Genomic DNA, 115343 nt, shown 5'->3' with positions numbered 1-115343 from the left:
CGGGCGTATGCCCGAGCACGGGCAATGCGGCGGGGGCAGTGGTCTGCGGCATGCCCTATTGTTCCCCCTCCCGCCCCGCGGAGTCGTTCAGGTGGCCCGCCGCACCCGCCCTCGCTCTGGGCGACCGGATGGAAGTGCGCCCGCAGACCTTGGACAGCTATGTCTGGGGACCATTGTTCGCCTTGCCGTTCTTGACGGTTCGGACGCTCTGACCAGCGGTGCCTTGCCCTCTACTTTGGGGGGCACTGGGTCCTCCTCCCGCTCGATGGGACGCTGCCGGAAGAGCTGCCACACGAATTGTTGGTGCGTTCGTACCACCTGGTCGTGAGCAGGAACCTGCCGAAGTGGATGCGTATGCTGACCTTCACCCTCACCCCCGCACCGCGCCCGTCCACATGCCAAGAACGCCCGACACCAGGCTTTCCAGACCTGGCGTAAGGGCGCAGCAGGGGTGGCCCGAACCTCGGGCCACCCCTGGACTTCGCCTGTTTCAAGCCGGGTTAAGGCAACACAACCTCGTGGTGTCCTTAGGGCAAACACAGTCGCCTTAATACCAGCGGTCAGCACCGCCCCCACTTACGCTATCCCTCCACAGGAGGGATGTTCCGCCGCCCGAGCCCGCGCCCAGGTGATATGTACCAGAGCACCGATGCCTGAAACCCTGCCCGAGCTGCTCGCCGCCCTCATCCGCATCAACTCCGTCAACCCCTCCCTGGTGCCGGGGGCTCCGGGAGAGACCACACTCGCCCACTTCGTCGCCGACTGGCTGCGCGGACACGGCATCGGGGCGGCCATCGACGAGGCCGCCCCCGGACGCCCCAGCGTCATCGCCACCGTCCCCGGCCGCGGAGGGGGCCGCTCCCTGCTGCTCTACGCCCACCTTGACACCGTCGGGACCGAGCATATGCCTGCTCCCTTCGATCCCGTCATCCGCGGGGGACGCCTGTATGGCCGGGGCAGCTACGACATGAAGGGCGGGCTCGCCGCCTGCCTGCTCGCCCTGCTCGGCGCCAGGGAGGCGGGACTGCGCGGGGACGTCATCCTCACCGCCGTCGCCGACGAGGAGCACGCCAGCCTCGGGATGCAATCTGTCCTGCGGCGGGTGACCGCCGACGCCGCCATCGTCACTGAGCCCACCAGCCTCCAGCTCTGCGTCGCGCACAAGGGCTTCACCTGGCACGAGGTCACCACCTACGGCCGCGCGGCGCACGGCTCCCGGCCCGACCTGGGCACGGACGCCATCGCGCACATGGGCCGCGTGCTGGGCCGCCTGGAAGCCCTCGGGCGGGACCTCGCCTCCCGACCCGCCCACCCCCTGCTGGGGCACGCGTCCGTGCACGCCTCGCTGATTCAGGGGGGGCAGGAGCTCTCCTCCTACCCGGAACGCTGCACCCTCCAGGTCGAGCGCCGCACCCTCCCCGGGGAGACCCGGGAGAGCATCGAGGCGGAGTGGAACACGTTGCTCGGTGACCTAGCGCGGGACCCGGCCTTCCACGCCGAGCACCGGATGACTCTCCTGCGGGACGCGTTTGGGATCTCAGAAGACGCGCCCATCGTGCGGGTCCTCCACGAGCAGGCCGCGCAGATCCTCGGGCAACCCCCGGCGCACATCGGGATGAGCTTCTGGATGGACGCCGCGTTTCTGGCGGGCGCGGGCATCCCGACCGTGGTGTTCGGTCCCCACGGTGCGGGCGCCCACGCCACCGAAGAATGGGTGGACCTCGCCTCCGCCGAGCAGTGCCGCGCGGTGCTCGCCGCCACCCTGCGCGACTTCTGCGCCTGACCCCACGCCCCAGGAGGAGCCATGACGATCACGCCTGAGTTGCCCCGCACCTACTTCAACCCGGCAGTCCGCACCTTCGAGCCCCAGCCCGAGCCGGGCCTCCTCGACTTCCACCGCAAGCTCCCCGGGTACGCGCCGACGCCCCTGGTCCGCGCTCCCCACCTCGCGGCCGCCCTGGGGGTCAGGGAGGCGTGGGTCAAGGATGAGTCCAGCCGTCTGGGCCTGCCCGCCTACAAGATCCTCGGGGCGTCGTGGGCCACCTACCGGGAACTCGAATCCGTGTTCGGCCCCTTTCAGCCCTGGGCGACGCTGGACGAACTCGCCGCGCAGCTTCGGCCCCACGGTCTCCTGACCCTGATCGCGGCCACCGACGGCAACCACGGCCGTGCGGTGGCGCGAGTGGCCCGCTGGCTGGGGCTGAGCGCGCACATCCTCGTGCCGGACGACATGGCGCCCGCCCGCATCCAGGCCCTCCGGGAGGAGGGCGCCCGGGTGGACGTGGTCCACGGTTCCTACGACGACGCGGTCAGGGCGTCCGCGCGGTTGGCCGGGCCGCGGCAGCTGGTGATCAGCGACACCTCCTGGGACGGGTATTCCCGGGTTCCGGGCTGGGTCATCGCGGGGTACGGGACGATCTTCCGGGAGATCGACGAGCAACTGGCGGGCATGAACGCCGGGCCACCCGACCTCGTCGCCGTGCAGATGGGCGTGGGCTCCCTGGCGGCGGCCGTCATCCACCACTACCGCGGGCCGGGCCGGAAGACGGAGGTGGTGGGCGTGGAGCCGACCCGCGCCGATTGTGTGTTGCGGTCGCTGGAGGCGGGGGAACTGACGGAGGCTCCCGGACCCCACGGCTCGATCATGGCGGGCCTGAACTGCGGGAATACGTCGCCCCTGGCCTGGCCACTGCTGCGGGGCGGGCTGAGCGCGTCGGTGGCCGTTCCCGACATGCGGGCGGAAGAGGCCATGCGCCTCCTGGCGCGGGACGGCGTGACATCCGGGGAGAGCGGGGCGGCGGGCGCCGCGGGATTGTTGGAGTTGCTGACCGGGGCGGGGGCCGAAGAGGCGCGGGGGCGGCTGGGCATCACGAGGGGCAGCTGGATGCTGATGATCTCGACCGAGGGCGCCACCGACCCCGGGGGCTATGCCCGCATCCTGCGGGGAGAGGGCGCGCACGGAGAGTCCCCCCGGAGCGGTGAAGCCCAAGGACGGCCACCACGCGGACCCCAATTCCGCAGCGTGCCTTGAGGCGAGCATGGGCCGGGACCCGGGCCGTGAACCGGGAAGGACGACACGCCGCCGTTCCTCCCGCACCTGGCCGGACATCCGGTCTCCCGGGTGGAGGAGCAGGGGTGGGCCCAACCTCCTTCTCCGGACCCACCCTGGTCGGCTCAGCGGGGTGGCAGGGCGTGGGGAGACAGCAACTCGATCCCGTACTCGGTGGCGGTGGCCCCCAGGCGGGCCAGGTCGGGCGGCCCATCCTGCGCCCCGTTGAGGATCGCCGCGAAGCGTGGGTAGAACTGCTCGAAGCCGGGCGGGGTGGTCAGCACCCAGTGCCTGGAGGGCACCACTCCCGCGTTGTGGAAGGTGTGGACGCTCCCGGCGGGCAGGAACACCACGTCCCCGGCGCGGGCCGTCATCCAGCCCTCGACGCTGCCAACCTGAAGCTCGCCCTCCACGAGGATGAAGAGTTCGTCCTCGCGGTGGTGGATGTGGGGGGGCGGGCCGCCGCCGGGCTGGGTGGTGACCAGGCCCAGGGCGAGGGCACCGTTCGTGTCACGTCCCGTGAGTTTGAAGGTGACCTCCTCACCGGGGGCAACGACCGGCTGGCCGTCGCCAGCGCGAAGCAGGCGGGGAAGCGGGGGGGTCTGGGGCAGGGTGGTCATGGTCAGGCTCCTTGGCAGGCGAATTACCGGGCGAGCCGTGCCCCGCGTGGGCAGCGGCGAACGAGGTGAGGCTGGGTGAGGAAGGAGGGTCTCTTCAGGGCTCTCCCCAGTGCTCGGGCGCCGAGCACTGGGGAGAGCCTAGGTGGGAGCCGGTGACGACACGATGACGCGCCGCTCAGCCACCCCTGGTCGGTCCGGCCGCAACCCGTCGGTGCCCACTCCTTTGTGATCCATTGCCCCAGAGGTCACCAGGTTCACCTCCCCGGCGCACCAAAACCTTGCCCCCTGGCAGGAACAGCTGGGACGAGGACGGCGCTGGCGAAGTGGACGTGTGAGGCGGGTCCAAACGGACACCCCCACAGGTGGAGGGTCTCGTCCATCACGCGGTATGGCTTCGGGGCGGTCACCGTTCAGCAACCAACTGAAATCCCCTTGCCAGAGCTGTCATCCCGTTGTCCCCGGGGGCCGCCTACGGTGGCGGCGGAGGCAGACCAAAGTCATGCGACACATCCCCTTCCTGGCCCTTACGGCGCTCAGCGCCGCACCCGCGAAGCTCCCCCTCTCCGGCACCGTCACTGCACCGCCCGGCGGCAACGTCCAGGGCACCTACGTCATCGCCTGTCCCCCGAAGGGCGACGGGTGCGACGAGCAGGGCACAGTCAGCACTCAGGTGACGGCGAGCGGCAAGAGTTCGGCTTTTACCCTCAACCTGGACCGGCCCGGCCCCTACCGGCTGCTCGCCTGGAAGGACGTCAACGGCAACGGCGACATCGACGACGGAGACTACCTCGCCCGCCTGCAAGGGCAGGACGGCTCGGCGCTGGACGTGCAGGCCCCGCGTGCCAAGGTGCAACTCGCGCTGCGCAAGGTCGGGGAGGCGCCGTCAGCTCCCGCGGCCTCCACGCCAGCGCCCACGACCGGAGTGAAGGCCGTGACCCCCACGCCGAGCATCAAAAAGGGCATCCCCGGGTACGTGACGGGACAGGTGTTCAACTCGCTGGGGCGGCCCCTGAAGGGCGCGTTCGTGACGATTGACCCCGCGGTCAGCGGCTACTTCAACAACAGCCTCGGCACCTTCGAGACGGACGCCAACGGGGCGTACAAGGCGCGGCTCACCCCGGAGGTATCGTGGAAAGCCACCGCCAGCGCGAAGGTGACGTGGCAGGACCAGCCCATGTGTCTGCCGGGCACACCCTTTGGGGACGGCGGCGGCTTCTTCGCGCAGGACGGAGCCGTGCGGCACTTCAAGCTCGACGTGAACGTCGCCGACCTCAACCTCCACCAGGAGTACGCCTTTTCCGCGAATCCCGTCGAGCGCCCCCGGTACATAGGTGACAACAACGTCAACCGCTTCAGGCTGGGCCTGAAACCCCTCGGGCCGCTCGTGGACGGTACGGTGATCGCGCCTGGGGAAACGACGGTGGTGGCGACGAAGTCGGGCGGCGTGGACAGCACCACGATGTACCTCCGCAAGCTGCCGCTGGGCGTGTACGAACTCTCGCTGTCGTACGTGGAGAGTGACGGCTCGCTCACCCCCCTGCTGGTCCACAACACCGGCCGGGCGAACTCCGGCTTCGCGCGGACGACGGTCGTCGACTTCGACCGCATCATCGGTTGCGGCGGCAGCAGCGAAGTCGAGTACCAGTTCCCGCGCTGATGGAGTGTCGACACGTGCGTACCTCACTGCTCAACCGCCTCGCGCTTGCCGCGTGGCTCGTCACGGTCAGCATCCTTTCAGGCTGGGCGAGCGCGGGTGGGGGCGGGCCTCACCCCCTGGCAGCCCTGCGCGCCTCCGAAGTCTGTATTTCCGAAGGGGTCAGCGTGCGGACGACCGACCACGTGCCCCTGATCGTGCTGCAGTCTCTGGTCGAAGAGGCGGGGGCTGCTGGAATTGAACAGCGTGAAACGCCGAATTTCCGGCTGGGGGACTGCCTGGTGCATACAAATCTGGTCGTGGAGTACCCCAGCCGGAACGCCGATGTTCCCTACACCATTCGCCTGCAACTCGTGCGCGACCGCTCCCCGGAGGTACTTATGGGACCCGTGGACGTGCTCTGGGAGACGGTGGCCCGGGGGGAGGTGGCGACGACATCGGACATGGAGACCGTCGTCGGGCCTGTGCTCCGGACCCTGTACGCCCGGCTCGTCACCGCCTGGCAACTCAGCCATCCTTGAGGCGGACCCTGGGTCATGGCGGAGGACCAGGTGCGGCGCTGAGCACCATCAGAAGCAAGGCGAGGAGGGCTTGACGGCAACTCCTCGCCTTGTTGGTCTGTGACGCCCGTGGTCAGGCCCCCTTCGCTCCGTACCTCTGCCCGGCGGGCAGCGCGAGCCGTTCCTCCCACAGGTTCAGGAGTTCCGCCAGGTCGGCGTCCCCCACCTCCCCGTTCGCGTCCGGGGCGAGCACGTCGAGGATCTCGAAGCGGAAGGCGGCCTCGCCATCCGCGTTCCAGTCGCCCTGCAGGGTCTTCCCCGGAAAGCTGCCCAGGGTGAACTGGAAACGGAGCCGGTTGAGCATCCCCTGGGCGTGGGGGCTGGCGCCAAGAAGGGTCCGGCCGGACGGAAGGTGGAGGATGCGGTAGACCCCGGCAGTGGGGGTAAAGCCCTTGTAGCGGCGGGGGGCGGTGGGACCGGTCATGCGGGTTCTCCGGAGGGGATGGACCGGGCGGCCGTGACCCGGAAGACGGCGAGGCTGGCGAGCAGCAGCAAACTGGCGGCGAAAAAGGCCACGCCGGGCAGGGCGAATGAGGCGTGGGGGGCCGTGAAGTGGGCGAACAGGGCGGTGGCGACGAGCGGGCCGACCACCGCGCACAGGGCGTTCAGTCCCCCCAGCGCGCCCTGCACCGCGCCCTGGGCTTCCGGGGCCGCCTTCCCCGCGATGAGGGCTTGCAGGGGAGGGCCTCCCAGACCGCCGAGCGAGGCGACCAGCATGGCGGCGTAGAGCATCCAGCCCTGCGCGGCGAGGCCGTACAGCAGGTTCCCCAGCGCGCCGAGCACGATGGCGGCCACGATGGTGCGCTCGTTCCCGAGGCGCCGGAGTACCCGCGGCAGCAACGCGACCTGCACGAACACCCCGAGAAGCCCGGCCACGGTGAGCGTGAGTCCGTTCGTGCTGGCGTTCCAGCCGTAGCGGACCGTGCCGTGCAGCACCCAGGTGCTCGTCAGGAACTGGGTGGCGAGGTTGGCGAGCACGCCGACGGCGGCGAGCAGGGGCAGACCTGGGAAACGGCCGAGAACGCCGAGGGCCCGCAGGGGCACGAGCGCGCGGGGAGCGAAGGGAGCGGATACGCCGCGCCTCGACTCCGGCAGGACGAGCAGGCCGTACAGGAAGTTCAGGGCCGCGAGAGCCGCAGAGGCGATGAAAGGCAGGCGCAGGCCGTGCGCGCCCAGCAGGCCGCCCAGGGCCGGACCCACGATGAGCCCCAGGCCGAACGCGGCACCGGCGAGGCCGAAGTGGCGTGCCCGGTTCGCCGAGGTGCTGATGTCGGCGATGTAGGCGTTCGCCACCCCGACCGTCGCGCCCGCGATTCCCCCCAGGGCCCGCGCGAGGAAGAGCCACCCCAGCGTCGGCGCGAGGGCCGCCAGGGTGTAGGAGAGGGCGGCGAGGAGGGCCCCGCCGAGCAGGACCGGGCGGCGCCCGTAGCGGTCGGAGAGGGCGCCGAGGGCGGGCGCGGCCAGGAGCTGGGCGAGGGCGTACAGGGCGATGAGCAGCCCCAGGCTCCGGGCGTCTCCGGCGAGCTGTCCGACGAGTTCGGGCACGACGGGAATGATGACGCCGAGGCCGATCATGTCGATCACCAGGGTCACGAAGATGAAGGCGAGGCCGGGGGGGCGGGCGTGGCTCATGGGGTTCTCCGGGGGAAAGGAATACGGGAGGGCGTCCGCGCTGTCCTGGCAACGCGGGGGAGAAGGCGCCGTGGGGGCGCCCGTTCAGGCAGGAGGAGGCTCAGGGAGTGGGGGTGGCGGGTACCTCCTCGAAAGCGGGAGCGGCGAGGTTCAGGGCGTGGGTGCGGATATCCGGGGGCCAGCCCGCCATGTGGGCCTCGAACGCGACGCGGTCACGGGCGTACAGGGCGCGCGAGGCCTCCTGATAGCCGGGACGGTCGCCCGCCATCACCCCCAGGAAGCGGTCGGCGGCAGTCTGGGCGGCGAGCACGCCTTCGCGGCCCGGGTCGCGCTTGCGGGCCTCGTCGACGAGACGGCGCAGGGCCGCGGACGCTCCCCCCGGCTGGGCTTCCAGCCAGTCCCAGTGGCGGGGCAGCAACGTGACCTCGCGGGCAACCACGCCGAGCCGGGGGCGCCCCCGCCCGGCGGGCTTGCGGGGGGGTTGAACACGGGCGATCACCTCGTCCAGGGGGCCGCGCAGGTCGAAGTCGACGGGGTTGCCGGTGTGGTTGAAGATCAGGAGGGGACGTTCGGACGTTTCCTCCCGGGCCTTGACCTGTGCCAGCACCTCCCGCAACGGACCCGAGATGAGGTGGCGGTCTCCCACAAAGACGGTGAAGTGCTCTTCCATGCTTGAATATTACCCGGCTAATATTGTGACGTCAATACTACCCGGGTAGAACAAGGAGATCGTGCCCGCCCCGGAGACGGGTAACATCAGGAGAACTCCATGAACACGGACGCGCCCGTTCTTCCCGATCTGTCGTCGGTGCTGCCCGCTGGCCTGGCCCCGCTGGTGGGGCGGGAGGCCGATCTGGACCGGCTACGTCAGGCCCTGCGGGACGGGGGGGAACGCCTCGTGACGCTCACCGGGCCGGGCGGTATTGGCAAGACGCGCTGCGCGGCGGAACTGCTGCGTCAGCTGGCCCCGGAATTCGAGGGTGGTGCCTGGGTCGTGGCCCTCGATGGGGTGCAGGACGCACGCTTCGTGCCCGATGCAGTGGCTGCGGTGCTCGGCCTGCGCGTCGCCGGGGACGCCACGGCGGCAGTGCTGGACGCGTTGCGGGACCGCCAGGGTCTCTTGCTGCTCGACAATTTCGAGCACGTCCTGGGGGCCGTGCCCTTCGTGGCCGCACTCCTGCGCGGTGCGCCGCGGATGCACCTGCTGGTGACCAGCCGCGTGCCGCTGCACCTCTCCAGAGAATTGGAGATTCCCCTCGCCCCGCTCGGTGTGCCCGCCTCGCACGACCTGCACGAGGTCGGCAGGTCGGCCGCCGGGCGGCTGTTCGCGGAGCGGGCGCGGCGCGCCTCTCCCGGCTTCGCGCTGACGGCCGCCAATGCGGGGAGCGTGGCCCGGCTCGTGCGGGCGCTGGGCGGCCTGCCCCTCGCGCTGGAACTCGCCGCGGCCCGGCTGAGGGTGCTGCCCCTGGACGCAGTCCTCGCCCGCTTGAACCTCGCCCTGCTGGCCTCCGGCACCCACGACGTGCCGCCGCGCCACCGGACCCTGCGGGCGACCCTGCAATGGAGCCACGACCTGCTGCCGCCAGAGGCCCGCGAGGTGTTCGCCCGTCTCGGCGTGTTCCCCGCCAACTTCGACCTGGACGCATTCGAGGCGGTGGCCGGGGGCGCGGCAGACGCGCTCGACGTCCTCACGGCACTCGTGGAGCACGGCCTGGTCGTGCGGGACAGGGACCGCTTCGCGCTCACGCCACCGGTGCGGGAGGCGGCGGCCGTCCTGACCGGGGACCTCACGCCCGTGGACCGGGGACGCACCCTGCTCGTCGCCGCGGCGATGGCCCACGTGCAGGGCGAGTTCCCGGTCACCTACACCCTCGCGCGGGACGCGCACGCGCTGCTGCCCCCGGGGGCGCCGCCCCTGCTGCGTATGCGCGCCCTCACCCTGTGGGGCATGGGGGCCTCCTTCACGTCGCTGGAACCGGCCCTGCCGATCCTGCACCGCGCCGTGGAGGTGGCCCAGACCTCCGGCGACCCGTGGGCAGTGGGGCTGGCCCACACGGCGCTGGGGCGGCACCTCGCCAATCAGGGGGAGCGCGAGGCGGGCGTGGCCCACCTGGAGCGCGGCCTGGCGGCCTACCGCGGGGAGCTGGAGTTCGGGTGGGTACGCGGCGACCGCGCTGGCGGCGATGCTCCTGCCCCTGGGCGAGGAGGAGCGCGCGCGCGACCTGCTGTTCGAGGCACTCACCCATGCCCTGGATCTGGAGGACGCGGCGGTGGTGGGTTACGCCCTCGCGGGACTCTCCGCCACCTTCGGGCGGCTCGACTCCGCGACCGCCGCGCGGTTGAGGGGGGCGGCGGATCAGCGGTGGGCCAGCGTGGGCATCCGGCCCATTCCGAGCCATCTGGCGGCCCTCGACGCGCTGCTGGAACTGGCCCGGGAGGCGCTGGGAACCCCCAGGTTTACCGAGCTCGTCCGGGAAGGCCGGGGGCTGACCGCTGATGATGCGTGCGCCCTCGCCCTGGAGGTGATTTCCAGTGCGACAGCTCCGGCCACCCGTCCCACAGGCTCGGCGTTCGACCTCACCGGGCGGGAGCGGGACGTGCAGCGGCTGCTCAGCGAGGGCCTGACCAATCCCCAGATCGCCGCCCGGCTGGGGGTGAGCGTCACCACCGTGGCCGGGCACGTGCGCTCGGTGTTCTCAAAGCTCGGTGTCCGGACCCGTGCCGCGGCCACCCGGGTGGCCCTGGAGCAGGACCGGGGCTGAGCCCCTCGCCGGACGTCCCCTCCAAATAGAGGGGGCGACCGTCGCCCACCACTCTCCTCCAACCGCACGGCGCGTGCAGTCCCGCTCGCTCCGTACCTTGAAGCCACGCGCGAACTTCGGAAAACCCGCCGCGCGAGGAGGCGACCCATGACGGCGACGATCACCGAGACTTCCACTCCCCGCACCCTGCACGTTCTGGGCAACACGCTGGTCTTCCACGTCGTGAGCAGCGACACGAACGGCGCGTGGTCCCTGCTGGAGTACACCTGCCAGCCTCACTTCCGAGGTCCCGCTCCCCACACGCACGCGACCTTCACCGAGGCGTTCTATATCCTGGGCGGCCACCTGGAATTCCAGATGGAGGGCGAGCGCCGCGTGGTGCGCGCGGGTGAGGCGCTGCGGGTCGAGCCGGGCGTGGCCCACACCTTCGCCAACCCCTTCGACCAGCCCGCCCGCTTCCTGACCTTCATGACGCCCGGCGGCTTCGAGGGCTACTTCTCCGATCTCGCGGGGATCGTGGCGGCCTCGCCGTCCTGGCCCCCGCAGGACCTGGGGGTGCTGGCCGATCTCACGGCGCGTTACGACCTCCACCCGGTGCCCTGAACCGCGACGGGGAGGAGAAGGCCCGGCTCCGGGCCCCCCGCCCGCTGCGCCATCCGGCGTATTCCCCCAGGCCGCTCTCCCGTTACCCTGGGAACAGAAAAGGAGGGATCTATGCCTGGCACACTTTGCGGCGCCGTCTCCGGCCGTGGGAATTGAGTTCCCCACGCGCCCAGACCCCCATTGATGCCTCGCGGTCTGCCCGTGGGGAACGAGCTGGCTCCTCGCCTGCCGTTCTCTCGCCGTGCCCTCACCGGGCGCGGTCCACCACGGAGTGACCATGGTCCCCTCTGCTGTTCTTTCTCGTTCCGGCCGTCTGCCGCTGTACACCCTGACCCTCGCCAACGCCATCTCCTGGCACGGTTCGGCCGTCACCCAACTGGCGGTGCCCTGGTTCGTGCTCTCGTCCACGGGCAGCCCCACCCTGACCGGGGTGGTGGCGCTATGCGGGTTGAGCGGCGGCCTGCTGTCGTTCCTCTTCGGCGCTGACCTGATCGACCGCCTGGGCTACCGCCGGGCGAGCATCCTCTCGGATGTCCTGAGTGCCTTGGCCGTGGCCCTGCTGCCCCTGCTCGCCCTGGGCGGACGGCTGCCCTTCTGGGAGGTGGCGGTGCTCGCCTTCGCGCGGGCCCTGCTGGAGGGCCCGGGCAGCACCGCCCGCGCCAGCCTGCTCCCCGACCTCGCCCGGGAGGGTGGGGTGCCGCTGGAACACGCCAACACCCTGAGTGAGGTGGCCGAGAGCGGCTCGGGCTGGACGGGGCCGCTGCTGGCGGGGGTGCTGATCAGCACCCTCGGGGCCAGCCGGGTGCTGTGGATTGATGCCACGTCGTTTCTGGTGTCCGCCGCCCTGATCGGGTGGGGCGTGCCCAGGTCTGCGCGCGGGCGTGAGCGTGAAGCGCCCGACCTCCTTCCCCGGGTGGACATCGACCGCTGGGCCGGATGGCGGTGGCTCTGGCGCGACGGCCCCCTGCGCGTCATCTTCGGATCGAGCGTGGTGTTCGGGGCGCTCATGGCGGCGCTGTTCGCCGTGGTCCTGCCGGTGTTCGCGCGCCGCACGGAGGACGCCGTGGGGCTGGGGACCCTGGTGTCGGCGTTCGGCGTCGGGTCGGTCCTGGGTGCCCTGCTGTTCGGCCGCTTCGGCGGGCGCTGGTCCCGGCGCACCACCTTCCTGGCGAGCGTCTGGGGCCTGTGCGGCCTCTTCGGGGGACTGGCGCTCGCCCCCACGCTGCCCGTGGCCGTGGCTGTCTGCTTCGTGGGCGGGTTGATCTCCGGCCCGAACGGCCCGCTTATCCCGACCATCCTGCAGGAGCGCACGCCCGCCGAACTGCGGGCGTGGGTGTTCTCGGCGTCCGCGGTGCTGACGATGCTGGCCTCCCCGCTGGGCGTGCTGCTGGGGGGCGTGGCCCTGGACCGCCTGCCCTTCACCGCCGCGCTGCTGGGCATGACGGCACTGTTTGCCGTCGCCGTCGTGGCGGCCACCCTGGACCGTGGCCTGCACGACCTCACCACAGCCCGCGGCAGCACGGGGGGTTAGGGCGTGCCACCTAAGGTCGAAGATTCGGCTGCAGTCTGGCTCCCGCGCCCGCTCCACCCTGCCCACTGCCCCTTGAGGCCTCCGCATCCGGACCAGGACACCCTAGAATGAAGGCATCATGAACGACTTGGGGACATGGCAGCTCACGCTGCTGGGTGAGCCGTGCCTGCGGGCGCCGGACGGCACTCCCGTGCGCTGTGACGGGCGGACGCTGGAGATCCTGACCCTGCTCGCGGTGGAAGGTCCCCTGCCCCGCGCCCGACTGGCGGACCTGCTGTGGCCCGGGACGGCGGAGCAGGCCGGGCGCAACAACCTGGTGCAGCAGCTGAGGCGCATGCAGAAGGCCTTCGGGACGGACCTCGTGCAGGGGGCCGATCCGCTGGCGCTGGCCCCCTTCGTCGAGACGGATGTCCGCGCGCTGCTGGAGGGGCAGGTCCTGGACCCCGAGCACGCCGTCCGGCCCCTGCTGGAGGGTCTGACCCTAGGGGACCGGCCCGATCTCTTCGACTGGTTGACGGTGTGGCGCGAACGCTGCGAGGCGGTGGGGGCGCAGCGCCTGGCCGAGCGGTGCGCTCGCCTTGAACGGGAGGGGGACCTGTCTGCCGCCACGGAGGCGGCCGAGAAGTTGCTGCGCGTGCTGCCCCTGTCCGAGGACGCGTGGCGCCGCATGATGCGGCTCCAGTACCTCCAGGGCGACGCGCGGGCGGCCCTGCGGACCTATGACCGGTGCGTCTCCACCCTGCGGGAGCACCTGCACACCGAGCCGCTGCCCGAGACCCGTGACCTCGCGCGGGAGATCGCGCGGGGGGCGCGGCTCCCCAGGCCCGCGCGAGCAACGTTGCCGCCCCTCCCGCCACCCGCCCTGGTCGGTCGAGCCGACGCCTGGGCCCGGCTAGAGGCCGCCTGGGCGGCGGGCCAATTGATCTTCGTGACCGGGGCGCCGGGGGTGGGCAAGACCCGGCTGCTGCGCGACTTCGCCGACTCGAAGGGGGCATACCTCTCGCTGGACGGCCGACCCGGGGACACCAGCGTGCCGTACAGTTGCGCGACCCGCAACACGCGCACCTACCTCGCCCGGCACCCGGACCTTCCCCTGGAGGCGCACGAGCGGGCGGAACTCGCGCGCCTGTTGCCCGAGTACGGGGAGGCGGGCGTGGCCGCGCCTCCCCTGGAAAACGAGGCGGACGTGCAGCGTTTCCACGGGGCGCTGCTGGCGGTGACCCGGAGGGCCATGGCGGGCCTCACGGTCGTCGTGCTGGACGACCTCCAGTCCTACGACGACGCCACCCTGGAGTACGGCGCCTTCATGATGTCGAGCGCCTATCCCCTCGGCGCGCACGGGATCGCGCGGCATCTCATCGGCTTCCGGGCGGGCGAACTGTCCCCGCGCGCGGACGCCCTCGTTCACGGGCTGATCGAGGCGGGAGTGGCGGTGCTGATCGAGCTGGAGCCCATCACGGACCGCGACGTGCGCGCCCTGGTGGAGAGCCTGGGCCTCCCCCAGGCGGAGGGGCTCGCCGCGCAGCTCACCCGCTACGCGGGGGGCAACCCGCTCTTCATCCTGGAGACGGTGAAGTACCTGCACGAGAACGGGGGCCTGGAGCGGGGGTTGCCGTCCCGCCTGCCGCCGCCCGGCCAGGCGGGGTCGGTGCTCGAACAGCGTCTCGCGCGCCTCTCCCACCGCGCCACCCTGGTGGCGCGGGCCGCGGCGGTGCTGCAGGCCGACTTCACGCTCGAGCTGATCACGGAGACGCTGGGGCTGCCGCTGCTCGACACCGTCAGCGCGTGGGAGGAGCTGGAGGCGGCGCAGCTCGTGCAGGGGGAGCGGCTGGGCCACGACCTGATCGCGGAGGCGGTGCGCGCGGGCACCCCGGCGGCCGTCGGGCGGGTCCTGCACCGCGCCAGCGCCCGGGTGCTGACCCAGCATCAGGCCGACCCGGCGCGCATTGCGGGTCACTGGCTGGAGGGCGGCGACGACCGGCAGGCGGCCCCGTGGCTGCTGCGCGCGGGCGAGGCCGCCGCGGGAAGGCTGCGTCTGCGCGAGGCGGCGGGGTTCTTCGAGCGGGCCGCGCTGATCCTCGAGGCGGCCGGGGAGGACGCGGCGGCCTTCGCCGCGTTCACGCGCCGGGCGGAGGTGCTGCAGACCAGCCCCGACCGGGCGGCCCGCCAGGCGTCCCTGGACGCCCTGTTCGAGCGGGCGAGCGGGCCCACGCGGTCGGCCCGCGCCTGGCACCTCCAGGCCGAGCTGCACGTCGCGTACGGCGAGGGCGCGGAGGCTGAGGAGGCGGCGCGCGCAGGACTGACACGCCTCGGCGGGGTGGACGACGTGCCGCTGCGCGCCAACCTGCTCGCGGACGTCGGGGCCGCGTTGTGGGCGCAGGAACGCATGGCCGAGGCGGCCTCGGTGCTCGCGGACGCCGTGACCCTGCTCGAACCCCTGGGGGACACGGGGGACCTCGCCTCGAACCTCAGCAACCTCGCCGTCGTGCTCGACCACCAGGACCGCCACCGCGAGGCCGAGGAGCACCACCGCCGGGCCTGCGCGTTGCTGGACCGGCTGGGGGGCGCGCAGTTCCAGCCGGTCGCGCTCGCCAACCTGGGGATCTGCCTCGCCGAACTCGGGCGAGCCCGGGAGGCGCAGGACGTGTTGTGGCAGGCCGAGGCGGTGGCGCGGCGCGCGGACGGGGCGCTGCAGTGGGACGCGACCCGCGCCATGCTCATCGCGCAGACCCATGTCGACCTCGCCGAGTACGACCTCGCGTTGCGGCGGTACCGGGAGGCGCTCGCCCTGCCCGACGGCGGGGGCTGGGCGCGTCCCCAGCTTCACACCAGCCTGGCCGAGTTGCTGCTCACCCTGGGGTCGCCCGAGGAGGCCGAGACTCACGCGCGGGCCGCGAGCACGTGGCCGAACCTGCCCTCCACCTCCCGCTCGCGGGCCCTGATCGCCCTCGCCCGTGTCCTGACGACGCGGGGCGCCCAGGAGGCCGAGGAGACCTTTCGGGAGGCCGAGCGCGCCCTGGAAGGCAACACGCGGCCCCTGCCCCGCATCCGCTGGTGGCTGACGCGCGGGCCCCTCGAATCGCCCGAGCGGGCGCTCGCCTGGGCACGGGAGGCCCTGCGGGTCGCCCAGGCCCACGAACTGGGGGGATATGAGGTCACGGCCCACGTGCGGGTCGCCCAGGCGATGGGGCGCGCGGGCCGGTTCCCGGAGGCGCGGTGCCACGCGGAGGAGGCCGTCCGGCTGCTGGCCCACCGTGAGCCTGCCGACATCTCGCGCGGGGAGGCGCACCTCACCCTCTGTCAGGTCCTGCTCGCCCTGAACGATCCCGGGGCGGACCGCGCCCTGGAGGAGGCCACCGCGTGGCTGCAGGGCGCCCTCACCGGACATGTGCCGCCCGAGTACCGCCCGGGTTTCACCGCCCGCAACGCGGTGAACGCCCAGATCCTCGACGCGGTGCGGCAGCGTCGCCTGGCCCAGGCGTGACGGGCCGCAGATCGTCCACCGGGCCGGGTGGGGCGTTGCTAGACTCGCGGTGATGCCAGAGGCTCCCACATGGCGGCTGCGGGTGCTCGGCCCCCCCCGGCTCGTCTCCCCCTCGGGCCGCGTGTCGCCCTGCGAGCGCAAAACTGCCGCCCTGCTGGCGTACCTCGCCCTGGAGGGGCCCACTCCCCGCCTGCGGATGGCGGGTCTGCTGTGGCCGGACACCCCCGCAAGCGCGGCGCGCAACAACCTGGTTCACGTGCTTGGGCGTGCCCGGAAGCAGTGCGGGGCGGAGCTGGTGGGGCCCGGCCCGGACCTCCGGCTGCACGGCGTCACGTGCGACGCCGCCGACCTCCTGCGGGGCGAGCCGGTGGAGGAGGACGGGGAGTTCCTGGCGGGCGTCGACCTGGGGGACACGCCCGACCTGTGGGACTGGCTGACGGCGACCCGGGAGCGGGTGGAGACCGCTCGGACCGCCGCCGCCCTGGGCCGGATCGCGCGCCTGGAGCAGGCTGGGCAGGTCAGCGAGGCCCTCGCGCTCACGCTGCACTTCCTGACCCGTGACCCGCTGCGGGAGGATGCCTGGCGCACCCTGATGCGCCTGCACGTCCTCAACGGGGACCGCGCCGCCGCGCTGGACGCCTATCGCCGCTGCAAGGAGGTGCTGCGGCGCGAACTCGGCGTGTCCCCCTCGCCGGACACCCGGGCGCTGGCGGAGGCAGTGGACGCGGGACGGCTGCCCTCCACCCCCAGCCGCTCGCGCCTTCCGCTCAGCGTGCTGCGCCCGCCCCGGCTCGTGGGCCGGGAGGACGCCTGGGCCCGCATGGAGGAGGCGTGGGGGCGCGGCCAGATCATCCACCTCCTGGGTGATCCCGGGCAGGGCAAATCCCGCCTGGCGCTGGATTTCGCCCACGCCCACGGCCGGGTGCTGTCCATGAACGGCCGGCCCGGCGACGGACCGGTCCCGTACATCGGCTCGGCCCGCAACATCCGCCAGATCCTGCGCCTGCACCCGGACCTGCCGCTGGAACCCTGGGTGCGTGCGTCCCTCGCCCCGCTGGTGCCCGAGCTGGCCCCCGCGGGGACGGACGCGCCGACCCAGCCCGCCCCCCTCACCACCCCCCTGCTGGCCGCGATCCAGCACGTGTTCGAACTCGGCCTGCGCGAGGTCGAGACCTTCATCGTGGACGATATGCACTGCAGCGACCCCGCTACCCTGGAGGCCGGGTACGTGCTGTTCTCGTCGGTCTTTCCCCTGGGACAGCCGGGCGGCATTCCCCGCCTCATCACCTGTTCCCGGCGCGGGGAACTCTCTCCCGAGGGGGAGGCGATGATCGAGGGGCAGGTCGCCGCCGGAGTCGCCATCCGCATCGAGCTGGAGCCGCTGGGCGAGGAGGCGGTGGGCGCGCTCGTCGGCAGCCTGGAGGTGCCGGAGTTGGGTCCACGGCTGGACGACCTGCGGGCATTCACGGGGGGGAATCCGCAGTGGTTACTGGAGACCGTGCGCCACCTCATCGAGACGGGGGGCGCGGGGAACAGGCGCCTCCCGCTACCCCCCGGGGTGCATGAGGTGCTCGCGCAGCGCGTGGGGCGGCTCTCCAAATCGGCGCTCCAGGCGGCCCGGGCGGCGGCGGTCTTGCAGCAGGACTTCACCCTGGAACTCGTGGCCGAGGTGCTGCACGCCCCCCTCCTCGACGTGGCCGAGAGCTGGGCGGAGTTGGAGGCCGCGCAGATCGTGGAGGGGGAGCGCTTCAGCCACGACCTCGTCCTCGAAGGGATTCTGGCGACCATCCCGGAGTCCGTCCGCGGGCTCCTGCACCGGGCGAGCGCGAGGACCCTGGTGCGGCACCACGGCCAACCCGCCCGGGTCGCCCGGCACTGGCTGGAGGGCGGGGACCTCGCCCACGCGGCAAGCTGGTTCGTGCGGGCCGCCGAACAGGCCGGGGACAACCAGCGCCCCCATGAGGCCGAAGGGTTCTATACCCAGGCGGCCGACCTGTTCGCGCGGCTTGGGCAGGACGAGCAGGCGCGGGCCCTGCACGCTAGGCGGGGCGAGACCCGGGACGAAGTCGTTCGGTAGCCCACGCCCGGAACACGCGAGTTCTCCTCATCCACCCGTCCGGGTGGCAGGCGTCCCCGGTGACGGTGTACAAGCTGGGCATGGTCGGCGCGGCACCGCCCTCACCTGGCGAAGTCCAGCCTCACGTCCCCGTCGAAGGTTTCCGTGCCCATCGGAAAGCCGTTCACGGTGACTGTGCCGTCCCGGAGGGTGCTCGAGTACTTCAGGCCCGACACGGACGTGAAGGTCGTGGCCGAGAGGTCAATGTTCGAGCCATAGTCCCCGGCGTCGTTGCGGACCCGATGCACCTCCACCGAGCTTCCGGCCGGTTTGTGGTCGTATTCGAAGCGCAGTTCGTAGGTGCCGGAGCCCAGCGCGAGGTCCTCATCAGTGGTGTTCAGTTGCAGGAAGCCACCCGTGAGCCGGTCGCGTGCGTCCGACGAAGGGTCCTTGTTCGGCAGCGTGTAGGGCAGGCTGTTGCCATTCCACGTCGTGAGGCGGTAGACGCATCTGTACGCGCCTTTCACGATCTCCTCGCAGGTGGGGCCGTCTTCCGTGACGCGCGCATAGGCTACGAGGCGGACGGTGTTGTTCGCCCTCTCGTTGGGGATGAGATCCACGCTGACCGCCACCGGGTTGATGCCCGGCTTCCTGGCTGGGGCCGCATACGTGCCGCTCGCGGTGTTCCCCTCGTCCCTGGTGACCGTGCCCTCTGCAGCGCTCCCGCCCGCCGCACCGTTCACCGCCCAGTTGCGCGTGAATGGGGTGAGGGTGTAGGGCGCGCAGGTCGGCACGAGGGGCGCGAGCAGGTCGTCGCCCGCCCCCAGGCAGGACAGCAGCGTGAACTTGACGCTCTGGCCGACCTTCACGTCTGCCCGGGCGGAGGTGAGCCGGTACGCCTCCGCCCACGACCAGTCGCTGAAGTGCGTGGTGGAGACGGTAAGGGTGCTCGCCCCGCGGTCCTGCACGGTGTCGAGGTGCGCCTGCCACACACCCGCCGCGTCCTGCGACGCGACGAGGTGCCCCGCGTTCGCGATCCGCCCCCCGGGGTCGCGGAAGGTGAGCTGGGCGGGCCGGGCGAACGTGAGCCCCTCGGGACCGAGGCGGTACGCGATGCCCGGCCCGTGCGGCGTCGTGCTCGTGATCGGCCGGATCGTGAGGTCGGTGCTCGACTCAGCGCACCCGGCGGGACAGTCAGGGTGAGGCGCCCGTCCGCGGAACTCAAGGTGCCGCCCGAGGCGCCCACGGTGGCGTGCACGGCGGGGCCGGTCGGGGTGCCCACGTCGGGGGTGCTGGTGGGGGTGCCGCCGTTGCCGCAGGCGGTGAGGGCGCCGGTCAGGCCCCAGAGGAGTATTCGTTTGTTTCGCATGTCGTTCCTTTCCATCCGCGGGTTGCGTGAGGAGGACCGTGCGTCCAGGGGTACGCCTCCTCAGCCGCCGTGCTTTCACACTGACCCATCGGGGAGGACAGCGGGATGACACGCTCCCGGCTCCTTTGAGCCCGAACAAACTTGGCTGAAACCGGTCCCGGCGATGGGTTGTGCCTGAATCCAGTTCGCAGGTCCCGCCCAGCCAGGACCGGAGCTGGCGTCGCCACGGCCGTTGTTGATCATTGCGGGAGTCAATGTGAGGGGAAATGCCGGTCAGGCCCAGGCCCGACGTCACGCCGAACAGGCGCCAGAGGTCCGGCGGAAGGCCGCGTCCCTTCTGGCCCTCCCGGTACCCGCCCCGGGCTGTCACTCGCCTGTCCTCCCCCCCCACCTACCTTGCCCTCACCCAAGGAGGGAAGACATGCCCAGACGAACCATGATCGGAATAATGCTCCTGACCACGCTGCTTGCGGGATGCGGGGGTGGGGCGAGCGCCCCGGCACCAGACGGCGACCCCGACTTCACACTCGCGGCTCAACCCAGTGAACTGAACATCGCCCCGGCACGCAGCGGCACGACCAGCATTCGCATCACCCGCCCCGCCCAGCCCGGCGGCGTGGTGAACCTGAAGCTGGAGGGGCCGATGGCGGGAGGTGGGGCGGACAGGATCGGCGGCGCCTTCGGACCCCAGCAGGGTGGGTCCAGCGCGCTGACCCTGACGGTGGGCGCGAACGTCCCGGCGGGCACCTACCCCCTCACGGTTCACGGGACGAACGGCAGCGTCAGCAAGACCACCGGCGTGCGGGTGAAGGTGGAGAGATGGTTGCTGGTGGACGCCGACCGCAGCGCGAACAACGGCGCGCCGCAGGACGCCTCCCGACCCCTCTCGGCCCTCGACGCCACCATGCGCGCCGCTCTCTCCGGCAAGGCTTTTGACGTGTTTGTGGTCAAGTCGGGCAGCATCACCACCGACGTGCCCGCCATCAACGGCCCGGACGCGGCCAGGCTGAACAGGTACAGCGGGGTGGTGTGGTACACCGGCAACCAGTGGGACCAGCCGCCCACCCAGGACGACCTGCGGTCCATGACAGCCTACCTGGCGGGGGCGGATCACAAGCTGGTGCTGCAGTCTGCCGCCTTCGTGCAGGCGCTGGACGGCACCGCCAACGTCTTCCAGGCGACCGACCAGGACCTGGACAGGAACGCGGCGCAAAAAACCTTCCTGCGCACGCAGTTGGGCGTGCAGGGCTACACCTTCCAGTACCGGCGCGACGCCCCCGGAGTGCTTCCTGGCCCGGGAAGTGTCATGGGCGACCTCGGCGCCCTGAGTCTCGCCAACCCGGCGAGCGTCGCGGCCTTCAAGCGCCTGGATGACCCCAAGGGGCAGGACCTGCTCACCGTGGGCGTGGGGAGCGGCGTGCAGGGTGCTGTTGCCGTCAGCCGGACGGGGCTCGGAAGCGGCGGCACCTCGCGGGCGGTTTACCTGGGCCTGTCCCCCGATGAATTGGCCGGGGGTGACGTTCCGGGTCTGTTGGGTCGCCTGCTGCGCAACTGACCGTCTTCCCCAGCGCGGGCACTGTGTGCGTCCGCGCCGGGAAGCTGCATTCCGTGCCGAGAATCAGCCCCCCCGCACGGACCGAGCCTGACCAGGCGTGGACGAAACTTCCCTAATGGCGGCCGCGTGACGTTCCACAGACCGCTCGGCAGCCAGCGCGGAACCACCTGTCAGGCACCGCTCCGGAGGTCGGTCATGGCAAGACCAAGGCAACAGAAAGCGCCTGACCAGGGTGAAGGGTCCCGGGTCTACATCCTCAGGGCCTGACACGAGGGCGAGGGGAGCACGGCCCCGTTCCGCGCGTCGATCCGCCAGGGGGCGGACGGTGAGCGGCAGTATTTCGCCAGCGTCGACGCGCTTCTGGACTACGTGTTTCAGGAGCTGACCCGCCGCTAGCCCTCCCCGGGCCAGCCCGGCCCGGTCCCCCCTCGCCCATGAAAGGAACCCCATGTCCAGCTTCAAACGCATCCCCACGCGCCTGCGTCGGCTGCTCCTCTGCGGCCTGCTCGCCCTGGCCGGGCTGACCTGGGCGCCTCCGCTCCAGACCCCGGCCTTCCTGGAGTTCAGGTGAGGCGCGGCGGGCCAGTGGTCCGCGCGGGGAAGGTGCTCGTCATGTTCAGGACTGTGCTGTCCACCATTCTGCGAAATCTCCTGCTCTCGCTGGCGGCAGCGGCCCTGGCCGTGATGGCCTCGTCCGCCCTCACGGTCACCCTGGACGTCATCCACGGCTCGGCTGACTTCCTCATCCTGGCTCCGGTCCTGGCGTGGACCCTCGGCACGGCCAGATTCACGCTGGGCCTGCCCGCGACCCTCCTGTTCGGGATTCTCGTGGCGCCCCTGATCACCTTGCTGGGACGAACGTCCATGCTTGGCGGGTTTCTCATGGGTGGGGTGGGGGGCGGCGTACTCCTGCTGCTCACCACCGACCACCCGGGCGCGCTGCTGGGGACACTGGGGGGACTTACCTTTGCCGCACTTGACCGGTGGATACGGCCGCCGCCCGATCCGTGACGAACGTTGTCCCTCCTGGGATGGCGCTGGAAACTCCATCTGGGCCGGGTCGACTCTTCCGGCAGAGGCCTGACAGTCAGGTTGCCTGCTGAATGGCCTCCCGCCGGACCTGATACGACGCGGACTGGTTGCCCCGTCTTCAAGAGGCAGGAATGGTGGCCCGGGGGTGAGCGGCTGAGGAGGTTTTTCGTGGCTCCGGGCCACGGTTGATGACCCAGCGGCCGCGCTGGTGAAGCGTCAACTGTGGTCTGTCAAGTCAGCCACCCGTGAGGAGGTGCGGCTGGACAACCTGTTCTTCTCGCGGGACGTGACAGACCTCTGTAGACCGTCCACCAGCGCGTGCGGAAAGTGACCGCTGCGCCCAGGACCCCCGCCACTGGGAATCTCGATGCGCGGCGAACGTTGTCCCGGCGCCCGTGCGCAGGATGACAGCACCGCAGCGGCCTGCCTTTTCGCCTGTGCGGAGGACAGGATGTTCTCTCAGAGGAAGGGTAAAAGCCCGGTGCAACGGGGCTCCTCGCTCCGCCTGGGCCATGATGGGGAGGAGCACCCCCACAGGAGGGCTGAAGCATGAACGTCACCGTCAGTGGCCAGGCCGATATGCCGACCTTGAACGACGACATCGCGGTGATCGTCGCCCTGGACCCCGGAACCCACCTGACCGACGCTTCGCGGCGCCTGGCCGGGCACCACGGCCCCAGACTGAATCTGCGGCTCCACGACGTCTGGTTCGACTCCGGGCGTCACGTCCTGCCCACCGACGAGCATCTGGACCTGGTGGACGCGTTCCTGACCACGCATCAGCCTGCTCACCTGCATGTCTCCTGTCTGGCGGGGGTCAGCCGCAGCGCAGCCTTGGCCTTGTTCGCCCTGGCCCGAGCCCACCCCGGGCTCAGTGACCGTGAGGTGGTCCAGCGACTCCTGGAAGTCCGGCCGCCCTGTTTCCCGAATCCCCTGATCGTGGGTCTGGTGGACCGGCGCCTCGGCCGGCACCTGAGCGCCGCTCTGCGTGAAGCCTTCTCAGAGGCTGACCCGCCCTGGCCCCCAGCCTGACCATTCCCGTAACGGGCGCATCCGGCTCTGATCCAGGAGCAGCTTCCTCGCCCTGCCACCCGGCGTGGTCGACTGCGACGCTCCTGTGCGGGCTCGGGGAAGCTCCTTGTCGCTTTCAAATCCCACCGTGCAAAATGCCCCGACTAACTTAAGGGGGCGCCGGAACCAGGGCCGGGCCCCCGCTGCTGGACCAGCGTTCGGCATTCAGCGCACTGGGGCGGAGGCCTGCAGCAGACTGGGCTCCTCCCCACCCGGGGGACAGCCCTGTCCCCAGGTGGGGGATGTCCTTGTTCCTTCACACGACATTCCCGCCCGACAGGCTGCAGCCCGTGATCCGCCCGGTTGGACGAGCCGCTCAGCGGACCTGCAAGACGGGCGCCGTCCGGTACCGCGTCGCCTGCTCGTAGTCGTGCGCGAACGCGAGCAGGTCCGCCTCGCTCCACTTCGGTCCCAGGAACATCAATGCGAACGGCGCCCCGCTCGTGTGGTAGCCCGCCGGGACCGTCACCCCGGGCAAACCCGCAATGTTGATCTCCGGCTCCGTCGAGCTTGCGATGTCTCCCGCGCCATCCAGCCGCGGGAGATCACCCAACCGCTGCGGAAACACCAGCGCGTCCAGGGCCGACGTGGTGAGGACCGTGCCGAACTCGCGCAACAAGTGCGCGCGCGCGTGCCAGAACCTGGACAGGTCGGGCAGCACGCGCGGGGCCTCCAGGGCGCTGCCCAGGCGCCCACGAAGCTCGCCCAGCACCTCCCCCTCCGCGAACGGGTCCCGCCCGCCCAGCCGCCGCAACGCTGACACGCCGGGCACAAGAGGGCTCGCCAGGCGCTCCAGGTAAGCCTGCAGGTCGTGCACCAGGCACTCGAACCCCCATGAGGCCCGCACACCCTTCATGAAGGCCCCGAACCCGGAACCGGCGAACGGGTCTTCCACCAGGCTGGCCCCCAGGGCACGCAGTTCCTGGAGCGCCTGCTCGTACAGGCGCCGTGTCTCCTCACCGGGGGGCTGGTCCCGCCATCCCGGCCCGTACAGGCCCAGGCGTTTCCCCCGGAGGGCGCCCACCCGGAGGGCCGCGGCGTACCCGTCGCGCGGCCCGTGCCCCCTGGCCGCCTGGGTGGTCGGGTCCTCGGGGCAGACGCCCACCATCACGTCCAGCATCACCGCGGCGTCCCGCACCGTTCGCGCCAGCGGTCCGAGGACGTCCCGGGCGGAGGCGCTGAGCGGCACCACCCCGGCCGTCGGCACGAGCCCGAACGTGGGCTTCACGCCCACCAGCGCCTGCGCGCCCGCCGGATTCTGGATGGACCCGGACGTTTCCGTCCCCACCCCCAGGAGGGCCAGGTTTCCTGACACAGCCGTGGCGCTGCCCGCACTGCTCGCCCCGGGGACCAGTTCGGGCTGCGCCGCGTTCAGGGTGGGTCCCGCCCAACTCGTCGTGGTGCGCGACAGGTCGAAGCTGAACGCTGGAACATTCGTCTTTCCCAGGATGATGGCGCCCGCCGCGCGCAGGCGCGCCACCACAGGCGCGTCGCGCCCGGGGATGAAGGCCACTCCACCAGCGCGCTCGCTGAGGGGCGCCCAGCCCGCGGTGGTCGGCATCCCGGCCACGTCCACCGGATCCTTGATCACCACGGGGATCCCGGCCAGGGCACCCACCTCTTCCCCGGCCGCCAGGCGAGTGTCGATGGCCCTCGCTTCCCGCATCGCGTGCTCGTTCACATAAACGAAAGCGTTGTAGCGCGGGTTGAAGCGAGCGATGCGCTCCAGGTACGCGTGGGTGAGGGCCTGACAGGAGAACGTCCCCGTGGCATAGGACTGCAGCACCTCCTGCACGGTCAGTTCCTCGACGTTCACACGGCGTCTCCTTTCGGGAGGGCAAGGGGCAGCGGGTTCAGGACGGGCGGGGTGGGGAGAGCCCTTCAGCGTCACCGTCAACGAAGAGAGTACAGTCGCCTTCAGCCCCGTCGCTGCCCGCGAATCCAGTCCTGGTCGTTGCCATGACCCGCCCGCTGCTCCCGCGCTGGCCCCCGCCACACCACCGAGAGGACTCCATGGACGTTGTCGACGCGCAGGTACATTTCAACCTCCTCGGCCCCCTGGAGGCAGGCATCGCCATCATGGACGCCGTCGGCGTGAACGCGCTGCTCTACGACGAGTACTGGGCCTTCGACGAACACGACCGGATCCTGCCCGGGTACGAACTCCCGAACGGTGCCTTCCGGCACGTCTTTCCCCTCGCGGAGGAAGCGGCGCTGCGGTACCCCGAGCGCTTCGCGTACCTCGTGCGCTTCGACCGCCGTGATCCCGAACTCGACGCGCTTATCGCCACCATCGGGACCGTACCGGGACGCAAGGCCCTGCGGGTCGTTCCCTGGACACCCGAGGGGTTCAGCCAGTTTGCGGAGGGCGCGGACGACCCCGTCTTCGCCGCCGCCCAGAAACACGAGGTGCCCGTCTTCGTGCTGCTTCCCGGACGAACGCGGCTGCTGCACCGCTACCTGCACAAGTTTCCGGATGTCCCGGTTATCGTCGATCACTGCGGCGTACCGCTCGTCCCCGGCCGTCTCCACGACGACCACCTGTCGGGCTTCGGCGACGTCCTCGCGCTCGCCCAGTACCCCAACGTCGCGCTCAAGTGGAGCCACGCGCCCCGGCTGTCCAGTGGCACCTACCCGTACCCGGACGTGCTCGCCATGCTGCTGCGGGTCGTCGAGGCCTTCAGTCCGGAGCGGGTGATGTGGGGCAGCGACCATTCGGAAAGCAGGGACCACCACTCGTGGGCCGAGTCGCTGTACTACCTCCGCGATACCCCGGAGCTTTCGCACGAGGAGAAGGCGTGGATTCTGGGCCGCAGCCTGCGCACCATCCTGCACTGGCCTCGCCAGGAGGGCACCTCCGACGAACCGCCGTCCACCCTTCATTCTCTCTGATCGCTCGCGCCCCCTGCTCCCCCTCCATTCAGCCCACACGGACGCGGAGGATGAATCCCTGGCTGCGGAGAATCGTGGGGGAGTGGTTTCCGGGTTCCCCACCTGGTCCAGAAAACCAGGCTGGCCGCCCAGACATCACGGGTCCTGTCCGGCGCCAAAGGGACGTGCACGCATCCAGCCTTGCGGCGGCCCCTGCAACTCGACAGTCCTTGTCCGGCAACGGATGGTCAGCCGGGTCTGACCTCGGGCCGCTTCTCAAACGGACAGGGCAGTGAGCGCACCTCGGCCGAAAGCCCGCGCCGGGAGGGAGCGCGCGAGGAGGCGGAACGGGCCGTAGCGGACGGGCTCCACGATGTCACTGGCGCCGAGCGCGCATATGTGGCCCTCCCCGCTCCCAGGATCAGGAGCGGCGCCCCTTCTGGGAGCCGCCCGAACATCGCGCGCGAGTGGCAAGCGGGCGCATGCTTCCCAGGGTGGAGCTGCCTCACCCGCCGGGCGACCGAACGGCCTCCCCGACAAAGCTCCCGTCGACCTGAAAGTCCTCCCCGTCGAGTTGCATCCGGCCACCCTTGCGCAGGTCGAGGATCATGTCCCAATGCACGGCGCTGGTGTTGGTGCCCCCGTTCTCAGCATAGGCCTGGCCCACGGCAAGATGCACCGTTCCGCCGATCTTCTCGTCGAACAGGATGTTCATGCTGGGACGCTGGATACCGGCATTGGTGCCGATGCCGAGTTCGCCGAGAAAGCGGGCGCCCCGGTCGGTCCCCAGTGCCGCCTGGAGAACCTCCTGGCCCTCCTCGGCGGCGGCGTCCACCACCTCCCCGTCGCGGAACGTGAGGGTGATGCCGCGCACCTCGCGCCCGCCGTACAGGGTGGGCAGGTCGAAGTGGATGGTGCCGTTCGCGCTGGTCTCGAGCGGCGCGGTGAAGACCTCCCCCGAGGGCATGTTGCGCCGGGCGTCGCTGTTGCTCCAGGACCGGCCCTTCACGCTCAGATGCAGGTCCGTGCCCGCGGCAGTCAGGTGCACGTCGTCCGCGCGGGCCAGGCGGTCGATCAGGCCCGCCTGGAAGGCCCGCACCTCCCCCCACCTTGCCACCGGATTGGGGGCATCGAGGAACATGGCACGGGCGACGAAGTCCTCGTACTCGGCCAGCGTCATCCCGGCAGCCTGAGCGCCGTACTCGGTGGGATATAGGGTGAGGTTCCAGCGGGGGTGCAGGCGGCTGGGGCTGACCGGGGCGAGACTCGCCCGGTGCCGGGCCGCACGCTGTGGGTCGACGTCCGGCGCGGGGGGCGTAGGCGTGAGGATCCGGATGGACGCGTCCAGGGTGCGGGCGTCCTCGACCTCGCTGGGATGCAGGGCGTCGAGAACCGCGTCGCTGGCATACCGCTGCACATCCTCCATCTGCGCGGGATAGCTCAGGCGCAGCACGGGCCGGGCGCCGCGTTGCAGCAGGACGCGGTGCAGGGCCTCCACGAGCGGGAGGGCGAGGATGCTCGCCGCGACGAGCACCCGGTCGCCGGGCTGAACCGAGATGCAGTAGTCGGCGAGCAGGACGGCGTGACGTTCAGGGTCGTAGGGCATGGGGACTCCGCTTACAGGGACGTGACGGCGCCGCCGTCGACGAGCAGGGTGCTGCCGCTCACGTAACTGGCCGCCCCCGAGCACAGGAAGGCGGCCACCCGCCCGAACTCGTCGGGGGTGCCCAGGCGCCGCATGGGGATCTCCCCCTCGGAGCGGGCGCGCACCTCCTGCCAGGTGGTGCCGCGTTTGCGAGCGGCGGCCTCGTCGAGGACCTGAATGCGCTCGGTCAGGATGCGTCCTGGCGCGAGGCAATTGACCTGGATGTTGTCGGGGGCGAGTTCGACGCTCAGGGACTTGCACAGACCCTGCACCGCCGGGCGGTACGCGTTCGAGAGGGTGAGGTTGTCGAGCGGGCGCTTCACGCTGCTGCTGACGATGCTGAGGATTCGTCCACCGCCGCTTCGCCGCAGATGCGGCAGGGCGGCCTGCACGCTGCGCACGACGCTCATCAGCGTGAGCTGGTAGGCGGTGGCCCAGTCGGCCTCGGTGAGGCTGGTGAAGCTCCCGGCGGGTGGCCCCCCGGCATTGCAGACGAGGATCCGCAGATCGCCGAGGTCCCCCGACGCCCGGTCGATGAAGCCGCGGAGTTCTTCGGCGTCCGCGACGTCCGCTGCGTAGGCGAGGACCGGCGTGCCGGTCTCCTGCTCGATGCGGGCGGCGGCGTCCCGGGCCCGGTGGAGGTCGCGGGAGCAGAGGGCGACGCGCGCTCCCTCGCGCGCCAGCGCGAGCGCGGTCGCGTACCCCAGCCCCGCGCTGGCGGCGGTGACGATGGCGGGCTGGTCCCCAAGGGCGAGGTCCATGCCTTACACGTGCCCGTACTTGGCGAGGACGTCGGGGAGGCTCATGCCCGCGTCGAGGTCCTCGCGGATATGCGCCTCCTTCTCGGTGAGGGCCTCGGCGCGTTCCAGCACGTCCGCCGCGATCTCCTGCGGAATGACGATGGTGCCGTCGAAGTCCGCGAGGATGAAGTCGTCGGGGCGGACGCGGACGCGGGCGGTGGTGGCGCCGGGCAGGTACACCTCCACCTGCCAGGCGTTGACCTGCCAGCGGCCGATGGACTGCACCGGGGTCCGGTAGCGGGCGTACACCGGGAAGTTCATGCGGGCTAGCCACTCGATGTCTCGGATGCCGCCGTCCACCAGCGCACCCGTGCAACCCCGGTGCTGCATGCCGCGAGCGATGAGTTCCCCGAAGAAGCACACGCCCTCGGCCCCGCCCCCGCTCCACACGCTGAGGTGCCCGGGGGTGAGGCCGCTGACCGCCTCCATCTTTTTAGGATCACCCGTGCCGGGGTACGGCGTCATCTGCCCGCGGATGGTGTAGGCCCAGCCCGCCATCTTCTCCAGGCGCTCCCGGATGGGCCAGAAGCTGCTCGCCAGCCCGCAGTCGGGGTGGCCCAGCTCGTCGAGGATGTCGGCGACGTTGGCGGTGTCGACGCGCAGAAAACGCTCGCGCAGTTCAGTCTTGCGGTCCTGGGTCAGGGTCATGCGGTCTCCTGGGGGCGCGCGGCGCGCAGCTCATCCGCGATCCACGCCATGGGCGCGTGGCCGTACGAGAGCAGCGCGTCGTGGAAGGCGCGGGGGGGCAGGTTCAGCTCGGCGCGCAGGGCCTTGATGGCCTCGGTGCCCAGCCAGTACATCAGGCGGGTGGCGGGGAACATGGAGTTGCGGGTGGTCTCGCTCCAGATGCGCCCCGGGGCAAAGTGGGCCCGGTCCCGGTAGAAGGCGCGCATGTCCTCCAGGCCCCACTCGCCGAGGTGCAGTTTGATGTCCGCGATGCACGACGCGGCGTTGCGCCGCTCGTAACTCTTGAGCAGCAGCGCCTCGGCGGGGGTGTAGAAGCCCTCCGCCTCCAGCAGCAGGTCCTCGGCGTAGCAGGCCCAGCCCTCGACGCTGGTGCCTGCGCCCAGCATGGCGATGCCGCTCGCGCAGTCGGTTCCCGCCACCCGGGCCAGGACGCTGGCTGCCTCGCGCGCCCGCGCATTGTGGGTGTGATGGCCGATGCTCCCGTGGTGGACGGCGTGGATCAGCTTGATCGCGCTGGTGTTGTGAGCGCGCCGGTACGCCCCCACGTCCTCCCCGGGCGGGAACACCCAGTACACGCTGCCGTGCCCGGGACGCAGCGGGGCGGGCGAGCGGTAGAACAGGAAGTACAGGTCATTCACCCCAGCGGCCCAGTCCGGTGCCATTCGGAAGTCGAGGGAGTAGGCGCGCTCGGGCGTGACGAGACCTCCAGCGGCGTCCAGGGCCCGCTCGTGCCAGGTGCGGTAGGCATCAAGCACGCCGTCCACCTCGGGCGCGTCCCCCTCCAGCGCCGCGAGCTGTTCCGGCCACGACCGGTCAGGGTCGAGGCGGGCCGCGTCCCGTTCCAGCTCGCCCGTGAGCCGGTCGAAGGCGAGGGTGGCGCGCTCCAGGGCCTCGCGGGGGCCGAAGGGCAGGCCGTGGCCCTCGCGCATCAGCAACTCCAGGTGCGCCTCGCCGCAGGCGACGTCGTCCGTGGGGGGAAGTCCGGCGAGGTCTTCCGCGTGGGCGCGCAGGGCCCGGGCGGCGCGGGCGGCGGGGTGGTGCAGAGCGTCCTGCCAGAGGGGGTGGCGGGGCAGGCCGTCCTCCAGCAGGGTGGCGGCCGCGCGCGCCTCCCGCCGGGCGCGTTCGGTCCAATCCCGTGGGGCCGCGCGGCCATGCAGGTGGCTGCGCGCCTGCGCCAGGAAGCCGGGCAAGGCCTCCAGCCGCACCCGCAGGGCGTCCCGCGCCTCGGCCGGGTCCCCCGGACCACCGGGAAGCAGCAGGGAGATTACCGAAAAAGCCGCCTCCCCCGTCGCCCACGCCGGGTTGTGCTGCCGGGGCGCGCGGCGCAGTTCCGCCTCCGTGACGGTGAGCTGCGCCCCCAGCAGCCGCGCGTCGAGCCGGGCGCCGCTGCTCATGGGAGCGGCGGCAGCACCCAGCCTGTCCCTCAGACCCACTATGGCGTCCAGCTCGGCCTCCACGCTGTCCGCCCCCGCGGGCGGGAGCTGGTGGTCGTGGCCGCGCAGCCCCATAAAGGTCGCGTCGACCGGGCGGAACTCCGCGTGGACCCGCAGGTACTCCTGGGCGAGGCCGGAAGCGTCGGTCACGCGGGCACCTCCGCCTCGATGAGCGGGAGGTCCACCCAGCGGCGCTCCCGGTGGGACTGCACGATGGCGTTCACGACCTCCTGGCTCTTCGCCCCGTCGTAGAAGGTGCATTCGGCAGGGGTGCCGTCGAGGATCTCGTCGACGAAGTGCCGCACGAGGTTGCGGTAGTACAGCTCCGGCCAGGGGGTGTGGAGCGTGGTGCCGGGCGGGTAGGCGCTCTCCGGCAGGGTGACCTCACGGAACTCGACCGCGTCAGGTGTAGCGAAGCGCAGGGTCTCGGCGATGCCGTTCTCCTCCACCAGCCGCGCGACCGCCGCGCCCTTCGAGCCGTACACGCGCAGCTCCACGCCGGGGTAGTTGCCCACGGCAATGTACGAGGTCTGCAGGATGCCGTGCGCGCCGCTCTCGAACTCGGCCAGGGCCACCGTGCCGTCCTCGACGTTGATGCGCTGGAGGCCCTCGTACCCGCGCACCTCACGTTCGGGCACGAAGTTGCGCATGCTGCCGATCACGCTGCGGTACTCCCCGGCGCACCAGCGGACGAGGTCGAGCAGGTGCGAGCCGTACCCCACCACCGAAGACGGGATCAGCTCCGAGAAGTTCGCTCCCGCCGGAACCTGTCGCAGCGGGAAGTGCGGGTCGAGGAACTGCGAGTTCTGCTCCAGGCCGTGAACGTGGAAGATCTCGCCGAGTGTGCCGTCCTGTATCCACTGATGAATCTGCCGGATCGCGGGCGAGTAGCGGAAGGTGAAGCCGAGTTTGGTGCGCACACCCGCCTCGTCCGCGAGGCGCGCGGCCATAAAGGCGTCCTTCGCGTCGTGCGCGAGGGGCTTCTCGGACAGGACGTGCCTCCCCGCCCGGATCGCGTCCAGGCTGAGCGGCAGGTGCGTGTCGGTGGGCGTGCAGACGTCCACCATCTGCACGTCGGGGTCGCGCAGCATCTCCCGGTGGTCGGTGTAGACCCGCTCGGCGCCGAACTTCTCCGCGAGGCGCTCGGCGCGTTCGGGCACGGTGTCGCAGATCGCCACGAGCCGGGCGCGGTCGTAGGCGTGGTAGCCGGGGAGGTGGGCGGATTCCGCCCAGGCGTGCGCGCCGATCACGCCGACGCCGAGCCGGGAGGAGTCCCGGGTCATGGCAGCGCCTTTCCGAGGCTCTGCACGTACGCCTCCAGTTCGTCGTAGTTGTGGTAGCCGAGTTGCCGGGTGCCGCCCTCGATCTCGTAGATCATGTCGCACAGCCGCGCGTTCAGGCGGACGTCCGCCCCGGCCCGCTCCCCGAAGGCGATGAGCTTCCCGTTCGAGGAGCGCACCTCGGAGGGACGGTGGCGGTACACGATGTCCCACCAGATGCCCGAGCCCTTCTTCTTGAACTGGTGGAGGTTCGGCTTCTGGTCCTTCTTGAGGAGCCAGATCGCGTGGTGGATGTTGGCGAGGAGTTTCTGCGTGTCCTCGGGCGTCTGGGGCTTGTAGTTGGCGGGGTCGAAGAAGTCGAAGGCTTCCACCGTGATCCCGTTCGCCTCCGCGATCTCCAGCGCCTCGCGGACGACGGCGCCCGCCACCCGCGCGTAGCGTTCGACCCCCAGCGTCTCGGTCACCGGCGCGTCCACCAGCGCGCTGAACACGACCTGCGCGCTGTACACCTCCTTGGCCCAGATCTGCCCCCAGATGTTGTCGCTGAGCTGCACCTCGGTCAGCGCGCTCAGGCAGGCAGCGAGCGTCTCCAGGCGTCCAGTGCGCTCCCCGGTCATCTCGCCGAGCTGGATGGGTCCCTCGTGCACGAACTCGATGTAGCCGGGATCGACCAGGGCGCCGCCGTAGTTGGGGATGCTGCCCATGACGCGCTCCGCCCCGCCGAGACCGGCGGCCTCCAGGCACGCGATGATGTCGGGCTCGTTGAAGCCGTTCTGATAGGACACGACGAAGGTGTCCGGGCCGAAGTGGGGCAGGACGCTCTCCAGGGCCTCCAGGGTGTGCTGGGACTTCGTGGCGATCAGGATGGCTTCGAGCGGCCCCTGCAGTTCGTGGGGGTGCAGGGCCTTGACGTGCACGCGGTGCTCGCCGCGCACGCCATCAATGTAGAGGCCATTTTGCTTGATCGCGTCGATGTGGTCCGCCCAGCGGTCCACGACCGTCACGTCGTGTCCGGCCTGGGTCATCCAGGCCCCGGCGAGGCCGCCGATGGCCCCGGCGCCGATGATGGTGATACGCATGAGGTCTCCTTTACGTGCGGGGGTCGAGGGCGTCGCGCAGGCCGTCCCCCAGGAAGTTCACGGCGAGGACCGTGAGCAGGATGGCGAGTCCGGGGAAGAGCGCGAGCCACGGGGCGACCTGGAGCCACTGGCTCGCGTAGTTCAGCAGGTTGCCCCAGGTGGGGGTGGGTGGCTGCACGCCCAGGCCCAGGAACGACAAGGCGCTTTCGAGCATGATCCCGCTGCCCACGGCGAGGGTGGTGGCGACGATGATGGGGCCGATCGCGTTGGGCAGGATGTGCCGGAACATGATGCGGTTGTGGCTGCCGCCCAGCGCCCGGCTCGCCTCGACGAACTCGCGCTCGCGCAGGGTCAGGAACTGCCCGCGCACCAGCCGGGCGGTGCCCATCCAGCCCAGCGCCCCGATGATGCCCACGAGCAACGGGACGCTGGGGCGCAGCATGCCCGACAGCAGGATCACCAGCGGCAGCAGCGGAATGCACAGCACCACGTCGGTCAGGCGCATCAGCACGGTGTCGAGCCAGCCCCGGTAGTACCCGGCGAGCGCCCCGACCAGGGTGCCCAGGAGGGAGGCGAGCAGGGCGCTGGTGAGGCCCACCGCCAGCGACACGCGGGCGCCGTACAGCACCCGGGTCAGGGCGTCCCGTCCCAGTTGGTCGGTGCCCATCAGGTGCTCACGGCTGGGCGGCTGCGGCGTGCCGATGATGTTCAGATCCTGCGCGTCGAACCCGTACGGCGCGATGACCGGCGCGAGCAGCGCCAGCGTGCCCAGCACGGTCAGGACGACCAACCCCAGCACGGCGAGGCGGTGGCGCCTGAAGCGGCGGAGGAACAGGCTCCAGGGCGTGTCCGGCGCGCGTTCGCGGGGCAGGGCGCGGACAGGACGGCGGGCCGCGTCACTCATAGCGAATCCTGGGGTCGGCGGCGGCGTAGGCGAGGTCCGCGACGAAGTTGCTGACGATCAGCGCGAAGGACCCCACCATCATCAGGGCCATCAGCACCGGGTAGTCGCGGCCGTTCATGCTCTCGATGAAGAGCCGCCCCATCCCCGGCCACGCGAAGATCGTCTCGGTGATAACGGCGCCCGACAGGATGGTGGCGAAGTCCAGCGCCACCACGGTGATGATCGGGATCAGCCCGTTGCGCAGGGCGTGGCGGTACACCACGCGCCGCCCGGAAACGCCCTTGGCCTTCGCCGTCCGCACGTAATCCTGGGCCAGCACCTCCACCATGCTCGACCGCATGTAGCGGCTCCAGCCCGCGACCGACGCGAAGGCCAGGATGCCCGCGGGGAGGATCAGGTGCCGCGCGATGTCGAGCACCGAGTCGCTGCCGATGGTCTGCATCCCCGCCGAGGGCAGGAGCCGCCACTGCACCGCGAACACGAGTTGCAGCATCAGGGCCAGCCAGAACACCGGCATGCTCACCCCCAGGAATGACAGGAAGGTGATGACGTAGTCCACGGCGCTGTACTTGCGTACGGCGCTGAGCACCCCCAGCGGTATGGCGATCAGGAGGGACACCACGAAGCTGGTCCCCCCCAGCAGCAGGGTGGGTCCCACCCGCTCGGCAATCTCCTGCACGACGGGCCGAGCGGTGCGAATCGAGAAGCCCCACTCGCCCTGGAAGAAGGCCGTGACCCAGGACACGTACTGCACGGGCAGCGGCTGGTCGAGCCCGAAGGCCGTACGCATCTGCGCGAGGGCCTCGGGACTGACCGAGGGGTTGTCGGCGTACACGTCGAGCGGCCCACCCGGCGCGAGGTGCAGCACCCCGAACAGGATCAGGGACACGCCGAGCAGCAGCGGCACCGCCCCGATCAGGCGTTTGAGCAGGTAAGTCACGTTCACAGGTCACCTGACTTGAGGGGCGAGGTCTCCCCCGCCCCATCACGCACTACTTGTTGAGGTACCACCCGCTGGTGTTCACGAAGTTCGTCATGTTGGTCGGGTTGGGGACGAAGCCGCCCAGCTTGTTCGTCACCACGATCATGGAAGGGTTGCTGGTGATCGGGATGCTGGGCAGGTCGTTCATCAGCTCAACCTGGAATTGCCGCAGCGCGGTGGTGCGGGCCTGGGGGTCGAGGGTGCTTTCCGCCCGGGCGAGCAGGGCGTCCACCTTGGCGCTGCTGTAGCCCTGGCCGTTGTTCACGCCCTTGGTGCCGAAGAAGACGCTGTAGGTGGGGTCGGCCGAGGTGATCCAGCCCCCGTAGAACAGGTCGTAGTTGCCCTTGTAGCGCGCGTCGCGGAAGGCCACGCCGGACTTGTTGTCGGGTTGCAGCTCGATCCCCACCCCCTTGAGGGACGCGATGATGACCTGCTCGGCGTCCTCGTCGGTGGCGCGGCCCGCCTGGGCCATGATCTTGAAGCTGAGCCGCTGGCCGTTCTTGACCCGGATGCCGTCCGGGCCGGGTTTCCAGCCCGCCGCGTCGAGGAGTTGCCGCGCCCGTGCCGGGTTGTAGTCGTAGCGGGGCACGTTGCGGTTGGTGTAACCGAACACCGGCACGACCACCGTGTTGATGGGCGTCGGGTAGCCGCCCAGCGCCTTGCTGATCGCCGCCTTGTTGATCGCGTACGCGAAGGCTTTGCGGACGTTCGGGTCCTTGAAGGCGTCCACCTTCATGTTGAAGTCGAGGTGCTGCCACGACAGCACGTTGTTCTTGATGACCTTCAGGCCGGGCACGCTGCCGAGCTGCCCCACCTGCGAGTACGGCACCCCGTACGCCATCTGCACTTCGCCGGAGCGGAGCTGCGTCACCAGCGTGTTGCTGTCGGGGATGATCTTGAAGATCATGCCGTCCAGGTAGGGCAGTTGCACGCCCCGGGCGTCCTTGCGCCAGTAGTAGGGGTTGCGCTCCAGCACGACGTACTGGCCCCGGCGGAATTCCTTGACCCGGAAGGGACCGGTGCCGAGCGGCTTCTCGTTGTAGGGGTCGGTGTTGAGGTCCTTGCCCTGCAGGGTGTGCCGGGGCAGGATGCCGAAGGTGAACAGGGTGCTGGCGAAGTCGGGCGCAACGCGCTTGTAGTTCACGACCACCGTGAGGGGATCGGGCGTGGCGATGCTCTCGATGTCCTCGGTGCCGTCCTTGGACTCCGCGATGAACTTGGGGTTCTTCACCGCCTCCCAGGTGAACTTCACGTCGGCGGAGGTGAAGGGCTGGCCGTCGGACCACTTCACGCCGGGCCGGAGCTTGTAGGTGACGGTCATCCGCTTGCCGTCCGGCGAGATCTTGATGCCACCGTTCCTCGTCGTGGGCACCTGCGTGGCGAGGACGGGGACGTACTGGGCATTCTGGTTGGGTGCGAGCAGGCCCTCGACGACCGCGGCCTGCACGTCCCCCAGGAAGCCCGTGGAATACACGTTCAGCGTGTCGATGTCGTAGCCGAGGCCCACCGTGAGCGTTCCTCCACGCTGCTGGGCGAGGGCCATTCCGCCTAGTAGAACGAAGGATGCCGCGAGGACTGCCGTCCTGTTTCGCAGAGCGGAATACCGTGACTGCCTGATCCTGGTCATGCCTCTACCTCCTGAGTAGGGTCCTGGGCTAGGAATCGACGAATGCGTCTGTCTTGCGGTTGTTGTAGGGGAAGTGTAAGAGTCGCTTCTCTTCCAAGTCAAGACCCGGCCATGCTTCTGTTCCGCATGGTGGAATAAAGCTGAACCGAGTTTATTCCACCATACGGAACCATCCGGTAGGATGGGGATGGAGGTTCCCATGCCAATTCAGGAAACGACCGTGCAGGACCAGGAGGTCGGCCGCCGCCTCACCGCCCTCACCACTGGAATGGACCGGCTGGAACGCCAGCTCTCGCGCGGCCACGGGGTGCTGGACAGCGAGGGGCTGGTGCCCATCTACCTGGGGGACGACCTGGTGCCCGCCGCGCCCTATCAGGACTGGCACGACGTCCACCACGAACTCGCAGCCCTGGATGAGGCCACCCGGACTTACCCCGAGGGTCCCCGGAAGGCCTTTCTGGAGGACATGCTGCGCTCCCTGCGGACCGCCGCCCGGCTCTTCGAGGGCGAGGAGCTCAGCTTCAGGGAGAAGCTCGAACAGCTCGTCGGCGTGCCCGCGGCGCCGGTGGACGACGACGCCCTGCACCTGATGCGGGCGGAACTCGATACCCTGCTCGCCGACGCAGGGTATCGCCACGGTTCCCTCGCGGAGCGCGTGGGACGCTTCGAGACGGACGGTGCCCTCGACCCGGACGTTCTTGAGGGCACCTTCAAGGACCTGATGCGGGAGGCCCAGCGCCGCACCGACGCCATGATCTATCCCACCGGCGACTACACCATGGCCCTGAATGTCCTGCGCGGGGTGCCCTTCACCGCCCGCTGCAACTTCAACGCGGGCCAGATGGACCTCAACGTGGACCTGAGGTTCACCCGCTCCGCCCTCAAGCACCTGGTGTGCCACGAGGTCTTTCCCGGGCACTCCACCCAGCTCCTGTACACCCGGGACGCCGCGGCGCGCGGGGAGAGTACCCCCGACGTGCTGCTGTGTACCACGAACGCCGTCACCGGCTGCGTTCAGGAGGGCATCGGCGACCAGGGCATCCACCTGATCGACTGGGTGGAGGACACCCACGACGCCGTTCACATGGCCCTGCGCCGCCTGCGCTCCGCCGCCGCCACCAGCGCGGCGTGGTACCAGATGGGCGAGGGCTGGCCCGAGGAGCGCGTCCGCGCCTTTCTGGAGGAGCACACCTTCGGCCAGCGAGCCTGGATCGAGGGGCGCATCCGCTTCGCGAGCTACCCCTTCCGCGGTCCCTTCATCGCGTCGTACTGGCACGGGGACGAGGCGGTCCGGGAGGTGCGGGAACGGGTCACCGACGGGGAGCGACCCGCCTTCATCGCCACGCTGTACGGGGAGATGCACTCCCCGCGGAGCCTGCGCATGTTCCGGGCGTGAGCGCGAGGCGGCCATGAGCGACAACGTCCAGAGCGTCGAGCGGGCGCTCGACCTGATCAACACCATCGTCGATGCGCAGCGTCCCCTGGGCATCGCCGAACTCTCCCAGGCCATGGGGCTGGCGCCCAGCACCATCCACCGCATCCTGCAGACGCTGACCGCCAAGGGGTACATCCACCAGGACGCGGGCAGCAAGCGCTACGACATCGGCCCCGAGATCGTGGAGATCAGCCGCTCCCTGTACCTGCGCTACGACCTGGTGCGCCGGGTCCGGCCGTACCTGCAGGAACTCGTCGACCTCACCGGGGAGACGGCCCACCTCGCCGAGCTGTACGGTACCAGCGCGATGTACCTCAGTCAGCTTGAGCCCCTGAGCATGGTACGGATGTTCACCACGCCCGGCTCGGTCACCCCGCTGTATTGCAGCGACGTCGGCAAGCTGTTCCTGGCCGACCTCCCGCCCGGGCGGGTGGAGGACATCCTCCGCAAGACCGGCCTGCGCCCCCGGACCCCGCACACCATCACCGACCCGGGGCAACTCGAAGAGGAGCTGCAACGGGTGCGCGAGCAGGGCTACGCCGAGGACGACGAGGAGCGGGAGATCGGCGCGCGCTGCCTGTCCGCGCCCATCCTGAACGGGGCCGGAAAAGTCATCGCCGCCATCGGGATCGCGGGCCCCAGCGGCCGGGTCATGAAGGAACGCCTGCCTGAACTGGCCCGCGACGTGAAAACCGTCGCGGGGCGGGCGGCCAGCGAGCTGATCCTGCAACCCCAGGTGGGGGCGCCGGAGTGGCAGCCGTGAACGCGGAGCGACTGGAGATCACCCGCGAGGAACATGCTCAGCGCCGCGCCCGCCTCGCTGCCTCGCTGGACGGCGCGGACCTCGACCTGATCTGCGTGTTCGGGCCCACCCGCGTCGCCTACCTCACGGGCTTTCACTTCGCGCCCACCGAGCGGCCCGTCGCCCTCGCCCTCACGGCGGGCGGCGACCTCCTCACCCTGCTGCCCGCCCTGGAGGCCGAGCACTTCGCGGGGCAGTGCCCGGACCTGCCCGCGCCCGTCACGTACCCGGAGTATCCCGGCGGTGGCAGCGGCGAGCACCCCATGCTGGTCCTCGCGCGGCACCTGCGCCGCCTCCCCGGCGGCACCCGCGTCGCCGCCGACCACGACGGGTACGAGAACCGCTGGGGCTACCGCGGCCCAGCCCTCTCGGATCTGCTGGGCACGCCCGTCGCGGACGGCCTGGCCCTGATCGACGACCTGCGCGCCGTGAAGAGCCCCGCGGAGATCGCCCTGATCCGCGAGGCGTGCCGCTGGGGCGACCGCGCACACCACCTCATGCAGGAGGCCCTGCACGAGGGCGCAAACGAGCTGCTGGTCTCGCACGAGGCGAGCCTCCGGGCCACCCGCGAGATGCTGCAAACCCTGGGAGAGCGGTACCTGCCCAAGGCCCGGGAAGGACTTCCCGCCAACGCCATGTTCATCACGGGGGCGAACACCGCGAACCCCCACGGCCTCCACCGCAACGTCGGCGTGCGGCCGGGCGACGTCCTCGTCACCGGCGCCTACGGCACGGTCGGCGGGTACGAAAGTGAACTCGAGCGAACGATGCACGTCGGCCCGCCCACCCGCGAGTTCGAACGGTACTTCGCGGCGATGCTGGGGGCGCAGGACACCGGGTTCACGGCCCTGCGCCCCGGCCGGACCTGCGCGCAGGTCGAGGCGGACGTGCGCGGGTACATCGGGGACACGCTGGACATGACGCGCTTCGTGCGGCATCACACTGGGCACGCCTTCGGGCTGGAAGGGCACGAGCATCCCTTCCTCGACCTCGACGACCACACCGTCATCGAGCCCGGGATGATCTTTTCCATCGAGCCTGGCCTGTACGTCCCCGGCCTGGCGGGCTTCCGGCACTCGGACACCCTGCTCGTCACGGAGAGCGGGGCCGAGCGCCTCAGCCTGTACCCGAGAGCCCTCTCCGACCTGATCATCGCAGTGTAGGTCAGTGCCGCAGCACCCCTCCGGGTTTTCCAGGTGAGAAGCCGCCCAGCCTGAATGCAACCCGGCCTCCTCTTCAGGTCTAGAGGTGGAGTGCACCAGTGTGAACAGCACGGTTTGGAGAGCGCCCGCCGGTCGTCCCGCCCCACCGGGTCACTCATCTTTGGGGGGACGACCTCAGCGGAAGCACCACCTAGACTGCGCGGATCGTGACTGGATTCCCGCACGCCGAGGACCGAGCTGAGCCGCCTTTTGTTCCCCCCGGCTCCATCGTGCGCCGCATCTGGGGGGATGGGGACGTGGTGCTCCTGGTCTTCGCCGGGGCCGCGGCCGAGTTCGCGCTCAACCGGGCGGTCGACTGGTTGTTCTTCACCGGCAGGATTCCTCAGGACCCGCTGGGTCGGCTCTTCTCCACCGCCGCCTACGCCCAGCAGATCGTGCTGGCCGACCAGGCCGGGGCCGAGCGCACCCTCGCCCGGATTCGCGCGGTGCACGGGGCGGTCGAGGGAGCACGGGGAGCGAGAATTCCCGACTGGGCCCACCGCGACGTGCTGTACCTGCTCGTGGCCTATTCCGAGCGGGCTTACGAGACGCTCCACCACCCGCTGACGGTGCCGGAGCGGGAGGACCTGTGGGCGGTGTTCCGGCGCGTGGGGCTCGGCCTGGGGATTCCCGAGCTGCCCGCGCAGTATGCCGACTGGCGGGTGGACCGGGAGCGCCACCTGGAGCGCGACCTGGCCCGCGGGGAGCACACCCGGGCGCTGTACGCCGCCTACCACCAGCACCTCGGCCCCTGGCGGTATCAACTTCTGCGGCAGGTGCAGGGGGTGCTGGTTCCCGGGCACGTCCGGGAACTGCTCGGCCTTCCGGGGAAACCGTGGGTGCGGAGCCTCCTGCCGCTGTACCCTGCCGCCGCGCGGCTGGGGCTTCGCGGTGCCGTGCGGCGGGCACTCATTCCGCCCGCCCATCTCGCCTCGGTCCAGCGCCTCGACTCGGCCCCGGCGTACAGCAGTTCTCCGGTATCCCGCTAGCTGGGCGTGAAGCGGTGGGCCAGTTTTTACGGCACAGCCGGTGACCACGAGGGAAAATGGCCGCCTCAGTTCCTGCGACGTCGCCCCAGCCAGCGCGGAGCTGCTGTTGCCCCGCGACCGCTCCAGCCCGCATAGGGCGTACTCGGCCATCACCCTGCTCCGGGCGCGGCACAGCAGCCCGCTGCCGAAAGATAGAAGTGCATGCTGGCGAGACGACCGGATTCAGCAACGATGGTAGCTCTTGCTTTGCAGCCCGCAGGCCAGTGGCCTGTTTTCCGGCCTGGCGTCGGAGGGTTCCTCAACCCTGTCCCAGCTCCTTGAAGCCCTGCCGCCAGGACGGATAGCGCAGCACCCAGCCAAGCTCGCGTTTGGCCTTGGTGTTGGAGAAGCCGCGCCCCTCGGTCATCATGATCACCGGCACGTCTCCGGCCAGCAGCCGGGCCAGCCAGGTGGGGAGCCGCATCGGCGGCTTCGCGCCCGCGCACGCGGCGAGATATGGAAGCCATTCGCGGGCGGGGGCGGGCTCATCGTCGACGATGTTGTAGAGGCCCCTCGCCCCCTGCTCGACGGCCAGGACGGTGGCGCTCGCCGCGTCGTCGAGATGCACCCACGAGCTGTAACCGGTGCCGCGCCCGACGAGCGGGAACTGCCGCCTGCGCAGCAGCTCGACCTGATCGTCGCTGGCCCCCGGCCCATAGAACGAGCCGTAGCGCAGGGCCGCGCCCCCGGCGCCCACGACCGCCGCCTCCAGGTGGCGGATCGCCGCCATGACCGGGTGCGCCGCCGTCCCCTCCATCTGGTCCAGCGGGTCCGCCTCGGTCTTGACCCATCCACCCGTGCGCAGGCCGTTAAAGCTGGCGAAGCTCTGCGCGACGAAGGTGGAGACGCCGGTCGCCTCGGCGGCGGCGAGCAGGTGGTCCGTTCCCGCGGTGCGCAGCCGGTTGGTGGCAGAGAAGAACTGATCGAAATGCCGCATGTCAGGCTTACCCGCGTGCGTGTGTGAGAGGCCCGTCATCTGGTTCACGATGGCGTCGGGCTGGGCCCCGGCCACGGCCTTCCGGACCGACGCCGCATCCAGCCCGTCCATCACCACGCCCGTGGCCCCCAGCCCCTCCAGCACGCCGAGCTTGCCCGCACTGGTGGTCGTGGCCGTGACCTGATGACCCCGGGCCACGAGTTGCGGCACCAGCCGCTGCCCCAGCACCCCGGTCCCGCCCGCTACGAAGATTCGCATTCATACCGCCTTTCTGTGACTCGGCAGGGTCCCGGACCCGGGCTGGTCAGCGCCCGGCTGGCCGCGCCGCCGATGTAGAGTGCGTGAGTCTTGCTGCGCGCCCGCCCGGCTCGGCAATCCGCCCGAACAGGGTGACGGACTGGCCCGCGCGGGCCAGGAAGCAGCCAGCCCGGTGAGCCTCCCACCGACGACGAGCACCGACGCTTGCGTGTCCTCCATAAGGTCCTCCCTCAGCCCAGGGCGGCGATCAAAAACTGTTTGAGGTGGGCCTTGCGCGCCTGCACGAAGTCCGGGTCGTTCACGTCCAGACCCAGCGGCGTACCCAGGGTGTTGCCGAGCAGGATGTGGGCGCTGCACAGGGCCATCACGCTCATCACGGTCTGCCGGAGGTCACGCCCGGGTTCGGCCCTGTACGACAGCACTCCGCGGACGGCCCCCAGGGCTATGTCGATGGCATCCCACTGGCTGGGGAGGTCGTTGATCAGGGTATTCCCCTGCAACTGCGACCACCCCACGAGCCGGATAAAGGCGGGATGCTCGTCGAGAAACTCGAAGACGGAATCCACCAGCGCCCCGATCAGGTCCGGCAGAGCTGGCTGGGGTCCGAGCCGGGCCAGGGCGCGCGGGGCGACCTGCCCCACCGCGCGGTTCTGTCGGTCCAGCACGGCCCGCCACAGGCCCGCCTTGGAGCCGAAGAAGTAGCTGGGGGTGGCCCGCGCCACTCCGGCGGCCTCAGCCACCTGCGAGAGCGTGGTGGCCTCGAAACCGTTCCGCGAGAACAGCGACGTGGCGGCCTGCAGAATCGTCTCGCGGCTGCGCTCGGCGTCGCGCCCCTGAGGAATGACATCCCGTTGCGCCATACACTCCTCTCAACTAGCTGAATAATCGTCTAGTAAGAGCAGCGTACAGGTGCGGGCAGCCCGATCAAAGGGACAGACGCCCCCAGGGCCGCCGCACAGTCGGACGCTCCAGCTGGCGGTCCGCCCGGCCTCAATCCGGGTTCTGGGTGACCCACAGCCGCCAGCGGTTGAGTATTCCCACCACCCGGGAGGTAGGGTTCCCGAAGACCAGCAGTTCGTCGAGGTCGGCTGACGACCCGTCGCTCGTCAGGTGCCGCGGGTGCTCGGCAGTCACGTTCACCGGGTAGACCCCCTCCCGCAGGTTCCCACAGCTCATACGGGGTTGAAGTGTTTTCAGTACATTCCTGATCCAGGGGAATAGGGTGAGCGACCTGACGTCCTGAGGGTGATGTTTTAAGCGAACACACTCTGTTGTTACCAGTTCACCAACTTCTTCAATTTCCTCCCGGGTGCTGTTCATGGTTCCTCCTGGCGGGCATGGGGCTGGGATCGGCGGAGCCAAGCCTGGAAAGGCAGCGCAAGAGGAAGCGCGTGACGCTGACGAGCCCACCGGAGTAGAGTGAAGGGCACGGGATGCGCGAGTTGGCCCTCCGGCTGCTGGGCCCGCCTGAACTTCAGGTGGGGGGCCAGCGACGCGCGTTCAGGACCAAAAAGGCGCTGGCCCTGGTGGCCTACCTCGCCCTGGAACCCGGCCCGCAGCCCCGGGAGAAACTGGCCGCCCTGCTGTGGCCGGATGCGGGTCCGCATCCGGGCCGGGCCAGCCTGCGGGGCACGCTGGTCTACGCCCGCGAGGCCCTGGGCCCCCTGCGTGATTGCCTCGACGCCGACCGGGCCACCGTCTGCCTGATGACCGGCCCGGACGAGTGCGACGTGACGGCCCTGGAACGCGTGGCGGGGGCGGCGCGTTCCCTGCCCCCTGCCGGGGCCTTGCCGGAGCTGGAGCGGGCGGCTTCCCTGTGGCGCGGCGAGCTTCTCGACGGGTTCGCCCTGGGGGACGGCAGCGGCTTCGACGACTGGCTGGAGGACCGCCGCGAGACGACGCGCTCGGCGGCGAACCTCGTGCTCGATCGGCTCTCCGCGGGGCAACTGGAGCAGGACCCGGGCCGCGCGGCGGAGACGGCCCGGCGCTGGCTGGCGCTCGACCGACTGAACGAGGCGGCCTGGCGACGCCTCGCCCAGGCCCGGCTGGCTTCAGGACAGCGGGCACTCGCGCGGGAGGCACTCGACACCTGCCGCCGGGTGTTGCGGGACGAGGTGGGCTGCGCGCCCGCCCCCGAGACGCTGGCCCTCGAAGCGCAGCTTCTGGAGCCCGCTCTCCCCAGCCGCCCCGGGGTCCGCATGGACCTGCCCACGCTGCTGCGCGAGGGGCCCTTCGTCGGCCGCCGGGCGGAACTCGCGCGGCTGGCCGAGGTCTATCACCGGGCCGGAAGTGGGCACCTGGGCGCGGCCCTGATCGTCGGCGAGCCCGGCATCGGCAAGACGCGGCTGGCGGGGGAGTTCCTGACCTGGGCCCGGGAACGCGGCGCCGGGGTGCTGCGCGGCCGGGCCTTCGAGGCGGTCGGATCGCCCTACGGCCCGCTCATTGACGCTGTGCGTCGCCCGCTGGCCGCGGAACCCCGGCCGGAGGCGCTGCTCTCCCCGCGTGACCTCGCCGAGCTTGCCCGGTTGCTGCCCGAGCTGGAGGAGCGGCTGCCGGAGCCCATGCCGCCCACGCCAGGAGAGGGCCAGCGAGGCCAGGTGCTGGCGGCGCTGACGCGGCTCTTCCTCGCGGTTGCCCGGCGTGCGCCGCTCGTCCTGCTCGTCGACGATGTCCAGTGGGCCGACCCGAGCAGCCTGGAGGCGCTGCGTCACCTCGCGGGCCAGGCTGCGGAGGAACGTGCACCTGTCCTGCTCCTCCTCACGGCCCGGGCGGAGGCGCTCACCCCCAGGTCGGGCCTGGCGGGGTGGGCGGCGAATCTCGGCCGGGAGGTGCCGGTCACGCGGCTCGACCTCGGGCCGCTGGGCCAGCCGGAGACCCTGGGGCTGCTGGGGGCGCTCGCGGACACACCCTCAGCCCGTTCGCTGGAGGTCCTGGCCGGGCGGCTCTTCGCGGAGACGGGGGGGCAGCCGCTCTACGTTACCGAGACGCTCCAGGGGCTGGCGGAGCAGGGGGCGCTCACGCTCGGCCCCGGCGGGATCACGGTGAATGAGGCTCGGCTCTCAGCCGGGCTGGAGCGGGGTGGCGAGGGGGTGCGGGCCGTCATCGGCGCACGGCTCGCGCGGCTCTCGGCCCCCGCGCTCGCGCTCGCGCAGGCGGGGGCGGTTCTCGGCCAGGGGTTCGAGTTCGGTACCCTCCGGGCCGTGGCCGACCTCAGTGAGGACACCGCTCTGGAAGGCTACGAGGAACTGCTGCGCGCCGGGTTGCTACGGGAGGTGGGGGGCGAGGGCGGAACCGCCTCCCTCTCCCATGACCGATTGCGGGAGACCCTGGGGGACGGGTTGAGCGGTCCCCGGCGCAGGCTGCTGCACCGCCGCACGCTGGAGGCGCTGAGGGTAGGCGACGCGTTCGCCGAGGTGCTGGCTCATCACGCCCTCGGGGCCGGGCTGACGGGCGAGGCGGTCAGGCACTACCAGCAGGCGGGCCAGCAGGCCATGAGGCTCGGCGCGTATCAAGGGGCGGTGCTCGCGTTTGAACAGGCCCTCGACCTCACCCCCGCCCGTCCCGAGTACGCTGCGGAGCGCCGAGAAATCCTCCTTTTCATCCAGAACGCGCTGTATTTCCGTGACAGCCATCACCTCGCCGCCCTTAAACATCGCTGGCAGGTGGCCGCCGATACCGCGCGGGCAGCAGGGCTAGGCAGCGAGGAAGCCTTCGCCCTGGGGGAACTCGCCGCCTCACTGGCGCGCCAGGGTCGGCACAGTGGGGCCAGGGAAATCGCGGAGCGGGCCCTCGACACCGCGCGCACCGCCGGGCATTCCGGGATGACGGCCTACAGTCTGTACATTCTCGGCGATGCCGCGGTGCAGCGGCGTGACTGGCCCGCTGCGCAACGCCTGCTGGAGGACGCTCAGACCGAGGCCAGCCGGGCAGATGACGAGCCGCTCGCCCTGGAGGCCCGCGCGCAGCTCGCCACGGTGCTGGCCTTCGGGCACGACGACCTGGAAGGCGGCCAGCAACTGGAGGAGGAGGTTCTCCGGCAGCGGGTCCAGCTGGGTAAACCTCAACCGATCATGGCTTCACTCGCGGGCCTGACCTACGCCTGCATGAGGCTGGGGGACTACGAGGCCGCTGGGCGTTACGTTGACGAGTGGGCCGTCTGGGCCGAGCGCAGCGGCGCTGGCCGTGTCGCCGCGAACGTCCTGGGAATGCGTGGGCTCATTGCAATGGAGCAGGACGACGTGCTCGTGGCCCTGAAGGCGGGCGAGGCGGCCCTGGCCGCCTTCGAGCAGACGAACGCGGTCCTGCCGTACAACTGGGGCGCTCTGGCCTGGTGCTACGCCCGCCTGGGCCGAACCCAGGAAGCCTGGCAGGCCCTGGACAACGGCCAGGCCCTGAACGAGAAGGACGAGGACCTCTACCACCAGGCGGCGGCGTGGGTGCTGGGGGACGCGGCGCTCGCCCTGGGGGACCTGGAACGCGCGGAACGGTTCTACCGTCAATCCCTCCGGGGGAACTCGGCCGCCTGGATTCTGGTGGGTCTGCGCGGCCTGGGGGAGGTCCGGGCCCGAACCGGGCAGTGGGAGGAGGCCGCGCGGCTGCTCGGCGTGGTGCTGGGTCGCGGCTCGGCCGGTGCCTGGCAGCACCGCCAGGCGACTCAGGCCCTCGACGCGCTGCGCTCGCTCGTTCCCCCTGGCGCCCTGGAGGCGGCCCTGGAGGAGGGCCGGACCACGCCCCTGGAACCCTTGCTCGCGGAACTGCGGCGGCAGAGTGAATCCTCCGAGGGGCCTCAATCGGCGGGTTCCACCGCCGTGTAGAGAGGCCGCTCAAATCCGGCGCTGGCTTTCCTCGTGGAGCCTCGTCCTCTGTGGCAGGGCCGCTCGCCCACCCGCCAGGTCGCTTCCTCATCCTCCGCCAGCACCAGAAGCCCGGCCAGTGGGCCGCGTGCAACGGCCAGGCGGTGAACTGAACGTCAGCCGGACGGCGCGAGGAAGCGGCGCAGGCCCTGCTGGACCAGCCGGGTCAGAACGGCTGCAGTAGAGGGTGCCTGCGCTTCCGAGCCCCTGTCCGCCTGCCGGGCCTGTCGCGCCACTTCCGCCGCCCTCGCGTCGCGGTAGAGTTGGTCGAGCTTCTCGGAAACGCCGTTGTATCTCGGGTCGAACTGGACGCTCATGGGTGCCTCCCCTGGAAAACAGTGAACAGGTTGCAGAACGCCGCGCTGTGCGGGGATCACGGCCCCGCCCCGTTTTGAGATGTCTCACCCTAGAACCGGGGCGCAAGAACAGCGCAAGACGCTTTGCAAGATGGGGCGGGCACGGATGGCGGGACGGGCATTCGCGGCGGCTAGGGAACGTTGGATGCCCGTTCCCCAGGATGGTGTAAGCCGCAGCCTGGGCAAGTGAAGGTATCCTCTTCAGCTCTGGACGGGTGAAGTGCAGCGGTGACCCCAACATTCGGGACGCCGCTGCTGAGAGCCCTGTCTGGCCTGGGGGGAAATGAGGGTGCGGGCATACCCGACCGTCCCCTCTTCACCCAGTGTTGCGTCCGCAACGAGGGGGAGGCACCTCAGGCGCCCGGTTCCACCCCCGTGTAGACCGGGACCTCGAACACGGGCCGGAAGCCCAGGCGCTCCAGGTTGCGGCGGCTGGGATTGTCTGGCCCCGCCTCCACGTCCACGAAAAAGTGTTCGCACCCCCGGGCCAGCCCCTCCCGCAGCCGCCGCAGGATCAGGGCCGTCTGCCCGCCCTGGCCCCGCCGATCCGGGCGGGTGACACTGGAATTCAGCAGGGCCGCCGGTCCCCCCACCATCAGGAGTCCGGCGCTGATCGGGCCGCCTTCTCCCGGCACGAGGTAGCCCAGCCAACCCAGCTGGGAGAGGCCGAAGTGCACCAACTCCGTCATCTCCGGCGGCATTCCGAAGTGCTCGGAGATGAAGGACGCGACTTCTCCAGCCTGGTCGGGGTCAGCCTGGACAGCCTTGGGAAAGGGAGGGGTGGACGTTTCCAGCGCCCGACGTGCCACGGGTGCCGGGGCATACAGCGCCACCTCCCGGAACACCTCGCGCAGGCCACGTGCCTCCAGTCTTGCCGCCAGGTCCGCCGGACGGGTGCGGGGGTCAAGGGGCAGCCCCCAGGCGGGCGGTCTGGCCTGTTCCACCGTCACCAGCAACGCGTCCAGGTCCGCCTCCGTGGCAGGAGCGGCTATGCCAAAGCCCCGCACGAGGTTGAACGCGGGATGAGGGAGGGAGCGCACCAGTTCCAACACCCCCACCCCGAAGTCCACCTGCTCGATGCCCAGACGCGTCCGCACCTCGGGCGGCAGGGAACCGTACCCCTCGCCGAGCCGGGCATAGAGGTCTGCGCGCATCCCGGCGAGTATTTCAAGAGAGGGCGCTTCCGGCGGCATCACCTGCACGTCCCCGTTTCCCCGCGCCTCACCTGCGGTGGGCCCGTTCATTCCTGACCTCCCAGGTGAACGGGAGTGGAGTACCGCACTTCCCAGCCCAGGCGCGAGTACACCGGAAAGCCCAGCTCGGTCGCGCCCAGCATTGCCGCCGCGTACCCCGCCTCCCGTGCTTCGAGGAGCGGCCCGGTGGTCATGGCCGCCCCGATTCCGCGGCGACGCGCCAGTTCCAGGGTGCCGATGCACCACATGCCCACGATCTCCTCGCCGTGGATATTCAGGGCCGTGCTCACCGGCTCACCGTCCAGCAGGCCCAGGTAGAGGTGGGCGCGCGAGTCGGGGCCGAGCACCGGGTCCCGACCCAGTGCGATCAGCTTCTGCGCCGTCTCCTCATTGAAATGAAATGCCTCCGCGGACACGGCCACCCAGGCCCGCAGGTCCTCCTCGGTCGTCACCCGGCGAAGGGTGAGGCCCTCCACCCGCGCGTCAGCCGGGTTCAGCCGGGCGAGGTCGAGCGTCATGATGGGCAGGTCGGCGACCCTGGGCAGACCGTGAGCCGCGAGCTTTGCGCTCAGGTCCGCCGCCGCCGGGGGGACCAGCCACAGGAAGGGCACGTTCCAGGCCCGCAGGCGGGCCAGCGTGATCGTCAGGCGCTGTCCGGCGTCCGGGCCGGTGTACCCGCCATACACGAGGTTGAGATCCGGGGCGGGGGCGAAGCTCACGGCGAGCAGGAGGTCGGTGTCCTGTTCCACGACCACGCCGGGGTCGCGGTACAGGTGTTCGGGGAACTCGCGGAAGGCCTGCTCGATGGTGGAAATCTCGGGCCGGGGCGAGCGAACGCGGGTGCTGGTCATGGTCTTCCTCCTGTCGGGGTGGGGGAAAAGCGGGGTTGGGCCATCTCGATTCGGTGAACAGTCCGGGGCCGCGATCCCGGTCGTCTGCCCGGCGCTTCCGGGTGGCTTGTGAAGGGAACTCAGTCCCCGGGGCCGAGCTGTCCTGACGACGCGGAGGGGGCCACGTCTTCCCTCGCAGCCGCCCGATGCCCCGCCGCCGCGAAGACGTGGGGTTGCAGCATGGCGAGCATGGCGAACCCGACGATCAGGAACACGCCCAGGAGTGACATCGCCAGGGTAGGCGACCACAGGGCCAGGCCGACCTCGGAAAAGGCGTACACGCAGTAGAGGATGGCGATGAGCGTCATGTTCCGCAGCAGCCGGTCGCTCGCCCAGGCCACCACCAGCCGGGCACGAAGGCAGTGGCCCCAGTTGGCGGTCAGGGACAGGCCGACGAGGGCGAAGTTGAGAAAGCCGACCGCCGTGCCCCACGTCGAATCGGGGTGCGCGCCCATCACGCTCGCCGAGAAGGGCAGCAGGGAGACGAACAGCAGCGTCACCAGATTCAGGGTGATGTGCCAGAAGTCGGTTCCCCGGACCAGGCTGGCGTAGTAGTAGTGGGTGGCCCAGAGCAGCGCGGTGGTGATGAAGGTGGCGCCGTACACGGCCAGGCGCGGCAGCAGGGCGAGCAGCGCGTGCGGGACTTCGGCGGTCCCGATCTCGGGGGGCAGCCTGACCTCCAGCACCAGCAGGGTGAGCGCGATGGCGAACACCCCGTCGATCAGGGTGTCGAGCCGGTCCTTTTCCAGGGACGCCGCGGCGGGCGGTCTCATGCCGTTGCCTCAACCGCCGACCCGGACGAGGTTGGCGTCGGCTCCACCGTCCGGGGCAGGCCCGCCTCGGGGACGGGTCCGGCACTGCGCTGATAGGTCGTCTCGCCTTGCAGCCCCGCGAGTTGCCCCCGAAAGGTCCGAATGGTGTGGTCTATCGTGCGGTCCCGCGCCCCCGGCTGAACCCGCTCCCGCCAGCGCCGCAGCCGGTTGCCGAGCATGATGGGCACCAGCGCGTGCCGCACCCAGGGCTTGCGAATGCCCAGCTGGTCCGCCAACCGGTCCCCGTGCAGCCTGCGCGCCACGGCGTGAACCAGGTCCAGCGTGACGGGCGGAGGCGTGGGCAGGCTGCTCTGAAGCAGATCCGCGACGGCGACGAGCATGGCCTGCGTCAGCTCGCGGGCGTCGCCACCGGCGGGTTCCTCAGTCTGGCTGATGAGGGCGAGGAGGTCCGCCGCCCGCGCCTGGTTCGTGACGTCCCGGTACAGGTCGGGGTGAACGCCCAGCAGGTGGGCGACGTACTGCCAGAAATGGTAGAGGTCGTCCAGTTCCCCCGCCGTGAAGGTGATGCCGAAGGTCTGGAGGGCGTGGAACGGGACATACGTGAAGTCGAGCCAGGTGCGGGCCATCTCCAGTTGATTGATCGGCGCGCCCGTTTCCGCCGCGTTCCACCCCCGCTGCCACAGGGCTGCCCGCACCCGGGCGTGCAGCAGCCGCACCTGCACGTTCTGAATGTAGCCCTCACCGCCCCGCGCCAGGCCGCCGGGCAGGACCGAGACGATGTTCCACACCCCCGTCTCGACGATGCGCCGCCGGGCCATCCGGATCAGGTTCCCGGTTCGCACCAGGACCCGGGCGATGGAGGGCGAGCTGTAGGTGTGGGTCAGGGAGCCGGGGCCGAGCGACAGGGTGATCCAGACGTTGCCGATCGCCAGGTAAGCCTGCGACCCGCGCTCCAGACGGCGGGGCTCGACCCAGGCGGGCACCCGTTCCGCCTCGGCGAGCAGGGCTCGCACGGCGGGTAGGTCCTCCCCCACGAACTGGCGGCCGTGCAGCAATCCCGCCCGCAGTTGCCGCCGGGCTGTCTCGCCGTGCAGACGCAGTTCCGCGTCCGCCGCGTCCGCCAGGGGGTCGGCGAGCTGAACCATGTGCGCGAGTCGCCCCACCGCGTCGTCCCCGAACCGCCGCCGGGCCACGTCTAGATTCACCAGGCTTTGCGGCGGCTCGCCCTCGACGGTGTGCATCAGCCGCACCGGTCGCCCTGTCCCATCGGGGAGGGGGGTTCTCCATGGCCCGGATCGGTTGGGGGGGTGGCGGTCAGGCACAGGGGCGTCATGGAACCTCCGCTGGAACTGGGTGAGTGTGGTCTGAAGGAAGCTTAAGCATACTGGATCAGCGTGCCGTTCCTCCTTCTCCGTCTGCACCGGCCCGGGGTTCCGTCCCGAAGATGGGCACCGTGAACCCCGGCACGCCCACGGGGTTGAGGAGCGGCACCTCCCGTCGGGGAGAGGGGCGACCCGCGAATGTGGTCGGGGTGGGTGCCCCGGCAGGCAGGTGCCCCTGGACGCCGACATCCGGGGACAAGACCAGGACACTCAGGAAGAGAATGAGGGGATTCACCTTGGACCTCCCATGTAAAGGGGTGCCGTGACGAGCGTGCGGACTTCTTGGAGGGTCAGATCCTCAATTCGTCCTCCAGTTCCGGCGGGGGTGTGGGAACGGCCAGGCCCGAGAGGAAGGCCCCGCTCATCCGGGTCAGCAGGCGGACCCAGCCCAGCGTCCGGGGAGAGCGGTCGTCCGTGCCGCGTGGCCCGGGCCTGACCTGTGCGGGGTGAGACGGTTCGTTCTCAAGGGCGATGCGGGTCATGGTTCCTCCTGGGGTTCTGAATGTCTGAGGTCAGCGTAGGAGGGCGGCGCAACACCAGCGCAAGAGCAACCGCAAGACGGGGCGGGGGCGGTGTACCGTGGGCAGACATGTCGGTGCTGGAGCTTCGGGTCTTGGGACCGCCGGAAGTGCGGGTGGACGGGGAAGTTCGCCCCGTGCGGGCCCGCAAGGCGCTCGCCCTGCTCGGCTACCTCGCGCTGGAACCCGGCCCCCACGCCCGGGAGACGCTCGCCGCACTGTTCTGGCCGGACTCCGCGCCGGAGGTGGCCCGTTCCTCCCTGCGCAACTCCCTGACCTCCCTGCGTCAGGCACTCGGCCCGGCGTCGGCCCGCGTCGTCACGGAGCGGGACACCGTCCGGCTCTGCCTCGAACCCGGCGATACTCTGGACGTTCAGCTGCTGGAACACGGCCAGCCCGCCGCCTTCCGGGGTGACGTTCTCTCGGGCCTGAGGCTGGAGGACGGCGAGGTCCTGGGCGCGTGGCTGGACACGCAGCGGGGACGGGTCCGTGCCCTGGTGGAGCGGATGTACGCTGCGAGCACCCGGGCACTGCTGGACTCGTCCCCCAGCGAAGCGGCCGAGCTGGCCCGGCGCTGGCTGGCCCTGGACAACCTGAACGAGGAGGCGTGGCGCCGCCTGATCCAGGCGCTCCTCGCCGCCGGGCAGCGGGGCGCGGCGCGGGACGCCCTGGGGACCTGCCGTGCCGTGCTGCGCCAGGAACTGGGTGTTTCCCCCGCCCCGGAAACACTGGCGCTCGCCGTGCCTCTGGAGGGCGTTCCTACAGGGGCCAGGGAGCTCCCCCAGTCCCCGCCCAGTCTCCCTGGCTTCGTGGGCCGGGTTTCTGAGCTGGGGCGGCTCGGAGCGGTGTGGGAGGCTGTTCGGTGCAGCGGCGTGCGGGGGGCCCTGCTCACTGGAGAACCGGGGATCGGCAAGACCAGCCTGGCAGCCACCTTTGCTCAGGAGGCGAGCCGGGCCGGGGGGCGGGTGCTGCGGGGCCGGGCCTTCCAGGCGCGGACCATGACCCTGGGCGTCTGGGCGGACCTGCTGCGCTCGGCGCTGGACGGGGTGGAGCCCCAGACCCTCCCGCTCCCACCCGTGTGGCGGGCCGAGCTCGCCCTGCTGCCCGCCTTCGCCCGCCTCGCCCGGGTCCACGGACGGCCCCGACTCGCTCTGCAGTGCTTCCAGACCCTGGACACCCTGCAGCGTGAGGAGGCCATCCGGTTGCCCCGCCCTCTGCGCTCCGGGCTGGCGGCCTTGCGGCCGCAGGTCGCGGCCGCGGAAGACGATCTGGAGGGGCCGCTGCCGGTGTCCGCCCTGCTGGAGCGTATCGCTCAGCTGCCCACGTTAGCTTGGGAGGTGGAGGCCACGGTGGCCGGTATGTGCGGGGCGGTGCCCAGCGGTCAGAAGGTGAGGAAGGTGGCCAGCAGGGCGTTGGCATCCCCCTGCGCGACGTCGTTGATCTCGAAGCCCGCCACGATCACCTTCGACGACCCGCTCTCGCCCGTCGAAGACCTGCCGGTCGCGATCACGCTCTCGCCCTCCTTGAACAGCGTCTGCGTGCCGGACGCGGGCGTCATGTAACTGCGGAACGACCGGGCCGCCACCGGCACGTTCAGGCCCTCGGTCACGCTGCCCGCCTGCCCGGCAAGCGTGTACGCGGGCAGCATGATCGTCTCGCCCGACGCCGTCTGCGCCAGACCCGCCCTCGTCACCAGCAACGGCCGAAAGCGCTCGTCGGGCACCTGCAGCTGGTTGCGGCCTCCCACCGAGTTGCGCAGGACGGCCGACGACAGCACCATCAGCTTGCGGCCCGGCTGATCCACAAAGGCGCTCATGCTCGCCAGGTCGTCGTTCGTCATCGCCGTCGCGAAGCTTTTCCCCGAGTAGTACACGACGCCGCTGTACCTGGCCAGCTGTGCCGACGTCGGCCCGTCGGGAATGTCGGGTTCGTAGCCCCCCGTGCCGGTCGGCACGACGAACACGTCGAAGGGCCTGCCCGCGGCCGTCATCGCGGCGCGGACGATCTTGTCGGCCTGGGAGTCGGGCACAAACGCGGGGTCAGCGAGGTTGCTGTTGTTGCTGCTGTCATCGTCGTCCACAAGCGCCCAGCGCTCGACGTTCACCGTGATCTGCACCGTCTTCTCGACGCTCCCGTTCTTGCCGCGCACCGTCAGGATCTGGGGACCCACCGGCATCTCCGCGCCGACGTTGAGCATCAGCGTCGTGCCCGCCTCTCCCCCAAATGCCCCCTGAATCTTGCTTGGACCGCTCCCCACGCTGGCGCCCTCCAGCGACAGGGCCACGCTCCCCTCGGGGTTGCTGGCCCGCTCAACCCTGATCTGTGCGGCGCCGCTCCTCCCGGCCGACACGGTGAGCGTGGTCGGCTGGGCACTCAGGGAGAAGTCCGGGTTGCCCGGCGTGGGCGTCGTCACTGTCCGCTCGACCCCCGTACTCGACCCAGCCGTGTTCGAGGCCTTCAGGCGGTAGGTGTACGCGGTGCTCGGCGTCAAGGCCGTGTCGGCGTACGAGCGGGTGTTGGCGGAGAGGTTCCCGGCGACCGGCGCGTAAGCGCCGCCGTTCGTCTTGCGCTCCAGGGTGAAGTTCGAGGCGCCCGGGACGGCGCTCCACTCCAGCCGCACCGCATTGCTCGCGGTGGCGGTCGCGGTAAACGTCGCGGGGTTGCCCGGCACGGTACCGGGAGCGGGACTTCCTCCCCCGCAACTGGCGAGGGTGGCGGTCAGGAGCAGCAGGCCCAGGGTCGGCTTCTTGGTCATGTTCATCTTCGTTCCTCCTTCGTTCGATGGGCACGGTAGACAAGCCGGGATGGTGTTTGGATGATTCCCTCCGCCGGTGCCCCCATCCCCGGGCGCGGGAGGGGCTTTCTCCCACCCTCCTGAGCTCCCCTGATCCCGGACCCTGCGGGAAAGCGCCGGACGTTCTTCCATCGCCGCCCGCCGATCTTCGGGGTGCTCACCCTCCTGCGGAGCTGCGCCCGTCCCCTCGCCGGGAGGGAGGCGCGGGCCAGGGAGCGGCCAGGAGGAGCACGGGGCACGGGGGGTGCGCTCCTGGCCGCCCGCGACGTGTTCCGAGGCCAGAAGTTCCTGAACCGGCCGGGCACGTCCGTCCGCACGACGTGCCCGGTGCCGAAGGCTCCCAGGATGGGCTTCGACGACCCGGCGGCGCCCGACCCAGCAGGGCGGTGCTCTTCACCGCAGCTCACCCACACCGTGACGCCCACCGGGCGAGTTCGAAATGGCGTCGCCCGAACCCTGCCATCCTCGTGCCACGCTGCCCCGCGTACCTTTCGGCCAACGCGCTCCCCGCGCCGCTCGAAAGGACTCCCCCCATGACGTGTGCCCGACGGTTCCTGCTGCCCGCCCTCCTGATCGCCCTGCCCCCGGGTGCCGCCTCCGCCGCGACCGTGCCCTCGAACCTCGTCGGCGAGTGGTTCGGCGGTCCCCAGTACGCCGCCGCCGTCTACACGACGGACCTCGGCAAGGCCAGCTCGAATTCCACCCGTCTTCTCCTGAACAGTGACGGCTCGTACGTCTTTACGCGCTTCACGTCCACGCAGGTGGCGTCCTCGTTCGGCTTTTCCGGCTACCCCATCACTTGCCAGACCATGGACGCGACCGTCGAGCGCGGTCAGGTCGCCGTGCAGGGCGGCAGGCTCACCTTCAAGCCGTCGAGGGTGGACCGGCACCTCGGGTACTCGCCCCCGAACCTCAACAACGGCTGCAAGCGCTACGCCGCCACGAAAAAGACGAGTTCCGGCGGCGACGTGGAGACGGCGACCTGGACAGCCGGGTCGGGCGTGCTCACCCTGAAGTTCGGCGCGGAGGCCGTGAAGTTCGTGCGCCGCGAGCCGCCCCCCAAGCCCACGCCGGTGGATACCGGCCTCGATTCCACCCTTCGCGGCGAGTGGCACCTCGGGCGGGTCCTGTCGGGCGAGGACTACGATCCCACGAAGACCCTCTGGACGGGGGCGGACAGCACGAGCGCCATCCTGAAGTTGAACGCGGATTTCACCTACGAGCGCACCAGCCTCGTCGTCGGGCGGGAGTACGGCTGTAACCCGAAGCGCCTCGTGATCGAGAAGGGCCGGGTCAGCGAGAAGAGCCGGGTGCTGACCTTCACGCCCACGGCGAGCACGACCGCGAAGCTCGGGTGCGGCAGTCGCCAGACGACGACCACCCGGAACGGTGTGAAGCCGTACCAGGAAGCGTACGAGGTCCGCATCGGCGTGGTCGGGAATTCCGCCCTGATCCTCACAGCGAATGGGGAGAACCTGTATTTCGCGCGGCCCACGGAAACACCGGCGAGGAGCACGACACCCGCGGTGAGCGGCCCGCCCGCATCTTCCGCGTCGTCGCCTTCCTCATCGCGCCCGACTGCGAAATGGACCGCGAGCGGCACCTGGGATGCGGTCGTCTCGGTTGACGGCACCACCCACCGTGTCCGGGTCACGCTCGACGACGACTCGCCGCGCATCATCGGGTACGGAAGCGGTCCCGTAAGGTTCGCGCTCGGTGACAGCGCCGCGGGCACCCTCAGCCTGGGGCTGGAGGTCGGGGGACGTGAGTTCGAGTTCAGGGCACAAGGGCGTTTCGACGGCGACCGTTACGCGGGCGAGGGCACGTGGATGCGGGGCGGCGAGGTCGTCGGGCGCGGCACCCTCACGATGACCCGGCGCTGAACGGCCCGCCCTGATCACCCTCCCTGGTGAAAGGAGAATCGAATGAACGAGCGAACGATGCTCAGAATCGGCCTGCTGAGTCTCGCCCTGTGCGGCCTGGGCACCCTGGCGGGCGCGCAGCCAGGGCCCCCCCCGAGGAGTGCCGTGGCAACGCGTGGCGACTTCACCGTCAAGGCCGCCGCCGCGAGCCGCAGCATCACCCTCACCTGGTCCCTCGGGGGAACGCCCGCCGGGTTCGTGATCGAGCGCGTCGTGGAGGGCGGTCGGCAGCCCACGCATCTCGCCGCGTTGTCGGGCTCGGCCCGCACCTTCACCGACGCGGGGCTGCAACCGGGTCGCACGTACGGTTACCGGGTGCAGACCTTCGTGAACGGGGCGCTCGTGGCCCTCGAAGTCTTCGCCACGACCCTGCCGGAACCGCCGGGTGGGGGCGGCACACCGGGCGGCCCGAGCGGCGGCGCGTCCGGCGGCTCTTCCGGGGCACCCGGTGCGCCGGGCGCTCCCACCCCCACCCCACCGGACGCCTCGCTCGCCTTCAAGGCGTTCAGCGACGGGGAGGTGCTGCCGCCGAGGCAGAACCAGCGCCGGACCCTGTCGGACTTCAAAGGAGTGGTGTGCCGCCCGGTCCCCACGGCGAGCGTGCCCGACCTCGCGGCGGCCGAGCGGGGCGTGCGCGACCTGGCGAAAGCGGGGCTCGGGGCGGCGGCCGTGAACGAACTCGGCACCCTTCCGTCGTGGCGTCACCTCGACTCGGTGAAGGCCGTCGCCGCAACCGCCGTGGCGACGCGCGAACTGCCCAAGGCGGCCCTCGCGTTCCTCGCGGCGGCCCGGCTCGAACCGGCCAACCCCGATCACCTCGTGAACGCGGCGGGCGTCCTGAACTCGCTGCGGCTGCCGAACGAGGCCCTGACCCTGCTCAACCTCGCGGAGAGGCTCAAGTTCGGAAACACGCCGATGGGCGTGCCCATGACGGCGATTGCCCTCAACAACCGCGGGCACGCCCTCAACCTGCTCGGCCGTTACCAGGACGCGGAAGGCAAGCTGCGCGCCGCGCTGGGGGCCGCACCGCGCCTCTCCGAGGCGCACTCGAACCTGATGGTGTCCCTGCTGTGCCGGGGCGACATGGAGGGCGCGGTAGGCGCCCAGCGTGCCAGCCTGCGGCGCACCCCCGACGCCTGGGCGGGGGTGGGGGACGTGCCCACCGAGCGCGACCCCGCGAAGCCCGACCTGCCGCCCGAGGAGATGCCGTACCGCCGCGAGGCGGGCCAGCCCTTCGACCTGAGCGGCGGGCACGGCTGGGACCTGCCGCGCCTCAAGATGCCCGGGTCGTGGCACGAGGCGATGGCGTGGGGTCCGGCCTATGACCGGTTCGTGAAGGTCGACGCGGCGCGGGGCGGAGGCGGGCCGGACCTTCCGAGCGACGCGCAGGACGCGCCCGCGACGAAGCGTCGGCGCGCCCAGATCGCGGCGGCCATCCAGAGCGCCCCATTCGAGCCCGGCCTTCGCCCCCTGTTCAACGCCGTCACCGACACGGCGAAGGCGGTGGACGGGCAGTGGACGCGCGGTGAGCCCTTCGAGGACTTCGACATCGAGGGCGAGGAGGCGCGGCTGGCGGAGTGCCGCCGCCGTTTCGACACGTGGATTTCACCAGTCCACGCGGCGCTCGTGACCTACGACAACGCGACCGCGCGCTTCGCGGACGCACACGCGAAGTTCGTCTCGGCGCTCATCGCCAACGAGGGCGACCCCGGGGTGCGGCGCGTGTGGGCGCAGCGGGAGAAGGAGTACCTGGCGGGCCTCTTTTACAACCTGTCGTACAAGGCAAGCCGCGTGTCGCAGACCGCGGGCAGCGTGCGGCACTGCTTCGAGGGCCAGCCCGGACCGGCGGTGGTACCCCTTCCGGAACCGGTCTTCGCGGACGTGCCGCACGAGACGCCCTGCAAGGCGATGTTCGGCGGGGCCAAGTTCGTCCTCAAGCTCGAAATCCTCGACGTGGGCATGAGTTGCAGCAAATTCGAACTCAAGGGCAGCTCGCCGTCGGGCGCCCTCGTGACGATGTCCGTGCCGTTTCTGTACACCGCGCCCCTCACCCTGTTCGTGGGTGTGGAAGCGAAGAAGAAGGCGCCGCTGAACCTCGCCACCCTCGACGCGCGCACGGGCATCGCCCTCATGGTCGGGCGCGACGGCATTCAGGACGTGGCGTGGCAGGCGTCCGTCGGCCTCAAGGCGGGCCTCACCTTCGTGCTGGGCAAGGACGCGAAAGGAGACACGACGGAGGCGTCCACCCTGGAGATCGGCGCGCGGGCGGGCATCTTCATCGGGGTGGCGTCGGGCGTGCAGTTCGAGACGCCGAAGCTGCCCTGAGGACACCCAGGGCGGGGGGGCGCGGTCCGATTGCCCCTCGCCGACGATCAAGGTCGCGGGGTGAACGCCAAGGGCCAAGAACTGTATGGGCCTCTCCCCTTCCGGGTGTGTTCCCCGGCCGGACCCCCCAGGTTCGAACACGCAGGGTCCTCTCAGCTCCCACCGCGCGGAAAGAGAGCGGGCGTGCGAACGGCCACCGGCTCGCGTACGGCCGCAGTGGACGCCTTGGCTTCGCGCTGGAGGCGGGCGCGCGGCGCGTGCGCAGCTCCTCGTGCCGTGCCGCGAGGTGGCAGCATCCTCACACCGCTGGCCCGGCGAGACGGTCGAAAGATCAGCGGGACGCCGCTTGCGCCCCCGAGGGTCCTCCAGGACGCGCTGGACCGCCGCACCGGGTTCGGATCGAGACCGGTGAAGTGGCCGCTGTGGTTCGTGCTGACGAGCGTGCCCCGAGAAGACGCGGCGGTGTCCTCGGCGACCATGGACCAGCGGTCACGTCGCCCGCGGGCCAGCAGCGCCGGGGTCCCGTCCGCACCGAACTGCCGCGCCATTGCCGCGTCCAGGCCGTTCGTCAGTCAGCCCTGTCCAGCTTTAGGGGGCAGACCACGTCCTGGCGACCGGTCAGAACGGGCAGGTCCACTGGGAGGACACGGACTGACCGTCCCGGCCGAGAGCGGGGAAACCGGAAGATATCCCGGCCCGTCCCCAGAAAGGCATCCTGCGGTCCGTCATGTTTGGTCAGGTCTGTTGGAGTGGACGCAGCGCTCCCCCCGCGCACGGGTGAATTCCAGGAGCGCACGAGGTGGGCCGCCGCCTCTCCCGACTCGCCGCCTTCCTGCCAAGGCTGAGCCAGCCTGGCGGCGCCCGCGTGACGCGCCGTGGTGGCTGAGCCGCTCGCCACTACCGGGGAACAGCCGTTGCGCGCAGACCCCCACGCTGCCGCAGTTGGATGCCCGATGCTCCTTCAGGCCAACACCAAGAATGGAGTTTAGTGGACCGAATGGGCGGGCGAGGGACGGGCCGCAAGCCTGCGCACCGCGTCCAGGTCACCCGCGGCCTCGTACGCCTCCGCGGCGCTCCGGTAACACAGCTCGGCCTCGTGAAGGCGCAGGGCCGCCTCCGCCGCCTGGGCGGCACGCTCGAACCACATGGCCGCCTCGTGGGGCTGGGCGCCTTCCCGCCAGTGCTCCGCCACCCGCTGGGGATGCCCGCCGGACCCGGCGAGCACGCGGGCGGCCGAGCGGTGCAGCAGCCGACGCACCGTCTCGGGCGTTCCCCGCCACACCGCCTCGTACAGCAGGTCGTGGCTGAAACGCTCGCCCGCCATGACCTGCGCGGCCTCCAGCTCCTCCCAGGCACTCGCGGTCGCCAGCAGGGGCGCCCCCAGCACGGCCGTCACGAGTTCGAGGGTGAAGTCGCCGTGCAGAACGCTGGCCGCCCTCGCCGCATTCAGGGCTGCCGGGGACAGCCGGGCCAGGCGCCGCTCCAGCACCGAGCCCGTGCGCCCGGGCGGGGCGAGCCGTTCGGGCAGGCCGCGCCCCAGCAGCCCCTCCTCCACCAGAAACTTGACGGTTTCCAGCACGAACAGCGGGTTTCCCCCGGCGTAGCGGTACAGCTCCTCGTCGAGACCGGGCGCGAAGGGCAGGTCGAGGGTGTCGAGGAGCGCCCGGATGTCTGCCACACCGAGCGGCTGGAGTTCAATCAGGACCGCCAGACCACTGTCCACCAGGCCGCGCATGACGGCGTCCACCTGTGGGGACAGCTCCCCCTGCCGGAAGGTGAGCAGCACCCGCGGTTGCGGGGCGGCGGAACCCCCCGTGGCCGCCCGCGCCGCGTAGTACCGCCCGGACTCCTGGGAGGCGTCGTCGTCGTGCTGGATGTCGTCGGATACCACCGCCGTCACGTCCGCGAGCGCGAGATCCGCCACCTGAGAGAGCACCTCGTAAAAGGCCAGCTTGCCCTCCTCACCGTTCATGGGAGGCACGTCCCCCTCCCGCAACTCGGGCAGGATGCGCGACAGCTCGCGCTTCTGCAAGGGCGTGAGGGTCAGGTGCGGCGCGTGACGCAGCATCTCGCGGGTCCAGCGGGCGCTCGACGAGTAGGGTACGGTCTCGTCCCCGGGCCGGTGTTCGAGCCGCAGGGTCGTGCCCTTCGAGCGGGCGAAGTCGAGGGCGAGCCGTGTCTTGCCGGTGCCGGGTGCTCCGGTCAGGTAGATGAGCTGCCCTGCCTGCCAGGCGGCCTCCATCCGGCCCCACGCGGCTTCGCGGCCGATCAGCGCCGGGGGCCGGAACACGCCCAGCGGCAACGGGGGGCGGGCGGGGGGCGCGCCGGAAGCGGGCAGCCCCCCGCCGCGTCCGATCTCCTGGGCGAGGGCCTGAGTCAGCGCCTGCGGCTCGGCCCCCAGCTCCCGGTCGAGCGTCTGCCGGAGCCGGGCATACGTTCGCAGGGCCCCGGACGGGTCCCCGGCAAGGTACTGAAAGCGCATGCTGCGGCGGGCCGCGTCCTCGGACAGGGGGTCGAGGTCCGCCCACCGCGCCGCGAGCGCCGCCGCCTGAACATATGCCCCGGCGTCCTCCAACCGCGTCAACTCGTGGTTGAACGCCTCCCAGCGGTACGTGTCGAGTCGCTCGCGCCAGGCGAGCAGCCAGTCCTGGAAGTCAGGCAGGTCGTCGACATCCACGCCGTCCAGCAGCAGCCCCGCCCCGTTCAGCACGGCGCCGTGCCGATTGTGCCGACGGTCGAGCAGGAGGGCGCACGCGTCCACCTCCACGTCAGGGCGCAAGGTCAACGTCGTCTCCTCCGCGTCCACGAGGTCCGCACCGGTGCGCGCCCGCAGCCGCCTCAGCTTGTGGACGAGGTTATTGCGGGCGGTGGCTTCCACCGTGTCGGGCCACAGCAACCCCGCCAGCCGGGAACGGGACGAGGGACCCTCCAGGGCGAGGTACGCGAGCAGCGCGAGGGACTTGCGATCCGCGCGAACGTCCCGCCCGTCCGGGTCTAGCAGGCGCGGATGACCGAACAGATCAAGTTGCCAGGTGGGGCGGGGCATCCAGCTTCAAGGTAGCAAAGGTGGCAACGGCGCAAGGCGCGGAAAAGGCTTGTCCATCGCCCTCCCCGCGCCGCTCAAGGTCCTCAATCAGATCGTTTCATCCCGCCTCTTCCTGTCAACGTTCGCCGCGCACCCGTCAAAGCAAGGCTCCTCGCCCGGAGCGGCGAACGAGGAGCGACGCCACCACCACGCAGACCGCGATGGCCGCCAGTCCTCCCTCACCCCGGACGAGGACGCCGGAAGCCGAGCTGCCGGGCTGAAACACCTCGGTGTAGACGTAGAAACCAGCCGCATTGAGCATGCCGTGGAACACCACGCCCGGCCACACGCTGCCCGAGCGCAGGCGCAGCCACGCCACCGGGAAGGCCATGAGCACCATGGAGACGAGCGTGCCCGGCACGGCGTACCATAGCGGCATGTCCAGGCCATAGTGGGCGAACAGCACGAGCGGCAGGTGAAACGAGCACCACACCGCGCCGTACACCAGGCAGGTCACGGGGTAGGGGAAGCGCCGAGCGAGGCTGGGGATGAGCACGCCGCTCCATCCCAGCTCCTCGCCCACCGCGAACAGCGCCATCGGCAGGGTGTAGGCCAGGCTCGCCAGGAGCGCGTACAGCGGCACGAGGAACCAGCCCGGCGCCCAGCTTCCGCCCAGGAATGCAGCCGCGTGCCCCGTCGCCACCGTGGCGTCGAAGGTCGTGGCGCCCAGCGCGAGCGCGAGCAGTTGCCCCGCCGTCACGATCCCGAAGGCGGCAAGCACACCCAGGCCGAGGTGCCGCCACGACCGGATTCGCCAGCCCATGCCGCGCAGCGAGCGGTGGTGCAGGAGTTGCGTGGCGACCCCCGCAAGGGCCGGGCTGAAGCTCATCCCGATCAGGAGGAGCCACAGGGTGGGCGGCGCCTCGTCGAGATGCATCATATCGAGGCCGGAGGAGATGGCGGCGGCCTGGAAGCTCCAGGCGAGGAGCAGCGTCAGCGCCACGTAGGTCACGGGAACGCCGGGCAGGGCGAGGGGTGGACGGCGAAGCTGTTCGTTGAGCATACGGATTTCTCCTTCAGGGCGGCGGCATCGGCCCCGGACTCCCCGGCGCCGGGGAAGCACCGGGCGGGATGACCAGCCCTTCAGGCGACACGGTAGGCGGCGGACGGTGTCAACCCGATGTCACCCGCGCCGCACTCGCCCGATCACCCGGTGACACGGCCAGTTCACCCCGGTCCAGGCGCTTCCCCGGCCAGGACGCGCTTGACACGCTCTTGTCAGGCTGACCGGGGGCGGGTCCACGCCTCCTGCTCCGCCATCCCGCCGCCATCTGGGTTGTCCTGAATCGCAGGCATATCAAGAAACAAGTCGCCCTGCCGGGGACATGGGGCGAGGGCGAGGTGGAACTGCGCGCCGCCCACAAGCCTGACCAGCCCTCCGTGCTGTGTACTGCGCGGTGCTGCGGGCCTGACCGGTACGATGCCGTACGCAACGCCCCGCCCTGAGGTCCTACCGTCCGGAGGATGCCACCCGCTTTCTCTCGTTGTTCAACCAGGGCTACCACCGGCCCATCCCACTCGACCGCTTCTTGCACGCGGAGGGAACGCTTGATCCCCGGCTGCTGCTCGTGCGGACCCTCGCCCTCGACGGGGACGACCTCGTCGGTGCGGTGACCCTGTAGCCCACCTCGCAGCACCTGCCAGGCTGGTACGGTATCCACCTGATCGTGGATGAGGCACGGCGCGGTCAGGGCGTTGCCCGCAGGTTACGGGATGCCCTGGCGCCCCAGTTGGAGAGGATGCGTCCCGTCGGCGTCGAGGCACGCGTTCTGGACAACGACGAGCGCAGCCGGGCGTGGGCGGAACGTCGGGGCCTGCGGGTCGCATCCCACTCGTTCGAGTCGACGCTGCGCCTGGACAAATTCTCGTTTTCCCCCTTCGCCGCGCACGTCGAGCGCCTTGAGCGGGAGGGGACACGTTTTGTCCCGCTCGCACATGGCTGGAACAGTACGGCACCCAGGCCCTGCACGTCCTGACGACGTCGGTGATGCTTGACGAACCCACCTCCGGGAACCGCGCGCCCGAGCCGTTCGAGGTGTTCGGTCGGGCTGTGGCGCGCAGCCCCTTTACCTCCGGCACGGCTTCGCTCATCGCCCTGCTGGGCGAGCGCCCGGTCGGCTTCACACTCGTGCGTTCCCCGCGCGAGGACGGCGTGGTGATGGTGTGGGGAACGGGCGTCGCGAGGGACGTGCGTGGGCGGGGCCTCGCGGCCGCGCTCAAGGCCCTGTCGGCACGGGCGGCCCGGCAGGAAGGGGGCGTGGCGATGCGGACGGACAACGATTCGCGTAGCGCGGGCATGCTGCGCGTGAACCGGCGCCTGGGTTTCGTGCCTGACGCGGGCGTGTGGCGCATGCGAGGCATGCCGTAACTCACCGGGGATGACAGCAGAAAGGCCAGCGCTTCCGCACGCTGGCCCCCAAACGTCCCCGGCCCCTTACGGCATCAGTTTCCCAAGCAGGCTGGCCGTGTCGTTTTGCGTCAGCTTGCCGGTGGGGAGGCCCAGCAGGGTCAGCCTTGACGAGGTCGCCGTACCCACACCCGCCCTGACCGTCGCCACCACGGCGCTCCCGGCCGTCAGCAATGTCTGGGTTCCCTGCCCCGGGGCCAGGTCAGCCCGGTTGGCCCCCCTCGTCAGGGTGAGGCTCAGGCCCTGCGTGACCGTATTCGCCTGGCCGGTGACGGTGTAACTCCCGTCGATGAGCCCCGCGTACGCCACCTTGTCCACTCCCGCATAGTCCTTGAAGAACGTCTGGACCGCCTCACCGGGCTCCGCCAGGGTCGAACCGTTCGTGGCGGAGGTGCGGATGAACCCTGGCGAGAACAGCACGACCTTGCGATTTGCCGTGTTGAGGTAGCCCTGAAGATTCGCCACGTCGTCGTGGGTGACGGGGCTGACGATGGTGTCCCCGGTGTACCACACCACGCCGCTGTACTTCTTCATCACCTCAACGCTGGGACCGTCCGGCTCGTCCTTTTCCTGCCCGCTCGCGCTGTAGGGCACGACCGTCACGTCGAAGACCTTGCCCCCCATCGCGGCGCGCATAAACTTGTCGCCGTCCGAGTCGGGCGCGGGATTGCTGGTGGGCCAGTTGTTGCCGCTGCGGTCGTCGTCCACCAGCAGCCACTTCTCCACCACGACGCGCACGTTCGCGGTCTTGGTGACACTGCCGTTCGTGCCCTTCACGGTGAGGTCGTAGGTTCCGACGGGGACATTCGCGCCGACCGTGAGCCTGAGGGTGCCGTTCCCGTCCGTGCCCGAGGTGAAGGCGCCCGCGATCCTGTCCGCGCCGGTGCCCGCCATGCCGCCCTCCAGCGCCAAGGTGACGTCACCGTCGGGGTTGGCGGGCCGGGTGATTCCCAGCGTCGTGGTCCCGCTCTGGCCCGGCCCCAGGCTCAGGGTGTTGGGCGTGGCGCTCAGGGTGAAGTCGGGGTCGCCGGGAACGGCGGTGGTGGCGCTCTTTTCCAGACCACTGCTCGACCCCGCCGCATTTACGGCCTTGATGCGGTAGGTGTACGTCGTGTTGGGCGTCAGGTTCTGGTCCAGCCAGGTCGTCGTGGTGAGGTTGTCCTTCAGCGTGGCGTAGGCCCCGTTGTTGAACTTGCGCTCCAGAACCACGTGCGCTCCCGCCTCCACGCCACTCCAGTCGAGTTGCACCTGGGTACTGCCCCTGGCGGCCGCGGTGAAGGTCGTGGGGTTGGCGGGGGCCTGCCCCGGCGCCGCACCTCCGCCCCCGCAGCTCGCCAGCACACCCGTCAGCAACAGCAGTCCGACCATTCCTCGTTGATGCATGTTCATCCCTTCCTTTCGGGGGGCAAGGTACGACAGGTCGGATGGCCAGCCGATGGCGGTCCCAGCGGGCACGGCGACGGAGGCTTCACCCGGCCTGCAATGAGAAAGGGTGCGCCGGGCGCCGTCTTCCGGCCCATAACCTGCGGGCAGGGCAGAAGGCAGAGGATGACATGCCCGTGACATCCCGTGGCGCCTACGGTGCCGTCACTTCAACGCGGCGGTCCCGGGTGGGCCTGACTGCGGAAAGAGGCTGAGGATGCGAAACATGAGGCTGTTGGGCGTGGCGATGCTGGTCGCGGTTCTGAGCGCGTGTGGGGGTGCGAACGTGGGCTCCACACCAGGGGGGATGCCACCGGGCGACACGGGAACGAGCGACCCCGGCCAGGCCGGGCCGTACACGATGACGGGCACCGTGAAGAGCGAGCATGACCAGCCGGTCCCGGACGTGGAGGTCTACGCGGACAACACGCTGCGCTACAACATGAACGAGACCGGCACCACGGACGCCCAGGGGCACTACCGCATTGCCCTCCCTCGCAACGAGCTGGGCACCTGGCGGGGCGGGGCGATCCTGCACCGCGAGTACCACGGGGTGAACTACCAGTTCGTGCTCGTCCCCGACGACCGCGCGGAGTTCACCGCCGAGAAGGGGGCCGTCCGCAACTTCACCTGGAAGCTCACCGGCAAGACACCCGAGGGCCAGTTCTACGGCGGCTCGCTGTGGATGTACGGGGCGGTGGATGCCCCCGGCTTCGACCTCAGCCGCGTCCAGGTGACCCTGGAACCGGACGGGCCGATCATCGACGGCAGCGCGGGCAAGACGATCCAGGCGTTCCTGGACGGCTCGCAGGTCAGGGACCTTCCGATTGGCCGCTACCGGGTGACCGCCCGCTACCTCCCCGAGGACGGCCCGCCCCAGCCGGTGCTGATCGCGGAGCGCCGACCCACCACGTACGCCCCCTCCATGACGGCGGACTTCGAGCGCACCAACACCCTTGGGAACGCCATGCAGTTCACCATCAAGCTCGGCGCCGGGGAGTAACCCTGGGGAGGCATGGGCCAGATCCCGGGCGAAATCCGCACCAGGGCGGACGTGCAGGGCACTGCCGTGGTCGCTTGCGTGATGAACGGCGAGCCTGCCGGGCGCGAGATGACTGTTGGCACGCCCGACTTGCTGGACAACCTGAGAGTGGGGCAGCCCTCCACCCGCTGTGGAAGGACGTGAAGGGCGACGGCGCGGTAAGCAGGGGCGGCCTGATCGGCATGTCCAGCGGCGGCCAGCCCGGCACGACCGTGACGCCGAAGGTGTCAGCCCGACTCGGCATCAGGCCAGAGGGTCGAGCCCCCCGGAGAAACGAACCCGGGGAGGGGCGCGGGTGCCGGAAGGCCCCTGCCTCGGAGCTGGGGTGGGTCCGGGGGCCGCGGGTGCCTGTGGAAGAGCCCCGAAGTGGAGGCGCGTATGAAACAGGACATCAACCCCGAGCACCGGGAGCCGCGACCGCGAATCTACGTCCTGCGCGTCTGGCACGAGGAGAGCCGCGAGGGCTCCGTGTGGCGCGCCTCGGCCCGGGAGGGCACGCAGGGCGAGCGGCGGTACTTCACCAGCGCCGACGACCTCCTCGAATTCATGTACACCGAGTGCCTGAGGCCCTGAATTGGGCACGGGCCGCGGGGTGTCAGCCGGGGGACACGACCAGGGTGGAGCCCCAGGGTTCCTTCGCCTCACGCCGACAGCGCTCCCGCTTCCCGGGGCGACCCCGGCACTGCCCCTCGTCCTGACCTTGACTCCCGCCGTCTCCCCTGCCCGGCCGCGCCTCACCTCTGATGTGTGGCACCTCGGCACGCGGGCCAGCATCGAGACCGTGGAGGCGCAGAAGCCTGAGGACGTGGCCTTGTCCAGCCTTCTTCCCGACCCGGCATGCGGAAGCGTTCCTCAGGACGACTGCGGCCCTGCTGGGCGAGCTGAACATGCATCCCGCCGCGGGCCCCTCGCCCAGTATCCGGGAGCACGGGCCAGCCTGCGGAACCAGATTGAGGTGCCTCGTTCCCTGCGGACAGCGCGCGGCGACATCGCCTCCTTACTGACTGTGCAGACGAAGGAGAAATCACCATGAACACGAAGAAAATGAACGCGACGAAAGCTGGCCTTCTGCTCGCCTCGCTGCTCGCTGGGGGCGCGAGCCAGGCGGGCAACACTTCCGGCAAACCTGTCCCCTACACCATGACCGGCGTCGTTCGCAACTCCGCCGGGCAGCCGGTCGAGGGTGCCGAGGTCTATGCCGACAACACCCTGTACTACAACATGAACGCCGTCGGCACCACGAACAAGCAGGGCCGCTACACGATCACCCTGCCGAGAAACGAGATCGGCACCTGGCGCGGTGGCGCCCGCCTCAGCCGCGGGTACCACGGCACGGTCTACCAGTTTCAGCTCGTCCCCAACGACCGCTCCGAGTTCGCCACCCGGACAGGCGCGGTGCGCGACTTCACCTGGAAACTCACGGGCAGGAGGCCCGACGGCGGATCCTACGGCGGAACGTTGTGGATGTTCGGCGCGGTGAACGCCCCCGGCTTCGACCTGGGCCGCGTGGAGGTCACCCTCACCCCGGTTGGGCCGATCATCGACGGGAGTAAGGGCAAGGTGATCAGGGGCTTCCTGGTGGGCTCGCAACTGCGGGACATCCCGATTGGCCGGTACAGGGTGACGGCGCGGTACCTGCCCGAGAACGGCGCCCCGCAGACGGTGCTGATCGGGGCGCGCAACCCCAGCAATTACGAGCGGTCGATGACCAGTGATTTCCGGCGCTCGAATACGGTCGGTGACGTGTTGGAGTTCACCGTGCGGCTGGGGGAAAAGCCCACGACGAGCGCGAGCGACGCTCTGTACGTGTCCGGTAAACTCCATGCGAACGTGGACCTGAAGGGCACGGTGGTCGCGGTGTGCGTGATGAAGGGCGACGAGTGCGACGCGGCCAGCAAGCGCACGACAACGATCACGGCATCCGGGACGAGCGCGGCGTACCGTCTGGACGACCTCCAGGAGAATGCAAAGTACCGGCTCTATGCCTGGAAGGACCTGAACGGGGACGGGCGGGTGAATGCCGGGGACCTGGTCGGCACGTACGGCGCGGATGTCCCGGGCACCACTGTCACACCGCCCAACATTTTCACCAGCATCTCCCTCTCACCCCTGAGGTGACGGGAGCACCCCCGGCACGGCCGAGGCCAAACCCGGTCCCCAGCCCTTCGAGCGGCGCCGAAGCATGACCTGGACCGCCAGACTCGATGATGCGCCCAACTGGTTGCTGATTCCGGCGGCGAGTTGCGGCGGCACTTCATCCGGCCGGGCATGGACCTTGACGAGGTCGGTCCCTGCCGTGACAGCGGCAACGCGCTGAGCCTCGCCGTCCGCTGTGCAAAGGCCCGCAGCGTTCCCAAAACGGCACTCACGGCATGACCCCCAGCCGGACGTTACTCCATCACGTTCGGGGGGTGCCCCGCCAGCGCACGGAGGGCTTGCGTGACGCCGCGCGCGTCCCCGCTCGCCTCGAAAGCCCGCCGCGCGTCCTCGTAATGGGCGCGGGCCTGCTCGACGTGCAGTGTGGCCCCGGCGGCCTCCCCCGCCTTCAGGAACCACGGCGCGGCCCGCCCCGGATTTCCGCCCTCCCGCCAGTGCCGGGCAATCCGCGCGGCGGACCCCCCCTGTGCCGTCAGAAGCTGCGCCGCCGCCCGGTGCAGGACGCCCAGGATGGGGGCCGGAACGCCCGCGAGGACCGTCTCCAGCACGAGGTCGTGCGAGAAGTGCTCGCCCGCCATGATCTGCGCCTCCTCCAGTTCCTCCCAGGCCGAGGCCAGGTCGAGGAGTGGAATGCCCAGCATCTGGGCCACCATCTCCGGGGTGAAGTCCGTGTGCAGGACTGCCGCCGCGCGGGCGGCCTGCTGGGCGGCCGGGGTCAGGCGGCCCAGGCGGCGCGCGATCAGGGAGGCCACACTGGCCCCGCTGTCGGGCAGCCGCCCGCCTCCCTGGAAGGCGCCCGTCTCGAAGAGGTGCCGGAGCAGCTCCAGCAGGGCCTGCGGGTTGCCACCCGTCGCCCGGGCGAGGTCATGGGCGAGGGCGTGACCCTGTGGCAGGTCGAGGTCCGCGAGCAGGTGCTCGATGGCGGGCTGGTCCAGCGGCGCGAGGTGGATGGGCACCAGGGTGCCCGCGCCATACATCGTTTGCAGCAGCGCCGCCGAGTAGGGCGACAGTTCGCCCGGGCGGTGGCAGAAGAGCGTCCGCAGGTTGCCCCCGGCGTCCCCCCAGAAGCGCGACCCGACGTAGGCCCCCGCCTCGATGCTCGCGTCGTCCATGAACTGCACGTCGTCCGTGACGACGATCACCGGACCGCGCTCGGCGATCAGGCGGATAACTTCCACCTTCGCGTCGTAGAAGCGGCGCTTGTCGGCCTCCGAGGTCATGGGGGGAGGGGCCTCCCCCAGCTCGGGGAGCATCCGGGCGAGTTCGGAGCGCACCCACCCGGGCAACGCCAGGTCGGGGTGGGCGGCCAGTGCCCCGCGGTAGTTGCGGGCGTGGGTGGCGTACGGCACCTGGTCATCCCCGTGCTGCGCCTGGAAGAACAGCAACCGGTGGGTGGTCCGGGAACGTAGGAAGTCCAGGGCGAGCCGCGTCTTGCCGCTGCCCGCCTCCCCGATGAGCGCGATGCCCTTTCCGTCGGCCCACGCCTCCTCCATCCGGGCCCAGGCCTCCTCCCGGCCCACCAGCGTCGGGGGGCGCAGCACGGCCACCGGAATCTGCCCGGGGCGGGCGGCCGGGTGGGGCGCCCCCAGCGTGCCCCGGTCGATGTCCCGCGCGAGGTGCCTCGTTTCCGCCTCGGGCTCCACGCCGAGTTCGCGCCCCAGCACGTCCCGGCAGCGGTGGTACGTTTGCAGGGCGGCGGGGCGGTCACCGTTGAGGTAGTGCAGCCGCATCAGGCCGCGCCACACCTCCTCGGCGACGGGGTCGGCGTCCAGCAGGGCCAGGGCGAGCGCGATGGCCTCGGGAAACGCGCCCCGCTCCTCCAGGCGGCGCATCTCGGCGCGGCGGGCCTTCATCAGGACCTCGCCCACCTCCTCGCGCTGCGCCTCCAGCCACTCCATCAGGTCGGGGCAGCCGTCCAACTCGACCCCATCGAGGAGGACCGTTCGGCCCGGCTCGGACCCACCCCCGTCGAGCAGCGTCCGCACGTCCACCGTGAGCGATGGATCGAGGGCCGCCACCTCTCCCGGCAGGACGAGGTCGGCCCCGCAGGCCCTCTTCAGGCGGCGCAGGTGATGCACCAGGTTGTTGCGGCTGGCACTCCCCGGCGTGTCGGGCCACAGCAGCCGCACCAGGGTGGCCCGCGGCGTCGGTCCCTCCAGCGCGAGGTACGCGAGCAGGGCGGCGGCCTTGCGTTCACAGGGGGTCACCCGGCCGTCCGCCGCCACGACCTGGGGCGGACCGAGCAGCCTGAGCTGCCAGCCGGAGAGCATTTCGGGCATACGCCCACTCTAGCAAGGGGTCGGAAACAGCCGTGTCACACCGGCTGGCTCCGATTCCAGGACCTCCGGGCCAGCACGGGAGGTTCTTCCATCGCCGCCAGCCGGTATTCTTTGCCACTCGCTCCGCTCGGGTTCGTCCTCGACTCACCGCAACCTTGTGTCACACCTTGGGCTGGGCGCCCTGCCCCTCGCGGACGCGAATGTTGGGGGCCATCAGGGGGGACCCATTCAGGCCGGTCCTTTCCGCCGCCGCCAGCAGGGCGCGGTGCGTGACGTGTTCGTGCAGGAACATGGCCCGGGAGTCCTGGGGCACCTCGTCCCGCACCATGTCCGCGAGCCAGTCCAGGGCCTCGCGCAGGGGTGCGTCGGCGTCCGGTCGCCCCAGGACTGTCAGCACCTCGTGGTGGACGAGGAGGGGGCGCGCGTAGTCCTCGCGTGGGGGGTGTGTCCCGAGCCGATCCACGGCCAGCGTGCTGTCCGCCAGGGCCTCGTCCGGACGGCCCAGACTCAGCAGCACCTCCGCCCGGGCCGCGAGGACGGCGGTCACGAGCGGCTCATGCCCTTCAGCATCGGCGATGCGGCGAGCCTCCTCCACGAGGGGCAGGGCCTGCGCCCCGGCTTCCAGTTCGGCCCGGGCGAGGAGGAGACGCCCCCGCGAGTACGACAGCGCCGTGCCCCGCAGCGCGTCCTCCGCCCGCCCGTAGGCGTCACGCGCCTGCGCGTGGTCCCCCCGCCGCGCCCACACCAGACCGCGCAGCAGCCAGAGCACCCCCCGGCCCACGTCGCGTCCGTCGGGTGCCGCCAGGGCCGCCTCCACCGCGTGCTCGCAGCCGCCGAGGTCCCCGAGCGCCCAGAACACCTCGGCCAGGGCGCGCTGCGCCAGGCCCCCCGACTCGCCCAGCGCGGCCCCCAGAGCCTCGGCCTGCCGCAGCCATTGCAGGGCGCGGCCGTACTGCCGGGCGTGCAGGTGCAGCGTCCCGAGGCGCAGCGCGTTCCAGAGGCGCAGGGTGGACGAGGAGCCCGCGCTCCGCTCGTCCAGGGCGACACGCAGGGCCACGGCGCGCTCCCACTGGCCGAGCAGTTCCGCGGCCACCGCGAGGGCGTGCGACAGCCGCGCCGCCTGGTACGCGTCCCCCGCCGCCTCGTGGGCCGTCAGCGCCCGCTCCAGGCGCTCACTCGCCGCCTCGTGCTGCCCCAGGGACAGGAGCACGTCGCCCATGACGGCGTCGAGGGCGGCGGCCTCGCGGGCGTCCCCGAGCGAGGCGTGCGCGGCCTCGACCTCCGGGATCAGGTCCCGCGCCCCCTGCCCCTGGCCCTGCCGCGCGCGGGCGAGGAGCAGTTCGCGCAGCAGGGCCGCCCGCGCGGTGGAGGGACCGTCGCCGCCCAGCAGGGCCAGGCCGCGCGCCGCCGCCGCTTCCGCCTCCCGGGCGCGGTTCTGCCCCAGGAGCCAGGTGGCCTGGGCGAGGTGCGCCCAGACCTGCTGCCCGGGGGTGCGAGCGTCCGAGAGCAGGCGCTCCACCAGGGCTCCAAGCTGGCCGGGCCGCTCATGCCGCCACGCGCCGTCGAGGGCGGCGGCGCGGGCGTCAAAGGCGGCCTCCGCCTCACCCAGGTCCCCGAACAGCCGCGCGGCCTGCTCGCTGAAGGCCAGGGCCTCCGCCGGGCGGGCCGCGGCAAACGCCTCCCGCGCGGCCCGCACGAGGAGGGGCGCGGCCTCTCCGGGGCGTCCCCCCTCCTGCCAGTGCCGGGCCAGGCGGGCGGGCGGGGCGGCCTGCCGTTCGAGGGCACGGGCCGCCCCCCGGTGCAGGAGCTGCCGCACGGTCGGGGACACCCCCGCCCGCACCGCCTCCAGGATCAGGTCGTGCTCGAAGCGTTCCCCGCGCAGGATGTGGGCGTCCTCCAGCTCCTCCCACGCAGCCAGCACGTCCAGCAGGGGCGCGCCGAGCACATCCGCTACGAGTTCCGGGGAGAAGTCCTGCTCCAGCACGCCCGCCGCCCGGGCGATTTGCAGGCCCGTTCGGGAAACCCGCTCCAGGCGCCGGGCCACGAGCTGCCCCACCCTCTCGGGCACGGTGAGGGCCGCCTCCGGCTCGTCCAGGCGCCCCGTCCGGTTCAGGTCGCGCAGGGTTTCGAGGACGAGGAGGGGATTGCCGCCCGTGCGCCGCAGGAGGTCGGGGGCGCGCCGGACCCCGTCGGAGACCCCCAGGTGGTCCAGCAACTCCCTCACGTCCCCCTCGCCCAGCGCCCCCACCTCGACCCAGACCGCCTGCCCGGCGCGCACCATGCCCTCGTGGACCTCGCGCATGGCGGGGGGCAACTGGTCGCGGCGGTGCACGGCGATGGAGTGCGGGATTCCCCCGCTGCGCCCGAGCGGGAACACCGCCTCGACGAGCACGAAGCCCGCCTCCAGGGTGGCGTCGTCCACGTACTGGAAATCGTCGAACACGCACACGTCCACGCCGCGCAGCCCCCCGACCCAGGCGAGCTGAATGGCCTCGGTTAACCGGGCGTCCGCCTCGCGCCGGGCCTCCCCGGGCGGGGCGAGTTCGGGCAGCAGCCAGCTCAGCGAGTGGCGCGCCCACCCGGGCAGTTCGACCGTGCCCCGCGCGAGGATGCGCCGGATATTGCGGACGGTCGCGGAGAACGGCACGAGGCGGTCGCCGGGCCGCCCCTCCAGGGCGAGCACCGTCCCCTTGCTCGCCGCGAAGTCGTGCGCCAGGCGCGACTTGCCCGTGCCCGCCTCACCCGAGACGACGATGAGCTGCCCCGCCCGCCACCCCTCCTCCATGAGCCCCCACTCGCGCTCCCGCCCCACCAGGGCGGCGGGACGGGCGAGCGCGGGCGGCGTGGGTGCGGTGGGTGGCCTCGTCACCGGGCGGCCACGGGCGATCAGATCCGCCAGCTCCCGGGTCTCCGCGAGCGGCGCGGTCCGCAGGTTCTCCTCCAGCACGCGCACGCACGCCTCGTAGGCGGCCAGGGCCGCGTCGCGGTCGCCGAGCAGGTAGTGCAGGCGCATGGCCTGACGGTGCCCCTCCTCGGACAGGGGATGCAGGGCGAGCCAGCGCCGCGTGGCGGCGAGGGCCGGGGCGAACTCGCCCCCGCGCTCCAATCGCCCCGCCTGGGCTGCCAGGCGGCGAACCCGCACGGCGTCGAGCCGCTCGCGCTGCACCGTCACCCACTCGGCGAAGTCCGGGGCGTCGCCGAACTCCGCGCCCGCCAGGAACTCCCCTCCCGGCACGGCCGCGTCCCCACCCCCGGAGGCCAGCAGGGGCTGCACATCGGCCCGAACGGTCCCGCTCAACGCGAGCGTATCCTGCCCCACGACGAGGTTTTCGCCGTACGCATTTGCCATACGTCGCAGCAATTGCACGAGGTTGTTCCGGGCAGCCGCCTCCCGCCGCTCCGGCCACAACATCCCGGCGAGGCGCGAGCGTGGGGCGGGACCCTCCACCGCGAGGTACGCGAGCAGGGCGACCGCCCGGCCCGCGCAGGGCACGACCCGGCCGTCCGGCGTGACGAGCCGCGCCTCCCCGAACACCGAAAGCTCCCATGGCCGCGAACCTGTCATGACCCCTTCAAGGTAGCGTGCTCCCTGACGGCGGGCGAAGGAATTGACCCGTGGGAGTCATGCGCTCCCTCTGCAGCCAGGCCGAGTCTGCGGCGCATTGAGGACGGGGGCCTGGCCTCCGGAATCTGGTGCGGACAGCGCGGGCGGGTGGAGAACGTCCCGGAAGGTGCCACCCGCCGCAGTCGTCCAGGGGGCCGATGCAGCGGGTGGCATGGGGTGGAGTGGGAGCTTCGGGGCTTGCGCCTACTTGGCGCCCTTGACGTCGAAGACGAAGGTGCGGCCGGACTCGTCGGTCAGGAGCACGCTGTCCCCGGCGACGTTCTCGGGCAGCTCGAAGTAGAAGCGCACCCGCGCCTCCTCCCCCTTGGGGAGCGCCCCGCCCGCCTTCTCATCCCGGCTGGCCTTGAGCATCGTCTGGTTGTACTCCACCCGCTCCCCGTCCGCGTCCTTGAGCGTGGGCTTGAGGTCCGACCACGCGAAGGTCGTGTCCCGCCCCAGGTTGTTCTTCAGCGTGAAGGTCGCCGTGAGGTAACGCTTCCCCGCCCCCGGTGCCTGGCCGCCCAGCGCCTCGGTCGTGAACTTCGCCTCGTCCAGCCGCACGTCGTACCACTTCAGGCTCACGAACTTACCCTTGGCGGCGGGCACCTGGGCCAGCGCCGTCGCCCCCGACTTGTCCGCCGTGTCCGCGAAGGGGGCGAGCAGTCCCTTGGTCTGGGTCCGCAGGTCGTAGCGCAGGACCGGAGTGCCGCTCTCGCGCTGCACGATCAGCTTGGGCACCGGCCCGGCGGCGGGCACCACGATGACCGTCATCACGTCCACCTTCTGGGCGGGCTTGAGGTTGACCTCCAGCTTGTCGGTCGTCCCCTCGCGGGCGACGGCCTCGATGAACTCGTGGTTGCGGTCCTGGGCGTCCACCGCCGTGAACTTCAGGTCGGCCCAGTAGTAGCGGGCGGCCGTCTTCTGGGGGTTCTGGACGGTGTAGTGCAGGATGAGCAGCTTCTCGTCGGCCTTGGGGTAGTAGACATTGCCGCCGATGACGACGCGGCGGGTGCTGTACTCGGCGCTCTTGAGCGTGAAGTTCAGCGGGCTCCCCTTGCCGAGGGTGAAGGTCTGGCCCACCTTGGCGTTCTGGCCGTCGAGCTGGCGGGTGCCCTGGACGACCGGCTGGGCCGGGCGAGTGGAGGTGCTGGTGGCGGCGTGGGCGACGGGGATCAGGGCGAGGGTGAGGGCGGTCAGCAGCAGTCGGGTTCGCATGGTCTTCCTCCTGTACGGCTTTGTGGCCGCGGTGACTGGAACGTACAGGGGGGAGCGTGACATCAGAATGTTGTCCCGTCCTGTCCTCAGCGGTCCAGCGACCGGGCGACAGACCCGGGCTGCCGCCCATCTGAGATCGGGTGTGAGGGCAGACCACGGCACCACGCCCTGGCGCTGTTCATCGTCCCCGGATGGTGTGACATTCCCGTGTCACGGTGCCCTGCCTACCCTGAAAGCACTTCGGGGCCGGGCCCCACTGAGGAGGAAAATCGTGACCAAAGTCAAACCAGGAGACCGGCTGAGCAACCCCATCACCGGAGAGAACGGCGTTCTCATCGAGGCGCCCAGTGAAGACAACGGGCGTCGCCTGATCGTGGAGATCAGGGTGCGGCCGGGCGGGGCCGTCGCCGGTCCCCACATTCACCCGAACATAGAGGAGGCCTTCACGGTCCTGAAGGGCCGGGTGGGCCTGCGGCTGGGCGACCGCACCCTGATCGCGCCCGTTGGCGAGCGCTTCGTCTGCCCGGCGGGCACCCTGCATGACTGGTGGAACGCGGGCGACGAAGAGGCGGTCCTCCGCGTGGAGATCACGCCCGGCGACCGCTTCCTGGAGATGGTCGTCACCCTGTTCGGCCTCGCCAACGACGGCAAGACGAACGCGAAGGGGATGCCCCACCCCCTCCAGATGGTGCTGTTCGGCCAGGAGTTCTCGGACGTCCTGACCTTCACCGGACCGAAGATGGCCGTGTTGAAGGTCGTGGGGACGCTGCTCGCGCCCATCGCCCGCTGGCGCGGGTACCGGGGCAGCTATCCGGAGCACTGGCGCTACTTGCAACGGGCCCAGGAAGTTTCCGCCTGAGGCCCGGGTCGTCCCCCGCACGCGACCACTCCCGCCAAATCGGCCCGTGGTCGCGTTCCTCGTCACACAAACCCTCAACGAACGGGGATCCCATGGAATGGATGTGGCTCATCGGCTCGCTCGGTATTGTCGCCCTGATCCTGACGGGCTCCTGGCTCTGCCAATGGGGTCAGCGCCACGGCAAACGTGGACTGCTGTGGTCGGGGCTGCGGGTTTTTGTCGCTTTACAGGGGGTCCTCGACGCCCTGCCGGGTGACCGCGAGCAGGTCGAGCTGGCCTCTCAGGACAGGGGGACAACTCGTTCAGCGCGAACACGGTCCAAGCCGAAGCGTGGGCCCCATCCGCGAAGGTAAATCCGGGGCAGCGTTCTTCCTCGTCGCCGCCGCCGCTCTCCCTCAGCTACGCTGGTTTCAACGGGCAGGAGGGCAGGCATGAACCTCAATTCGCTGGGCTACCGCACTGACACCATTTTCGCGCGCTTTCACGGCAAGGTCGAGGACCGCGGGGACGGGCTCGTCATCGCTCACCCCGCGAGTCCCGGCTTCTTACTTCGGCAATCTGCTGGTGTTCCGGGACCCGGCCCCGGGCGGGCGACCGCCCACGCTAGGAGGCGCTGTTCGCGCGGCATGTTGGGACGCCACCTGCCGTGCGACACCGCCTGTGGCGCCTGCACTCACCGCCCCACCCCAACGAACGCGCCGAGTACCGCCCCCTGCGCGACACCGAAGAGGACTGGCAGGCTGCCGTCGAGAATCAGGTGGCAGACCGTGAGCCGAACCATGACGAGGCTCGCTACCGGGCCTTCAAGGAGAGCCAGTTTCGGGGCTACCGGGCGATGTGCCGGGCGGGCCTCGGCTTCTGGTACGGGGCTTTTGTGGACGGAAGGCTCGTCGCGGACCTCGGGGTGGTCGCCGGGGACGGGCTGCTGCGGTATCAGAGCGTCGGCACGCACCCCGAATACCGCCGTCAGGGCCTGTGCGGTTCCCTGACGTCCTTCGCAGGGGAGCACGCGCAGGAGCACTTCGGCGCCGAGGAGCTGGCGATCACGACGTGGCCAAGCGGGTGTACGCCTCGGTCGGCTTTGACGCGGAATGTCAGCAACTGCTGCACCGGGGCGGCTGACCCGGCTGAGCCCCAGCGGTCGGGTGTCCCCTCGCCTCTGGGGCCCGGGGACGCCCGACACTCGCTTGAAGGGCGCCGCCTACTTGAACCTCATCCCCGTGTCGGTGAAGACGAGCTGTTCGTCGTCCCGGCCGAGAATTTGACGAAGCAGCGTGCCCGCGAGGTCCTTCGCCTGGGCCTCGTACTCGGGGTGCTCGGCCGCCTCCTGGCGCAGCGCGAGGGCCATGTTCGCCGAGATGATCAGCGCCTCGTACAGTTCCTGGCGGCGCTCGTCGGAGGCGGATTTGAAGGCCGCGATGTTCGAGAGCACGCGGGTCACGTTCCCCATCAGGCCCTCCTGCTGCTTCTCGGTGAGCTCCTCACCACTCAGCACGAGGTGGCTCACGGTGATCGCGTACATCAGGGCGCCCGCCACATTGTTCTTCAGGCGCTCCTCGTTGTTCTGCGCGAGCAGCGTGTCGTACCCGTCGAGCAGCCCCTCATACAGGGTCTGTGCCTCTTTTTTCTGCCCGGCGTCGAGCCCCTGCATGTTCGCCACCATCCGGGGCGGCAGCAGGCGCTTCGGCGTGGGCTTGAAGGCGCCCAGCGCAAGATCAGCGGGCTTCCCAGTTGGCGCGACCGGGGCCGCCAACTGGCTGCTCAGCGCGCTGAGGATGCTCTTGCTGGCCCCGGACGAAAGGGGGTTCGCGGGTGCGCTGCCCTGCGCGGCGGCCGGGGGGGTCACGATCAGGAGCGCACCCCCGAGCATGGCGGTGGCGACGAGGGTCCGAAGGGCGTGGGTGATTCGTCTGGAACGTTGCATATCTTCCTCCTGCCGAAACTTCGGCTTGCTAAGGGCACCCTACTGGGGCGACAGTGACGCGCCGATGACACGGGAGGGAGCCGGGCATTCAGCGGTGCACGCCCGTCCCCGCCGGTTCGGGTGGCAGTTCCAGGGGCCGCACCTGCACGTCGCTGGAGGCGGCGCCCCGCTCGTTGTTGATCTGCTCGGCCAGGAGGTTCCCCTGGGGAGCCCAGGCCACCCCCTGGCCCTGGCCGAACCCTGACCTGTTGGGCAGCCGCGTTCGCACCCGTTCCGTCTGGAGGTCCACCACCGCCAGACCCCGCTCGCTGGACCCGCTCACCGCCAGCAGGTCGCCCGCCGGGTTCAGGGCCAGGCCGCGACCGCCATCCACGTCCAGCCGGGTCAGGCCGCTCTTGCCCACGCGCCCCAGCCACACCTCTCCGTCCGTGGTGAGCACCGCGTACGTCTGGCCGTTCGGGGTCAGAACGGCATCCCCCACCCCCCGACCACTGGTGTTGCCCGGTACCCGCTCACTCGCCAGCACGTCGCCGGTCACCGTGTTCCACACCCGCACCGTGCCGTCCCGGGCCGCGCTGAGCAGCCGACCCTCCACCACACTCACGGCGCTCACCGGGGCACCGTGACCCATGAAGGAGCGCAGACGCCCCCCGGTGTGCAGGTCCCAGAGTTGGGCGTAGCCGGGTGCGAGGCCCAAGGCCATGTGGCGGCTCCGGGCGTCGAAGGCGACGGAGTGGACGGCGGTCGAGTCAGGAGAAAACGGCCACGGCTCCCCGTCAGGCAGCCGCCACAGGGAGACCGACGATCCGTTGCCCAGGGCGAGCAGGGTTCCATCGGGACTGAGGGTCGGGGAGCGGGAGCCCCGCGTCTCACCCTTCAGCGCAACCGAGCGGCGCACCTGGCCGCTGCGCGCGTCCAGCCACACGACCTGGGGGGTCAGGTCACCCCCTTCCCTCCGCCGCTGGACCAGCAGGGCGTCTCCCTGAAAGCCCAGCAGCGCGGCATGCGGCTGGACGTACAGCGGCCCGGGGGCCGGAAGGGTGAGCAACAGCGGCAACGCGAGCAGGAGCAGTTTGGGCAGCGGCATGGGCGGAGGCTACCCAGGTAACCGTGACGCCCCGATGTCGTGCTCACGGCACGCGAAACTCCGCTGGCCCCCAGACCATGCCGTTCATGGACCGCCCGTGCAGGTCCAGAATCCTGCGCGGCCCCCGCCCGTCGTGGACGAAGATCGCATCATCCGCGGCGTAGGCGACCTGCCCGCCGTCGGGCGAGACGGCGATGTCGTAGGCGAGATCGAGAAAGTCCTGGAACACGGGGCCGCCATACACAGCGGGTTCGCAGGTCCAGGTATGCAGGCGTCGGCCAGAGCGCAGCAGGGAGCAGTCGGTGTGGTCCCGGCCCTGGAGCGGCCACCAGACCTGAACGCTGAGCCCGCCCGGCGCACGCACCGCGACCAGACGCTCGAACGTGCCGGGTCGCCGGAGGACGTGCGCCCGTCCCGAGAGGCTGTAGAACGTTTCCTCGTCGAAAAAGGACCCGAGGAACGCGGAGGAGCCGAGGTGGGTAAGATGACTCACCAGTCCTGCCCCGCCGACGCGCCGCACCACGCGGCCCGAGGCGTCGAGCACATACGTGGACGTGTTGTCTGTGGATGGGCCCGCGGTGCCCAGCATGACCAGACCCGCCGTGCCCCACAGCAGGCCGATGGGGGCGGGAGTGCCCGACAGGTCCGGAACAGCCGTCCGGATCACCCGGGCAGTTCCACTGGACACCGCGTACCGGACGAGCGTCACGGCTTCCGACGGACGTCCCCCACCCAGCGCGCGCTGCGGCCGCTGGGTCCAGGCGAGAAAGGCCCCATCGGGCGACCAGGCGGGCGTCGAACGCATCACGCCCTGGCCCGACGAGACGGCGGCCGGTTGGTTGGTCAGCCGCGTCGCCTTCCACGTCGTCAGGTCCAGGACCCAGATGTTGGTGGCCTCCCCAGTCACGCGCGAGGTGTCGAGACTGCCCTCGGCCACCGAGGCGTAGGCCACCCTGCGGCCGTCGGGGGACAGCACGGGCGGGCCATTGCCCCCCCAGTGGGTGCGCTGCTGCCAGCCCTGCGCCCCCGTCCATGTCCAGAGGTCACCCGCGATGTTGACGACGAGCGGGGCGGAGGCCGCCCGGGCAACCGAGAGCAGCAGGAAGGCGAGCAGCAGAACGTGGCGGATCAGCATGGGTTGAGGATGACGGCAGGAGCATGGTTCGGGGATGACGGCCGGGCTGAAGGTTCAGCGCACCGGCCGGTGCCGCAGGATGAACGTCGTCTCCTCCTGGAACGCGGCCCCGTCCCCCGTCGTGACGGTCCGTTTGTACTCCCTGCGGAGGTTGCCCTGCGCGTCCAGCTTGAAGTCGGTGATGGCAAAGCCTCCGACCTCCATATCCGGGATCAGCTCGTAGAAGGTGATGGTCTCGTCCTGGTGCAGCTCGTCGAAGTCCCACTGGCTGTGTGTATGCTCGCTGGGATCGAGGGTGGGGCAGTGCTCTTCTATCTGCACCTCCAGGTGGGGCTCGATGATCATCAGCACCGGGTCGACCGCGGCGGTCCCATCCAGCGGGGCGAGCAGGCCGTCCCCCACCCGCGTGTCAAGCTGAACGTCCACCAGGCCCAGGGGGTAGGTCTCGTAGCCCAGCACCTTGTAGGGGCACGTCTGGTAGGACCCCTCGACGTGCTCCAGTTGCTGGGTGGGCACGATCTGGGCCGGTTTGGGGCGGGGCGTAGCCGAGTAGAGCTTCACGGGGGCGGCGGCGCGCACACGGTCCGCCATTCCGTCGTCCCGCCGGATGTAGGACGTGAACTCCAGTTCGTACGTGCCGCAGTTCTCGGCCTTCTTCTTCATGGCGTCGAGCTTGCCCGCGAAGTACGGGGCCAGGCGCGGGTTCTTCTCGACCCAGTGGATCTGGTACAGCATCGCCACGAGGAGGGAGCCGTCCTTGAAACAGGCCTGGTAACTGCGGTCCACGGAGCGTTCCACCCCCCCCGCGATCAGGGACCAGCCCTCGTTGATCTGAGACTTGAAGGTGTCGTCGAGCTTCGCCCGCTCGACCTCCCCCCGCCACTTCGTGAATTGAGCCTGGGCGTCGTTGAGGGCCAGGTCGCTCGACGACGCTTTCTGCACGGCCGGGCGGACGCTCACGGTGTACTGCTCGGTGAGGGCCTGCGCGGGCGTCTTCACCAGGGGGGCGAGGAGGTCGCTCATGTCGTTCGGCCTGCCGGGCGTGGATGAGGCGGAGGCGGGGCTGGCGGGCGGCTGGGTTGCCAGGGCGCAGGGGCCGAGGGCGAGCGTGAGCAGCGCCAGGGTCGAGGGGAGAGCGGATCGGTTCATGGCATTCCTCCTGGGGGTCAACGCAGGGAACTCAGGTCGTAGGTGAGGCGGCTGCCGCCGGGCTCGTGCACGGTCAACTCCTGGGGAAGGGGCACGCCGGAGAGGCCGAGCGTCACGTCGAGCTGGCCTTCCGCTCCCGCGAGCTGGGCCTGCAGGACAGCGCCGTTCCCGACGAACGTCCACTCCCGCGCCCGGGTCTCGTCGGCCCCCTGGACGGCAAAATGCAGCACGAGGTGCCCCGCGTTCAGCCGCGCCCCGTCCAGCCGTAGGCGCGAGCTTCCGAATGGGGAGAACCGGGCGTCCTCCCCCCGCTGCAACCCCGCAGCATCCCGGCCAATCACGAAGGTCTTGTCGAAGGGGTGGTACGACAGTTGAGCCCCTTCCCCACGGGCAAACGCCTGAACCTCCACGTACGGCTCCTCCACGAGGCGAATCACGTCGTACTTGGTCTGGGTGGCGGCGCGGTTGAGGAGGCTGCTGAAGACGCCGTTCAGAGGCCCGAGGTCCACCCTGGTCGTCGCCGCGTCCACCAGAGCGTTCGTGTCGATGACGCGTCCCAGGACCGGGCCGAGGTACTTCCCGAGTTTGTTGACCTCAACGTACACCTTGCCGTTCTGTTCGGCAGCCCGGAGTTCCGCACGCTGGCCGTCGAGGTAAAAGCTGTAGTCCAGCGCGGCGGCACCGGAGTGAAGGGTGAAGGCACCCAGGATGAAGGCGGCGCGGGTGAACTGAGCAGACCTCGGCAAGGGGCGAATCATGCCCGGCACAGTAGACAGGGGGGCGTGACAGCAGGATGTCGGCCAGTCAGCCGCCACTCCTGGCCGACCGCCTTACAGGGGTGACTGGCACCTGAACGATGGGAAAACCGCCCGCAGGACATCCTCACCTTGCCAGGGCCCGACACTTTTCACAAAGATTGCAGGAGGCAGTTTGATAGATTGCTCATATGCCTCACACGCTTTCGGGGTGGCGGCTGCACCTTCTCGGCTCGCCGCAGGTGGTGGCGGCCGATGGGCGAATCATCCCCTGTGAACGCAAGACGGCGGCACTGCTCGCGTACCTCGCGCTGGAGGGGCGAACGTCGCGCGCCACCCTGGTGAAGTTGCTGTGGCCGGACACCCTGGGCGAGATCAGCCGCAACAACCTCGTGCAGCATCTGCGGCGCCTGAACAAGGCGTGCGGGGTGGACCTCGTCCTGCCGGGCGAGGAGGTGGAGCTCGACCCGGCTGTCGAGGTGGACGTCCAGGTCCTGCTTGGCGGGCAGGGGCGTGGAATCAGCCGGGCTGAACTTTTGGACGGCGTGGAGCTGGACGGTTGCCCTGATCTGCTGGAGTGGCTGGAGACGCGGCGCGAGGGGGTACACGCGGCTGCCGTGAACGCGTGCCAGGTGGACATCCGGTCTTTCGAGGAGCAGGGGTCATTCACGGAGGCCATCGGGGCGGCCCAGGCCCTGCTGGAGCTTGATCCCGTCGTGGAGGACGCGTGGCGCGACCTGATGCGGCTGCACCTCCTGAACGGCGACCGCGCGGCAGCGCTGGGGGTGTACCACCGCTGCAAGGACGTCCTGATGCGCGAACTCGGCGTGGAACCCACGGCAGAAACCAGGCGCCTTGCGCGGGCCATCGGCGAGGGCACGGTTGGGGCGCAGGGCCGGTCATGCCGCATCCCGGTGGCCGTGCTGCGCCCCCCGGCGCTGGTGGGCCGCGAGGAGGCCTGGGCCCGGATAGAGGAGGCGTGGGCCGACGGAAAGGGCATCGCGCTCATTGGGGAGGCGGGTAGCGGCAAGACGCGCCTCGCCACCGACTTCATGCGTTCGCGCCCGGACCATCAGGTGCTGTTTTTCGGCGGTCGGCCCGGCGACCGTCAGGTGCCGTATGCCACCCACACACGGTTCCTCTCGGCGCTGCTGGAGGCCGCCCCGAACTGCGAGCTGCCCGGTTGGGTCCGCCGGGAGCTCGCCCGCACCCTGCCGGTGCTGGGCGAAGCCCCCCCTCCCATCCGGTCCGATACGGACAAGCGGCGCTTTTACGAGGCCACCGTGGAGTTTATCCGGCGTGTCACCCAGCGCGCCCCGATGATTCTGGGCAATGACGACATGCACTTCATGGACGACGCGAGCATGGAGTCGGGGACGTACGTGGCGTCGCACTTCGTGAATGACGGCGTGGTCCTGCGCAACATCAGCTGTTACCAGTCCGGCGCCCTCAGCCCCTTCGCGCAGGCCATCATGCAGCGGGCCTACGAGGCCGGGGTGCTCGTGCCCATCCACCTCGCGCCGCTCGCCCAGGGGGACATCGAACAGTTGCTCTCGGACCTCGGCCTGTCGCAGGGGACGGTCCTGGCGGACGATTTCGCGCGGGCCAGCGGCGGCAACCCGCAGGTGGTCCTTGAACTCCTCAAGGGGATGTACCAGACCGGGACCTTCCAGGTGGCCACCTCCACCCGGGGGGCCCCGAGCGTCGCCGCCCTGATCACCGGGCGGTTCGAGCGCCTCAGCGCCTCCTCGCAACAGGTCGCCCGGGCCGCGGCCGTGTTGCGGCGCGACTTCACCGTGGAGCAGGTCGCCCGGATGCTCGGGGCCTCGCTGCTCGATGTGGCCTCGGCCTGGGAGGAACTGGAAGAGGCGCAGGTGATGTCGGGAGAGGCCTTCTCCCACGACCTCATGCTGCAGACCATTCTCGCCGGTATTCCCTCGCCCGTCCTGGGCGTGCTGCACCGGGCGGCCGCGCACATGCTGGGCGCGCAGGGCGGCGCCCCCGCGCGCATCGCCAGCCACTGGCAAGAAGGCGGGGACCCCGGCAAGGCAGCGCCCTGGTTCCTGCGGGCCGGGGAGGCGGCCGAGGCCACCCTGCGGTTCGCGGAGGCGGAGGAGAACTACGCGCGGGCGCAGCTCGCCTGTGAAACGGTCGGGGATACTGAAGGGGCGGCCCGGGCCCGGCGCACGCGGGTGGCCCTCGCCGAACGCCTGCCTGCCCTGCCCGGCTGAGGCCCGCCTGTCAACATCCTGAAATCACCCTCCTTCTCCTACCGTGGGCTCACCGCGCTGGTCCGTAACGTCCGGCCGACGGGGAAAGGAGGAGGACATGGATCACGAGCCCCTTGCCAGCACCCCCAGTGTGCCCGATGGACGCGTGTACGTGCTGCGTATCTGGGAGGAACCCTCGGTGGGGTCCGTGGGCTGGCGCGCCTCGGTTCGGGAGGGCCCGCGGGGCGAACGGTCGTACTTCGCCAGCATCGACGAGTGCCTGGAGTACCTGTACACCGAGTTCCTGAGGCGGTGAGGTCGCTTCTCCGCCCTCGCCCGGTCCCCGCCCCCCCATCAACCTTGCCCGGCGGCAGCTCCCGAGTTGCCACCCGTCCCCCAGCCCTGTGACGCCGCTCCCTGCCCGAAGCCGGGACCCTCGCCGGAGGAACTCCTCATGACCCAGACGGCAACCCTGCCCGCCCCGACTCTGTCCACCGCACCGTTCACCATCTATAACCCGGTCCAGAAAGACAGCGTGACCTTCCTTCGCCGCACGGACGGCCGGTGCAGCACGCTGGTGGACGTCGAACTCGCGCCTGGGGGCGGCAACGGCCTGCACACGCACACCGCCTACTCCGAGGAGTTCACCTGCCGGGAGGGCCTGCTGGGCATCCACCTCGACGGGCGCGAGATCACGCTCCGGCCGGGAGAATCCGCGCTCGCGCCCATCGGGTCGGTGCACCGCTTCTACAACGCCTCGCCCGAGCCGGTGCGCTTCCGCACCGAGATCGCTCCGGGGCATCGCGGCTTCGAGCAGGGCCTGATCCTCAGCTATGGGCTGGCGCAGGGCGGCCAGGTGAACGCCAAGGGCATCCCCATGAACATCTGGCATCTGGCGCTGATCGCCGACATGACCGATTCCCGACTTGCGGGGCCGCTGCGGGTGCTCAACCCCGTCCTTACCTCCCTGGCGCGGCGAGCGCGTGCCCGAGGCATCGAGGCCGAGCTGCTGCGGCGCTACGTGAACACCACCGCCTGACCCGGCTCCAGCCCTCGCCCGCCCGCGCAGACCGCGGCGAGGGATGACGGCGGGCCACCACACGAAGAGGACTTCCGTGCAGGTTCCAGCCACCCCGGCCGCATTCGCACTGCGCCGCCGTGCCCCGGCGATCCCGCGCGCTGCCCACAAGGGGAACCAGCAAAGGGACCGCCCCTCAACGGGGTGCAGCGCTGGGCGGGCAGGTCTCCTGCGCCCGGTGATCGGCTTGGGCCAGGCGCAGCCCTGAAGGATGGGACGCCTCCGGGACTTCACGGCCTGATCGGGGGCGAACCTGAAGGGGACCCGGTGTCTACGCCGGGTTGCTTTGGGGCGCGGCCGGGAATTCGTCGGCCCCTCCGGGCGAGGCGAGCGTCAGGATGGCCCGGTTGACCGCGTTGCGACTCAGGAAGTGGAGCCGGGCGCCGGGCGGTACATGACCTTCGGCGATACCTCGTACCCAACGCTCCGCCTCCCGCAGCGCGCCCTCGGCGTCCGGATGGCCCAGGGCGCGGCGCACCCCGTGCAGCGTGAGAAGCACCTCGCCCCGCGTCATGTCCGCCGCCTCGACCTCATTCAGCCGTACGGCCACGCGCTCGGCGTGCCGCCCGGCCTCCCGGGCGCGGCCCAGGTGGAGCAGTGCCCGCGCGAGGCACACCTCGGCCGTCAGCTCGTACCCGCCCAACTCGTGCACGCGGGCCAGGGCGAGTGCCTCGTGGGCGAGGACCACAGCCTCGTCCGGCACCGCGGCTTCCCCCCGCGCGAGCAGGAGGCGGACCCGGGACATCGGCCGACTTTCGGGCCCGAGCAGCGCCCCGGCGGACGCAAAAACGCCCTGTGCGTCCTCCCCCCGGGCCAGGGCGAGACGGCCGAGCGCCACCAGGACCCGCAGGCGGTACGTGTCGGGCATTCCGGTCACATCCCGCGCCCTCCCCAGGAGCGCTTCCGCCCGGTCCCACTCGCCGAGGGTCAGCCACACCTCCCCCTCGCAGGCACCGTAATACGCGTGCAGCCAGCCGCTGGGGTCCTGCTCCACCGCACGGGCCCGCCCGTAGTGCGCGAGGGCCAGGTCGTACTCGCCGAGGTCCGCGTGAGCCAGCGCGACCAGGGCGTGACCGATGGGGCTGTTCCACAACCCTTCGCTGCCCCCCTCCAGGTCCAGGGCGCGCCGCAGCAGCGGCAGGCTGTCGCGCACGCGTCCGAGATCGCCCAGGCACACCGCATGGTTCCGCAGGGCGACCAGCAGGTTCGCCGTGTCTCCCAGACGTTCCAGCAGCTCGCAGGCGCGACGGTGGTGCCCCTCGGCCTCGCGGTGCCGGTCCTGGTGGTCGAGCACGACGGCGAGGCTGCTGAGGTTGCTTGCCAGCGCCGCTGTATCGCCCAGGGGTTCGAGGCGCCTAACGGCTTCCCGCAACGCGCTGACCGCGTCCGTCATCCGGCCCAGGGTCCAGTAGGCCGTGCCCAGGTCCGCGAGCAGGTTGGCGTGGAGTTCAGGCGCGTCCTGGCCCTCCAGCTCGGCCAGGCCCCGGCGCGCGGCGACCTCCGCCCGCGCGCCCTCGTTGCAGGCGGCGAAGAGTTCGGCCTGGAGCTGCCAGGCCTGCGCGGTTTCCAGGGGCAACTCCGCCCGCTCCAGCACCGTGTTGATCGCGTGTTGCCGCGCCTCGCTGTCCCCCAGGGGCGCGAGCGCCTGGGCGCCGCGAACCCACACCCCAAATGCTCCGGCCGCCTCGCCCTGCGCGTGCAGGATGCGCGCGGCCCGGTCGAACAGACTCGCCGCCTCGCGCAGCCGGAGCGCCGCCTGGGCGGCCTCACCGGCGCGGAGCAGCCAGGGCGCCGCCTCACTGTCCTGCCCGGCGTCGAGAAAGAGCTGCGCCACGGCGGCGGGCGAGCCGCCCTGCGCGGCGAGGACGCGGGCCGCCGAACGTTGCAGGAGCCGCCGCACCGTGGGGGACATCTCTGCGAGCACGGCCTCGTACACCAGGTCGTGCAGGAAGCGCTCGCCGCGCACGACCTGCGCCGCCTCCAGCTCCTCCCAGGCGGCGACCACGTCGAGCAGGGGTGCGGACAGCACCTCCGCGATGAGTTCGGGGGAGAAGTCGCGCTGCAACACCGCGCCCGCACGGGCGACATGCAGCGCCATCTTGGAGAGCCGGGTCAGGCGCCGCGCGATCAGCGCGCCCACCCGGCGCGGCAACTTCGGGCCGCCCTCCCCGCAAGGTCCCTCGTCGAGCCAGGCCCGGACACTTTCCAGCAGGAAGAGCGGATTGCCCCCGGTGGCCGCCGTCAGTTCCGCGGCGCGCTCCGGGCCGATGGCGACCTGGAGGCCCGCGAGGAGCTCCTTCACAGCCTCCTCCCCCAGCGGCCCCACCTCGATGGACGAGGCCTGCCCGGCCCTCACCATCCCCCCGAAGACCTCCTGGGTAAAGCGCGGCAATTCATCCCGGCGGTGAACCGCCACGAAATGCGGGAGGCCGCCCGGCCTGCCCAGGGGGAACACCGCGTCAATGAGCACGAAACCCGCCTCGATGGAGGCCTCGTCCACGTACTGCAGGTCGTCGAAGAGACACACGTCCACCTGCGAGAGCCCGATCAGGAACACATGCTGAATAGCCTCGTGCAGCCGGGCGTCCGCACCAGGGCTCGGCGCCTCGCCGGGCATGGCCAGTTCGGGCAGCAGCCAGGACAGGGAGCGGCGCACCCACTCGGGCAGGGGAACATGGGTGAGGGCCAGCGCCCGGCGCAGGTTGCGGGCCGTGGCCGTGTAGGGCACGAGGTGGTCGCCGGGACGCCCTTCCAGGGCGAGCACCCGGCCCTTGCTGCGCGCGAACTCCTGCGCGAGCCTGGACTTCCCCATTCCGGGCTCGCCCGACACGATGATGAACCGCCCCGCCTGCCACGCCGCCTCCATCGCCGCCCACTCGCGTTCCCGGCCCGCGAGGACGGTGGGCTCGGGAAGCGGGCGGGGCGCCGCTGGGGAAGGCGTGATGGGGAGCTGCTCCCCGCGCCGGATCAGCCGGGCGAGATCGCGCGTTTCCTGCATCGGCTCCAGACGCAGTTGCGCGCGCAGAGCGTCCTGCAAGCGCTCGTACAGGACCAGCGCCTGCCTGGAATCCCCGCCCAGGTAGTGCAGCCGCATCGCCCGACGGTAGGCCTCCTCCGAGAGGCGGTCGAAGGTGAGGGCCCGCTCAGCCGCCTGGGCCGCCGGGCCGTACGCCCCGGCCGCCTCCAGGTCCCGGGAGCGTCGGGCGAGCAGGCCCGCCCGGCGCTGGTCGAGCCGCTCGCGTTGCACCGCCAGCCACTCCGTGAGATCGGGGGCTTCCTCAAAGGACACGCCCTGGAGGAGCGTGCCCTCCGGGACGTCCCCAACCGTGCCCACCAGCAGGTCCTGCACGTCCGTTCGCAGGTCCGGGGCGAGGGCCAGCTTCTCCCCCGCCAGCACGAGGTCCTCCCCGTGGGCGCCCGACATGCGGCGCAGCAACTGAACGAGGTTGTTCCGCCCCGCCGCCTCGGGGCGGTCGGGCCACAGCAGGCTCGCCAGCCGCCTCCGCGGGACGGGTCCCTCCAGGGCGAGGTACGTCAGCAGGGCCAGCGAACGGCCCTCACAACGGACCGGGCGGCCGTCGGGGGCGGTCAACCTCGCGTCCCCGAGGACCGAGAGCTGCCAGGCGCGCGGTGGGGTCATGATCACGCCAATTTATCAGACCTTCATCTACCCGGGAGTCGAAGTTGCCGGGTATGAGGGCTGCCCCTCAGTTCGCAATGTTGACGCCGCGAAACGAAGACCGCGTGGGCGGCGTGCCCACGCGGCCAGCCGGTGACGGCTTATGGGTTCCGGTAGAAGAACAGACCTTCCTGCTTGCCGTTCTCGACGAGCACCATCGAGGATCGGCCGTCGCGCACGCCTACACCCCACTTGTACTCGTCGGGCTTGGGGTACCACGTCTTCTCGTAGCTCCGAGACGGGTTGCAGGTATCCTCGAATTTCTGATGCGCGTTCGTCGCCGTGAACACCACGCGGTCGCCCTGCACGGCCACGGTGCCCGTGTGGTACTTGAAGAAGTTGATGTTGCAGCCGTACATCCTCGACTCGATGTAGGAGCTGTACACGAAGGTGCCGTCCGCCCGGATCTCGTACCAGAGGCCCTGCCCGCCCGCGGGGCTCCAGGTGCCGTTCGCGGGGTTGTAGTACCCGCCGCCGCTGGAACCCAGGGTGCTCCAGTTGCCCACCAGCTGTGCGGGCACGGCGGTGCGGGGTGCGTCCGCGGGCGGCCCGGCATTGCCCGGCTCGTTGAAGGCCATCATCTCGATGTTCACGCCCGTGCTGGGTGGCCTCACCCGGCCCAGGCTCTTCCGGTCAGGGCTGTACACCCCCAGCTCATCCTCGGCACCGAACTGGTTCTTGGGCTCGTTGTCCTTCCAGGCGATCAGGCCGTACTCCCCGTCGGGCAGGGCGGGCGTCGTGAAGGTCGCCTGCGGGCCGGAGGTGCCGATCTCGATGCCGCCCACCCCATCCCAATCGCAGTCGCCATTCACGATGGGACAGATGAGGAGGTAGGTGCCCCGCATGTCCCCGCCCTTCGGCGCGGTGAGGGTGCCGCTGATCGTTCGGGCAGCGGGCTGAGGTTGATCACCGGAGTTGTCGGGGGTCGTGGAGCCACCGCAGGCGGTGAGCAGGCTGAGGGTGAGGAGGACGGAACCGAAAAGGACACGCTTGTTCATGGATTCTCCCGTGGCGGCCAGGGTTCACCGCCCATCTGATTTGCACGCTCACGGTAGGAGGGGTGCCCTGACACCAGGATGTTGCTGTTCGTCCTGGCGGCGGCCAGGGACAACGCCGCCTCCCTCCCGAGGTATGGCTGGAACACAGCAGACCTGGGGGTCGGCCCGCATCCAAGCCTCCTTCCGGGTCCACAGCGCCGGACCCGGGAGCTGCTGAGCAGCAGGACGGGCGGGCAACATCCTGGTGTCAGGGCGCGCCACGTAGCGTGCTCCCATGTCCCGGAATTCCTTCCTCCCCTGCATCCGCAACCGACGGGCTCTCGCCCGGGCTGAAAGTTCGGCCTGCCCGGTGCGGCGCCGCCGACCATCCGCTCGCCCACTCGCCCTGCTGGCGGGCCTGCTCGCCGCGAGTGCGGGTGCCGCCCCCCTCAAGGGGTCGGTTCATGTGCCAGGCAAGCACGACGTGCGCGGAACCTGGGTGGTCGTGTGCGACCTCGACGCCCGCGGCGACTGCGTGGAGGGCACGGGGCAGTCGCAGCAGATCACCCGGCAGGACGGCAGTTCCGCCTGGTTCACCTTCGAGGACGCACCGGACAGCCCGCGCGGGGTCGTGGCATGGAAGGACGTGAACGGCAACGGCAAGCTCGACCGGGGCGACCTGTACGGCGCCTATTCGGTGGATGGCCTGACCCCCGCGAAGGTGCGCGCGCCCTACCAGGGGGCGGTCGTCTGGATGCGCGAGCAGGACGGCGTGCCCGACCCCTTTCTGAGCGGCGCGGCAAGCGCGGGGCCGAATGCCAAAGCCAAGGCCGCCGCCCTGGTCGGGGACCTGGGAAGACAGGTGCGCGGTGACGGCTCCACGACGGGCACGGTGATCGTGCCGCTGGGCTACGACGTTCGCGGCGTGGTCGTGCTCGCCTGCCGCTTCGGCACGGAGGACTGCTACGCGGCCACCCAGGTGGGGCTCAGTGGTCGCCACGCCCGCTGGCGCCTGGACGGCCTCGCCGACCAGGGGCATCAGCTCGTCGCGTGGGCGGACCTGAACGGCAACGGCGAGGTGGACGGCCCCGATCTGTTGGGCACCTACCTCAACTCGGCGCGCGACAACTTCCAGCTCGTGAAACCTGGCCCCGGGAACATCACCATCTCCCTCGCGCCCGCCCCGGAACTCGCCGCGCAGAACAAGCCGAGCCCCAAGCGTGGCCCGGCCCCGGACGGCATCTTTAAGAACACGTCCCTCCAGAATGTCGCGGGGCGCTGGACGACGCAAAACCGGGTCAGCCGCCTCACCCAGGGCTTCACGACGGGCACCGTGTTCGGCGGCGCGACGGTGCAGGCGGGATGGGACTGGACGCCCACGCAGGTCAGGCAGGACGTGGACCTGCTCATCCGCCCGGACGGCACCTTCCGCTCCGTCACCTTCACCCAGGACTTCCAGAGCGAGAACTGCGCGACGCTGACGACGGTCGAACGGGTCGGGAAAGTCAGCCTGTCGGGCGCGAAGCTCACCTTCCAGGTAACGCGCGGCGCCTTCCGCGAGATCGACACCTGCCAGCCGAGCTTCAACCGCTGGGGCGCGTTACCCGCAGTGAAGGAAACTCAACTCGTCGGCGTGCAAAAGGGGCAGAGTGGGACGCCGGAGCTTGTCCTGCGGCCAGGCGGAACGGGTGGGGATGTGTTCTTCCGCAGAACCTGACTACTTTGACCGTCACGGGGGGCACCAGGAGGACAGCGACGGCCCGGTGGCAGGACGGGGTCCACCGCGCTCCCCGGTCACGAATGTGCAAGGCAGCGGCGGGACAGCTGTGAACTGACGACCTCGCCTGTGCGGGACCGGGCGCGGGCGGTAGACCAATGAGGACCCCGATCACGAGGCCGCGCGACAGCAGAGCCCAGCGTCCTGTTTCTCCCCAGTCCGGAGCCCCTCCGGTTGCCCGGGAACAATCCCGTAGTTGCGGGGAAATCTGGGGCTGGGTCTGTCCCGCCGGAGGTGAGAGAGCGGCCTTCATCCTGGTCCGCCTCAGCGCCGGGTCATGGAGAGGGTGCCGCGGCCCAGGTCCTCGCCCTCGTAAGTGGTCCAACGCACCTGACCCTGATAACGGTCCCCCTCGAACCGCCCCTGCACCTTGAGCTCCATGGTGCGCCCCCCCACCTCCAGCCCGATCTCCAGCGCCCCGGTCTCACTGTTGCCATTCGCGTACTCCACCGGATCGTCCCCATAGCCCAGAATGCGTGGCGAGTCGTCCTGCAACTTGAACTGCACCCGGTACGTCTGCTCATTCACGGTCAGGACCGCGTCCCACGTCCCGCTCGCCATCCACTTCGCCGGAGTGGGACTCGGCGTGGTCCCCGCCGAGGAGTTGGGGGTGCTGTAGCTCGGCGTGGGCGAGCCGGAAGCCCCCGGTGCAGGTGGCGTCACCGTCCCCCGCCCCGTCCCCGGCGCACTCTCGGGCGGCGTCCCCAGCGGCCGATTGAACAGCGTCTCCCCACTCCCCGACGCCAGGCTCAACACGTGCTGCCCGTCCGGATTCACCTTTACCAGCGCCCGCTCGGTGTACGGCTTGACGCTGTTCTTCGAGGAGGAGACCTTGCTCGGCGAGCAGGTGTAGCCGGTCGAGGCACTGCTGGTGGGGGTGAAGGTCAGGGAGGAGCCGTTCACCGCGACCTTGCCCTGCTCCTGTACGAGGAGCTTGGAGGTGCAGCCGTAGGTGGTGACGACCAGGAGGCCGGTGCGCTCGTAGGTGAGATTGGGGTTGAGCTTGAGGAGGATGCTGGTGCCGCTGGCCTCGGCCCACTTGCCGGTGGTGACGTTGTAGTACTCGACCGGCGAGATCCGCCCGCTGTGCCACTCCCCACGCAGCTCGGCGGGCAGCGTGCTGGAACCCGGGGCCGGAGCGGCGGGTTTTTCAGGTGTGCGCCGAAGGAACGGCATCGGTGTCTTGCCGAACGTGAGATTGAGCTTGCCGCCGGTGAGCTGCCAGGTCGCCTGGTTCACGGCGTTGTCCTTGCTCGTCTTGTCGCTGCCCGCCCGGCGCGTGCAGCCGTTGTTCAGGCGGTCCGGCGAGATGTTCTTGATTTCGCGGAACGTCTCGGCCCGGAGCGTGAGTTTGTTGCCCTGCACGGTGAACCGGCCGCGCTCGATCCCGACGTCGAGTGATTCGCAGGTGATCATGCGGCCCGTCGTGCCGAAAAAGGCCGGGAAGGCCGTGGCCTCGAAGGTCGTGACCGTGTACGTGCCGTCCTTGTTCAGGACAAGGCGTGTGGAGTCGGCCCACGCCCTGGAGAACTCGGCCTCGTACGTCTTCGGGGCCAGTTGCGCGCCGCTGATCCACTCGCCGACGAGCCTGGCGGGGATGGTGGTGGCGGAGGCCGCGCAGGAGGGCAGCGCGAGGAGCAGGGCGGGCAGGAGAAAACGGCGGGGGTCGGTCATGGGAAGGTCCTTTCGTGTGGCGCGGGGAAGTCAGGGGCACCCCGAACCCGGCGCAGTGTGCAGGTGAGGGGATGACAACCGGATGGTTCGCCCGCACTCAGCGCTCCCGCCAGTACGCGGCGGCGGCAACGCCGAACTCCTGGTCGATCTTGCCTTCCCACAACGCCGCGTCCCTGTCGGGACCCGCGCCGAGCGTCGCCTTCACCTCGACAGGCATCCCCACGTCCGCGATGCCGCCCCGGTCGAACTTCAGGTACAGGCTTTCCTTGAGGCTGAGCCCGGACTTGTTGGACGAGGAGAGCGGATTGCCCTTCGGCTGCTTGAGTTCCGCCTTGACCCCGGTGAAGATCGTCGCCGTGCCGTTCCAGCCCAGGCTGAGCTGCGCGACCGGCGCCACGTTGAACGCCGTCTTGAAGCTCGGCGAGAGCTTGATGTCGAGGCCCTTGCAGCTCACCCCGAAGCTCAGGCCGTACCCCTCGAACGGCAACGACTCCGAGGGCACCTTGGACTTCAGCTTGCCGCCCGTGGTGAGCCCCCCGCATGAATCGGCCACGAGGTTGGGCAACTCCTGCGCGTCGAGTTTCGCGCCCGGCGGGTTCGCCCCGCTGCACACTTCCTCCTCCACCTCCGACATGATCCAGGCGGAATCGACCATCGGGCCGGAGTAGAGCGACTTCGCCGCCGCCTCAATACCCAGCCGCAGCGAGAGGCGCATCTGCGGGTCAGCGACGTTCGCGGCCAGGGCCGTCTCGTGCTTCACGCGCAGTGAGGCCCACCTCGCCATCGCCTGCTCCTGCCCCCTGACGAAGGGGCGCAGGCCGTCCATGTAGGCCCTGGCCGCCTCGTCGTAGAGGGCCCGCCGCGCCTCGCAGGTGGGGACGGACCGGGCGCGCTCCTCCAGCTCGTTGCGAATCTTGGCGAAGCGAGGCGCGGCGTCCAGAAAGGCGTAGAAGGCGTAGTGCGCGTCCCACGCCGCCTCGCAGGCCCCCCACAGCTCGGCTCGAAGTGCGAGTGGACGATGGCCTCTTGCACCAGGCGCATCCACGCCTGTTCCCCGGCGTCGGACCTGTTCCAGTCCCAGAGGCTGAAGGCCCTGTCGATCAGCGCCCGCAGCTCCTCGTCCCTGGCCTGTTCGAGGTCCATGTACTGGTCGTGCAGCGCGGTGGCTTCCTGCCGGATCGCGGGCGACTTGAGTGGCGGGAGGTCGAAGGACGCGCCGCGGGACAGGTTGAAGAGGTCCCGGGCGGGGCGGCGCGTCGGCGCGTCCTCAACGGGCTTGACCCCCGCGCCGTGGCGTCCGGGCGTCGTCTCCTGCAGCGAGTAGTCCCGGCTCGCCTGCTGGTCCGGCGTGCGGCGCAGGCCCAGGCGCAGTTCGCGGGTGGCCGCGTCGAGCTGCCCCGGGCACAGCAGGGCCTGCGAGAGGTTCGTGTGCACCTCCGCGAGGTCGGGCGCGAGCTTCGGAGCGGCCCGCAACGGCGCCTCGGCCTCCTTCCAGCGCCCCAGGCCCAGGAAGGCGTGCCCGCGGTTGGACAGGGCGATGGGGCCGCGCCGGGCACCCCGGCGGGCGCGGGCAGCGTGCCGCCCAGCGGCGCCGCCTCGTCGAGGAAGGCGATGGCCTCGTGCGGGAACCCACTGAGGGAGAGCACGCCCGCCGCGTTCACGAGGGGCCAGGTACCCTTCGGTGCAGCCCGGTGCGGCGCGAGCAGCAGCGCGAGGGCGAGCTTCGGGTTCTTCCCGGCGACCGCCGAGATCACGTCATCGCCGCTGGCCGGGGCCTTCGCCTTGCTCGCCTCGGGTCCCAGCACCTTCTCGACCCGGGGGAGGGCCAGCTGGAAGGTCACGGCGCCCGGCGCGCTCCCGACCGGCAGCGGGGGCGTGCCCTTCTCCTTCTGCTCCCGGAGGGCCTTCAGGGACTGCGCGACCCCCGCGTAGCCCTGATCGGTGGGCTTCATCCGGGCGAGCATTTCTTCGAGCTGCCTGATCAGCTCGTCGATATTCTGCCCGCCGCCCACGGGGAGGCCGGGCGTGGCGTAGTCGCGCACCCGGGGCTTGCACGCCGAGTCCCTAGTCTTGGCGACCTGATCCTTATGCTCGGCAAAGGCGGGGAGCCGCGTCTGGTCGCTCCAGGCGCGCCACGGCCCGCCCGCCAGGGCGGAGGAGGCGATGAGGCAGACGCTGAGCGGCAGGCCGGTGATCAGGTTCCTGTTCATGCGCCCACCCTGCCAGGACGTGGATGGTCACCCGGTGGCACGCCCAGGAACAGCGGAGCCCCCGATCTGGGCCGGAAACCCTGGGCGGGAACGCCGCCTCAGCGCCGCACGAGTTCCCCGTACAGGTGCTCGATGCAGTCGTCGACACTGGCAAAATGCCGTTTCTCCCCATCCGTGCCCTCCCGCAGGGTCGCGCGCCAGTGCCCCGGGGGCACCTCCCCGTCGTGCCATACGCGCAGCACGTACACGCGCCCTTCCGGTCGGGCAAGGTGGCCGTCTTGTGGATCTGCCATGGTCTTCTCCTCTCCCGGAGTACGGGCGGACCGCCGATATGCCGGGTCCCCCACTCTCCCCCCCCGGGGATGGTTTTTGCATGGTACCCGGTTCGCTATCGTGGGGCCACATGACGTCCCCTCGCTCCTGGCGGCTGGAGGTGCTCGGCACGCCGCGACTCACCCGTCCGGACGGCTCCTCGCTGCACCCCGAAGGGGGCGCGCTCGCGCTCCTGACCTACCTCGCGCTGGAGGGACCGACGACGCGGTCGCGCCTCGCGGGGCTGCTGTGGCCCGACACGGTCGAGAGCGCGGCGCGCAACAACCTCGTCCACCTGCTGCGGCGCCTCCAGCGGGTGTACGGCGGGGGCCTGCTGCGGGCGGACGACGCGGTGGACCTCGCCCCCGGGGTGGAGGTGGACGTCCGCGCCTTTCTGGAGGCTGCCCGCGTGGGCGAGGCCGAGGAGGGCGACATCACCCCGCTGCTGGAGGGCGTGGAGTTCGACGACCGCCCCGACCTCGCCGACTGGCTGCTCGCCTGGCGTGAACGGCTGGGCCACCTCCGGGCGGAGGTTCTCACCCGGCGCGCGGGGCGGCAGGAGGAGGGGGGTGACCTGCCCGCCGCCATCTCCACCACCCTGCGGCTGCTCGACCTGAACCCGGTGGCCGAGGAGGCCTGGCGCCGCCTGATGCGGCTGCATTACCTCGCGGGGGACCGCGGCGCCGCCCTGGCCGCCTTCGAGCGCTGCCGGGCGGTCCTGCGCCGCGAGTTCGGCGCCGAGCCCTCGCCGGAAACGGGGGACCTCGCCCGCGAGGTGGAGCGGGGCGGCGCGCCCACGACAACGCCCGCCCCCCGGCGGCGCATGCCCCTCAGCGTGCTGCGCCCGCCGAACCTGGTGGGGCGCGGGGCCGAGTGGGCGCGGATGGAGGCCGCGTGGGAGGCGGGGCAGTTCCTCATCCTCGCGGGCGAGGCGGGGATCGGGAAGTCGCGCCTCGCGCGGGACTTCGCGGCCAGCAAGGGCGAGGTGCTGCACCTGGAGGGGCGGCCCGGCGACGCCCTGGTGCCCTACTCCACCACCGCCCGCAACCTGCGCCGCATCTTCGCCCGCACCCCGGACCTGCCGCTGGAACCCTGGATGCGCGTCAGCCTGTCCCGCCTCCTTCCCGAACTCCTGGACGGCACCGCCGAACCCGGAACCCCGGAACCGGACATGCGCCTGCACGCGGCGATTCGGCATGTCTTCGAGGTGGGGCTTGCGGGCGTGAGTGCCTTCGTCTACGACGACCTGCACCTGGCCGACCGGGCCTCCATCGAGGCGGGCTTCGTGCTGATCTCGTCCTCGTTCCCGCTGGGCCAGCCGGGGGGCGTGCCGCGCCTCATCTGCACGGTGCGTCCCGGCGAGGTGCCCGCCTTCATGGAGGACGTGTTCCGGCGGGGCGGCGCGGCGGGGCACAGCGTGCGGATCGACCTGGAACGGCTCGGGGAGGCGGAGGTCGGGGCGCTGGTGCGGGACCTGGGGGTACCCGCCGTCCGGGACCTCGGGCCGCAGCTCGCGCGCTTCACCGGGGGCAACCCCTTCTTCGTGCTGGAGACGGTCAAGCACATGCTGGAGGCCCCGTCGCAGGACGGCGCCCTGCCGGTCGCGGCGCGGGTCTCGCAACTGATCGCGGACCGCCTGGCCCGGCTGTCCCCGGCGGCGCTGGGGGCGGCGCGGGCAGCGGCGGTGCTGCAAAGCGACGTCCGCATCGAACTCGTGGCCGCCGTGCTCGGCGCCCCCCTGCTGGAGGTCGCCGCGGCGTGGGAGGAGCTGGAGGCGGCGCAGATCATGACGGGCGAGCGCTTTTCCCATGACCTGGTGCAGGAGACGGTGCTCGCGGGCATGCCCGCCGCGGTGCGGCGCCTGCTGAACCGCAGCGCGGCGAGGGTGCTCCCGGGCGAGGGGGCCAGCCCGGCACGCGTCGCCCACCACTGGCGGGAGGGCGGCGACCCCCGGGCGGCGGCGCCCCTGCTGGAGCGGGCGGCGAGCGAGGCCCTGGGGCGGCTGCGCCCCCTGGAGGCCGTGGAGTTGTTCCGGCAGGCGGCGGAGCTGTACGGCGCCTCCGGCGAAACCGCGGCCGAATTCGAGGCGCTCGCCCAGGCGGCCGAGAGCCCATGGCGCGCCGAGCAGGTGGACCTGCTCGAACCCGTGATGGCGCGGCTGGCCGTCCTGGCCCAGACGGGCGGGGAGCGCGCACGCCTGCACGCCTGGCGCGCCGCCCGCCTGATGGGGCAGGGCCAGCCTGCGGCGGCGGAGCAGGCGGCGCGCGAGGGGCTGGCCCTCCCGGGGGTACACCCGCCGGGCGTGCGGGCGGCCCTCCTGCGCGAACTGCTGCAGGCCCAGGCCCAGCTCGGGCGGGAGGAGGCGCGCGCGACCCTGCGTGAAGTGCTTACCCAGGGGGAGACCCTGCACGATGAGCGTGAGCGGATGCTCGGGGAGGCCGCCGTGGGGGGGGCGCTGCTGCGCCTGGGCCAGCTTGAGCAGGCGGAGCCCCATCTGCGGCGTGCCGCCGCCGCCTTCAAGCGTCAGGGCGACGCCTACCGCACGGCATGGGCCCTCCACGGCCTGGCCCTCTCGTTGCAGTACGGCCGCGGCGGGGTCGTGGCGGCCATCCAGGTGCGCGAGGATCTTGCCGTCCGCCTGGAGCGCGCCCACGCCCCCACCCTGGAGCGCGCCAACCTCACCGAGATCAGCGGGGCGTTCCTGGCGCTGCGCGACTACCGGAGCGCCCTCGCGTGGCTGGACCGTGTGCGGGTCCACGACGAGCAGCTCGGCGACGACCGCAGCCCCCGGCACCGCCTGCGGGCGGACCTGCTCTGGACGCTGGGCGCGTACGACGAGTGTGAGGCCGCCGCCCGGCGGGGACTGGCCTTCCCCGATCCCAGCGACCTCGGCGCCTTTTTCCCCTGGCTGCATGTCGGCCGGGTGCGCGCTGTGCGTGGGGACGTGGCCGCCGCCCGCGAGGCCTTCCACCACCTCGACCAGGGGCTGGACCGGCAGGATTACCCCTACGTGCGCGGACAGGGACTGCTGGGCCGGGCCGGACTGGGCGGGCCGGACCTCGCGGTGCAGCTGACGACGGACGCCCTGGACCTGGCGCGGACCCACGGGGAAGGGCAGCTCGAGACGCAGGCCCTCGCCGCCCGGGCCGGGGCGCTGCTCGCGCTCGGCCGCGCCGGGGAGGCCCGCGTGGACAGCGAGCTGAGTGTCTCGCGCCTCCCCGACTGGGCGCCCGCGGAGGACTACGCCCTGCCCCTGCTGGTGCATCACCGGGTGCTGACGGCGCTGGGGGACGAGCGGGCCGACACGCCGCGTCAGCAGGCGCTCGCCTGGCTCGCGGGTGCCGTGCGGCTGGTCCCGGAAGAGTACCAGGACGCTTTCCTGAACAGGCACGTCACGCACCGGGCGCTCCGGACCGGCGGCTGAGCGGGGGGCATTCCGGCGCGGCCTCCAGCCCACCCCGGCGCAGATGCCGCCGGGAGCTCCGGGCGCCCTCCTGAACGCCGGACGTCTCCAGCCCCCGTTCCAACGGCGCTCAACCCCGCTTAAACCGTGGCGCGATGGGGCAGAAGGTCCCTCCAACCCGCCTGCCATCGCTCGGGCACCCGCTCCCCCTCCTGGGAACGCGCACCTTGGTCGAAAGGGGGCATAGGGCGTCTCGCAGACCCCTCGCCTAAGAAGGCACCACATCCATTGAAACGATCAGGGCCAGCTTGGAGCACCCCTTCACCCGCTGGACCTCGCTTTCCTGCAGCGGAGGCTAGGGGTAAGATGCCGGGGCAACGTCATCCCGGTCAGCACTCGTTCAGGCACAGGCAACAGGGCACAGTGACATACTATGGCGTAGTCTGGCGTGTTTTGGCGTATTTTTGGCCTACTTTTTTCGATCACCTCCCAGCCAGCAAGCCTGTCTGCACCCCAGCTCACGGAGACGACGCACCAGCGTGATGCCCCTCTCCTTGGGCGCCTCCCACAACTCGCTCAGCCAGGAGGCGTTCGGTAAGTCTCCCCGCGCGTCTTAAGATGCGATGGCCGTGTCGCAAGGGCGCTCGCTTTCCGTCCTGTTCACACCCTGGAGGTCATGCCGGATGCCTGTCGACCATGACGAGATGCACGTGGATGAACCACGGGCTGTGGCGGGCCCTCGACGAACACGGAGCCGTGCTGGACGTCTTCGTGCTGCAACACCGGGAACCGAGGCGGCCCAGTCGTTCGTTCGGCGCCTGCCGGGGGAAGACGATACGCCGCAGGTGAGCCACACCGACCAACTCCACTGCGGCGCAGCTTTACGCGAACTTCCCGTGCTCCACGCAGTGCAGCACGTCCAGGTCGTTTCCACTTCGCGCTGTCACCCCCTGACCCTGCCATCGCACCGCCCAACACGACGCCGTGTTCGTCCGCCGCGAGGGTTCCGATCACGACCACGGGCGCCAGGCGTTCTCACCCTGCGCGCCCGGATCACCCATCTTCACCTTCCCGCCCGCTCCACGGTTCCCGCTGGCCAGCGACGTCACCACCACCAGGCTGTCTTCAAGACGGGGCGGGAAACGGTGCAGCAGGTGGCCTGAAGTTCAGGACACCTGCCTTTCCACGGCCCCGCTGCCTGAAAGCCAACCACTGGCCACAACCGTGTCGACTCGGTGGTGTGAACGAATCAGCTCGTATGCGGTGCAGGTGCAGGGGTGTCCGACTCCTGATCGTCCAGCAGCTCCACGTATCCCAGATCGCCGTTGACGCGGAGGCGCTGACCGCTGACGATCCGCGAGGTGGCGCGCTCGACGCCCACTACGGCTGGCAGGCCGTACTCGCGGGCCACCAGGGAGCCGTGGGTCATCAGGCCGCCGACCTCCGTGACCAGACCGGCCGCGAAGACGAACAGCGGTGTCCAGCCGGGATCGGTGAACGGAGCGACCAGGATCTCGCCCGGCTGGACGGGTGGGTCGTCCAGCCGGCGCATGACCCGTGCGGCGCCCTCCACCACTCCCGCTGAGACGGCCTGACCGCCGAACGCGCCGTCCGGCACCCACGCCCCCATAACCTGGGCGCTGATCAGTTCGCCGTCGCTGGTCATGACCCTCGGGGGAGTCCGCCGGGCGTCTGCAGCGAAGCGCGCGCGGCGCGCCGCGACCTGAGGTGTGAGGTCCTGCGGCACGCCAGCCAGGGCCGAGCGGAGTTCGGGCAGTGTGAGGAACCACACGTCCCCGGGGGCGTCCAGCGCGCCGCGCGCGGTGAGGATTACGCCCGCCTCCAGGACCACCGGTTTGACCAAGTCGAGCATCTGCACCAGCATGAACTTGGGGTGCTCGCGCAGAGGCAGATAAGTGCGCACCGAGCGCAGCAGATGACGCAACACCACGCGCCGCAGCGGCCCGGCAGCGCGCAGCACCCGCGCGGCGGCGTCCGCAGCACGGTGGCGCCACTCGGTCGCCTGCGCGCGGTGAATTCCCGGCTCCCCGGTCTCCAGCCCACCCACCACCATGCTGAGCAGCGATCCTGGATCCTCATGCCAGCGCGGCCGGCTGAGATCGATCTCGCCCGGCCCGCGGGCGCCGTATCGCGCCAGGAAGGCTTGCCAGCGCCCCAGGAACGCAGCTCCTCCGGGCAGCCCGACCACCGCCAGGCGCTGGTGAACGTCCAGGTCAAGGCGCCGCAGGTGCGCGCTCACGGCTGGCTGGCCGCGCGCCACGTCCGTGAGATCGCCCAGGGCCAGGCCCATCTCGGTGGTGACGTTGCCCTGCTGCCCGGCCCCCAGGGCGACGAGGTCGGCCCGGGACGCGACGTCCCGGGCCAGGGCACGCAGGGCGGTGTCGGCGAGGACGCCCGCCATGACCCGGCCCAGCAACGGGTAGACTTCCGGGCCCAGCAGGGTCGCGAGGGTGGTCAGGGCCACGTCCAGTCGCGCGCCCAGTGAGGGGGCAGCGTCCAGGGCGTGGCGGAACCGCGCGATGCGGGCGTCGATGCGCCGCACCTGCTGACTCGCGACGTTCCCACGTTCCGGGAAGGCCAGGGCGGTCAGCGCGTGGCGCAGGACCGGCGCGAGGCCCCGTGCGGCACGGGAGAGGTGCAGGGCTGGCCCGTGCTGGAATTCCGGTCGGGTGGCCAGCGCAGCCAGCGCCCCACCGATGTGGGCGTCCACGTTCGCGCCAACCGCACGGGGTACCAGGCGCCTGAGCAGCGGATGGCGCAGGGCGAACGAGACGTCCACGTAAAGTCTTCCGCCAGCCACGCCCAGGTAGGGGTTCTCGAGGGATGTCCGGGGATGCCCAAAGGGAAACAGCAGCTGCCATACCGACGCGGCCAGCGGGGGCATGGCGTCGGTCATGACCTGCAGGTGGCTGAAACTGAAGTAGGCGTGCAGCTGACCATCATTCGGACGGGGTTCCGGCAGCGGGTACAGGGTCGTGATGGGCCGCGTCTGCAGGACGTACCAGTGTCCGCCCCGCTGTGCCCACTCGATATCCTGCGGCGCGCCGTAGTGGGCCTCGATGCGGCCGCACAGCTCGGTCAGTTCGGTCACCTGGACGTCGGTGAGCGCCGGGCGATTCCGCTCCGGGCCACGCAGGGGAACGCGCTCGACGCCGCCACCTTGAGCCGAGCGGATCGCGAACGGCTTGTCCGCCACAGCGCGGTGAAGGACGCGACGCGTCCGGCGGTCCACGCTGTACGCGTCGGCGGTGACCACACCGGACACGAGGGCCTCGCCCAGCCCGAAGGTGGCGTCAATCCGGGCGATGTGCCGCTGGCCCGTGCTGGGATCGGCGGTGAAGAGGATGCCAGCTACCTCGGGCTCGATCATCCGCTGCACCACGACGGCCAGGGAGACGTGACGCTGGGAGAGTCCGAGCTGGGCGCGGTAGGAGATGGCCCGCTCGTTGTACAGCGACGCCCAGCAGTCGAGCACAGCCCGCAGCAGCGCCTCCCGCCCACGCACGTTCAGGAAGGTGTCCTGCTGCCCGGCGAAGGACGCGCTGGGCAGGTCTTCGGCGGTCGCACTCGAACGCACCGCGTAAGCGTGCCCCGGGCCCAGCGTGCGCCACGCGTCTTCAATGGCCCCGGCCACGCCCTGCGGCAGCGGCAGGGTTGCCAACCGGGGTTTCCAGCGAGCACTGGCGGCCCGTGCGGCAGCCGCGTCGGTCGGCCCGATGGCCTCCAGTTCACGCCACATCGTTTCCCGTTCGGGCAGGGCGTCGAGCCCCTGCTCGAAGGCCCGGACGGTCACGCAGAAGCCCGGCGGCACCGGGAAACCGGCTGCGGTGAGTTCACCGAGGTTCGCCCCCTTGCCGCCAACCAGCGGCAGATCGCCCGCGTGGATCTCGGCGAACGGCAGGACATATACGTCTGCGGTCATGCTCCTCCCACGGCGCCCAGGTCGTCCAGAACCGTCGCTCTGGTCTGCCCGATCGTACAGGTTGGGTCGGCCCCGATGAGGCCGGGGGGCTGGCGTGGGGCGGCCCAGTCAGCCCTGGAACCGGTCGGGTTCGAAAGCGCCATTGACCGTTTGATGCGCGGTGCCGCTGCCAGGACGACAGATTAACCAGTGGAGGTTGTGGCCAGTGGTTGGGGGAGGGTGACGCCGTGCTGAGTGGTGAGAGGCTTCCTGGGTATCGATTTCCTCTTGCCGTGGTCGGTGACGCCTTCTGACTCCAGGTTGTCTGACATCTTGCAGTTCAGGTTGAGGGGGCGAGAAGTGCGTGCTGGAAGGCGTCGAGCGCGTCCGGTTCCAGTTGAAGTGCTTGACGACGCACTTCGGGAACAAACGAGAACCTGACGGTTCTGGCCAGATCACCCCCGTCTGGCTATGAGCCTGCGCTCCCCACGGGAAGATCGAGGTTCTGGAGACAGCAGAGGAGAAAGGCCAGGCTAGAAAGGCACCAACTGTGCAGGACACCCTGCTTGCTGTGTTGGGCAAAGCGTTCAAGGCCGCAACGCCCCTTGACGGTTTTGATAAAGGCTTCGATGGCCCACCGCCGCGCTCCCTCGCGGGCCACCATGTCGCTCAAGCGCAGGTGTGATGCGACCGAGAAAAAGGTCCGCTCACGGCGGTCGATATGGGCGAGCGTGAGGGTCTCCCAGGACCAGTTGGAGAGGTTCACCCCACTCCCGTGTTCGCCATATTGCACCGTGACCTGGCCCGGGTGGTCGGTGCATCGAGTCGAGCGGACGCCCACCACGAACTCGAAGCCCAGGCCCCGCACGCCCTGAATGAACGCAGCGGACTCGAAGCCGCCGTCTGCCAACACCCACACGCCGAAGCAGCAGCTCACCTCAGCAGGAACCGTGGTCAATAGTCCCAGAGCGAGCCGGACAGGGGAAGGTGTCCCCTTCCCCTGGTACACCCGGTACCCTCGTTGAGCGTTACAACCTCCAGCCTGCCGGCGTTCGGTCCATCATCGGTTCTCATCCCGTGTAGCTTCTGGAACTGCACTTAAATTTTGCAGCCAGCGGTGAGGAGGAGGCGTGAGCCGTTTGCCTTCGGATGGTCTAGCGTACCCCTGTGGATCGTGCTGCTTGTCCTACTGACCCTCTGGGTTCTAATGCCCCGGAGTTGGCCAAGGTTGCAGTTGATCAAATGATCACAAGGTCACAAAGAGAAAAATTCGTGTTACATGAGAAAAGCACTAAGGTAAGTTCAGAGGGTGAGACGAGTTTTTTTGACGGTACTACTTAGCCTACATATTCTGGCCACCACAACTTACGCCTCCGCTCAGGAGACTGGCCTGTACGACGCCGCCCCTCCCGCTGACAGTGCATTCGTACGCGTGATCAACGCTCCCGCTGCGACGCTTGGGAGCAAGGCGGTCACCGCCCAGAAGGGCACAGTCAGCTCCTACGTGATCGTCCCTCAGGGCGAGTTCAGCGCGAAGGTCGGTGCAACCAGCAGCAAGCTGACGGTCGAGGCTGGGAAGTTCTACTCGCTCGCCCTAAATGGCGGAAAGCTCGTGCTCCTCGCCGACCAGGCCGCTGAGAATCGCGCCAAGGCCCTGCTGACGATCTACAACCTCAGCAAGGCGCCCAGCGTCGACCTGAAGACAGCCGACGGCAAGACCGCCGTCGTGACTGGCGTGAAGCCTGGTGCGAGTGGCAGCCGCGCTGTGAATGGCATCGTGGTGGACTTGGCCGCGTTCGACAAGACCAAGTCGCTCGGGACCCTCAAGAGCGTGAAGCTGGAGCGCGGTAACGCCTACGCAGTCGTCGTGACGGATTCAGGCGTGACCATCACCACCAGCAGCACCAAGACCAAGTAGGGCTGAGGCATGGTCTTCAGCAGTAACGTCTTCCTGTTCCTGTTCCTGCCACTGTTTCTCATCGTCTACTATCTCCTCCCCTTCAAGGGGCGGAGCGCGTGGATTCTGGCAGGCAGTTACGCCCTCTACTCCTGGTGGCGCCTCGACTTCCTCTGGTTGCTGGTCGCTGTTACCGTCGTCGCTTACTGGTTTGGGCTGGTCCTGGACCGCCAACCGGACGGGAGTCAGCGGCGCTGGACCCTCACTGCGGCCATCGTGCTGAACTTGGGCGCCCTTGGCTACTTCAAATACGCGAACTTCGGGGTGGAGAGCTTCAACGCCATCACCCAGACCCTGGGCTTTCAGCCCTTTGCCTGGGCACCCGTCCTGCTGCCCATCGGGCTGTCCTTCTTCATCTTCCATGCCATCAGCTACATCGTGGATGTGTACCGCCGGGAGGAACCCCCCACCCGCAACCTGCTGGACTTCGCCGCCTTTATCGCGTTGTTTCCGCATCTGATCGCCGGTCCCGTCCTGAAGTACAACTTGCTCGCCGATCAGTTCCGCCACCGCACCCACACGCTGGAAGGGTTCAGCTACGGCGCCACCCGCTTCATGACCGGCTTTGCCAAGAAGGTGCTGATCGCCGATTCCATCGCACCCCTGGTCACCGCCGCCTTCAACCAGCCGAACCCCACGCTCGCCGACAGTTGGCTGGGCGCCCTGGCCTACACCCTGCAACTGTATTTCGACTTCAGCGGGTACTCGGACATGGCGATTGGCCTGGCGGCCATGATGGGGTTCAAGTTCCCCGAGAACTTCAACCACCCCTACATCTCGCGCAGCATCACCGAGTTCTGGCGCCGCTGGCACATGAGCCTGAGTTCCTGGCTGCGCGAGTACCTCTACATCAGTCTGGGCGGGAATCGGCGCGGCCGGTTCCGCACCTACCTCAACCTATGGCTGACGATGGTGTTGGGCGGGCTGTGGCACGGAGCCAACTGGACCTTTGTGCTGTGGGGGATGTGGCACGGCAGCATCTTGGCGGTCGAGCGCCGGATGAAGGAGGCCAAACTCTGGAAGCCCTCCCCGGCCTGGCTGACCATCCCGGGGACCATGATCCTCGTGATCCTCGGCTGGGTCATGTTCCGGGCGGACAACGTGCCCGAGGCCTTCCGCATGTATGCAGGCATGGTCGGGCTGAACGGCGTGGGCCTGAGCGATACGCTCGCCTGGCAGATCAGGCCCAGCGTCATCGTGACGATGCTGCTGGCTGCCGTCCTGGTGTATGTGGCCCCTGTATGGGGAAATCGTGTGGGCGACGCAGGTAGCCGTTTCTTGCGCCCGCGCGTGGTGATGGTAGCAACAGTTGCTCTGCTGCCCCTGTTCGTGCTGGCGGTCATGAAACTGAGCGCTCAATCCTATACTCCCTTCCTTTACTTCCAATTTTGAGGTGCCCTGAAATGACCGAATTTGCACGGGACACCGTTAACTCAGATACCGACCACCGGAGAGCACCTCCAGTCCTGCACTGGCTTCCTGCTGTGTTTTTGCTTGGGGCCGTAGCTATCGGGGCGGGAGCGGCCCTAGTCAGTCCCGGAAGCCGGGAATTCCCAACCGGCCAGGATGTGGTGACCGGCAAGTGGATGATGGCCTACGAGAAGAACCTTGATGCCAAGGTGCCCTGGCGTGACCCGAGCGTAAAGCTGTGGGGCGGTCTGACATACCACCTCTTCGGCGAGGCGCGCGAGGGAGCCGTCGTGGGAACGGACGGTTGGCTGTACACCACCGAGGAGTTCCAGGCGGCTGCGGAAGATACTGTGGAGATCGCGGTGAAGGTCGAGTACATCAGGCAGGTCCGCGACAAGCTGGCGAAGGACGGCGCGCACCTAGTCGTCGCGCTCGTCCCCGCTAAGACACGTATCTATCCCGAGCACCTGGGGCACCTGCTCGTCCCCGCCGTGAAGTCCAACGTGTACGAGAACTTCCGGCAACGCTTGGAAGCGGCTGGAGTCCCGGCCCCAGACCTGTTCCGAGCAATGCAGGCTGAAAAGGGCGAGGGGGCGAGGAGCCTCTTCTTGCGCACCGACACCCACTGGACGCCTTACGGGGCAGCAGTGGCCGCCCGAACCCTCGCCCCGGCCGTCAAGGCCCTCAGGCCCGACCTTCCCCCCACCGCTTACCACGAGTCAGCGGGGGCTCCCGTCGCTCGCAGGGGCGACCTACTGCGCTACGTGCCCGTCCCGGAGGGTGTCGGCCCCGCCCCGGATACCGTGCGCGAGCCCGAGTACACCCGCACCGATGAGGGAGGCAGCGGCCTTCTGGGTGACGTAACCCTCGCGGTCACCCTCGTCGGCACCAGCTACAGCGCTGAGACAAAGGACAATGTCTGGCACTTTGGCGCGGCGTTGGCGCAGGCCTTGGGCACCGAGGTGTTGAACGCGGCCCAGGAGGGCAAAGGCCCCATCGTGCCTATGCGCGAGTACCTGAGCAGTCAGGACCGCCGGGATAACCCCCCACAGATTGTGGTCTGGGAAATCCCGGAACGGTTCCTGCGGATTTCTTACCCAAAGGAGTAAGTATGAGAAAAATACTACCACTGCTAACGCTCGTTCTCGTCGCCTCTACCGGGGCCCAGGCTGCTTCTACCACCAATAATTGGAAGCTATGCTCCGCCGCGACCGATGCGAAGAATTACCAGGCCGGGGATTTGTGGGCATTAGTTGCAGCACAGGGCTCGGATGGATGGCTGTACGGCGTTCAAAGCTTTAAGCCATATGATGAACCACAACCGTTCCTGGCGGAATTGAAGCGTTTTTCAGCCGCCCTGAAGGCTCGGGGGACGGATCTCGTTATGGTGTATATCCCGCCCCGCGCGGCTTCCTCTAGCCGCCATTTTGACTCTACAAATCCGGTCTTCAGTGCTGTTGATACCAATAAGCTCGCCACTTCATATAGCTCGTTTGTTAAACAAATCAATTCCGCTGGAATATACTCACCGGATCTGCTCGCTCTTCAAAAATCTGATAAGAGTGAAGATGATTATTTCTTTGCCCGTGACCATCACTGGACTCCCCATGCCGCACAGATGACCGCTCACAACATTACAAGTTACTTAAAAACCAGGGGGACCTGGTCCCAACTGCCGACTGCGTCGTTCAAACTCCAGGAGAAGTCGATGCAGAATTGGGGCAGCTATCTCACTCGCGTCAACACGTTATGCAATCTCAATATTCAACCGCAAAACTACCAGAGTCTGATTAGCGTGAAGGAAGGCGAAGACCTTCTGGGGGGAGAAGACCCAAAGGTAGTCCTCGTGGGGACCAGCAACAGCTTTCGCAACAAAGGAGCTGAGGAATCGTTCGGTGCAGCCTTACGTTATGAGATGCAGCGCGACGTTACCAATGCGGGAATCGAAGGAGGCGGACCGTACTCTTCCATCGAGAGTTATCTCCTCTCCGACTCTTTCCGCACCAATCCAGCCAAAGTTTTGATATGGGAAATGGACAGCAGTTACAACCTGCACTACTCTTTGCCACAATTGATCCCATCAGTGAAAGGTAGTTGCAAAGCTCCCGTCCAAAGACTGGACGGCCTGCCCAGCCAGATTCGAGTGACCGCTCCACTCCGTCCAAATGACTACTTGATGGTGAGCCTCTCGGATTCCTCCATCCGATCGGTTCCCCTGCAGGTCACCAACGCGAGCGGGAGTACGTCGACGATGACGCTGACCCATACTCCCAAGAGCACTGCGGGGCCGATCTTCTACGGAGAGGTGCAAACGGACGTTAAGGAGGTCAAGCTGTCCTTGCCCGACTCCACCGGCAAGGTACGCATTGACGTCTGTAGAGGTTAGCAATGAGTTCTAATGGGCGGTCAGGAAAGGTGTTTTACTCCCGCTGCTCGTGTTCATCGGTCCTCTCGCAACAGAGGCCATGACAGACCCTTGTTGACGACCCACTAACAGGACTTTGTCAGAAGGTAGGGCCGACAGGGACTCGGTACGCCATGATGACGGCACATGAGCCTTGATGCCCTCCTCGCTGAGATCCAGTAGCATCCAGAGTGCGACGTCACGCCGCCTGCCAGGCGGCTGGTTCCTGTCCCGCCTCACGATGGCCAACAAGTCCCTCAGGACGTCCGCGACTTCTACGCCCTGTGCGATGGTGCCGTGCTATTCAAGAACGCCGACTACCCGTATGCGATTCGGCTCTGATTCAACTTTGATGCAGTGAACCGAACCCGGTCAGGATGGGGAATGGCCGTCGAACTTTCCACCCTCCTGTCCCCCTGGTTCGGGAAAGGGCTCATCGTCAAACATCTCGCCTTGGACGGTTCAACTCTCCATCTCAAGGTCATCAGCGCAGCTTCTGATGCCAATTGCCCGCTCTGTGGGCAGCGTTCCTACAGGCTCCATAGCCGCTCTACCCGTACCCTGCACGACTTACCGTTCGGTGGCTTCCCCACCGTGGTGCATCTGCGGCTTCACCGCTTCCGCTGTCTTCAACCCGACTGTGTCCGACGGGTGTTCTGTGAACGCCTGCCCTTGCTGGTCACGCCCTACGCGCAGCGCACACTCCGCTGCACTCGGGCGTTGACGCATCTCGCCTCGACCGCCAGCGGTCGAGGCGGAGCTCGGCTCGGGACCCAACTCGACCTGACTGCCAGTGCATCGACACTCATCCGGCAGTTGCACCGTCCGCTCGTCCTCCCGCCCTGTCGGTTGCTTCACGTCGGAATCGACGATTTCGCGTTTCGCAAGGGTCAGACCTACGGCACCGTCATCGTTGACTTGGACACCCATCGCCCGGTGGAGATCCTGCCGGATCGCACGACCACCGTGGTCGCCGACTGGCTCCGCCAGCACCCGGAGATCGAGTTGGTCACGCGCGACCGCTCGACGGAGTTTGCCTGTGCCGTCACCCAGAGTCTCCCGAACGCGGTCCAGGTCCTCGACCGTTGGCACCTGCTCAAAAATCTCCGCGAAGCCCTCGAACGTTTTTTGGGTCGTCACCAGAACGTGCTGCGTGAGACCACCCCTGCACCCAAGCCACGCTCGCAGGCAGGCGAAGACGTCCGGGCACAACGTCAGCAGCGCCGCATGGCGCTGCTGGTCCAGATGCAGGTGTTGCGCGCCGCTGGTCTGGGAACGCGAGTGATCGCCCGACACCTCGGTGTCAGCCGCTATCTCGTGAAGCGGTACTTACAAGCTGATGCGGTTCCCGCTCGTCGAGCCCATACCCGAGTCAGGAGCATCCTCGACCCGTACCTGGCGTTCCTCAACCGGCGGTGGGACGAGGGCTGCCGGGTGGGGGCTCAACTCCTCCGTGAGGTGCAGTCCCTGGGGTACCCAGGGACTCGTCGCCCCCTGGACAGTTGGCTCAGGGCTCGACGGGCAGGCGCACCCCTTCCTTCGCCTGCCGAACAGCAGGCGGCGCTGTACGAAGCCCGTGCTCAGCAGTTGATCGAGATCGAATCCACGTTACCAGCCAAGATCTCACCGCAGGAACTGGTCTGGCTGTGATGGAAAAAGCCCGAAGAACGCCAGGAAGACGAACAGGCCGTCGTGGTAGCGCTGACGGAGCGGATCGCTCCGTTGGCCGACGTGGTGTGTCTGGTCCACGAGTTCATCAACCTGCTGGAGCAGAAAAACGCAGCCTTGGTGTCATCGTGGTTGGAGCGAGCGCGAGAGTGCGCTTCCGGTGAAATGCAGTGGCTGGCACGCAGCTTGACCGGCGAGCAAGCCGCGCTGGAGGCTGCGGTCAGCCTCCCGTGGAGCAATGGGCCCGTCGAGGGTGTGGTGAACAAGATCAAGCTCATCAAACGTCAGATGTACGGGCGTGCAGCGTTGGTGACACTGCGAAGTCGCATCCTGACCGGGTTCGGTTCACTGCATCAAAGCTGAATCAGAGCCCAGATCTGGGGGTCACGTCAGCCAGACGCGCAGCACCTCCCGAGAATACGCCTCGTCTCCAGCCCATGCTGGTGTCAATAGTTCTTCCCATCGAACAGTTCGTTTGAGCTAGAAAGGAAGGATGCAAGACCCACTCGGAAAACTTCTGATTGCCACAGTTGGCAGCTTTCAGGCCGCCTCTTGGCTACCCTCGAAATTTCGCGTGGCCCTCCTTCGGGCCGCAGGCTTCGATCTGCACCGCAGCATCCACATCAACAGTGGTGTCCATTTTGGCAGACGCAACGTCACCATGCGCCTTGGCGTGTTCGTGAATGTTGGAGTGTACTTCAGCGAAGCAGGAAGGATTTACTTAGGCGAACGAGTCCATTTGGCGCCACACGTAAAAATTCTTACCGACAGCCATGATATAGGCTCCTTTGAGAAACGAGCAGGCCAAAAACGTGTACAAGATGTTCGGGTTGAGCGGGGTTCTTGGGTCGGAGCGGGCTCAATCATTCTTCCTGGGGTTACCATCGCTGAAGGGTGTGTTATTGCTGCTGGAGCAGTGGTGACGAAGAGCACTGAACCCAATGGTCTGTATGCAGGAGTCCCGGCAAAGAGAGTGCGTGATTTGCCCACGTAAGCTTATAAGCCTGCGAGGTCTGCGGCAAGGCGCTCGGGGTGTGAATGGAGACTGTCCCCTTGGACATGACCCTCCTCTGATGGCCAAAGTAATTCCACCTAGGTGCGGGAGGCTGGGCGGGGCAAAGGGCCAGCCCCCGCGAGGGCTGGCCGGTACGATGTAGGGTCAGACGTGGACTGGTGTTTCTAAATTGGGGCGCAGCGCTGCGCGTATCTCGCGGCCCTGCTCGCCCTTGAGGGGGTGCACTGCCGCAATGCCATGTTGAAGTATCTCGGCGGCTGACAACGGAAACGGCGGGCGGTACTGAACCCACGTGAACGGGGTGGTCTTAGGATTATTGGCGTCAATAAGCGCGTGACCAACAGACTTCACACCAAGCGCGACGAGCGCGTCCTCAGCAACCAGACGCGCATTGAGTGGCTGTCGGTGCAGGTCCAAGAAACCGGAGGTCCGCAGGGCTTGCACGGTAGCGCCGTGTAGTGCGTACATTCCGCCCAGGCAATGCTCACCGAGTTGATATCCGTTCCGCAGAGCTGCTGGGAGGTAACGGATGTACGCGGGCCAGCCCACACGCAAGGCGTTCCATCCTCCTCTCCGGGTCACACCGATTGGCGGTATATCTAGCAAGACGTCCCGCCGATGTGGGCTGAAATCACGATGTTTTCCATCCGCTGAAATGCGGTAGGACCCTGCCATTCCGGGACCTTGCTCCTGAAATAAAGCCCAAATGCGTTCAACATAGGCCGCATGAATTAGGAGGGCATCCGGGTCAAACTTGATGATCAGATCAAACGGCGTGCCCGATGCCTCGTGCAGCACCCTCAGCACAGATCGGGAAAGCCCAATGAAGCCATTTGGGACAGAGTTCCGAGAGAGATGAACTTCGCTCCGGCGCTCAGCGTAGCGTTTCAGTTCATCGTACGTTCCGTCGCTGGTCGCGTCATCCAGTACAAAGATGGTCGCTGCCGGAAGCGCGTGAGCGGCAAATTCAAGGACCTCAACGGCCATCTGGCCCTCGCCGGGGCCAACCACCATCACTAACGCCACACGATACATGAAGCCCACCCTATACGCCGAACTGTTACACGAGACTGTCATCCCGGATAGAGTCGTCGAGAGGCAACTCCCGATACGCGGGTGGGGCTAGGGAAAGCCCCGGGGAGGGCTGGCCCTGGCGGATAACGAGCCGAGGTGATGGGTGGAATGTCAGGCCGGGGTGAACTCCTCCTGACTACCCCTCAAAACGCGGCATGAGGGCAGACAGGGCCCACCAGGAAGTTGGGGAGGGGTGGAGCAACAGGTCTTGGAGGTGATCGAGGCCGAGCCTGAACAACCGCGCGGTGTCCGTGTTTCTTGCGCTGAAGGGGCATGGCATCCTCGACGCCAGGAGCTCACCCGTCAGGCAGGCCCAGATGAAGGCGACCGAGACGGCGATCAAGAGCGTGGACACTCGTTCAGCGCGGGTCAGCCCGGTGTCCTCCAGGTTGAAGCCTCTGGTCTTCACGGCCGAATGCAAATTCTCAGCCTGCCAACGCCGCGCGTACCGCCGAAGGTTGGTGCTCGCTCGTCCCCGATGTGCCAGGTAGAGGGTCTCTCCAGCGGCGTTCTTGGTCGCGCTGACCCGCAGCGCGACACCGTAGACCACCAGGGGGCGAGACCAGATACGCACCTCGCTGGGCTGAAGCTTCTTGAAACACGCCCAGACGGGCAGGCCATACCTGCCCACTGTGGCGGTCGCTGGCAGACGAATACAGGGGTCGAGGCGGTGTCGAGTGAGGAACGCAAACCAGTCTTTGCCGATGACCTCCCGGTCGGCGAGCAGTCCGCCAAACGTGCGGCCTGGGCAAGCTGCAAAGAAGCGCTCCATGAGCGCTTCGCGTGTCGCCTGCGAACTTGAACCGCCATGTGGGAGCAGCGACCACACCAGGGGCAAGCTGAAGCCGTTCCACACGGCCCAGAGCAGCAGAATGTTCACGTGGTGCCCTCCCAGCTTCCAGTTGGTCCGGTCAAGGATCAGGTCGAGGGGGCCCTCGGGCAGGCACTGCAGGGCAAAGCGGGTGAACAGGCCGTCCGGCACCTGGAATGGCACGAAGCGCAGGAGCCGCTGGTAACGCACCTCCAGTGAGCCCAGGAGCTGCACGTGCGTTTTCAGCGCATAAAGCACAACTGTTCGCGCCTGAATCATCGCCAGGACCAGGGCGGTGAGAACCGCCAGGCGACGCGCGTCCAGAGGAAAGGCAGACTGCAGCGCCGTCTGCAAGCTATCGTAAGGGGGTCGGCACCCAGGTGCTTTCATCGCAGAAACACCGTTGTATAAGGCCGGGGCTATAACTGAACCGGGACGCAGCACGGGAGGCCGTAAACACCGTCGATCTTCGAGACCGTCCTGTAGCTGGGTCACCGTGCTGGCCCCCCAGTCCAAGCCCGAACGGTTGACGGAGTCCACCTCGTATGCAAGGCCGGGCTGTACTGGACCGTCCCCAGGAGGTTCGTATGTCCGAAGAACTGTTCGTCGGCATCGACGTTTGTCAGGCTCGCCTGGATGTCGTCATCCGACCCACCGGAGAACTCCTGAGCGTCGCCAACACGCTCCA

At 69.8% G+C, this 115343-nt stretch carries 87 protein-coding genes and 2 pseudogenes (1 of these 89 running past the window's edge); 42 read left to right on the top strand and 47 right to left on the bottom strand.

Annotated elements, in window-relative coordinates:
- Positions 1-52, bottom strand: partial view of a cytochrome P450 gene (locus tag F784_RS0115765; RefSeq protein ID WP_019587687.1) — the beginning only. Its footprint begins 1280 nt before the window's first position; only the first 52 of its 1332 coding nucleotides appear in the window; the start codon lies at positions 50-52; its stop codon lies off the left edge, out of view.
- Positions 53-649: 597 nt separating this feature from the next.
- Between F784_RS0115765 and F784_RS0115760 the strand changes: the two genes are divergently transcribed.
- Complete coding sequence (locus F784_RS0115760) at positions 650-1783, top strand: M20/M25/M40 family metallo-hydrolase (protein ID WP_019587686.1); 1134 nt, start codon at positions 650-652, stop codon at positions 1781-1783.
- 21 nt (positions 1784-1804) lie between these two features.
- On the top strand, positions 1805-3031 hold the full coding sequence (locus F784_RS0115755; RefSeq protein ID WP_019587685.1) for a diaminopropionate ammonia-lyase: 1227 nt from the start codon (positions 1805-1807) through the stop codon (positions 3029-3031).
- A gap of 143 nt (positions 3032-3174) precedes the next feature.
- On the opposite strand, the gene F784_RS23415 is transcribed toward F784_RS0115755, so the two are convergent.
- Entirely contained in the window at positions 3175-3669 is a 495-nt protein-coding gene (locus tag F784_RS23415) for a cupin domain-containing protein (RefSeq protein ID WP_019587684.1), read from the bottom strand.
- A 499-nt stretch (positions 3670-4168) separates the two neighbouring features.
- On the opposite strand from F784_RS23415, the gene F784_RS0115745 reads away from it, so the two are divergent.
- Both F784_RS0115745 and F784_RS0115740 read left to right on the top strand, forming a co-directional pair.
- Entirely contained in the window at positions 4169-5326 is a 1158-nt protein-coding gene (locus tag F784_RS0115745; RefSeq protein WP_019587683.1) for an Ig-like domain-containing protein, read from the top strand.
- Positions 5327-5340: 14 nt separating this feature from the next.
- Positions 5341-5844, top strand: a complete 504-nt coding sequence (locus tag F784_RS0115740; protein ID WP_019587682.1) for a hypothetical protein — start codon at positions 5341-5343, stop codon at positions 5842-5844.
- Positions 5845-5956: 112 nt separating this feature from the next.
- Here the strand turns inward: F784_RS0115740 and F784_RS0115735 are convergent, their stop codons facing one another.
- From F784_RS0115735 to F784_RS0115725, 3 genes are all read right to left on the bottom strand, one after another.
- On the bottom strand, positions 5957-6307 hold the full coding sequence (locus F784_RS0115735; protein WP_019587681.1) for a GIY-YIG nuclease family protein: 351 nt from the start codon (positions 6305-6307) through the stop codon (positions 5957-5959).
- Positions 6304-7515 carry a tetracycline resistance MFS efflux pump gene (locus tag F784_RS0115730; protein WP_019587680.1) on the bottom strand — a complete coding sequence of 404 codons (1212 nt, stop codon included), beginning with the start codon at positions 7513-7515 and terminating at the stop codon, positions 6304-6306. The genes F784_RS0115735 and F784_RS0115730 overlap by 4 nt, the downstream gene beginning before the upstream one ends.
- Before the next feature lie 100 nt (positions 7516-7615).
- Positions 7616-8185 (bottom strand): DUF2239 family protein, encoded by a 570-nt coding sequence (locus tag F784_RS0115725; protein ID WP_019587679.1) that lies wholly within the window; start codon positions 8183-8185, stop codon positions 7616-7618.
- Between the two features lie 99 nt (positions 8186-8284).
- Between F784_RS0115725 and F784_RS27240 the strand changes: the two genes are divergently transcribed.
- The 6 genes from F784_RS27240 (at position 8285) to F784_RS0115695 (ending at position 17972) form a co-directional block, all read left to right on the top strand.
- On the top strand, positions 8285-10012 hold the full coding sequence (locus F784_RS27240; protein WP_026332520.1) for an ATP-binding protein: 1728 nt from the start codon (positions 8285-8287) through the stop codon (positions 10010-10012).
- 25 nt (positions 10013-10037) lie between these two features.
- A complete protein-coding gene (locus F784_RS27235; protein ID WP_019587678.1) occupies positions 10038-10277 on the top strand; it encodes a response regulator transcription factor in 240 nt (79 codons plus the stop codon).
- A 147-nt stretch (positions 10278-10424) separates the two neighbouring features.
- Entirely contained in the window at positions 10425-10880 is a 456-nt protein-coding gene (locus F784_RS23405; RefSeq protein ID WP_019587677.1) for a cupin domain-containing protein, read from the top strand.
- Between the two features lie 277 nt (positions 10881-11157).
- On the top strand, positions 11158-12411 hold the full coding sequence (locus F784_RS0115705; protein ID WP_019587676.1) for an MFS transporter: 1254 nt from the start codon (positions 11158-11160) through the stop codon (positions 12409-12411).
- Between the two features lie 118 nt (positions 12412-12529).
- On the top strand, positions 12530-15895 hold the full coding sequence (locus tag F784_RS24720; RefSeq protein WP_019587675.1) for an ATP-binding protein: 3366 nt from the start codon (positions 12530-12532) through the stop codon (positions 15893-15895).
- A gap of 52 nt (positions 15896-15947) precedes the next feature.
- Complete coding sequence (locus tag F784_RS0115695) at positions 15948-17972, top strand: ATP-binding protein (RefSeq protein ID WP_083939250.1); 2025 nt, start codon at positions 15948-15950, stop codon at positions 17970-17972.
- A gap of 101 nt (positions 17973-18073) precedes the next feature.
- Here the strand turns inward: F784_RS0115695 and F784_RS0115690 are convergent, their stop codons facing one another.
- On the bottom strand, positions 18074-18943 hold the full coding sequence (locus F784_RS0115690) for a hypothetical protein (protein ID WP_019587673.1): 870 nt from the start codon (positions 18941-18943) through the stop codon (positions 18074-18076).
- A gap of 798 nt (positions 18944-19741) precedes the next feature.
- On the opposite strand from F784_RS0115690, the gene F784_RS0115685 reads away from it, so the two are divergent.
- The 4 genes from F784_RS0115685 (at position 19742) to F784_RS24715 (ending at position 22939) form a co-directional block, all read left to right on the top strand.
- The gene (locus tag F784_RS0115685; protein WP_157465305.1) at positions 19742-20875 is read left to right on the top strand and encodes a COG1361 family protein; all 1134 of its coding nucleotides are present in this window, start codon (positions 19742-19744) and stop codon (positions 20873-20875) included.
- A 448-nt stretch (positions 20876-21323) separates the two neighbouring features.
- Positions 21324-21446 (top strand): hypothetical protein, encoded by a 123-nt coding sequence (locus F784_RS27620; protein ID WP_019587671.1) that lies wholly within the window; start codon positions 21324-21326, stop codon positions 21444-21446.
- A 41-nt stretch (positions 21447-21487) separates the two neighbouring features.
- The gene (locus F784_RS0115675) at positions 21488-21886 is read left to right on the top strand and encodes a hypothetical protein (protein ID WP_157465304.1); all 399 of its coding nucleotides are present in this window, start codon (positions 21488-21490) and stop codon (positions 21884-21886) included.
- A gap of 570 nt (positions 21887-22456) precedes the next feature.
- A complete protein-coding gene (locus F784_RS24715; protein WP_019587669.1) occupies positions 22457-22939 on the top strand; it encodes a hypothetical protein in 483 nt (160 codons plus the stop codon).
- A 355-nt stretch (positions 22940-23294) separates the two neighbouring features.
- On the opposite strand, the gene F784_RS0115665 is transcribed toward F784_RS24715, so the two are convergent.
- Positions 23295-24794 (bottom strand): amidase, encoded by a 1500-nt coding sequence (locus F784_RS0115665; protein WP_019587668.1) that lies wholly within the window; start codon positions 24792-24794, stop codon positions 23295-23297.
- A gap of 197 nt (positions 24795-24991) precedes the next feature.
- On the opposite strand from F784_RS0115665, the gene F784_RS0115660 reads away from it, so the two are divergent.
- Positions 24992-25870 (top strand): amidohydrolase family protein, encoded by an 879-nt coding sequence (locus F784_RS0115660; RefSeq protein ID WP_019587667.1) that lies wholly within the window; start codon positions 24992-24994, stop codon positions 25868-25870.
- Positions 25871-26354: 484 nt separating this feature from the next.
- Here F784_RS0115660 and F784_RS0115655 read toward each other — a convergent pair whose 3' ends face one another.
- The 9 genes from F784_RS0115655 to F784_RS0115615 are packed head-to-tail and all read right to left on the bottom strand — an operon-like array spanning position 26355 to position 36202.
- Positions 26355-27455, bottom strand: coding sequence for an aminopeptidase (locus F784_RS0115655; protein WP_019587666.1), 1101 nt, complete (start codon positions 27453-27455; stop codon positions 26355-26357).
- Positions 27456-27466: 11 nt separating this feature from the next.
- Positions 27467-28255 (bottom strand): SDR family oxidoreductase, encoded by a 789-nt coding sequence (locus F784_RS0115650; protein WP_019587665.1) that lies wholly within the window; start codon positions 28253-28255, stop codon positions 27467-27469.
- A gap of 3 nt (positions 28256-28258) precedes the next feature.
- Positions 28259-28942, bottom strand: a complete 684-nt coding sequence (locus F784_RS0115645) for an RraA family protein (protein ID WP_019587664.1) — start codon at positions 28940-28942, stop codon at positions 28259-28261.
- Positions 28939-30564 (bottom strand): DUF885 family protein, encoded by a 1626-nt coding sequence (locus F784_RS0115640; RefSeq protein WP_019587663.1) that lies wholly within the window; start codon positions 30562-30564, stop codon positions 28939-28941. The genes F784_RS0115645 and F784_RS0115640 overlap by 4 nt, the downstream gene beginning before the upstream one ends.
- A complete protein-coding gene (locus F784_RS0115635) occupies positions 30561-31697 on the bottom strand; it encodes a Gfo/Idh/MocA family protein (RefSeq protein ID WP_019587662.1) in 1137 nt (378 codons plus the stop codon). Before F784_RS0115635 ends, F784_RS0115640 begins: the two co-directional genes overlap by 4 nt.
- Positions 31694-32773, bottom strand: a complete 1080-nt coding sequence (locus F784_RS0115630; RefSeq protein ID WP_019587661.1) for a ketopantoate reductase family protein — start codon at positions 32771-32773, stop codon at positions 31694-31696. The genes F784_RS0115635 and F784_RS0115630 overlap by 4 nt, the downstream gene beginning before the upstream one ends.
- Positions 32774-32783: 10 nt before the next feature.
- Entirely contained in the window at positions 32784-33677 is an 894-nt protein-coding gene (gene opp4C / locus F784_RS0115625) for an oligopeptide ABC transporter permease (RefSeq protein WP_019587660.1), read from the bottom strand.
- Positions 33670-34623 (bottom strand): ABC transporter permease, encoded by a 954-nt coding sequence (locus F784_RS0115620; protein WP_019587659.1) that lies wholly within the window; start codon positions 34621-34623, stop codon positions 33670-33672. Before F784_RS0115620 ends, opp4C begins: the two co-directional genes overlap by 8 nt.
- A gap of 46 nt (positions 34624-34669) precedes the next feature.
- On the bottom strand, positions 34670-36202 hold the full coding sequence (locus F784_RS0115615) for an ABC transporter substrate-binding protein (protein ID WP_019587658.1): 1533 nt from the start codon (positions 36200-36202) through the stop codon (positions 34670-34672).
- A gap of 283 nt (positions 36203-36485) precedes the next feature.
- Between F784_RS0115615 and F784_RS0115610 the strand changes: the two genes are divergently transcribed.
- From F784_RS0115610 to F784_RS0115595, 4 genes are all read left to right on the top strand, one after another.
- The gene (locus F784_RS0115610; RefSeq protein WP_245557902.1) at positions 36486-37682 is read left to right on the top strand and encodes a hypothetical protein; all 1197 of its coding nucleotides are present in this window, start codon (positions 36486-36488) and stop codon (positions 37680-37682) included.
- 13 nt (positions 37683-37695) lie between these two features.
- Positions 37696-38484 carry an IclR family transcriptional regulator gene (locus F784_RS0115605; RefSeq protein WP_019587656.1) on the top strand — a complete coding sequence of 263 codons (789 nt, stop codon included), beginning with the start codon at positions 37696-37698 and terminating at the stop codon, positions 38482-38484.
- A complete protein-coding gene (locus tag F784_RS0115600; protein WP_019587655.1) occupies positions 38481-39686 on the top strand; it encodes a M24 family metallopeptidase in 1206 nt (401 codons plus the stop codon). The genes F784_RS0115605 and F784_RS0115600 overlap by 4 nt, the downstream gene beginning before the upstream one ends.
- 206 nt (positions 39687-39892) lie before the next feature.
- The gene (locus F784_RS0115595; RefSeq protein ID WP_051086994.1) at positions 39893-40714 is read left to right on the top strand and encodes an oxygenase MpaB family protein; all 822 of its coding nucleotides are present in this window, start codon (positions 39893-39895) and stop codon (positions 40712-40714) included.
- A gap of 298 nt (positions 40715-41012) precedes the next feature.
- Here the strand turns inward: F784_RS0115595 and F784_RS0115590 are convergent, their stop codons facing one another.
- From F784_RS0115590 to F784_RS0115580, 3 genes are all read right to left on the bottom strand, one after another.
- Positions 41013-41948 carry an NAD-dependent epimerase/dehydratase family protein gene (locus F784_RS0115590; RefSeq protein ID WP_019587653.1) on the bottom strand — a complete coding sequence of 312 codons (936 nt, stop codon included), beginning with the start codon at positions 41946-41948 and terminating at the stop codon, positions 41013-41015.
- A gap of 230 nt (positions 41949-42178) precedes the next feature.
- Positions 42179-42808 carry a TetR/AcrR family transcriptional regulator gene (locus F784_RS0115585; protein WP_019587652.1) on the bottom strand — a complete coding sequence of 210 codons (630 nt, stop codon included), beginning with the start codon at positions 42806-42808 and terminating at the stop codon, positions 42179-42181.
- Between the two features lie 130 nt (positions 42809-42938).
- The gene (locus F784_RS0115580) at positions 42939-43124 is read right to left on the bottom strand and encodes a hypothetical protein (protein WP_019587651.1); all 186 of its coding nucleotides are present in this window, start codon (positions 43122-43124) and stop codon (positions 42939-42941) included.
- A gap of 257 nt (positions 43125-43381) precedes the next feature.
- On the opposite strand from F784_RS0115580, the gene F784_RS27615 reads away from it, so the two are divergent.
- The gene (locus F784_RS27615; protein ID WP_019587650.1) at positions 43382-46762 is read left to right on the top strand and encodes an ATP-binding protein; all 3381 of its coding nucleotides are present in this window, start codon (positions 43382-43384) and stop codon (positions 46760-46762) included.
- 155 nt (positions 46763-46917) lie between these two features.
- Here F784_RS27615 and F784_RS0115570 read toward each other — a convergent pair whose 3' ends face one another.
- The 7 genes from F784_RS0115570 to F784_RS0115540 form a co-directional block, all read right to left on the bottom strand.
- The gene (locus F784_RS0115570; protein ID WP_019587649.1) at positions 46918-47118 is read right to left on the bottom strand and encodes a hypothetical protein; all 201 of its coding nucleotides are present in this window, start codon (positions 47116-47118) and stop codon (positions 46918-46920) included.
- A 392-nt stretch (positions 47119-47510) separates the two neighbouring features.
- Entirely contained in the window at positions 47511-48401 is an 891-nt protein-coding gene (locus F784_RS24710; RefSeq protein ID WP_019587648.1) for a GNAT family N-acetyltransferase, read from the bottom strand.
- The gene (locus tag F784_RS23385; protein WP_019587647.1) at positions 48398-49201 is read right to left on the bottom strand and encodes a GNAT family N-acetyltransferase; all 804 of its coding nucleotides are present in this window, start codon (positions 49199-49201) and stop codon (positions 48398-48400) included. The genes F784_RS24710 and F784_RS23385 overlap by 4 nt, the downstream gene beginning before the upstream one ends.
- 119 nt (positions 49202-49320) lie before the next feature.
- Positions 49321-50013, bottom strand: coding sequence for a TMEM175 family protein (locus F784_RS0115550; RefSeq protein WP_019587646.1), 693 nt, complete (start codon positions 50011-50013; stop codon positions 49321-49323).
- Positions 50010-51254 (bottom strand): oxygenase MpaB family protein, encoded by a 1245-nt coding sequence (locus F784_RS0115545; RefSeq protein ID WP_157465302.1) that lies wholly within the window; start codon positions 51252-51254, stop codon positions 50010-50012. The genes F784_RS0115550 and F784_RS0115545 overlap by 4 nt, the downstream gene beginning before the upstream one ends.
- A 148-nt stretch (positions 51255-51402) precedes the next feature.
- Positions 51403-51630: a hypothetical protein gene (locus tag F784_RS26865; RefSeq protein WP_211211906.1), complete on the bottom strand. Its 228-nt coding sequence runs from the start codon at positions 51628-51630 to the stop codon at positions 51403-51405.
- Between the two features lie 55 nt (positions 51631-51685).
- Positions 51686-51877: a hypothetical protein gene (locus F784_RS0115540; protein ID WP_019587644.1), complete on the bottom strand. Its 192-nt coding sequence runs from the start codon at positions 51875-51877 to the stop codon at positions 51686-51688.
- Between the two features lie 107 nt (positions 51878-51984).
- Between F784_RS0115540 and F784_RS25445 the strand changes: the two genes are divergently transcribed.
- From F784_RS25445 to F784_RS0115520, 3 genes are all read left to right on the top strand, one after another.
- Positions 51985-53475 carry an AfsR/SARP family transcriptional regulator gene (locus F784_RS25445; RefSeq protein ID WP_157465301.1) on the top strand — a complete coding sequence of 497 codons (1491 nt, stop codon included), beginning with the start codon at positions 51985-51987 and terminating at the stop codon, positions 53473-53475.
- A gap of 1765 nt (positions 53476-55240) precedes the next feature.
- Positions 55241-56590, top strand: coding sequence for a hypothetical protein (locus F784_RS0115525; protein ID WP_019587641.1), 1350 nt, complete (start codon positions 55241-55243; stop codon positions 56588-56590).
- A 42-nt stretch (positions 56591-56632) separates the two neighbouring features.
- Entirely contained in the window at positions 56633-58954 is a 2322-nt protein-coding gene (locus tag F784_RS0115520) for a hypothetical protein (protein WP_026332515.1), read from the top strand.
- A 985-nt stretch (positions 58955-59939) separates the two neighbouring features.
- Here F784_RS0115520 and F784_RS0115515 read toward each other — a convergent pair.
- Positions 59940-62000, bottom strand: a complete 2061-nt coding sequence (locus tag F784_RS0115515) for an ATP-binding protein (RefSeq protein WP_019587640.1) — start codon at positions 61998-62000, stop codon at positions 59940-59942.
- A 136-nt stretch (positions 62001-62136) separates the two neighbouring features.
- Positions 62137-63042, bottom strand: coding sequence for a CPBP family intramembrane glutamic endopeptidase (locus F784_RS24705; protein ID WP_019587639.1), 906 nt, complete (start codon positions 63040-63042; stop codon positions 62137-62139).
- A gap of 481 nt (positions 63043-63523) precedes the next feature.
- Between F784_RS24705 and F784_RS26310 the strand changes: the two genes are divergently transcribed.
- Positions 63524-63661, top strand: coding sequence for a hypothetical protein (locus F784_RS26310; RefSeq protein WP_019587637.1), 138 nt, complete (start codon positions 63524-63526; stop codon positions 63659-63661).
- Positions 63662-64026: 365 nt separating this feature from the next.
- On the top strand, positions 64027-64407 hold the full coding sequence (locus F784_RS0115495) for a GNAT family N-acetyltransferase (RefSeq protein ID WP_019587636.1): 381 nt from the start codon (positions 64027-64029) through the stop codon (positions 64405-64407).
- A gap of 66 nt (positions 64408-64473) precedes the next feature.
- On the opposite strand, the gene F784_RS0115490 is transcribed toward F784_RS0115495, so the two are convergent.
- Positions 64474-65829 carry a fibronectin type III domain-containing protein gene (locus F784_RS0115490; RefSeq protein ID WP_157465300.1) on the bottom strand — a complete coding sequence of 452 codons (1356 nt, stop codon included), beginning with the start codon at positions 65827-65829 and terminating at the stop codon, positions 64474-64476.
- Positions 65830-66094: 265 nt separating this feature from the next.
- Here F784_RS0115490 and F784_RS23375 point away from each other — a divergent pair, with 265 nt between their 5' ends.
- The 4 genes from F784_RS23375 (at position 66095) to F784_RS24700 (ending at position 69028) form a co-directional block, all read left to right on the top strand.
- On the top strand, positions 66095-66871 hold the full coding sequence (locus F784_RS23375) for a carboxypeptidase-like regulatory domain-containing protein (RefSeq protein WP_019587634.1): 777 nt from the start codon (positions 66095-66097) through the stop codon (positions 66869-66871).
- Positions 66872-66883: 12 nt separating this feature from the next.
- Complete coding sequence (locus F784_RS26305; RefSeq protein ID WP_019587633.1) at positions 66884-67054, top strand: hypothetical protein; 171 nt, start codon at positions 66884-66886, stop codon at positions 67052-67054.
- A 234-nt stretch (positions 67055-67288) separates the two neighbouring features.
- The gene (locus F784_RS0115475) at positions 67289-67483 is read left to right on the top strand and encodes a hypothetical protein (protein WP_019587632.1); all 195 of its coding nucleotides are present in this window, start codon (positions 67289-67291) and stop codon (positions 67481-67483) included.
- Positions 67484-67939: 456 nt separating this feature from the next.
- Positions 67940-69028: a carboxypeptidase-like regulatory domain-containing protein gene (locus tag F784_RS24700; protein WP_019587631.1), complete on the top strand. Its 1089-nt coding sequence runs from the start codon at positions 67940-67942 to the stop codon at positions 69026-69028.
- A gap of 272 nt (positions 69029-69300) precedes the next feature.
- Here F784_RS24700 and F784_RS23365 read toward each other — a convergent pair whose 3' ends face one another.
- From F784_RS23365 to F784_RS0115455, 3 genes are all read right to left on the bottom strand, one after another.
- Complete coding sequence (locus tag F784_RS23365; RefSeq protein ID WP_019587630.1) at positions 69301-71346, bottom strand: ATP-binding protein; 2046 nt, start codon at positions 71344-71346, stop codon at positions 69301-69303.
- Positions 71347-71506: 160 nt separating this feature from the next.
- Entirely contained in the window at positions 71507-74911 is a 3405-nt protein-coding gene (locus F784_RS27610) for an ATP-binding protein (RefSeq protein WP_083939248.1), read from the bottom strand.
- Positions 74912-75154: 243 nt separating this feature from the next.
- Positions 75155-76165 carry a DUF4352 domain-containing protein gene (locus tag F784_RS0115455; RefSeq protein WP_019587628.1) on the bottom strand — a complete coding sequence of 337 codons (1011 nt, stop codon included), beginning with the start codon at positions 76163-76165 and terminating at the stop codon, positions 75155-75157.
- Positions 76166-76436: 271 nt separating this feature from the next.
- Between F784_RS0115455 and F784_RS23355 the strand changes: the two genes are divergently transcribed.
- Positions 76437-77024 (top strand): cupin domain-containing protein, encoded by a 588-nt coding sequence (locus tag F784_RS23355; RefSeq protein WP_019587627.1) that lies wholly within the window; start codon positions 76437-76439, stop codon positions 77022-77024.
- A gap of 1201 nt (positions 77025-78225) precedes the next feature.
- Here the strand turns inward: F784_RS23355 and F784_RS0115440 are convergent.
- From F784_RS0115440 to F784_RS0115420, 5 genes are all read right to left on the bottom strand, one after another.
- On the bottom strand, positions 78226-78948 hold the full coding sequence (locus F784_RS0115440) for a DUF6683 family protein (protein WP_019587625.1): 723 nt from the start codon (positions 78946-78948) through the stop codon (positions 78226-78228).
- An 88-nt stretch (positions 78949-79036) separates the two neighbouring features.
- Positions 79037-80035: a WD40 repeat domain-containing protein gene (locus tag F784_RS0115435; protein ID WP_019587624.1), complete on the bottom strand. Its 999-nt coding sequence runs from the start codon at positions 80033-80035 to the stop codon at positions 79037-79039.
- Between the two features lie 43 nt (positions 80036-80078).
- Positions 80079-81170: a TolB family protein gene (locus tag F784_RS0115430; protein ID WP_019587623.1), complete on the bottom strand. Its 1092-nt coding sequence runs from the start codon at positions 81168-81170 to the stop codon at positions 80079-80081.
- A 54-nt stretch (positions 81171-81224) separates the two neighbouring features.
- Complete coding sequence (locus tag F784_RS0115425) at positions 81225-82319, bottom strand: hypothetical protein (RefSeq protein ID WP_019587622.1); 1095 nt, start codon at positions 82317-82319, stop codon at positions 81225-81227.
- A 17-nt stretch (positions 82320-82336) separates the two neighbouring features.
- Positions 82337-83077, bottom strand: coding sequence for a hypothetical protein (locus F784_RS0115420; protein WP_157465299.1), 741 nt, complete (start codon positions 83075-83077; stop codon positions 82337-82339).
- A 188-nt stretch (positions 83078-83265) separates the two neighbouring features.
- Here F784_RS0115420 and F784_RS23350 point away from each other — a divergent pair, with 188 nt between their 5' ends.
- The 3 genes from F784_RS23350 (at position 83266) to F784_RS0115405 (ending at position 86323) form a co-directional block, all read left to right on the top strand.
- Positions 83266-85305 carry an ATP-binding protein gene (locus tag F784_RS23350; RefSeq protein ID WP_019587620.1) on the top strand — a complete coding sequence of 680 codons (2040 nt, stop codon included), beginning with the start codon at positions 83266-83268 and terminating at the stop codon, positions 85303-85305.
- A 97-nt stretch (positions 85306-85402) separates the two neighbouring features.
- Complete coding sequence (locus F784_RS0115410; protein WP_019587619.1) at positions 85403-85600, top strand: hypothetical protein; 198 nt, start codon at positions 85403-85405, stop codon at positions 85598-85600.
- A gap of 138 nt (positions 85601-85738) precedes the next feature.
- Entirely contained in the window at positions 85739-86323 is a 585-nt protein-coding gene (locus F784_RS0115405; RefSeq protein WP_019587618.1) for a cupin domain-containing protein, read from the top strand.
- Between the two features lie 310 nt (positions 86324-86633).
- Here the strand turns inward: F784_RS0115405 and F784_RS24690 are convergent, their stop codons facing one another.
- Positions 86634-90002, bottom strand: a complete 3369-nt coding sequence (locus tag F784_RS24690; RefSeq protein ID WP_157465298.1) for an ATP-binding protein — start codon at positions 90000-90002, stop codon at positions 86634-86636.
- Between the two features lie 140 nt (positions 90003-90142).
- Positions 90143-91039 (bottom strand): hypothetical protein, encoded by an 897-nt coding sequence (locus F784_RS0115395; RefSeq protein ID WP_019587616.1) that lies wholly within the window; start codon positions 91037-91039, stop codon positions 90143-90145.
- A 274-nt stretch (positions 91040-91313) separates the two neighbouring features.
- Here F784_RS0115395 and F784_RS0115390 point away from each other — a divergent pair, with 274 nt between their 5' ends.
- Positions 91314-92735 (top strand): hypothetical protein, encoded by a 1422-nt coding sequence (locus F784_RS0115390; protein WP_157465297.1) that lies wholly within the window; start codon positions 91314-91316, stop codon positions 92733-92735.
- A 324-nt stretch (positions 92736-93059) separates the two neighbouring features.
- Here F784_RS0115390 and F784_RS24685 read toward each other — a convergent pair whose 3' ends face one another.
- The 4 genes from F784_RS24685 to F784_RS25430 all read right to left on the bottom strand — a co-directional run bounded on the left by F784_RS24685 (position 93060) and on the right by F784_RS25430 (position 96972).
- Complete coding sequence (locus tag F784_RS24685; RefSeq protein WP_019587614.1) at positions 93060-94469, bottom strand: hypothetical protein; 1410 nt, start codon at positions 94467-94469, stop codon at positions 93060-93062.
- Between the two features lie 97 nt (positions 94470-94566).
- Positions 94567-95514, bottom strand: coding sequence for a hypothetical protein (locus F784_RS0115380; protein WP_157465296.1), 948 nt, complete (start codon positions 95512-95514; stop codon positions 94567-94569).
- Positions 95515-95569: 55 nt separating this feature from the next.
- Positions 95570-96679: a hypothetical protein gene (locus F784_RS26300; RefSeq protein WP_157465295.1), complete on the bottom strand. Its 1110-nt coding sequence runs from the start codon at positions 96677-96679 to the stop codon at positions 95570-95572.
- Positions 96680-96777: 98 nt separating this feature from the next.
- Positions 96778-96972, bottom strand: coding sequence for a hypothetical protein (locus F784_RS25430; RefSeq protein ID WP_083939245.1), 195 nt, complete (start codon positions 96970-96972; stop codon positions 96778-96780).
- 110 nt (positions 96973-97082) lie between these two features.
- Here F784_RS25430 and F784_RS27605 point away from each other — a divergent pair, with 110 nt between their 5' ends.
- Positions 97083-100415, top strand: coding sequence for an ATP-binding protein (locus tag F784_RS27605; protein WP_019587609.1), 3333 nt, complete (start codon positions 97083-97085; stop codon positions 100413-100415).
- Between the two features lie 1228 nt (positions 100416-101643).
- On the opposite strand, the gene F784_RS0115355 is transcribed toward F784_RS27605, so the two are convergent.
- Together F784_RS0115355 and F784_RS23330 are read right to left on the bottom strand one after the other, a co-directional pair.
- Positions 101644-104337: a phosphoenolpyruvate synthase gene (locus F784_RS0115355; protein WP_019587608.1), complete on the bottom strand. Its 2694-nt coding sequence runs from the start codon at positions 104335-104337 to the stop codon at positions 101644-101646.
- 475 nt (positions 104338-104812) lie between these two features.
- A pseudogene (locus F784_RS23330) lies at positions 104813-105334 on the bottom strand (transposase); the annotation flags it as partial.
- 291 nt (positions 105335-105625) lie between these two features.
- On the opposite strand from F784_RS23330, the gene F784_RS0115345 reads away from it, so the two are divergent.
- From F784_RS0115345 to F784_RS25420, 7 genes and pseudogenes are all read left to right on the top strand, one after another.
- Complete coding sequence (locus F784_RS0115345; protein WP_245557900.1) at positions 105626-106234, top strand: alginate O-acetyltransferase AlgF; 609 nt, start codon at positions 105626-105628, stop codon at positions 106232-106234.
- A gap of 9 nt (positions 106235-106243) precedes the next feature.
- Complete coding sequence (locus F784_RS0115340) at positions 106244-107665, top strand: MBOAT family O-acyltransferase (protein WP_019587605.1); 1422 nt, start codon at positions 106244-106246, stop codon at positions 107663-107665.
- Positions 107666-107844: 179 nt separating this feature from the next.
- Positions 107845-108792 carry an alginate O-acetyltransferase AlgX-related protein gene (locus tag F784_RS0115335; protein WP_019587604.1) on the top strand — a complete coding sequence of 316 codons (948 nt, stop codon included), beginning with the start codon at positions 107845-107847 and terminating at the stop codon, positions 108790-108792.
- A gap of 2 nt (positions 108793-108794) precedes the next feature.
- Complete coding sequence (locus F784_RS25425) at positions 108795-110069, top strand: alginate O-acetyltransferase AlgX-related protein (protein WP_083939244.1); 1275 nt, start codon at positions 108795-108797, stop codon at positions 110067-110069.
- Positions 110070-110471: 402 nt separating this feature from the next.
- Complete coding sequence (locus F784_RS0115325; protein WP_019587602.1) at positions 110472-111737, top strand: ISL3 family transposase; 1266 nt, start codon at positions 110472-110474, stop codon at positions 111735-111737.
- 15 nt (positions 111738-111752) lie between these two features.
- A pseudogene (locus F784_RS0115320) lies at positions 111753-112118 on the top strand (transposase); the annotation flags it as partial.
- Positions 112119-112248: 130 nt separating this feature from the next.
- A complete protein-coding gene (locus tag F784_RS25420; protein WP_083939243.1) occupies positions 112249-112749 on the top strand; it encodes an acyltransferase in 501 nt (166 codons plus the stop codon).
- 165 nt (positions 112750-112914) lie between these two features.
- Here the strand turns inward: F784_RS25420 and F784_RS25415 are convergent, their stop codons facing one another.
- Together F784_RS25415 and F784_RS0115310 are read right to left on the bottom strand one after the other, a co-directional pair.
- The gene (locus F784_RS25415; protein ID WP_169405698.1) at positions 112915-113805 is read right to left on the bottom strand and encodes a glycosyltransferase; all 891 of its coding nucleotides are present in this window, start codon (positions 113803-113805) and stop codon (positions 112915-112917) included.
- Between the two features lie 175 nt (positions 113806-113980).
- Entirely contained in the window at positions 113981-115045 is a 1065-nt protein-coding gene (locus F784_RS0115310) for an IS4 family transposase (protein ID WP_026332512.1), read from the bottom strand.
- Positions 115046-115343: the final 298 nt, after the last annotated feature.

Source organism: Deinococcus apachensis DSM 19763, assembly GCF_000381345.1.
Classification (GTDB): domain Bacteria; phylum Deinococcota; class Deinococci; order Deinococcales; family Deinococcaceae; genus Deinococcus; species Deinococcus apachensis.
This window is presented reverse-complemented; position numbering and strand designations above follow the sequence as displayed.

Coding starts and splice junctions, on each gene's coding strand:
- F784_RS0115760 (WP_019587686.1), top strand. CDS start 650: ATGCCTGAAACCCTGCCCGAGCTGCTCGCCGCCCTCATCCGCATCAAC.
- F784_RS0115755 (WP_019587685.1), top strand. CDS start 1,805: ATGACGATCACGCCTGAGTTGCCCCGCACCTACTTCAACCCGGCAGTC.
- F784_RS23415 (WP_019587684.1), bottom strand. CDS start 3,669: ATGACCACCCTGCCCCAGACCCCCCCGCTTCCCCGCCTGCTTCGCGCT.
- F784_RS0115745 (WP_019587683.1), top strand. CDS start 4,169: ATGCGACACATCCCCTTCCTGGCCCTTACGGCGCTCAGCGCCGCACCC.
- F784_RS0115735 (WP_019587681.1), bottom strand. CDS start 6,307: ATGACCGGTCCCACCGCCCCCCGCCGCTACAAGGGCTTTACCCCCACT.
- F784_RS0115730 (WP_019587680.1), bottom strand. CDS start 7,515: ATGAGCCACGCCCGCCCCCCCGGCCTCGCCTTCATCTTCGTGACCCTG.
- F784_RS0115725 (WP_019587679.1), bottom strand. CDS start 8,185: ATGGAAGAGCACTTCACCGTCTTTGTGGGAGACCGCCACCTCATCTCG.
- F784_RS27240 (WP_026332520.1), top strand. CDS start 8,285: ATGAACACGGACGCGCCCGTTCTTCCCGATCTGTCGTCGGTGCTGCCC.
- F784_RS23405 (WP_019587677.1), top strand. CDS start 10,425: ATGACGGCGACGATCACCGAGACTTCCACTCCCCGCACCCTGCACGTT.
- F784_RS0115705 (WP_019587676.1), top strand. CDS start 11,158: ATGGTCCCCTCTGCTGTTCTTTCTCGTTCCGGCCGTCTGCCGCTGTAC.
- F784_RS24720 (WP_019587675.1), top strand. CDS start 12,530: ATGAACGACTTGGGGACATGGCAGCTCACGCTGCTGGGTGAGCCGTGC.
- F784_RS0115695 (WP_083939250.1), top strand. CDS start 15,948: ATGCCAGAGGCTCCCACATGGCGGCTGCGGGTGCTCGGCCCCCCCCGG.
- F784_RS0115685 (WP_157465305.1), top strand. CDS start 19,742: ATGCCCAGACGAACCATGATCGGAATAATGCTCCTGACCACGCTGCTT.
- F784_RS27620 (WP_019587671.1), top strand. CDS start 21,324: ATGTCCAGCTTCAAACGCATCCCCACGCGCCTGCGTCGGCTGCTCCTC.
- F784_RS0115675 (WP_157465304.1), top strand. CDS start 21,488: ATGTTCAGGACTGTGCTGTCCACCATTCTGCGAAATCTCCTGCTCTCG.
- F784_RS24715 (WP_019587669.1), top strand. CDS start 22,457: ATGAACGTCACCGTCAGTGGCCAGGCCGATATGCCGACCTTGAACGAC.
- F784_RS0115660 (WP_019587667.1), top strand. CDS start 24,992: ATGGACGTTGTCGACGCGCAGGTACATTTCAACCTCCTCGGCCCCCTG.
- F784_RS0115655 (WP_019587666.1), bottom strand. CDS start 27,455: ATGCCCTACGACCCTGAACGTCACGCCGTCCTGCTCGCCGACTACTGC.
- F784_RS0115650 (WP_019587665.1), bottom strand. CDS start 28,255: ATGGACCTCGCCCTTGGGGACCAGCCCGCCATCGTCACCGCCGCCAGC.
- F784_RS0115645 (WP_019587664.1), bottom strand. CDS start 28,942: ATGACCCTGACCCAGGACCGCAAGACTGAACTGCGCGAGCGTTTTCTG.
- F784_RS0115635 (WP_019587662.1), bottom strand. CDS start 31,697: ATGACCCGGGACTCCTCCCGGCTCGGCGTCGGCGTGATCGGCGCGCAC.
- F784_RS0115630 (WP_019587661.1), bottom strand. CDS start 32,773: ATGCGTATCACCATCATCGGCGCCGGGGCCATCGGCGGCCTCGCCGGG.
- opp4C (WP_019587660.1), bottom strand. CDS start 33,677: ATGAGTGACGCGGCCCGCCGTCCTGTCCGCGCCCTGCCCCGCGAACGC.
- F784_RS0115615 (WP_019587658.1), bottom strand. CDS start 36,202: ATGGCCCTCGCCCAGCAGCGTGGAGGAACGCTCACGGTGGGCCTCGGC.
- F784_RS0115610 (WP_245557902.1), top strand. CDS start 36,486: ATGCCAATTCAGGAAACGACCGTGCAGGACCAGGAGGTCGGCCGCCGC.
- F784_RS0115605 (WP_019587656.1), top strand. CDS start 37,696: ATGAGCGACAACGTCCAGAGCGTCGAGCGGGCGCTCGACCTGATCAAC.
- F784_RS0115590 (WP_019587653.1), bottom strand. CDS start 41,948: ATGCGAATCTTCGTAGCGGGCGGGACCGGGGTGCTGGGGCAGCGGCTG.
- F784_RS0115585 (WP_019587652.1), bottom strand. CDS start 42,808: ATGGCGCAACGGGATGTCATTCCTCAGGGGCGCGACGCCGAGCGCAGC.
- F784_RS0115580 (WP_019587651.1), bottom strand. CDS start 43,124: ATGAGCTGTGGGAACCTGCGGGAGGGGGTCTACCCGGTGAACGTGACT.
- F784_RS27615 (WP_019587650.1), top strand. CDS start 43,382: ATGCGCGAGTTGGCCCTCCGGCTGCTGGGCCCGCCTGAACTTCAGGTG.
- F784_RS0115570 (WP_019587649.1), bottom strand. CDS start 47,118: ATGAGCGTCCAGTTCGACCCGAGATACAACGGCGTTTCCGAGAAGCTC.
- F784_RS24710 (WP_019587648.1), bottom strand. CDS start 48,401: ATGAACGGGCCCACCGCAGGTGAGGCGCGGGGAAACGGGGACGTGCAG.
- F784_RS23385 (WP_019587647.1), bottom strand. CDS start 49,201: ATGACCAGCACCCGCGTTCGCTCGCCCCGGCCCGAGATTTCCACCATC.
- F784_RS0115550 (WP_019587646.1), bottom strand. CDS start 50,013: ATGAGACCGCCCGCCGCGGCGTCCCTGGAAAAGGACCGGCTCGACACC.
- F784_RS0115545 (WP_157465302.1), bottom strand. CDS start 51,254: ATGCACACCGTCGAGGGCGAGCCGCCGCAAAGCCTGGTGAATCTAGAC.
- F784_RS0115540 (WP_019587644.1), bottom strand. CDS start 51,877: ATGACCCGCATCGCCCTTGAGAACGAACCGTCTCACCCCGCACAGGTC.
- F784_RS25445 (WP_157465301.1), top strand. CDS start 51,985: ATGTCGGTGCTGGAGCTTCGGGTCTTGGGACCGCCGGAAGTGCGGGTG.
- F784_RS0115525 (WP_019587641.1), top strand. CDS start 55,241: ATGACGTGTGCCCGACGGTTCCTGCTGCCCGCCCTCCTGATCGCCCTG.
- F784_RS0115520 (WP_026332515.1), top strand. CDS start 56,633: ATGAACGAGCGAACGATGCTCAGAATCGGCCTGCTGAGTCTCGCCCTG.
- F784_RS0115515 (WP_019587640.1), bottom strand. CDS start 62,000: ATGCCCCGCCCCACCTGGCAACTTGATCTGTTCGGTCATCCGCGCCTG.
- F784_RS24705 (WP_019587639.1), bottom strand. CDS start 63,042: ATGCTCAACGAACAGCTTCGCCGTCCACCCCTCGCCCTGCCCGGCGTT.
- F784_RS0115495 (WP_019587636.1), top strand. CDS start 64,027: ATGCTTGACGAACCCACCTCCGGGAACCGCGCGCCCGAGCCGTTCGAG.
- F784_RS0115490 (WP_157465300.1), bottom strand. CDS start 65,829: ATGCATCAACGAGGAATGGTCGGACTGCTGTTGCTGACGGGTGTGCTG.
- F784_RS23375 (WP_019587634.1), top strand. CDS start 66,095: ATGAGGCTGTTGGGCGTGGCGATGCTGGTCGCGGTTCTGAGCGCGTGT.
- F784_RS26305 (WP_019587633.1), top strand. CDS start 66,884: ATGGGCCAGATCCCGGGCGAAATCCGCACCAGGGCGGACGTGCAGGGC.
- F784_RS0115475 (WP_019587632.1), top strand. CDS start 67,289: ATGAAACAGGACATCAACCCCGAGCACCGGGAGCCGCGACCGCGAATC.
- F784_RS24700 (WP_019587631.1), top strand. CDS start 67,940: ATGAACACGAAGAAAATGAACGCGACGAAAGCTGGCCTTCTGCTCGCC.
- F784_RS23365 (WP_019587630.1), bottom strand. CDS start 71,346: ATGCCCGAAATGCTCTCCGGCTGGCAGCTCAGGCTGCTCGGTCCGCCC.
- F784_RS27610 (WP_083939248.1), bottom strand. CDS start 74,911: ATGACAGGTTCGCGGCCATGGGAGCTTTCGGTGTTCGGGGAGGCGCGG.
- F784_RS0115455 (WP_019587628.1), bottom strand. CDS start 76,165: ATGCGAACCCGACTGCTGCTGACCGCCCTCACCCTCGCCCTGATCCCC.
- F784_RS0115440 (WP_019587625.1), bottom strand. CDS start 78,948: ATGCAACGTTCCAGACGAATCACCCACGCCCTTCGGACCCTCGTCGCC.
- F784_RS0115435 (WP_019587624.1), bottom strand. CDS start 80,035: ATGCCGCTGCCCAAACTGCTCCTGCTCGCGTTGCCGCTGTTGCTCACC.
- F784_RS0115430 (WP_019587623.1), bottom strand. CDS start 81,170: ATGCTGATCCGCCACGTTCTGCTGCTCGCCTTCCTGCTGCTCTCGGTT.
- F784_RS0115425 (WP_019587622.1), bottom strand. CDS start 82,319: ATGAACCGATCCGCTCTCCCCTCGACCCTGGCGCTGCTCACGCTCGCC.
- F784_RS0115420 (WP_157465299.1), bottom strand. CDS start 83,077: ATGATTCGCCCCTTGCCGAGGTCTGCTCAGTTCACCCGCGCCGCCTTC.
- F784_RS23350 (WP_019587620.1), top strand. CDS start 83,266: ATGCCTCACACGCTTTCGGGGTGGCGGCTGCACCTTCTCGGCTCGCCG.
- F784_RS0115410 (WP_019587619.1), top strand. CDS start 85,403: ATGGATCACGAGCCCCTTGCCAGCACCCCCAGTGTGCCCGATGGACGC.
- F784_RS0115405 (WP_019587618.1), top strand. CDS start 85,739: ATGACCCAGACGGCAACCCTGCCCGCCCCGACTCTGTCCACCGCACCG.
- F784_RS24690 (WP_157465298.1), bottom strand. CDS start 90,002: ATGACCCCACCGCGCGCCTGGCAGCTCTCGGTCCTCGGGGACGCGAGG.
- F784_RS0115395 (WP_019587616.1), bottom strand. CDS start 91,039: ATGAACAAGCGTGTCCTTTTCGGTTCCGTCCTCCTCACCCTCAGCCTG.
- F784_RS0115390 (WP_157465297.1), top strand. CDS start 91,314: ATGTCCCGGAATTCCTTCCTCCCCTGCATCCGCAACCGACGGGCTCTC.
- F784_RS24685 (WP_019587614.1), bottom strand. CDS start 94,469: ATGACCGACCCCCGCCGTTTTCTCCTGCCCGCCCTGCTCCTCGCGCTG.
- F784_RS26300 (WP_157465295.1), bottom strand. CDS start 96,679: ATGAACAGGAACCTGATCACCGGCCTGCCGCTCAGCGTCTGCCTCATC.
- F784_RS25430 (WP_083939245.1), bottom strand. CDS start 96,972: ATGGCAGATCCACAAGACGGCCACCTTGCCCGACCGGAAGGGCGCGTG.
- F784_RS27605 (WP_019587609.1), top strand. CDS start 97,083: ATGACGTCCCCTCGCTCCTGGCGGCTGGAGGTGCTCGGCACGCCGCGA.
- F784_RS0115355 (WP_019587608.1), bottom strand. CDS start 104,337: ATGACCGCAGACGTATATGTCCTGCCGTTCGCCGAGATCCACGCGGGC.
- F784_RS0115340 (WP_019587605.1), top strand. CDS start 106,244: ATGGTCTTCAGCAGTAACGTCTTCCTGTTCCTGTTCCTGCCACTGTTT.
- F784_RS25425 (WP_083939244.1), top strand. CDS start 108,795: ATGAGAAAAATACTACCACTGCTAACGCTCGTTCTCGTCGCCTCTACC.
- F784_RS0115325 (WP_019587602.1), top strand. CDS start 110,472: ATGGCCGTCGAACTTTCCACCCTCCTGTCCCCCTGGTTCGGGAAAGGG.
- F784_RS25420 (WP_083939243.1), top strand. CDS start 112,249: ATGCAAGACCCACTCGGAAAACTTCTGATTGCCACAGTTGGCAGCTTT.
- F784_RS25415 (WP_169405698.1), bottom strand. CDS start 113,805: ATGTATCGTGTGGCGTTAGTGATGGTGGTTGGCCCCGGCGAGGGCCAG.
- F784_RS0115310 (WP_026332512.1), bottom strand. CDS start 115,045: ATGAAAGCACCTGGGTGCCGACCCCCTTACGATAGCTTGCAGACGGCG.